The sequence below is a fragment of the Micromonospora sp. NPDC049359 genome, from assembly GCF_044466585.1.
Classification (GTDB): Bacteria; Actinomycetota; Actinomycetes; order Mycobacteriales; family Micromonosporaceae; genus Micromonospora.
The window spans coordinates 1-108,994 of the sequence record NZ_JBITMW010000017.1 but is presented as its reverse complement, the minus strand read 5'-3'; the positions used below and the strand labels follow the sequence as shown (position 1 = coordinate 108,994).

The following is a 108,994-nucleotide window of genomic DNA, read 5'->3' as shown; positions in this document are numbered from 1 at the left end:
CCGTCGAGACCCCACCCGAACGCGGGCGGTGGGAGCGGGGGTGGCGCGGGGAGCTGGGTCGGGTGCTGGAGATCGTCGCGCTGGTCGGGCTGGTCGTCACCCAGCCGCTGCTGGACGTGCTCGGCCGCAGTCCCGACTTCTTCCTGTTCCACCGCGCCGACACCGGCCAGATCCTGCTGCTGGTCGCGCTGGTGGCGCTCGTACCCACCCTGCCCGTGGCGGCGCTGGGCGCGCTCAGTCGACTGGCCGGCCGGACCGCCCGCGCGCTCACCCATACGCTGCTCGTCGGCCTGCTGGTCGCCGCCCTCGCCGTGCAGGTGGGCCGGCACGTGACGACGCTTCGGGGCGTACCCCTGCTGGGGCTTGCCGGTCTGGCCGGTGTGGCCGGCGCGGCGGCGCACCGGCGGTGGCGGGCCCCGGGCCGCGCGCTGCGACTGGCCGCCGCCGGGCCGGTGGCGTTCGTGGCGCTGTTCCTTCTCGTGTCGCCCACCTCGGCGGTCGTGCTGCCGCGCGGCGACGGCGGCGCGGTCGGCACCGCGCAGGGCGGGGCCGTGCACCCGCCGGTGGTCATGCTGATCCTCGACGAGCTGCCGCTGGTCAGCCTGCTCGGCGGCGACGGCCGGATCGACGCGGCCCGGTTCCCGCACTTCGCCGAGTTGGCCGGGGCGTCGACCTGGTACCGCAACGCCACCGGGGTCAGCGGCTGGACGCCCAACGCGCTGCCGGCGATGCTCACCGGTCGCTACCCGGCGCGGTCGGTCGCGCCGCACTACTCGCAGTACCCGGACAACCTCTTCACCGCCTTCGGCGGCCTGTACGACATCCAGGCCGAGGAGAGCATCACCCGGCTCTGCCCGCCCAGCCGCTGCGAACAGCCGGTCGCCCCCGAACAGGGCCTCGGCGTGCTGGTGAAGGAGACCGGCAAGCTGCTCGGCCGGATCGCCGGGCCGACGGAGAGCGCGGTCGACCCGGAGGACTCGTACCGGGAGCGGACGCGGGCCGAGGCCGGCCTGGACGCCGCCGAGCCGGTACCGGCCGACCCCAAGTTCCGCTGGGACAGCCTCGACGACAATCAGCCCGCCCGGTTCACCAGCTTCCTCGCCGGCCTGAAGCCGCGGCCCCGGCCCACCCTGCACTTCCTGCACCTGCTGATGCCGCACTCCCCGTGGGCGTACCTGCCGTCCGGCGCGCGCTACGACGCACCCGAGGATCTGCCCAACGACGGCGCCGGCTGGATCGACCTGGCCCGTCAGCGCCACCTCGCCCAACTCGGCTACACCGACCGGCTGATCGGCGAGACGCTGCGCACGCTGCGTGCCAGCGGCCTCTACGACCAGGCCCTCGTCGTCGTCACCGCCGACCACGGGGTGAGCTTCCGGCCGGGCGCGCAGGGCCGGGGGATGGACGCCATCAGGGCCGCCGCCGGCGAGGTCGCCTGGGTGCCGATGTTCGTCAAGGAACCACGGCAGCAGACCGGCCGGGTGGACGATCGCAACTGGGAACATGTCGACCTGCTGCCCACCGTCGCCGACGAGGCCGGCATCCGCCTGCCCTGGCGGGTCGACGGCCGCTCCGCCCGCCAGAGCCCGCGCGCCGACGCCACGAAACACTTCTACGACACCCCCGGGGAGGCGGTCACCTTCCCCGGCGGGGTGCCCACCCCACCGCCGCTGCCGACACCGCACCGGCTGGTCGGCACCGAGGTACGCGCCGGCCCCAGCGGCGGCAGCGCCCGCGTCGCCGACCTGGCCGCGTTCCGGGCCACCGATCCGGACACCGGCACCCTCCCGGCGCTCGTCTGGGGTGACGTGCCGGACGCCATCCCGGACGGCACGCTGCTGGCCGTCGCCGTCAACGGCAGGATCGGCGCGGTCGTCCCGGTGGTGCCGACCGACCCGGGCGGGCGTCGGTTCGCCGCGCTGCTCACCGACGACCGGCTGTTCCACGCCGGCACCAACCAGCTCGACGTCTATCAGGTCACGACCACGGGTACGCTGCGCCGCCTGGCGCTGTCCTGAAAACCGGCTGTCCGGCGGACTGCCGCGGACGGGTCGTTTGCGGCTTTCGTGGGCTTCCCGCCTGCCGGGATTGCGGGTTTCCCGGCCTGCTGGTCGGGAATCGGGTGACGCATACCTCACCGCCGAACCACGGCGGGCAGTGTCCCCCGAGCCGCAATTACGGTAGAAGCGAAGGCAATTCAACGTAGATCTGCCGGCGAAGCGAGGAACCACATGACGGAAGTCAAGCTCGACCACCCCGGCGGGCAGCTGTCGATGCCGGTGCATTCCGCGGTCGAGGGCCCCGCTGGCATCGGGGTGAGCAAGCTGTTGAAGGAAACCGGGATGACGACGTACGACCCCGGTTTCGTCAACACCGCGGCTGCCTCATCCGCGATCACCTACATCGACGGCGACGCGGGGATCCTGCGTTACCGGGGGTACCCGATCGAGCAGCTGGCCGAGAAGTCCTCCTTCCTGGAGGTCTCGTACCTGCTCATCTACGGTGAGCTGCCCACCGAGCAGCAGCTGACCGAGTTCACCGAGTGGATCCGGCGGCACTCGCTGCTGCACGAGGAGATGCGTCGGTTCTTCGACGGCTTCCCCCGGGACGCCCACCCGATGGCGGTGCTGTCGTCCGCCGTGAGCGCGCTGTCGACCTTCTACCAGGACAGCCTGGACCCGTTCGACTCCGAGCACGTGGAGATCTCCACGGTCCGGCTCATGGCGAAGGTCCCCACCATCGCCTCGTACGCGTACAAGAAGTCCATCGGGCAGCCGCTGCTGTACCCGGACAACTCCCTCGGGTACGTGGACAACCTGCTGCGCATGACGTTCGGCGTGCCGGCGGAGCCGTACGAGGTCGACCCGGTCATGTCGAAGGTGCTGGACATGCTCTTCGTCCTGCACGCCGACCACGAGCAGAACTGCTCCACGTCGACCGTCCGGCTGGTCGGCTCCAGCAACGCCAACCTGTTCGCCTCCGTGTCGGCGGGCGTGAACGCGTTGTTCGGCCCGCTGCACGGCGGCGCGAACCAGGCGGTGCTGGAGATGCTCCAGCAGATCCACGCCGGTGACGGCGACGTCCGGTCCTTCGTCCGTAAGGTCAAGGACAAGCAGGACGGCGTCAAGCTGATGGGCTTCGGCCACCGGGTCTACAAGAACTACGACCCGCGGGCGGCGATCGTCAAGAAGGCCGCGCAGGACGTGCTGGGCCGGATGGCCAAGCCGGACCCGCTGCTGGACATCGCCATGGAGCTGGAGGAGATCGCCCTCGCCGACGACTTCTTCGTCTCCCGGCGGCTCTACCCGAACGTGGACTTCTACACCGGCCTGATCTACAAGGCCATGGGCTTCCCCACGAAGATGTTCACGGTGCTCTTCGCGCTCGGCCGGCTTCCCGGCTGGATCGCCCAGTGGCGCGAGATGATCAGCGACCCGGAGACCAAGATCGGCCGTCCGCGGCAGGTCTACGTCGGCGCCGCCGAGCGGGACTACGTCCCGTTCAACGAGCGCTGACCTCCGCTCCTGGCACGACCGCAGGCCGTCGACCCGATTCGGGGTCGGCGGCCTGCGTCGTTCCCAGGGTCCTGCCATGCGGTGGTCCGTGACGCTTTTGCGCGGTGGCCCGCGGTGGCCCGCGGTCGTCCCGGCGGTACCCCGGGTCTGTTGTTCGCCTCCTGTCGAGCTGCCCCGAATATGGGGCGCGGAGTGGTGGGTTCACCCCCCCCCGATCCCGGTCGTGCCGGCGGGCCGGTTCGCGGGCGTCGGCCCGGCGGACGGCGCACCGCTGCCCGGACCCGGCCGCACCGCCCCTTGTTGAGCGACCTCGACGGTCGGTCGCGCCACGTGTCGATCAAGGCGGCGTCCAGGTCCGTGGACCTGCCGGTCACAGTCACCCGGGGCTTCGGGCTCGCGGCAGGCAGCCGCCCGCAGCGGGGCAGGCAGCCGCCCGCAGCGGGGCAGGGCAGCCGCCCGCAGCGGGGCAGGGCAGCCGCCCCATTTCTGGGGCAGCTCGACAGGGGACGCACCAGAGACCTGGGGTCGAGACCCGAGGTGCACGGCCGGGCTCAGAAGGCGGCGATGTCGCGGGCTCGTTCGCTGCGGCTGAGCGCGCCGATCAGCGCGGACTGGCCGTGCCGGCGGACGGCCAGCCGGACCAGCAGGTCGCGTACGGGGTCGAAGACCTCCGGCGGGAAGACCGGCGTGGGCACGCCGACGCTGACCGCCAGGTCGTCCGAGTGCACGACGATCTCCAACTGGCGGGTGAGCAGGAAGTCGGCGCGGCGCAGCGACCAGCCCTGCCACGGGATAGGCACCACGTCGACGGCGGCTCCCCGGGTCAGCAGGTCACCGACCTGCGCGAGGGCCTCGCCGGAGCGGGCGTGCAGGTCGTCCGGTCCACGGACCGCGTCAGCCTCGTCCGGGCCCTCGGCGACCGCGTCCTGGTCCGGCGTGCCCTCAGTGACCCAGGAGGCCCGTTCGTAGTGGTCGTCGGCCGAGTCGAGCGTGGGCAGCTCGGCGGGTGTCGGCAGCAATTCCGCCGCACGGATCGCCTGCCGTCCGAGGTGGCACGCCAGACCACCCACGGACAGGTGCGGCAGGGCGCTCGGGCGCGACCACCGCGCGGCCACCTCGGGGTGCCGGATCAGGTCCAGCGCGATCGAAACGGCGACCGGGAAGGCCGAATCCAGGGAGTCGACAGGATGAGACATCCGCACAGTCTGGCAGCCCCGCCCGACCACCGCCGGGCGGCGACGCCCGACCGCCGCCCGGCGATCGACTCGCCTTGCCGGAAGTCGGGGTGTCCCAGGACGTCGGACACCCCGACTTCACGAAACCCGGGTCGATCACCCGATCGGGGTCTCAGCGGAGGCCGGCGGCGGCCAGCAGGTTGCCGTCGGGCAGCGCCGGAAGCGCCCGGCCCTGCGACATGCGCTGTTCGGCGCGCTCGGTCGTGAACGCGGCGTCGTTGGCGATGGCGGCGCCGTAGCTGGCGGCGGTGCGCTGGGCGATGGCGGTCCAGCCGTACTGCTCGGTGACCATCCGACGGGCTCGGCGGGCCATGGCGCGGGCGCGCTCGCGGTCGGACAGCAGCGCGTCGACGGCGTCGGCGAGGCTGTCCGGGTCGTGCGGGCGGAACGTCATGCCGGTCGCTCCCGACTCGACGATCTCGGCGAGGCCACCGGTGGCGGCGACGGCCAGGGGCGCACCGGCGGCGGCCCCTTCGAGGGCCACCATGCCGAACGGCTCGTAGATGCTGGGCACGGCGAAGCAGTCGGACGCCGCCATCAGCGCCGGCAGGTCGGTGCCGCCGAGGAAGCCCGGCATGCTGACCATGCCGCCGAGGCCACGGCCGTGCACCTCGGCCTCCAGTTCGGCGCGGTACGGGCCGTCGCCGGCGATCACGGCGCGCAGCCCGGGGTGCCGCTCGCGCAGCCGGGGGAGGGCGGCGACCAGGTGCTGGACGCCCTTCTCGTACACCAGGCGGCCGGCGAAGGTGACCAGCGGGCCGTCGCCGGCGAACCGGGCGCGCGCCGCCGCCACGTCGCGTGCCGGCACCTTCCAGCGGTACGACTCGACGCCGTTGGCGACCACGTCGACCCGGCTGGCCGGTACGCCGAACAGGGCGTTGACCTCGTCGCGCATGTAGCCGGAGCAGACGATGACCCGGTTGGACTCGCCGCTGAGCCACTGCTCGACGCCGTGGATGGTGCGGTTCATCTCCTCGGGCAGCCAGCCCTGGTGCCGGCCCGCCTCGGTGGCGTGGATGGTGCTGACCAGCGGGATGTCCAGGTGGTCGCGCAACGTCATCGCGGTGTGCGCGACGAGCCAGTCGTGGGCGTGGATGACGTCGTACGCGCCGGCCTGGGTGGCGCGCAGGGCCGTGCGGGTGAGGGTGTGGTTGAACGCCATGGTCCAGGCGAGCAAGGAGCCGGTGGCCAGGGGGAACGTCACCGGGTCTTCGGGGGCGCGCAGGATGCGCACGCCGTCGGCGTACTCCTCAAGGGGTGCGCCCTCGGTGTGGCGGGTGACGACGGTGACCTCGTGCCCGGCGGCGGCCAGGGCCACGGACAGGGCGTGGACGTGGCGGCCGAGGCCGCCGACGAGCACCGGCGGGTACTCCCACGACAGCATGAGGATGCGACGGGTCTGCGGCGGCACACCGGGCCCGCGCTGCGCCGGCACGGCGGAGCCGGGCTGCGCAGACGGACCGGGCGAGGTCGAAGGCTGGGGCCGGGAGGTCACGGTAGGTCGGTGGGTCCGGTCCTTGGTGGCAGCGAGCTGCTCATCGACCCGCAGGGTCGTCACATCTGTCTCCGTCCAGGCATGGAGGGGCGCGCCGGCGTCAGTGGCGGCGGAGAGGGTGGAAAAAGGGTGGCCGAGGGCCGACGGGCACACACAGGTGCGTGTCCCCCGACAAGCAAAGGCCATCGGACGCCGGTTCGCACCTCGAAATCGGCCATGGTGACGGAAGACACCTGAGGGTGTAGCGCGCATCAGACAGGTGGATTCCGGTCACCGCCTGAAAGGATGGATTGGCGCGCCCGGGGCGGGGGCACTACCCGCTTGCGCGCGGGCCGCTGAGCCGGCGCGCACATCACCATGGCTTGAGGGAGCGACATGCAGGTCTGGCCGGGCGAGCGGTATCCCCTGGGCGCCACCTACGACGGGATGGGCACCAACTTCGCCATCTTCTCCGAGGTGGCCGAGCGGATCGAGCTGTGCCTGTTCGACGAGTGGGACACCGGCGCGGAGCGCCGTGTGGAGTTGCGGGAGGTCGACGCGTACGTCTGGCACGCGTACCTGCCGGGCATCGAGCCGGGGCAGCGCTACGGCTACCGGGTGTACGGGCCGTACGAGCCGGCGAACGGGCTGCGCTGCAACCCGCACAAGCTGCTGCTCGACCCGTACGCCAAGGCCATCGACGGTGACGTCACGTGGGACCCGGCGGTGTACGACTACGAGCTGGGCGACCCGGAGACGATGAACGAGACCGACTCGGCGCCGTTCATGCCGAAGTCGGTGGTGGTGAACCCGTACTTCGACTGGGGCAACGACAAGCCGCCGCGCACGCCGTACCACCACTCGGTGATCTACGAGGCGCACGTGCGCGGGCTGACCATGCGGCACCCGGACATCCCCGAGGAGCTGCGCGGCACGTACGCGGGGATCGCCTCCCCGCCGATGATCGAGTATCTGACCCGGCTCGGGGTGACGGCGATCGAGCTGATGCCGGTGCACCAGTTCGTGCACGACCACCGGCTGCACGACCTGGGTCTGCGCAACTACTGGGGTTACAACACGATCGGTTTCTTCGCCCCGCACCACGGCTACTCGGCGCTGGGCCGCCTGGGGCAGCAGGTGCAGGAGTTCCGGGGCATGGTCAAGGCGCTGCACGCGGCGGGCATCGAGGTCATCCTCGACGTGGTCTACAACCACACCGCCGAGGGCAACCACCTCGGGCCGACGTTGAGCTTCAAGGGCGTGGACGCGCCGAGCTACTACCGGCTCAGCGAGGAGGACCGCCGGTACTTCGTCGACTACACGGGCACCGGCAACAGCCTGAACGTGCGCAGCCCGCACTCGCTGCAACTGATCATGGATTCGTTGCGGTACTGGGTGACCGAGATGCACGTCGACGGGTTCCGCTTCGACCTGGCGGCCACCCTGGCGCGCGAGTTCTACGAGGTGGACCGCCTGTCGACGTTCTTCGAGGTGGTGCAGCAGGACCCGGTGGTCAGCCAGGTGAAGTTGATCGCCGAGCCGTGGGACGTCGGCCCCGGCGGCTACCAGGTGGGCAACTTCCCGCCGCTGTGGACGGAGTGGAACGGCAAGTACCGGGACACCGTGCGGGACTTCTGGCGCGGTGAGCCGGCGACCCTTGCCGAGTTCGCGTCGCGCATCTCCGGCTCGGCCGACCTCTACCAGGACGACGGCCGCCGCCCGTTCCACAGCATCAACTTCGTGACCGTGCACGACGGGTTCACCCTCACCGACCTGGTGTCGTACAACGACAAGCACAACGAGGCCAACGGCGAGGACAACCGGGACGGCGAGAGCCACAACCGGTCGTGGAACTGTGGCGTGGAGGGCGACACCGACGACGAGGGGGTCCTCGCCCTGCGGGCCAAGCAGCGGCGCAACTTCCTGGCCACGATCCTGCTGTCGCAGGGCGTGCCGATGATCGGCCACGGCGACGAGTTGGGGCGTACCCAGCACGGCAACAACAACGTGTACTGCCAGGACAGCGAGCTGGCCTGGGTCGACTGGGACAACGCCGACGAGCAGTTGCTGGACTTCGTCCGGACGCTCACCGACTTCCGCAAGCGCCACCAGGTGTTCCGCCGCCGCCGGTTCTTCACCGGCCTGCCGGTGGGCGGGCGTGGCACCGACGAGCCGCTGCCGGACCTGGCCTGGCACACCCCGGACGGGCGGGAGATGACCGGCGACGACTGGGGCAACGACTTCGGCCGGTCGGTGGCGCTGTTCGTCAACGGCGAGGGCATCCGTGAGCGCGGCCAGTACGGCCAGAAACACCACGACGCCTCGTTCCTGCTGTGCTTCAACGCCCACGACGCGCCGCTGGACTTCACCATGCCGGGCAGCGAGTACGGGCAGAAGTGGGAACGGGTGATCAGCACCGCCGAACCGGAGCCGGGCGACGCCACGGTGATCAGCGCGGGCGGCACCATCCGGGTGCCGGACCGGTCCCTCGTCGTGTTGGAGAGGATGATCTGACATGCCGGCCACCCCTCCCAAGGCCACCTACCGCGTCCAGGTCCGCCCCGGTTTCGACCTGGACGCCACCGCCGCGATCGTCGACTACCTGGACGACCTCGGCGTCAGCCACCTCTACACCGCCCCGCTGCTGGCCGCCACGCCCGGCTCGCAGCACGGCTACGACGTCGTCGACCACCGGAGCGTCAACCCGGAGCTGGGCGGGGAGGCCGCCCGGCAGCGGCTGGTGCGCGCCCTGCGCGACAAGCGGCTCGGCCTGGTCGTCGACATCGTGCCGAATCACGCCGGGGTCGCCGTACCGCCGGCCAACCCGGCCTGGTGGGACGTGCTGCGCCGGGGGCGCGACTCGTCGTACGCCGACTGGTTCGACATCGACTGGGACCGGGGCCGGCTGCTGCTGCCGGTCCTGGCCGACGACCCGGCCGCCCTGGACGACCTCAAGGTCGTCGACGGGGAGCTGCGCTACCACGAGCACCGCTTCCCGATCGCCGACGGCACGGGCGACGGCAGCGCCCGGGAGGTGCACGACCGGCAGCGCTACGAGTTGGTCTCCTGGCGGCGCGGGGACGCCGAGCTGACGTACCGCCGGTTCTTCGCCATCGCGGGCCTCGCGGGCCTGCGGGTGGAGGACCCGGCGGTGTTCGCGGCCGTGCACGAGCTGATCCTGCGCTGGGCCGCCGACGGCGAGGTCGACGGCATCCGCGTCGACCACCCGGACGGCCTGCGCGACCCCGCCGGCTACCTCGCGCGGCTGCGCGAGGCCGCGCCGGACGCCTGGCTCGTGGTGGAGAAGATCCTGGAGTACGGCGAGGAGCTGCCGGACTGGCCGGTGGACGGCACCACCGGGTACGACGCGCTCGCCGCCGTGAACGGCCTCTTCGTCGACACCGACGCCGAGGGCGACTTCACCGTGCTGGACACCCGGCTGACCGGGCAGCGCACCTCGTGGGAGGACCTGACCCACGCCACCAAGCTGGCCGCCGCCACCAACCTGCTCGCCGCCGAGCTGACCCGGCTCGCCGCGCTCGCGCCCGAGGTGCCGACCGAGCAGGCCCGCGCGGCGCTCGCCGAGTTGGCCGCGGTGTTCCCGGTCTACCGGGGCTATCCGCCGCAGGGCGCCCGGCACCTCGCCGCCGCCCGCTCCGAGGCCGGCCGCCGCCGACCCGACCTGACCGGTGCCCTGGACGCGATCACCCGCCGGCTGCGCGACCCCGACGACGAGCTGGCGAAGCGCTTCCCGCAGCTCACCGGCGCGGTGATGGCCAAGGGCGTGGAGGACACCGCCTTCTACCGGTGGACCCGCTTCGTGGCGCTCAACGAGGTCGGCGGCAGCCCCGCCCACTTCGGGGTGCCGCCGGCCGAGTTCCACCGCTACGCCGCCGCGCAGCAGGTCCGCTGGCCCGCCAGCATGACCACCCTCTCCACCCACGACACGAAGCGCGGCGAGGACGTGCGCGCCCGCCTCGCCGTGCTCAGCGAGCTGCCGGGTCGGTGGGCGGAGCAGGTCAAGACCTGGATGGAGTACGCGCCGCTGCCCGACCCGGCGTTCGCCCACCTGCTCTGGCAGACGGCCGTCGGCGCGTGGCCGATCGAGCGGGAGCGGCTGCACGCGTACGCCGAGAAGGCCGCCCGGGAGGCCGCGGCCTCGACCAGTTGGGCGGACCCCGACGCGGGCTTCGAGCAGGCCATGCACGCGGTCATCGACCGCATGTACGACGACCCGGCGCTGCACGACGAGCTGACCGAACTCGCCGCCGCGATCGCCCCGGCCGGCTGGTGCAACTCCCTCGGGCAGAAGCTGATCCAGCTCACCATGCCCGGCGTCCCGGACACCTACCAGGGCACCGAGCTGTGGGACAACTCCCTGGTCGACCCGGACAATCGGCGGCCGGTCGACTTCGACGTACGCCGGGAGATGCTGGCACGGCTCGACGGCGGCTGGCGTCCCCCGGTCGACACCGACGGAGCGGCGAAGCTGCTCGTCGTGTCGCGGACGCTGCGCCTGCGGCGGGCGCACCCGGAGCTGTTCACCACCTACCGGCCGGTGCCGGCGCACGGCCCGGTGGGCCGGCACGTGGTGGCCTTCGACCGGGGTGGCGTGATCGCCGTGGCGACCCGACTGCCGCTCGGCCTGGCACGGGCCGGTGGCTGGTGTGACACAGCCCTGTCGCTTCCTGTTCACGAGGTGAAGGACCTGTTCACCGGCCGGGTCTACAGTGGCGGGGAGGTCCCGTTGGACAATCTCCTCGCGGACTACCCCGTTGCTCTGCTGGCTCCTCCCACCGCTGCCGAGGAGGCCTCGTCATGACCAAATTCTCCGTCTGGGCGCCGGACGCCAGCCGGGTGCGCCTACGCCTGGCCGGCGACACCGACCACGACATGCGCGCCGCCGCCGACGGCTGGTGGACCGTCGAGGTGCCGGACGCGGGCCTCGACTACTCCTTTCTGCTGAACGACGACGAAACCGCGCTGCCCGACCCCCGCTCGCCGTGGCAACCTGCGGGTGTGCACGGGCCGAGCCGCCGCTACGACCATCTTGCGTTCCAGTGGACTGATTCCTCCTGGACGGGTCGCCAACTGCCCGGCAGCGTCCTCTACGAGCTGCACATCGGCACCTTCACCCCGGAGGGCACCTTCGACGCGGCCATCGACCGCCTCGACCACCTGGTCGACCTCGGCGTCGACCTGGTCGAACTGCTCCCGGTCAACGCCTTCAACGGCGAACACAACTGGGGGTACGACGGCGTCTGCTGGTACGCCCCGCACGAGCCCTACGGCGGCCCGGACGGCCTGAAACGGTTCGTCGACGCCGCCCACTCTCGCGGTTTGGGGGTGATCCTCGACGTCGTCTACAACCATTTCGGGCCCTCCGGGGCCTACGCGCCGAGGTTCGGCCCCTACCTGGCCGAGCAGAGCAACAGTTGGGGCCGCTCGATCAACCTGGACGGCCCGCACTCGGACGAGGTACGCCGCTACATCATCGATAGCGTGCTCATGTGGCTGCGCGACTACCACGTCGACGGGCTGCGGCTCGACGCCGTGCACGCGCTCCCGGACACCCGGGCGATCCCGTTGCTCGAAGAGCTGGCCGTCGAGGTCGAGTCGTTGTCGACGCACCTGGGCCGGCCGCTGTCGCTGATCGCGGAATCCGACCTGAACGACCCCCGGCTCATCACCCCTCGCGAGGCGGGCGGGTTCGGCCTGCACGCCCAGTGGAACGACGACGCCCACCACGCGCTGCACACCCTGCTGACGGGGGAGCGGCAGGGCTACTACGGCGACTTCGGCTCTCTGGAGACCCTGTCGGACGTCCTCACCGGCGGCTTCTTCCACGCGGGCACCTGGTCGAGCTTCCGCAACCGGCACCACGGGCGACCTCTCGACTCCCGCGTCCCCGGTCACCGGTTGGTGGCCTACTTGCAGAACCACGACCAGATCGGCAACCGGGCCACCGGGGATCGGATCTCGGCCTCGCTGTCGTCCGCGCTCGTACGGGTCGGGGCCATGCTGCTGCTGACGGCACCGTTTACGCCGATGCTGTTCATGGGGGAGGAGTGGGCTGCCTCCACGCCGTGGCAGTTCTTCACGTCGCATCCTGAGCCGGAGTTGGCTTCGGCGGTGCGGACCGGGCGGCGGCGGGAGTTCGCGTCGCACGGGTGGCCCGAAGGGGACGTGCCTGATCCGCAGGACCCGGAGACGTTCGTACGGTCCCGGTTGGACTGGGCCGAGCTGGACAAGCCTGAGCATGCTTCGATGCTGTCGTTTTATCAGCGGTTGATCGCGTTGCGGCGGTCGGTGGCTGACCTGTCTGATCCTCGGATGCACGCGGTGTCGGTGCAGCACGGGGACCAGTTTCTGCTGATGCGGCGGGGGGACACGTTGGTTGTCGCCAACTTCGCTGGGCGGGGGCAGGGGGTGTCGCTGCCTGGGGTGGCTCGACGGGTGCTGCTGGCTACCGGCGAGGGAGTCACGGTGATGCGGGACCGGATCGAGTTGCCAGCGGAGACTGCGGCGATTGTGGCGTTGTGACGTCGATGGCGAATCGCGTAAAGGGGATGTACGCGGATCGCTGCAGAGGAGTGTGCGGCCCGGGCGGAACTATCTCGGCATTGCGCGTCATCCACCACGCGTCGCATCGTCGGCACACAGCAGGTGTACGGGTGCCGAGGCTCGCCGGAGACTGCGTGGCTGGACCGATGACGCATTACCAAAGGACGACAAGAGGTGTTCGTGGGTACGACACCACCCTCGGCCGAACGGTGGGGCGGCGAGACATCATCCCCGTCAGCTAAGCTGTCCACTCCTCGCAAGGACTCCCGAACAGCTGCTACAGGGGCTCAATGGCAACCGAAGGTCGCATAGCAAAGGTGCGCAAGATTGACGCCGAGTCGTCGCGCATCTGGGTTGACTTCTTAGGTGGACTATCTGGGTACATTTCATCTACTAACGACGAAGGCTGGACAATTGGCGATGTCCTCTTCTGTGAAGACGGAAAACCCGCCGAAAAAGTTACCGGCGAACTGTGGGATACAGGAACTGAAGTAGGCACCATCAAGCACACTACTCCCACTCGAGTCGTCATTGAAGTTGATGGGAAACTTCGTTCATTTGCACAGCGGGACAGTTCGCCTTTGGTTGAGGGTCAGACAGTAGAGATCGACCATCTCGGACGCCCGCAGGGAGTACTGTCTAATAAACCAATTGATCGCCTTGGCGTCCTGGATCGCGACATCTTCGATATCGAAAGTCTCATTGTCCGCCCAGAGGATAACGAGGTCACGCTTGATGACTTCGGAGGGTCAACTCGGATAGTCAAACGGGCAGTTGATCTCGTAAGCGTGGCACTCGACCCAGCAGACTTGATCAAAGAGATTGGAGCTAAGCCGATCAAGGGGATGCTATTTACGGGGCCAGCCGGTACCGGAAAAACGTTCTTGGCAAAAGCGCTTGCCAATGCCACGAAGGCGGCTTTCTATAACATTAGCGGCCCTGCCATTGTCGATCAATTCGTAGGCCAAAGCGAAAAAAGGCTCCGAGATATATTTGAACACGCCGGTCGCAACCGTCCAGCTATCCTTTTCTTTGACGAGGTCGACAGTCTATACACACGTAGAGGCTCGGGCAACCATGAGGCAACGAACCGGCTAGTAGGGCAATTTCTGTCATTGCTTGATGGCTTCACGTCATTCGATCAGGTAATCGTCATCGCCACCACAAACCTCCCTAGCGCGCTAGACGACGCCCTGTTGCGCCCTGGCCGGCTAGCGCACAAGCTAGAGTTTGCTCCCTCCGACACGGATAGTAGGGTTGCAATTCTTAAGGCGTCCTCAAGACGTCTTAGATTCTCCGAGGCTCCAGACTTGCATGAGATTGCCGGATTGACCAACGGTTGGACTGCGGCTGATCTAACCGCAATTTGGACTGAAGCTGCCATCCTCGCAGCGCTTGACCGCCGAAAGGCGCTATGCCTCGAAGATGTGCGCGAGGCGCTGCCAAGAGTGCAAAGAATTTCCACCCGTCACGAGACAAGCGAGCGAGACCGTGATCTTCCGTAGCCGTGACCGGGCGTGGCGCAAGCAGCGACGCGAGTTTGTTTACCTTGACGAGGTCAGCGTAACCAGTCTGGTCGCTGCGCGAGACGGATCCATTGCGGAAACCGTTAAGGACACCCTCACTCAATCTAGCGAGGTTGAGTCAAAGTCGACATTGGGCTTGTCCTTCAAAAGCGCAAAGCTAGGTACTGAGTCGCGGGTTCGCGGCACAGACACATCCGCCAGAGAGGTTGTGCGCCGCTCTGTCATTCAAAGCACATTTCGGGATCTACGCACAGGCGGAGAGAACGATATTCATCTCGCCAGAGATGGCAAGCGAATCCGCAAATTTCGGCCGCAGAAAATTAGAAACATCCAGGAACTGAAGCGGGCCAAAAGAAAGTTAAGCAAGAATGGCTACCTTCTCTGCGCCGATGAAATGAAGCGTGGCGAGGTCCTTGAGCTTGAACTCGAAATCAGGGCAGACAAGACCTACCGGCTCGTGAGCGGAATCTCCTCGATTATGGAGATCGTAAAGGGTCGCGAATCGCTCTTTGGCTTCGATGACACCGTATACGAACAGGTCGTGCCAATCGTTGAGATCATCGATCGGCTTCTGATTGGCCTGGTTCCCATTCGCGGAGTCAGTACCAGATTTGGCGTAGTTGAAGTCGATGGCTCCGATTGGATCGTCGATCGCAACCTACTCGGCGCGCAGAGCGAGATCACCCAAATCCTGCGGCCGCTGGAGGTGGTCGGCGTAACTGATTTTAGATCTTATTCAAAGGACCTCCGGCGAATCCTTTTCAATGACGCCATCTACACCGCATATATGCGCATTGAGTCGCCGGCACTCTCCGATGACTGGAACCCGGTTAAGCTCGCGGATGTGCTCCGAGGCATGTCGGTCGACATCGGGAGCCTGATCGATGAACTGCCCGATAGTTTCGAAACTGCCTTGAGCCAACCCGCGTCCCCGAGCCAAGACTCTTTGGACTTCAACGAGCACCTCTTTGCCTTCGGAAGGCGCTTGGCTGACGAGCTGAATATCGAATTCGATCCTGCAAAGATCGCCAGCGCAACGGCCGCAGGCATTCTTGTAGTTGACCTAGAAGACGTGGACGTGCGACGACGCACGTTCGACATCGTAGCCAACGCAATCGACCCGACCGCCGACCGTGAGGTCGTTCGACGTCTACGCGAAGAGGCCACTGCGAATATCGTTTCTGCTCTCGAGTGCCGAAATAGCCTGTCAAGTTTGCCGCCGCCTGATCGGGTGAAGGATTTGGGGCGTAAGCTGGAAGTTGAGTTTGTAGCAATCTATTGGTGAATGTTGGGACCGTCCAGCGAAGTTGTGCTATCAAAAATCTTGCCAGAGCATCTCCCATGCGCTCTTCTCGCAGAACCGGAAGCCGTGCGGGCACTCTATCTAGGCATTCGTCTTCGAGGATGCCACAGCGAAGGCGGTGTCACCCTCGTAGATGTTGGCCCAGGTCCGGTCCGCCCGCGTGTCGCAGCACTGGCACACGAACTCGCGTACCTGGCGACTGCTCTCATCGATCACGAGATTCACGGCGCGAACAGTAATGGCGACGAGCGTCCCAGACGATCCCTCGGGTGGTGGCTCTCAGCGCATCGGCCGGCAGGGCTTGTCCGCAGCCGGGCTGTCTCCGAACAGCCCACACCAGACAATGGTTCTGTTTGTCATTTCTGGAGGGTCTGAGTCGTGTCCCGATGCCGCTAGGGTGTAACGGATGAGCGACTACCTCCAGGTGTCAACGGCCACCGAGACACGCGAGGTCGGCGTCCGGATCGCGAAGGGGGCAGTCGCTGCCCGGCTCGCCGCGAGCGGACAGGTGATCGGTCCCGTCACCAGTGTGTTCTGGCACCACGGCGCACAGGGCTCGGGCGAGGAGTGGCAGGTGCTGCTTTACACCACGGCAGAGCGATACCCACAGTTGGAGCGATTCGTCCTGGACGAGCATCCGTGGACCAACCCGCAGATCAGTGCGGTTCCGATCGTGCAGGGTTCGACGGAGTACCTGGAGTGGTTGAGTCGTTCCGTCGAGGGCGCGGAGGCATAGCCGCAACGAGGGCCCGAAGATCGGCGACGCAGGGCAGCCCTGCGTGTGGCTCCACGCGACGTAGGAATGCGTCAATTCGCTGCTGTGGCCGGACGGAACCGACGCCGGAGGCAAGGCGGACGGCGCTTGTCGCAGCCTGGCACGCCTGCTCGATCTCGTTCGCGTCCAGGTAGGCATCAGCAAGCCAGGACAGGTAGAGCGCCTTGTCGCGGGCCTGCGTGTCGCAGAAGGTCGCCAAGGCGCGCTCCAACACCGGAATTGCGCGAAGCGGCCGGTGGAGCACGGTCTGGCAGCGGCCGGTCATGATCTCGCCTTCTGTGCCGTCCACCCAGTACACCCAGTCCGGCTCGGGCCGGTTGTCGTGCTCGGCAAGAAGGGTCGTACCGGTTCCGAGATGGCGGTCGGCGGTCGGCGCATCGCCGGCGACAGCGGATGCCCAGGCGGCCCGTAGGTGCAGCAACGTCCGTACCCGTGGTGTCGCCGTGGTGCCGGCGGTCTCGCAGGCCGCGCCGGCCACGTCCGCACCCCGATGCCCGGTGGCGAGTTGCTGGTACGCAAGGAATGCCATCCCGTTCGCCATTAGCGCGTTGTCGTCGGCCTCCCGTGCGGCGGCAAGGCTGATTCGGAACTTGCCATCCGCGTCGGGATGGTCACCCGCGTCGAACGCCGCCCAACCGGCCAACTGCGCTTGCTCGGCGAGGACCGCCAGCAGTCGGCGGCCCGTGCGCTCTGCGTACACGCCGTTCTGGATCAGTCGCGTTGTCGTCTCCACTTCGGCCGCGTAGATCTGACGGGTGTCAGCGCCACCGAGATAGTTGTCGAGCCGGCGTAATCTCGCCGTGCGCTCAGCCAGCTGCGCAGGCGTGCCACTCCCGACATGTCGACCGTGGGCGAGCAGGGTTTGTGGGAGCGCGGCAGTAACGCCGGCGGCGGCGACGAAATCACGACGGCGGATGCCCTGACGCGTTGCGGCCAGTGCGGACAGCTCGCCACCGGCGTGAAGAGCGTCGTCGACGTGTCGGGCGACATGAGCGGTGGGTGGCTTCGCGCCGGTCTCCAGCTCGTGCAGGTAGGACTTGCCGTAGTAGGTCTGCTTCGCAAGCTCACGCAGTGACAGACCACGCTGGCCGCGAAGCTGGCGCATGCGCTCCGAGAACGACACTTCAGTCATCGCGATCACCCCAGGTCGGCTGGTGGCAGCTCTCCAACCCCTGCGGGTCAAGGATTGCCATCCGTCACGCTAACGCTGCCGACTGTCGCCGTCACGTCTGAACTATCGGCATTGTCGTCCGCGGACGGGCGGAAGCACCCGTATACCTGAGGTCATTACTTGGCGCCATATTGATCGGACGTGGGGGCGTAGTCGACCGAAGCGGGCGACTCGGCCTTCTGAGCCGCTGTTACGCCCGTCATTGATGGTCAGCGTCGGGCACTGCGAACTCCCCTCCGCCGGCCTGAAAAAGACATGATCTTGGGCTTCGGTGCTGTAGCGGCGAGGTCCGGACCTCTCGCTTGAAAGTCGGGCGCGCGGTGCGGCAGGGTCGGTCTGCCTCTGCAACTTCGGGCGGCGGTCCGTGTCCGGCGGTTGCCGGCCGTCGTCGTCCCGGCCCGTTGCTGTCAACAGCAGCGCCAGCCAGTAGCGGAGTAGACACCGCTAGACGGTCCACCACCTTCGCCTGTCCGCTACCCCGTAACGGACGCGTTTCGCCTGGTACGGCACCGAATCCCGCATCGACGATGACGGTGGGTGACGGCGTTGGATGGCTGAGGCTGTGCCCACTGGTCGATGGAGGTGGGCGTGCGAGGCGACGAGTCGACGAGCCGGGGTGAACAGGCTGAAGCTGCCGAGCGGGAGGCGGCCAAGCAGCGCATTCTCGCGCAGGCCGAGGCGGAGCGCGTACCCGTGGAGGACACGACCCGCGCGGTCCCGGACCGGCGGTGGCGGCGTGACAGGGGATGACGTCCCGATCGGGCGACGGGTGGCGAGCTGGCGGGTACGGCGGCAGATGACCCAGCAGGTGCTGGCCGACCGGCTGCGCAGATCGAAGAGCTGGGTCGACAAGATCGAGCGAGGTGTCCGCCCCCTGGACCGGTACTCGGTCATTCAGGAGGTGGCCCACGTCCTGCGCGTCGAACCGGAGGCGCTGCTCGGCCAGCCGCCCAGCACTCCGGCGGGCACGCCGGACGGGGTGGACGACATCCGGGCCGCGCTCGCCCGCTACGACACCCCGGAAGCCACCGAGCAGACGCCGGAAGAGGCAGGAAGGCAGGTCGGGCACGCCTGGTTGACCTATCAGCATGCGCACTACGGGGAGTTGCTGCGGGTGCTGCCGGGTCTGCTCGACGACGCCCAGGGCGCGCGGTCGGCGGAGCTGCTGGTGTCGGCGTACCGGATCACCTCGTCGCTGCTGGTCAAACTCGGCGAGGCCGATCTTGCCTGGTTGGCCGCCGACCGGGCGATGGGTGCCGCCGGTGACGACGCGGTCCTCGCGGCGACGGCGGGCGTGTCGGTCGGGCAGGCGCTGCGCGCGTCGGGCCGTGACCGCCTGGCACTGGCCGCGACGCTCGCCGCCGCGAACCGCGTCCGGCCGCAGCGGTCGGCGGGGGAGTGGGCCGTCGGCGGGACGCTGCTGCTCCAGGCCGCCCTCGCCGCCGCCGGCTGCGGCGAGCACCGGCACGCCGCCGCGCTGACCGACCGGGCCGCGGGCGTCGCCACAAACCTTCGGGGGTACGACGATCAGCACCGCACCAGCTTCGGCCCGGTCGCCGTCGAGCTGGTGCGGGTGCTTCTGGCCGCCGCGCGGGACAACTCGGTGGAGGCGCTACGGCGGCACTCGATCGTGGTGCGGCGGGAGGGCTGGCGGTGGTTGCCGGCCGAGTATCGGGGCGCGTACCTGCTCGACGCCGCGCGGGTGTACGTGCACGCCGGGGACCTGCGCGGGGCGGCGCGGGCGCTTGTCGACGCGGACAGTGTCGCGCCGGCCGAGGTTCGGGGGCGGCCTCTGGCGCGTACCCTCATCGCCGATTGTGCGCGGGCGCGGCCGGCGCCGGCCGGCGTGGCGCGACTGGCGACGCTGGTCGGCCTCACCCGATGAATCGGTACGCCCACCGAGCTGTTCGGACTGGTCGGCGGGTTCGTCGCACCAGGGCGTGGGGGCGGGTACTCCGATGAGGTTGATGACTCAGTGGCATTTTGATGCCTCAGAGTCATCAGCCTCAATCGGGAGTTGCCTCGGGCGCTGCGCCACGCCGACGATCAGCCAGCCGGTGGACTGGGGATCGTGCCCACCCCGCAACCCCTTGCGTGGCGCGGATAACCTCTCGGCCATGGCTGAGTACCGCAATCCCACTGGTGTCTCGGCGCTGCGGGCCGCGCTGACGGCAATCATGTGCGGAATCCTGGTGACCGGTCTCGGCGTCACGATCGTTTGGGATCATCGAGGGTGGCCGGGGGAGGTCTACACCAGCGCCACGGTGATCAGCTCATCTGAGACGCCACCACGCGCGAGTCGCCATGGCACGTACTACGAATTTCAGTACGCCGTCCCCGATGGACGGCAGGTGCTCCGCTGGGAGTTGGTCACCCGCAGCGGCTCCCCCAACCGCGACGGTGACTCCGTCACGGTCCTCTACTCACCGGATGCCCCGGAGCGGGGCCGGCTGTGGGTGTCCCGAGACGGGGCGGAGTATCTGGTCGCGCTCGGCGGGATAGCGCTCGTGTTCGTCGGGCTCTGGGGCGTCACCCATGAGCTTCGCAAACGGCGTCGGCGACGGCATGCGGCAGCCCCCGCGTAGTTGACGCGACGCCTGCCGGCGCTACGACGGCACTCGAGCGTGGTTAGGTGCTCTGGTCGCTGCCGATCTGCGCGAGAGAGCTGCGAACGACACCAGCATGGGGATCTGCCAGGGGATCGAGGATCTGTAGTGCCTGCTGCCAACAGCGTTGCGCGTCTTCGTGCTGGCCTGCGGCGTGATGGGTGTCGCCAAGCGCTGCCAGCGTGAGTCCTTCGCAGCGTCGGTCGTCGAACCTGCGGAACAGATCCAGGGCGTGCGTGTGCCGTTCCAGGGCCTCGTCGAGTCGGCCGAGCTGCTGATACGCCAGGCCGAGGGGATAGGAGGCCCAGGCGACGCTCCAGTCATCGTTGATGCTGCCGAGGATGGCGACTGCTTCCTGGTAATGGGCGATGGCCGTGTCGAAGTGTCCTCGTGCGCGGTGCCCGTTGCCGAGGCTGAGCAACGACATGCCCTCACCTCGGGTGACGTCGTGGCGGCGGAAGACCTCTCGCGCTTGCCGGTAGAGTTCCATGGCTTCGTCGGTCTGCCCAAGCTCCTCGTGGATGAGGCCCAGGCCGCGAAGGCAAAATCCTTCCACCCAGTGGTCGCCGACCTCACGGCTCGCGGCGACGCCTTGGTGATAGCAGTCGAGCGCGGTGGAGCGCTCGCCTGTGCGCCAGTAGGCGTCGCCGAGGCAGCGGAGGTTGGCGGCTTCGCCGAGACGCGATCCGGCCGAGCGTGCCGCACGCAGGCCGATGAGGTGGATATCGCGCCAGTCGGCCCAGTACGACCTCAGTTCGAAGAAACCGTCGCTGACCACCGGCAGTTGCCAGGCGATGTCGAGTTCTCCCAGATCGTCGGCCTGCCGGACGGTGTCCAGAAGGTTCAGCCGCTCACGTTCGAACCATGCCATCGCCTCGGCCACCGTGCGTGGAGCGGCGAGGGCGACGCCTGGTTCGGCTGGGGCCAAGTCCACGGCATGCGAGTACGGCAGAATGACCTTGCGGCCCTCTTCGGCCATCAAGAGATACCAGGAGTAGACACGGCGGCGTGATTGGCGCTGCTGCTCGGGCGCCTCCTCGGCCTGCGCTCGTTCGAGCGCGTAGGCGCGGAGAAGATCGTGGAACAGGTATCGGTCGCGGGCGGGGTTCTGCACCAGGTGCGCTGCCGTGAGCTGGTCGAGCAGACTGCGGGCTCGGGGCAGACTCACGCCAGCGAGGGCCGCCGCTGCCGCGCCCGAGATGTCGGAGCCGGCGTGAAGGCCGAGTAGTCGAAAGAACCGTGCCGTGTCGGTGGGCAGCGTCTGGTAGGACCACGAGAACACCGCCCGTACGTCGGAAAGCTCGTCATCGTCGACCGCGAGGGCGTCAAGTTGATGCTCGGTCAGGGCGAGATTTGCCACGAACTCCGCGAGGGTGACATGGGGAGAGTTGGCGATGCGCTCCCCGATGATCCGCAGAGCGAGGGGGAGGTAGGCGCAGCGGCGAGCAAGTTCAGTGGCGGCGTGCGGCTCCGCGCCGACGCGGTCCCCGCCGATGCTGTCGCTGAGCAGCGCGATTGCCTCGTCAGGAGACAGAACGTCCAAAGTCATCCGTGACGCTCCTTCCCGTGCCACGAGGCCGGAAAGTCGGCTGCGGCTGGTGACGATCGCCATGCAGGTCGGTGTGGCCGGGAGTAGCGGCCGGACTTGACCGACGGTGGACACATTGTCCACCACGATCAGGACGCGCTTGCCGCTCAGGACGGACCTGAACAGGGCAGCACGTCCGTCAGTGTCCGTGGGGATTTGCTCCGCCGGTACGTGCAGAGCGCGGAGCAACGTGTCCAATGCCTGGCCGACATCGAGGGCTGGACCAGGGCCGTAGCCGCGCATGTCGACGTAGAGATCGCCGTCGGTGAACCAGCTGCGTGCTCGGTGAGCCCAATGGACGGCCAGCGCTGTCTTGCCAACGCCGGGGGCGCCCGCGATGGCAGCCACGGTCATCGGGAGGCCCGCAACCGAGTGGTTTTCATCGCTCGGCAATGCCGCGTCCAGGCGGGTGAGGGTCTGCTCGCGGTTGACGAAGCCGGTCGCGTTGCGGGGAAGTTGACGCGGCGGCTGGAGGCCCGCACGCTGCCACCCCGTCGGCGAGCGATCAGTCATGGGACCTTGATCTGTCGCTGGTCTGTGACCTTCCTATAGGGGACCGATGCCGCGACGGCCGCATCACGCCACAGATTGGCCTGCACGATCTGATCTGCCTCGCTGACCAACTCGCCGGAGACGAAGCGCCCCTCCTCGTCGTAGTACATGGCCACCAGCCGCGTTGAGTCGAACAACCAGTAGTCGTAGTGCGGTAACGCGGCCGGCCAGTCGTCGTCGGAGACCACGATGAGGCGGACGTCCTCGCCTGCCTCGACGGTGTGCTCGTAGGCCCAGCCGCACTCGAACCGCACGTAATCCGACAGCGGCTCGGTGATGACATGGACCCGGTGCATGCGCTTGCCCGCCGACACCGCCGCCCGCACGGTGTCGCACCAAGCCGCGATCCCCGGAAACTCGCCGCGGGTCTCACCCGCCAGGAACCGCGCGAACTCGTCCTGCTCGTACGACACGTCGTATTGCTGAAGCGTCTCCAGCCGGTAGGCCGTGTATCGGAAGTCGCGGAACAGCTGGTTGAACTCGTCGTCATCGAGGGACGTGAACGACCGGGTCAACGCTCGATCACCGCTGCTCGGACTGGCGGTAGCGCTCAATGGCACCGAGCAGAACCTGGGCGGGAATCCGCACCGCGCCTTCACCAGGAAGAACGTTCTCCAGCTGGCCGACGGTGTCCTCGTCGATGAGGTTCCCCTGAACGACAAGCTCCCCGCTCTCTCCGAGGTAGACGGTAGGGCACCCGTTCCCACCCGAGCCGGGATCCTTGTAGAGCTTGGTCAGCTTCATGGTGACCTCCATCAGAGAAGCGGACGGCTGACAAGTGCTGTCGGTCAGGAGAGTAGTGCGCAGCGTAGTTGCCCAACAAGCCGATACCGTGCGTCTGGCCCGTTGATGCGTACTCTCATCGCCGATGTCGCCCGCGCGCAGCCGGCGCCGGCCGGCGTGGCGCGACTGGCGATGCTTGTCGGCCTCATCACGTGAACGGGGTCAGCAGAAGGTCGGTGAGGCGCCGCTGGGCGTCCTCGTCGCCGGTGAGGCGCAACGCGCCCGACTCCACTGCCGCCGAGAGGGTGATCTCAAAGCCGCAGACGGCCCGGAGGGTGTCGATGTCGGTGGTGAGCGTCGCGTCGGGGTCGGGCGCCGTGCCGCGACGGATCTGCACCGCGTCCTCGGCGACCTCGGCGAGGATCGGGTCGGCGTCGATGTGGAACGCGTAGATGCCGGCGAGTTCCGGGGCTCGCGCCGGATCGAAGGACGCCTTGACGCTGAGTAGCAGGGAGTCGACGCCCAGAGCGCCCTCGGGCATCTGCGGTGACTGGCTTCCCCAGCGCCCGAACTGCAGGAGGATGGGCTCCAGGGCGCGGCCCCACTCGGTGAGCTCGTAGAGGTGGACCCGCGTCGGCGGCCCGAGGTCCCGCCGTTGCACGACGCCCTGCTCGGTCAGTTGGCGCAGCCGCTGGCTCAGCACGTTGGGGCTCACGCCGGGCAGTCCGCCGAGCAGGTCGTTGAAACGCCGGGGGCCGAGCAGGAGGTCGCGGACCACCAGCAGCGCCCACCGCTCCCCGATGACGTCCAGTCCACGCGCGACACCGCACGGATCCCCATAGCTACGCACGCCGCTCATGACCGTCAGCCTACCTCGATCCTAATTTAGGAGTTGCACTTGTTCTGTAGGAGTTGACCCTCTACGTTGACTCTCATGAGCCTGCCCAACGCCGAGGCGGCAAACCTGCCGCAAGGTGATCTGAAGCTGCTGGACACCGCCCTGGCGCAACGCCTGCTCGGCGCGCCCGTGGCACGCCTCGCCTACACCAGCCGGGACCTGACGCCCCGGCTGATCCCGGTGAACTTTCTCTGGACCGGTGACGAGCTGGTCGTCGGCGCGTTCGCCGGCACCTACAAGATCCGTGACCTGCGCGCCAGGCCGGACGTGGCCGTCTGTATCGACACGGCGGACGGGCTTCCGGAGGTGCTCATGCTGCGCGGGCAGGTCACCCTGACGGAGGTCGACGGCGTCCTACCCGAGTACGCCACCATCCAGCGCGCCGGGATGGGCGACGAGGTGGGCGCCGCCTACCTGGAGGCGATCGACAAGCCGGGCCTGCGGATGGTCCGGATCGGCCTGCGCCCCACCTGGGTCGGACTCGTCGATTTCCAGCAGCGGTTCCCGAGCCGGACACCCGAACCCGTCCGAGCCGCGCTCAGCGGCGGTCACTGAGCCCGAACCAGCACAAAGGACGAGGGTATGCGCAAGATAGTCGTGTCGATGTGGACCACGCTCGACGGGTTCGTCGCCGGTCCGGACGACGAGATGGACTGGCTGCTGTTCGGCGAGCAACTTCAGCGGTACGAGCGGAGCCTGGTGGACAACGCCGGCAGCCTGCTGCTGGGCCGGGTCACCCACGCCGACTTCGCCAGCTACTGGCCGCTGGCCGCGCAGAACCCCGACGAACCGGACGAGGTCCGAGGATATGCCCAGCGCGTCGACGCGCTGGAAAAGATCGTCGTCTCCGCCTCCGGCAACACCGCGACCTGGCACAACACCCGGAGACTGGCCCGCATCGACCCCGACGAGATCGCCGAGCTCAAGCGCGGGTCCGGCGGGGACATCGTGGTCTACGGCAGCCTCAGCGTGATCCGGTCCCTTGCCGATCTCCGGCTGATCGACGAGATCCATCTCCTCGTGCACCCCGTCTTCCTCCGCCAGGGCAAGGCGCTGTTCGACAGCGGTCAGCCGCCCGTACGACTGGAGCTGGTGTCCGCCGAACCCTTCGCCTCCGGGGTCGTCCTGATGACGTACCGACCGACGCCGCTCGTCGGCCTCACCCGTTGAGAACCTGCGGCGACGGAATCAGCCAGGATCGATAGTCTGCTCCCTGTGACGGGCCGTGAGGTCGTCGACACCGCTGGAGGTGCGCGCAGTGGGCAGATGGTTCAACCGCAGCCGTAAGCGTGACGACGAGCCACCGCGTGAACCGGAGCCGACCGGCCCGGTCATCGAGATCACCGTCAGCGGCGGCGGTCGTCCCCCGGTGACGCAGACCATCGGTGGTCCGACCGCCTTCGGCCTGCAGTACCACGCCTTCCACGAGCAGTACGGCGGGGCCGACCCGCGGACGTTGGACGCGGGACACCGCTACGCGCAGGAGCTGATGCGTACCAGGGACGTCGACAACGCCGTGACCGTGTACCAGGAGGTCGTCGGGTTGCGCAGTTCGGCGCAGGGGGCGGAGCATCCCGACACCCTGCGCACCAAGCACAGCCTGGCCTTCGCGCTCTGGCAGCGCGGTTCGCACGCCGAGGCGGAACTGGTGCAACGGGACGTCTACGAGGCACGCCGCCGGGTGCTGGGCGACGACGACGCCGAGACGTTGCGCAGCGGCAACAACCTCGGCTGGTTGCTGATCGAGTTGCGTCGGATGGACGAGGCCGAGCCGCTGCTGCGGCGGGTCGCCGACGGTATGGCGCGGACGCTGGGCCGGGACGACGCGGACACCCTGGCCTGCCAGATGAAACTGGCCGGCCTTCAACACCTGCGGGGCGACAGCCAGCCGGCCGAGCGGGCCCTGCGGGACGTGGTCCGGCGGATGACCAGGACGTTGGGGCCCACCAGCCCGGTGACGCTGCAGGCGCGCAGCAACCTGCTTGTCGTCCTGCTCGACTCCGGCCGGGCGGCCGAGGCGGTCGACCCGGCCCAGGCGCTCGCCGACGACGCGGGGCGCGCGCTCAGCACCACCGACGGTGTCTCGCTGCACGCCCGGCACTCCCTCGCCAGGGCGCTCGCCGGGGCGGGGCGGCCGGCTGAGGCGATCCGGTTGCTGGCCGACACGCTGCCGGACAGTGAGCGGGGCCGGGGCGTCGATCATCCCGGAACCCTGGAGATGCGGATGCTCTTCGCCCAACTGCTCATCGAGGCGGGTGACCGGCGGGCCGGCAGCGCGGCGCGGGCCGCGCTGGCCGGGTGCGAACGCGTACACGGCCCGACCCATCCCGACACGGAAAGGGCCCGCGCGCTGGTCCGGCGTACCCGCTGATCCCAACGGGGGTCAGCCGCCGGTGTGGATGTGCGCCGCCCACAGCGTCGGCGCGAGCGGATAGCGGTCCCGCAGCCCGCGTACGGCCGAGTGCAGCGCGTATGCGGCCGATGAGGTCGCGTCGCCGTGCGCGTAGAAGGCGGTGGTCAGGGCGAGGGAGATCGCGTCGTCGACCTCCCACAGGGTGCCGATGACGTGCCGGAACCCGGCGAGTTGGAAGGCGCCGGTGATGTGCAGCGCCTCGTCGACAAGGGTCGGCGGGGCCTGGGCGGTCGCGCAGGCCGACAGGAAGGCGAACTCCGCCTCCAGGTCGAGCCGGGACACGTCGGCCACGGTGAGCGGGCTGTCCTGGTGGTCGTGCACGATCAGCCGGCCCTGCGCCGGGTCGTGCGGATCGGCCACGGCGTGGCATGCGAAGTGCGCGTACGCCGAGTCGGCCAGCCGGTCCAGGATCTCCTCCCGGGTGGCCCGCGCGTCCATTCCGAGCCACGCCCCGGGTAGCGCCCGCGCCGCCGACGCGGCCTCGCGTTCGGCGCTGGGCAGCGCGCCCAGACCGCCGGGGGTGGCGCGCATCGCCACGACGCAGGACCGGGCGTCGCGGCGGGACTGCCGCTGCGCGGTGCGTCGCCGGGCGAGCGCGGTCACCGTCGGGGTGTAGGAGGAGACCACCCGGTCGAGGGCGGACCGGCCGGCGTCGGCCTGCGCGGCGTGCAGGGGAAAGAACGCCAGCGGGCCGACCGGGCACCACCAGACGCGCGGCAGCTCGCCGACCGCCCCGGGCGCGCCGATCGCGTCCAGCACCGGCTCGACCAGGGCAGACCACAACCAATTGAGTACGCCGCCGAGCACCGACTGGGCGCGCAGACGGCTCCGCGCGTCCACCGACGGATCGGACGCCGTGGTGGTGGCCTCCTGGAGCAGCCGCAACTGCGTCACCGCGTCGCTCAGCGACAGATCCGGCAGGGGCAGCACCGTCACGCGGTGCTCCCGCAGGATGAGCGCGTCGCACCGCAACTCGCTCGCGATCGGCACGATCACGGTCCCGTCGACCTGGTCGAGCAGTTGCCGTGCGCTGGGCGGGCGCAGGAAGTCACCCAGGCCGGGCAGCTCCCGGATCGTCGTCAGCAGCACGTTCCACTCGGTCTCCCGGTCCCGACCAAAGGTGGTGGGCCGGGACGATTCGGGAGCCGGCGCTTCGAAGTCGCGGCGCATCCGCTGGAAGTCGGCCGCCAGACGCCCGTCGGCGCGTTGGAGCGCCGCCCACTCGCCGTCCGCCGTCAACCGTTGGTGCAGCAGCAGACCCCGCCCACGCTCCAACAGCTCCAAGGCCCGCTCCGGCTGCCCCGCGCCGATCGCGCAGGAGGCGGCGGTCGCCGCCAGCCCGGCCGTCGAGCCGAGGTCGGCGTACTGGTCGTGCCGGGTACGCCCGCGCGACGCCAGCCGGGGCAGCAGCGTGATGGCCTCGTCGAAGGCGTCCGCCGCCTCCCGCCACCGATCCAGCGCGGTCAGCGTGTAGGCCGCCTTGTCGAAGGCCTGAATCCGGACCGGCACGGCGCCGGACTCGATGCGGCCGGCGGCGAGCGCCCGCTCCGCGGCCTCGGTCAGCAGGGCGGGTTCGCCGGTACGCAGGTACGTCGCCCGCAACGCCTGGGCGATGGACAAGCCGGTCTCAACCCGCTGCGGATCGCGCGCGGGCAGGGCGTCCAGCGCCTCGCGCAGCAGGGCGAGCGACTCCTCCAGGTAGGCGGGCTCCCCGGTGGCGTCGTAGAGCAACCGCAGGCTGTAGCCCAACTGGTCCAGGTACGACGCGTGGTTGGCCTCGCCGCGTACGGACAGCGCGAGCGCCCGGCGCAGCAGGCCGATCGCCACTTCCAGGGCGGAGACGTCGCCCGTCAACTGGTGCGTCTTCATGCCGACGGTGGAGAGGCTGGCGAGCGCCGTCCGATGGTGCGGATGCCGCTCTCCGACGGTGTTCACCACGGCGGCGAACTCCTCCCAGGCCTGGCCCAGCAACTCGGCGCGGCCGGTGCGGTCGACCAGGGTGAGCAAGGTCTGCCCCAGCAGGAAACGCGGATCGTTGCCCTGCGGGGTGTGCTCCCGCAGCACCGCGACGGCCCGTTCGACGTCGGCGGTGTGGGTGGTCCCGGACGCCCGGGCCAGCAGGCACCGGGCGCGCAGCACGACGATCTGGTCCTGGTGGGGCCCGACGGCGTCCACCGAGGACAGCAGCTCCAACGCCTCGTCGACGTAGTCCTCCACCCCGGTGAGCTGGTAGGCGCGCACCAGCGCCTCCGCGTGGATGCCCCGCAACGCGGGCAGGTGCTCCGCGCTGATCCAGTTTTCGGCCATGTTGGCGATGGAAGTGAGCCGGTAGAGCGTGTCGACCGAGCCGTCGAAGTCGTGCCGGACCCGATAGACCTGGCACTTCTTGAGCATCAGCACCGCGCTGTTGCCGAGGTCGGCCGAGGCGTCCTCGGCGAACTGCAGATACTGCTCGGCGATGTCCAGGAGTTGCGGCGCACTCTCGATCCGGGCCCTGGCCAGCAGCACATCGGTGTACGTGGTCAGCGCGCGGACACCGTGCGTCGTACCCAACTCCTCGGCCAGGAAGGAGTCGGCCATCGTGCGGATCGCGGCCTCCAGCACGACGGTGGCCTCGATCAGGCCCTCCCGTGCGCGGTCCGCCTCGTACCGGTCGAGCAGCGCGGCCCCCAGCTCCACCTGGGCCTCGGTCCAACGCCGTTCGCCGCGCCGCTGCCCGGCCGCCACCCGACGCCAGTGGTCGACGGTGTCCCTCGCGTAGCGACTCACCGGCACACCTTCCCCTCGCGGTCGCTCCCCAGCCTGCCAGCCGGACGCCACATCGACAGGGGATAATCAGCCGATGAGTCAATCGGTTCCGGACAGGCGACTCGACGACGACCGGGCGACCCGGCTGGCCCGGATCTGCGCGGACATCGCGCAGGTGGGCGACCTGCTCGGCCCGGAGCCGACCCGCGCGCTGACGCGGCTGCGTGACCGCTCGCTGTCCGACCAGGGCGTGGACGCGGTGCTGGCCGAGGTGACCGAGTTGATGCGCCTCGCCGGGCTGGTCGGTGGCGACACGACCGTCCGGGGAGACCGCTACCTGCCGCTGGCCGGCATCCGCGGCCGCCGCCCGGAGGTGGTCCAGGTGTGCCCCGCCGACCTGTGCGACCGGGTCGAGATACCTCGGCCGGACGGCGGCCCGCCACCGCGCTGCGCCGTGTGGGACTGCCCGCTGCCGGCGTTCCGGATGGACCGGTGAACGCGCTCATCGCCTCGCTCGGCGGCAAGCTGGCGGAGCGGTGGCTCGCCGCACTGGCGCTGCCCGGTGTGGTGTTCGTGGCGATGGCCGCCGTGGCGCTGCGGCTCGGCCACGCCCACTGGTGGGACCTGGCGCTGCTGCGGCGGGAGGTGGACCGGCTCGCCCTCGGGTCACCCACGCGCAGCACCGGATCCGCGCTGCTGATCGTGCTCGGTGTCGTGCTGGGCGGTGTCGTCGCCGCGATGGCCGCCCAGAGTCTGGAACGCCTGGTCGTGGCCCTGTGGACGCAGGACTGGGGTCGGGTCGGCGATGCCGTGACCCGCCGGCGGCGACGCCGGTGGAACGCCGCCATGGACCGGTACGAGAACGCCCTGCGGGACAAGGCACGCCGGTTGCGGTCGCCCGCCGACGCCGCCGGACCGCTGCCGGACACCCAGGCGCTCGCCCGCGCCTGCGACCGGATCGCGTTGACCGAGCCGGACCGGCCGACCTGGATCGGTGACCGGATGCAGGCCACGGCGGTACGGGTGCGGGCCGGCTACGGCCTGGACCTGGCCGCCGCGTGGCCCCGGCTGTGGTTGCTGCTGCCCGAGGAGACCCGGGGGCCGCTCGCCCTCGCGCAGGCCGACTTCGCCGCCGCCGCCCGACGGGTGGGCTGGGGGCTGCTGTACCTGGCGCTCGGCCTGCTGTGGTGGCCCGCGGCGGTCGTCGGCCTCGGTCTGTGCGTGGTGGGCTGGCGACGGGGCCGGGGTGCGGTGTCCGTGCTGGCCGACCTGGTGGAGGCGGTGGTCGACCTGCACGTACGCACCCTCGGCGCCGCGCTGGGCCACCCCACCGACGGCGCCTTCGGCACGGCCGACGGCGAGGCGGTGACCCTCCTGCTGCGCAAGGACCGGTGAATTCCGGGTCACGTGCAGTTCGCCGCGACGAACTTCCGGCATCAGATGGCGGGAACGACAGGACGGTCGAGCAGGGTGCGGTCGCCGTCGACGCCCTGATCCAGCGCGGCCGCGACATCCTCGTGCGGGGCGCCGGGCCGGATGGCGCTGACGTCGTCCAGACGCCGGTAGTGCTGGTCGCTGAGGTCGAGGTCGAGAGACTTCAGGTATTCCTCCAACTGGGTCGGGGTGCGCGGGCCGACGATCGGGATCATGGCCGTGGAGGCCAGTGCCGCCCGGCGACGCAGCCAGGCCAGGGAGACCTGGGCCGCGCTCACACCGAGTTCCTCGGCGATCGCGAGTACGGCGTCGACGACAGCGGTGCGCTGCGCCGTGCCCTCGACCGCGTCGCCCCGGGCGGTCAGCCGGCCCGGTGCGCCCTGCCGGTACTTGCCGGTCAGCAGGCCGCCGGCCAGCGGGGAGTAGAGGATCGCGCCCAGGCCGTGGGCCTGCGCCATCGGCAGCAGCTCCCGGTCGGCGGATCGCTCGGCCAGGCTGTATTCGGTCTGTATGCCGACCAGGGGTGCCAGGCCGCGCAGGTCGGTGTGGACCGCGGCACCGGCGACCCGCCAGGCGGGGAAGTTGGACAGCGCGCCGTGCAGGATCTTGCCGGAGCGGATCAGGTCGTCGAACCCGGCCAGGATCTCCTCGATCGGCGTGACACCGTCGGGGAAGTGCGGCATGAAGATGTCGACGTAGTCGGTGTTCAGACGGCGCAGACTCGCGTCGAGAGACCGAACCATGATCTTGCGACTGTTGCCGGTCGTGCCGGGGCGCGGCGGGGCCTGCCTGCTCCCGCTGTACTTGGTGATGATCACGAAGTCGTCCCGTTGACGCCCGAGCAGCCCGCCCAGCACGGTCTCGGCCTCCCCGTCCCGGTAGAGGTTGGAGGTGTCGAACGTGGTGCCGCCGGCCTCGACGAAGGCCCCGAAGATCTGTCGCGAGGCCTCCGGGCCGGCGCCGGCGTCCGAGGTGCTGAAGTTCGCCGTCCCGAGCGCGTACTGCGACACGCGCAGTCCGGTCAGACGGCCGAAGGTCTGGTAGCGCATGGTGGGCTCCTGAGTTGCGGTGCGAGGAGGTACGCTCTCGACAGTAGCAAGAAAAACGAGGGGTCACTCTTTATGCCCAGGGTCAGTCAAGCCCATCTCGACTCTCGCCGCCAGCAGATCGTGGACGCCGCCCGCGCCCGGTTCGCCAGCCACGGCTTCGCCCACACGTCGATGGCCGACATTGTCGCCGAGTCCGGGCTCTCGAACGGAGCCATCTACCGGTACTTCACGAGCAAGGACGAGATCGTCGTCGCGGTCTGCGAACAGGGGACCGACGCGCTGCCGAGGGCGCTCACCGCCGAGGCGGTGGGGGGTTTCCTCGAGTACGTGCGTACCCAGGCACGGGACACCCACCACGCCCGGCTGGTTGCCCAGATCTACGCCGAGGCGGCGGTGTCGCCGCTGCTGGCGGCCGTTGTGCAACGACAGCTCTCGGCCATGCGGGCCGCGATCGCCGAGCTGGTGCCGGACCGCCAGCGCCCACGGGCGGGACAAATCGCCGAAGCCTTCGTGGCCCTCTGCGTCAGTTATAGCCTGCAACTGGCGGTCCGCGGCGACGTGGACCCCGCGCCCTATGCCGCGGCGTTGATGGCGATCATCAACGACTAGGCGGGCCCGATCGCTGCCGGCCCGCGAGCGTTCGTCCCGGCGTCGGGCGGCGGCCCGATGAGATGGCCGAGTAAAAAGAGTGAACCGTCATTTTGGGTGCTAGAGTCGATCAGCGTCCCGCCCTCTGGAGGAGCCATGCCGGTAGCTCACATCGCCGCGATCAACCTGGACTGCCCCGACCCGGCCGACCTGGCCCGCTTCTGGGCCGCCATGCTCGACGGTGAGGTCGCGGTCCAGACACCGGACTTCTGTGCGGTCAAGGCGGGGCCGCTGCTGCTCGGCGCCGTTCGCGTCGACGGCTACCAGCCACCGACCTGGCCCTCGGGTGAGCGGTCGCAGCAGATCCACTTCGACCTGGCCGCCGATGACCCCGACAGCCTCGACGACGCTGAGGCGCGCGCGATCGAACTCGGAGCGGTCAAGGAAGAGCAGCAGTTCGCGCCGGACCGTTATCGCGTCCTGCGTGACCCGGCCGGCCATCCCTTCTGCCTACGCCGCTGACCTGCCGATGCTGGTCGGGCTGACTGTTCACGACCAGCGGGCACACTCGGCGACCAGGCGTGGGTCGGTGCGTACCCAGACCTCGCCCCCGGCGGCCTCGGCCGGGGTATCGACCCGTTCGAGGCCGAGGAATTCGATCAGCGGCAGCAGAGCAGCCCGCTCGGCGCGGTCGTCGTCGATGTCGTGCCCGTCGAAGAAGACGTAGTACCTGTCGCTGGGGTCGACGTAGCCCGAGTCCGCCCAGATCCGGGCGACCTCTCCGAGCGCCGCCGCCTCCGTCGTGATCGTGGCGGCGCGCGCGGCCCCGCGGTCCTCCGGTGCCGCGTCGAGGTCGGCGAGGTCGGCGAACCACTGGCCGAAGTGGTCGAGGCCGCGATAGCCGTTCTCGAAGAACAGCATCGCGCTCGGGAGGTAGCGATTGGCCCGATCGATCCGCAGGTGTGCCGACCGGGGCGGGTCCGCCTCCTCGATCCGGGAGATCACTCCCAGGTGGGGCATGAGCACCAAAGTCTGCCGCGCTGGCTCGTCCCTGATCGTGTACGTGGCGGATTCGCGGCCCCGGAAGAGCGCGGAGAACGCCACGTAGGCCTCCTGCGGGTCGCTCACCGAGACCTGGTGCGTGGTGCCGTCACCGGCGGTGAAGACGAACTGCTTCGGTCCGGGGCGGTAGGGGCGGGCCATGTACGTCCTTCGCAAAGGGGTGAAAGGCCCGTCAGCGTATCGGGGGTCGGGTTTCCGCGAACGTGAGATCCGGGCATGTATTCCGACACTGCTGGAAGGGGAGAGACAGCAATGTTGGTAACCGGTTATCTCGGCGCGGTGCTCATCGGCGCACTCGTCGGCCTGCTCGGCCGGCTCATCCTGCCGGGGCGGCAGCGGATCGGCATCTTCGCCACGTTCGTTCTCGGCGTCGGCTCGGCGGTGCTGGGCACCGTGGTCGCCCGGGCCCTGCACGTCGACGACGACGCCGGCGTGAAGGTGTGGGTGCTGCGCTGGGACTGGATCGTGCTCGCGATCCAGGTCAGCCTCGCGATCGTCGCCGTGGCGCTGGCGAACATGCTGACCTTCACCCGGCTTGCCGGCGGCGACGAAACCCCTCGTCGGCGGCCCCGGCGCAGCAAGGCCAAGCGCGAGTCGTGATCGCGATCCTTCCGCCGGGCGGGCTGACCAGGTCGGCGAGTCCCCGCTCGCCGATCAGCGTGCCTCCGCCACGCTGATCCGCTCCCAAGATCCGCACAACATCAGGGATGTTGCTGTCTCCCGGGTGGCGGAGGCAGCAGTAACAGGGAAGTTGTGCGGATCTTGGCGTGCGAGTGGGCGGATCGGCAAGCGGACGGGCGGGCGCGCAGCGGCGGGATGCGGCGAAGGGACCACTCGCCCGAGTGGTCCCTTCGCTGGTCGTTGAGGAGTGGCTAGACTTCAGGTTGGCACTTCACCTGCGCTCCGCTGCGGCGGGCGCAGCCTCGGGAGGGTGTTGCAGCACCCTCTCGAGGGGCCGTCCCGTCGGACGGCGGCTATTCGCAGAAGACCCGCACGGTGGCATCGGGGGAGTCCACCTCCACGGTCACGTCGTCGAGGTGTTCGACGAGCGCCTCCAACTGCTCGGGCTTGAGCTGCGTCAGGTCGATCGGCACACCCGAGTCGCTGAGCGAGGCGTTGGCCTTGACCAGGGCCTGCGGCGGCACCAGCGCCGCCAGCCGCACGCCGGCCCGCAGCAGTTGCAGCGGCACCCGCACGTTGACCCGCGACGGCTCGCCGTTGTCGGTGGCGTCCACCACCACCCGCAGGTACTTCACCTTCCCCTTGGGCCGGGCGTCGGCACCCGCCACCGCCGGTGCCTGGTCCCGTTCGAGGGCGGCGATGAGCTGCTCCGCCTCCTCGGCCGTGATCTTGCCGGCGGCAAGCATGTCGAGGATGTCCTTGCGTTGTTCGGTCATGCGAACCTCTCCTATCGAATGGCCACGAGCACGGCCGAGTGGCCCTGCTCGATGTCGAAGCGGGCGCCGGGCAGCGCGGAGACCACGCGCCATCCGGCGCCGAGCGCCCGCACCACGCGGATGCGGAACACGAGGCAGGCCACGATCGCCGCGAGGACGACCAGGACCAGAACCGGCAGGAGTACGAGCACCACGGGGAGCACCGGAACCCAGAAACGGACGGGTCGGCGGGCGGGGCGATTGACCCGGACGGTCACCAGCTGGGGCATCATGAGCGGCCGTCCAGCTCGGCCAACGCCTGCTGCGCCGTGATCTCACCGCGGCGCAACCGGTCGATGATGTCGGCCCGGGACGGCGCGGGATCGGTCTCGACGAAGTCGAGCATCTGCGTGATCCGGTTGAGCCGTGACTTGATCGTCGGATAGCTCACCCCGAAGATGCGTTCCATCTCCTTGATCGACCCGTGGCAGCGCACGAACGCCGTGACGAAGACCTGATCCTCGACGTTGAGCTGGGCCAGTTGCGGTAGCTCGAACGCGCCCTCGATCGCGACGCCGTTGCTCGCCAGGCGCACGCGCTCGACGACGAACGGCTGGCCTCGCGTCAGGCTGGTCAGTTCCTGCCAGTCCATCGCCTGCTCTGTCATACTTAAAGTTGTAGCTTAAGAATCCTGAACTTCCAAGAGCCAAACCTTAATTTTCTTGAGTACGAGTGAACACCGGCCGGTCTGGCTACGACCACCGCGCGCGCTCGGCGGCGGATCAGTCGGGGTCGGCGCAGAGTTGGGTGGTCAGGGCGGTGCGGGCCCACTCTTCCCACGCCTCCGGTGACCACTCGCGGTCGCGGACGAAGATCAGGTAGAGCTGCGGGCTGAGCAGGCCGAACAGCAGGTCAGCCGCCATGTCGACGGAGAGGCCGGGGCGGGCGTCGGGCTTGCCCATGAGGGCTTCGGCCGCTGCGTACTGCACCGTGTAACGCGGGTCGGGGTCATCCGTCCACTGTGCGGCGATCTCCGGGTCGGTGGCTGCGGCAGCCGCGATGAGCGGCATGATCGGGGCGACCCGGCCCAGGATCTCGCCGGTGCCGTGCACGTGTGCGCGTAACTGCCCGGCTGCGGTGGGCTCGGCGCACGCGGCGCGAAACCACTCCCGGTCCATGGTGGCGACCGGCTCGGTGTCCCCGGCGATGGACGTGTCGACGACGTCCTTGAACAGGGTGCGCTTGTTACGGAAGACGAAGTAGACCGTCTGGACGGCCACCCCCGCACGATCCGCCACCTCCTGCAGGCTCGTCGCCCCGTACCCCTGCGCGACGAACAGCTCGCGAGCCGCGTCGATGACCTTCTGGCGGGTGCGGTGCGAGCGCTCGGCTCGCTTGTCCGGCCTCTTGACCGTGTTCATGATGCGAGCCTATCTTCAGAGTATGTCACTAGAGTCTAACTCTAAATTCTTGGAGGAGACGATGACGCAGCCCAACGCCGCCCAGGGGTCGGCCCCCGCCCCGGCCTCCCCGCAGCGGGACCAGGAGGAGGAAGCGGTTCGCCGCGCACTGGAGAGCTACTACCGCGCCGGCACGCCGCCATGGGACACCGGCGTGACACCGCCCGAGTTGGTCGACCTGGTGGAGGGGCGCAACGCGCTGCCGCCCGGTAGGGCCCTCGAACTCGGCTGCGGCACGGGGACCAACGCCGTCTACCTCGCGCGGCACGACTGGGAGGTGGCCGCCGTGGATCTGATCGACAGCGCCGTCGACCTGGCCAGGGAGAAGGTCGCGGCGGCGGGAGTGGCGGTACGGGTGCGGCACGGAGACGCCACCCGCCTCGACGAGCTGGACGTGCCGGGCCCCTTCGACCTGTTCTTCGACCTGAGCTGCTACTGCGGAATTCCACTGCATCGCCGCGACGCCTACGCTGCCGGGCTCACCCACCGCGCCGCTCCCGGGGCACTGTTGCTGATGTTCGGGTACGGCCCCGAGCCACTCGACAATCCGACCACCGAGATCGCGTCGTGGGCGGCCGGCGTCACCGCGGACGAAGTCCGCGCCAGGTTCCCCGGCTGGGCACTTGTCGACGTCACGCCGGGCACCAACGCGGTGCCGACCTTCTGGTTCACACTGCGCCGCGACGCCTAGCGACCTCCGATCCCGCGGAGCCGCCGTGCGCGGTGTTCCTCCTTCCCGGGCGGCCGAGGAGGAACAGCGCCGTGGCGTCGATGACGTCGTCGAAGTGCCCGCCGTCGCCGGGGTAGTGGAATCCGTGCTCGGCGTCCTCGTACTCGAGGAGGGCGCACTCGTTGCCGGCGCGCGCCATCGCGTCGCGGAAGCGCCGCGCGCAGTCGATCGGTTCGACCTCGTCGCGGGTGCCGTGGTGGATCTGCGTCGGCGGATTGCCCGGCCGGACCCGCTCGATCAGCGAATACTCAATCAACCTGCCCGCGTCGAGGCCAACCTGCCGTTCCAGGCGGCGCTGCGCGTCGGGCGTGCGGACGCCCAGGTTGAGTCCTGCCGGGTTGAGGGCCACCACGGCCGCGACGCCGGGCTCCGGTGCCGCGCGGGACGGCGTCAGGGCCGCCAGCATCGCCAGGTGCGCGCCGGCCGAGCTGCCACCCGAGGCCAGCTGCGACGCAGCGAGCCCGCGCGACGCCGCCAGTCGGCCGAACTGCGCGACCGCGCGCCGCACGTCGGCGAGGCAGTCGTCGATGCTGGTCGCGCCGAGACCGAGCAGCCGGTACCCGGCCGACACCGCGAGGATTCCCCGCGACGCCAGCGCCCGGCAGTGCGGCGCGAGCCCGTGGGGTGATCCGCCGCGCAGGGCGCCGCCGTGGAACAGGACGACGCCAGCGCGCGGCGGTGTGCCGTCACCCGGCTCGAAGACCAACAGGGGCAGCTCACTGCCGTCGGTGGCCCGGTACGAGGTCGAGGACGTCAGACAGGTCCCCGGCATGACGGCATCCGGTCTCGGCCGCATGCCCTAGGCGTCCGCGATGGCCTTGAGCGCCGTGTCGAGCGCCTGGTCGGCCGGCACGGGTACGTCGGGGACCACTCCGACGCCCTCCCAGTTGGTCCCGGTGACGCTGTTGATGGTCCGGGCGGTCGGAACGGTCACCAGGATATGTTCGGTGACCGCGTGGCGGGCCGTCGGATGGGCGCCGCCCCGTGTCGTCTCACCGACGACGACGGCTCGACCGTGCGCCTGGAGGGTGTACGCGACGTCCTCGCCCCCGGAGAACGTCGTCGCGCTGGTGAGCACGAAGACCGGGCGGTCCAGGTAGCGCGGCGCGGGAAGGTGCGCGGCGGTCCAGAACTGGCGGGTGGCGCCGGTGGAACGCTCGTAGAAGTCGTTGAGGTGCACCTGGTCGTCGCGGAAGAAGTAGCTGCACCACATCGCGGCTCCCTCCGGCGCTCCGCCGGAGCACGCGCGCAGGTCCAGGATGAGCGCCGAGCTGAGGGCGACCAGTTGCATGGCCGCGCCGATCACGCTGGCCCCCTCGTCGGCGTACGCGATGCGCCGCACGTCGATGAGCCCGACCTTGCCGTCCACCTGCTCGACCCGGCGGACGCCCTGGTTCTCCGTCCGGAGCAGCGCGAGGAACGCCGCCTTGCCCCCGTCCTCGTCCGCTGGATCCAGCGACTGTGGCTGGTCCGACCACAGCAGCCGCAGATGCCTGTCCGGGCACGCCTGCTGAAGGTGGGCGGTCACCGTCTCGCAGAGCGCTGGCCCGTCCAGGTCGTCGTACTCGCCCGCCGCGAGACGACGCCGGATCGTGGCGTCGATGTCCGCGACCTTCGCCGGAAAGACGTACCCGGCCTCGATCCGATCCAGGGCCCGTCCGATGATCTCTTCGTTTGACAGCACGGCGGGCCACGATAGACCGGACGAAGCCCCAGGGCCACCGAATATCGCGAGGCTCAGCCCGGAACGGCCGGGGTGGGTCGGAGTCAGGCGCGCGGCAGGACGCCCACGAGCTGCGTGATGATCGCGATGCGCAGGGCTGTCTGCGGGTCGATGTGGTAGACCGCGAGCGTCGGCTCGGACTCGTAGACGGCGAGCAGGCTCGGCGGTGGCGTGCTGTAGGCGGAGAACGCGCCGGCCACGATGAGGACCTGAAGGCAGAACAGGTCGGTGCGGTCGCCGACCTCGGGCAGGTGCCGGCGGATGAGGCCGGCCATCGCCGCGAGGTTGACCAGCGAGGCCCGCTTGTGCCGGCGGGCCGCCTCGACCGAGACGTTGTGTTCGAGCACTCCGCCCTGCGCGCCGAAGAGATCACAGAGCACCGTCTCGGCGGCCAGCGACCGGCTGAGCACGTCGGCCACCTGCTCGGCCCGCTCCGACGCGGATCGGTCCGGCTCGACGCCCCGGGTCAACTCCTGCTCCAGCTCGGCCAGCCAGGTCGTCGTCCGGTCGTCGAGGAGGTCGAGCAGCACCGCCTCGCGGGACTCGAAATAGCGCAGCACCGCCGTCTTGGCCAGGCCGACCCGCCGGCTCAGCTCGTTGAGGGTCACGTCGGCCACCGGCATCTCGTCGAGCATCGCCGAGGTCGTCTCCAGGATTGCCTGGCGACGGGCCGCGCGCTGCTCCTCGCTGCGCGCCCGCTGGAACGTCATGCGTCAACCCTAACTTAGGTACCGCCGGTCTCTTGACAGCGTACCGGCGGTACATTAGCGTTTCGAGCATAACTTACCGGCGGTACCTTAGGAGCCTGAGATGAAGTGGACCGAGCAGCAGATTCCGCGCCAGGACGGCCGGGTGGCCGTGGTCACCGGCGCCAACACCGGCCTGGGCTTCGAGACCGCCCGGCTCCTCGCCGAACGCGGGGCTTCGGTCGTGCTGGCCGTACGCGACACCGGGAAGGGCAAGCGCGCCGCCGCCCGGATGAGTGGCGACGTCTCCGTACAGGAACTGGATCTGACCTCGCTGGAGTCGGTGCGCGCCGCCGCGGCCGGACTGCACGCCACCCACCCGCGGATCGACCTGCTGATCAACAACGCCGGCGTCATGTACACGCCGAAGCAGACCACCCGCGACGGCTTCGAGATGCAGTTCGGCACCAACCACCTGGGTCACTTCGCGTTCACCGGCCTGCTGCTCGACCTGCTGCTGCCGGTGCCCGGCTCCCGGGTGGTCACGGTCAGCAGCGTCGGCCACCGGATCCGCGCCGCGATCCACTTCGACGACCTGCAGTGGGAGCGGTCGTACGGCCGCGTCGCCGCCTACGGCCAGTCGAAGCTCGCCAACCTGATGTTCACCTACGAGTTGCAGCGCCGGCTCGCCCCGCACGGCACCACCGTCGCGGTGGCCGCGCACCCCGGCGTCTCCGACACCGAACTGGTCCGCAACTCCCCGGCGCTCGTCCGCGCGCCGATCACCCTGCTCGCCCCGGTGGTCACCCAGCCCGCTGCGGCAGGCGCGCTGCCCACCCTGCGTGCCGCCACCGACCCGTCCGTCCTCGGCGGGCAGTACTACGGCCCCGACGGCCTGGGCGAGACGCGCGGCCACCCGAAGCTGGTCACGTCCAGCCCCGAGTCCTACGACCTGACCGTGCAGCAGCGCCTCTGGGCCGTCTCGGAGGACCTCACCGGCGTGCGGTTCCCGGTCGGCCAGACGGCCGCCGAGGTGTGACCGTGCCGCACCAGCCCCGCTACCCGTGCTCCGACGACGTCAGCGTGCCGCGACGCTCAATCGTCGGCCGATCTGCCAGGAGGCGGCAGGCCAGGCCGTGACGAAGCCGGCGATCATCCCGATCTGGCCGGCGAACCAGAACGTGGGGCTGTCGAGCCGCAGGGGTGGCTCCGGAAAGACCATGTGGTGCGCCAGCGTCAGCCACACGAACAACGCCACCTCGAACGCGGTGATGGTCACCAGTTCCACCTTCACGACGGTCGCCAGCGCGCGCCAGACCTCCGCGAGGCTGCGACGGGGGCTCTCGAAGAGCCGGAAGAGGACGGCGATCGTCACCGCCATCAGATAGTCGCCCGCGTAGCCGATCCACAGCGGGCTCCGGGGGAGATCGAATCCGTACAGGGCGACCTCGGCGACGACGAAGCCGAGGGCGCAGTGCGCGCCACAACGGGACACCTGGGTCACGATGGTGCCCCGGTGGGGCCGTCGAGACCGATCCTTGCGCGGCGACGGCGCGAGCGCCTCGGGTCTACCCCAGGTCCAGTAGAGGCGGACGGCCACCGGGCCGATGTACAGGACGGTGACCAGCCAGACGATCTCCATGACCCTGACCGGCTGACGGTGCCCGTAGAGGTACGTGTCGACGAGGACGATCACGAAGCTGACGACACCGACCGCGAGTGAGATCCAGGAGAGCGTCGAGAGCCAGGTCGGCTGCATCCTCGCCCCCTTTTCCATCCGGCGCCTCGGCGCTCGGCGCGGCCGAACGTGCAGGGGGGTCAACTGATGCCGACGGCAGCTCACAGTCTCCCAGCTCGCACCCGTCCGCATCAGTGGATCGGGGCGTTCGTCGTGCGGGCCGCGCCCCCCGGGCACGGGGGACCCCGCTCCCTCTGCGCGGGGATCCGCCGGGCACGCCGACAGCGCAGCGTGGGACCGGAGGAAACCACCGCATCGATACGGAGTGACGACCGTGAACCAGAGCGCTGAAGCATCGAAGCCGCCGCCGTGGGCACGCCGAGCAGGTCACGTGGCGTGGATCGCGCCCGTTCTGGGCTTCATCCCACTGCACGTTCCCTGGATCCTCGGCATCCCGCTGTTCGCATACGCCGAACCGTTCGAGGAGTGGTACCACGGTCGCGGGCCCGGCGTCGGGGACCACCCGGTCGACGGGTTCCTGGGCCTGCCGGCCGGCGCGTTCTACCTGGGCCTGCTGTGCGTCCTCGCCGGGCTCGGGGGAGTGCTGGCGCTCGGCCTGATCAGCGACTGGGGGCGTACGTTTCCCCGGTGGGTGCCGTGGCTTCGCGGCCACCGCGTGCCGCCGTGGGTGCCGCTCACGCCGACGGTGCTGGGATCCGCCCTGATGATCGGCTATGCGGCGACCCTGCCCTGGCAGTTCGCCGCCGACCTCTCCGAATCCAGCGCGCAGGACATCTTCACCCCGACGGGTGTCCTCATCGGCCTTCCGCTGCTCCTGGCCTGGGCGATCGCGTTGCCGTTGGCCGGGTGGTCCTACTACCGGCGTACCCGGGCGCCGCGCTGACGGTGCCGCCGAGTGCCGTCCGGCTCGGGTTGTCAGTCGGCGAAGTCGACGTCGGTGAGCGTGGCGCAGCGGTGCGTGGCGAGGCGTTCGGCCTGCGCGGTGATGGCGTCGCGCGTGCCGGCGGACAGTCTGCGCCAGGGTTGGACCGCGACCGTGAACGTCTTGCCGGACTTGCGGGGACGCCAGGTGCCGACGATCTCGCCGTCGACCAGCACCGCGCCGGGGCGACCCAGCACCGGCCACAACTCCTTCGCGTGGGCGGCGTCGGGCGCGAGTGTCGCCCGGTCCTTGGCCTGCAGGAACAGGTCGAACGGGCCGAGTAGGCGGGTCGCGCTCACCTCGGCCGACGTCAGCGCCTCCTCGTCGGCGGCCAGCAGCGAGCGCGTCTCGCCGTCGACCGTCACGTCGACCACGTCGTCGGGCCAGCGTGCCTTCACGTCCTTGACCGGCGCGTCGAGATAGTCGGCGACCTGCTTCGGAGTGGCGGGGCCGAGCAGCCGGAGGTACGCGCGGACGAGGTCGAACCGGTCGCCCGGGGCGGACACCCGGCGGAAGCCGGTGATGCGCCGCAGGACCGGAGGTGAGGTGTCGAGCTGCAACTCGAGACCGGCCCGCGCGGCGGCGAGCCGGAACGGCATCTCGTACAGGTGGGTGGCGTCGCACGGCCGGCAGAACCGCAGGTACGGCTCGGGCAGCATGGTGGCCAGGCGGCCGGAGACGTCGCCCTTGACCGTTGGCGCGGTGACGATCGTCCGCATGCCGGCGGCCACCTCGTCGAGGGCGGCGAGGTTGCCGATGCCGGCGGCCTTCAACGGCTTCGAGGCGTCGTAGATGCGCTTGCCCGCGTCAGCGTCGGAGAACGGCTCGACCGCGGCCACCACCTGCCCGACGTCGGCCCGGCGGTAGAGGTGCGGAGCGCCCCGTACGGTCCACAGCAGGACCACGTCGGCGTCGGACAGCGCGGTCACGTCGACGCCACGGACGGCGAGAGCCCAGCGGGCGCCGTCCGGTCCGGTGTTCTGCACGCCGATGTCCAGGACGGCGGTGTCGGCCAGCGAGCCGCCCTCATCCCGGTCCAGCTGCTGCGCGCGGACGCGGAACGTCATCACCTGCCGCCGATCGACCATGAACGCACCCTAGCCGCGAGCGGTCAGTCAGCGGTGAGCGGCACAGCCGGCCCGCCTTGGCGCACGCAGATGGACATGTCCGCGTAGTGCGTGGTGAGGAGGGTTGCGTCGTGCCGTGGGTTCCCCACCTCCACGGTCAGGCACCGGTCGATCGAGCCCTCACCATTCCAGAACAGGGAATGGATCGTGACGCCACGGCGCCGCCAGTCGTCGATGTCCGCCTGGACTCGTTCGAACCAACCGTCCAGCGTCCGCCCGGAGTATGCGGAGTCGACGAAGCGCACGCTCACCCCGCGCACCAGCGGGCGTATCTTGGCGTCGAAGTCGGCGGTGGGAACGCGGTGGACCAGTAGCACCCGTCCGGGTAGGTCGAGGCTGACCGAGGTGTAGGCGTGTGGCCAGTTCCGGGCGGCGTAGTCCTCCACGGTGTCGGCGGCGGCCATCAACTCGTCCTGGCCCGCCCAGTAGGACTGCGCCGGTGCGGGCGTACCGGTGGCCGGCGGCGACTCTGGCGTCGTCGATGCGGCGGCGCAGGCAGCGGGAAGGGCGAGCAATGGTACGGACAGCAGCGCGGCCAGGCGTCGACGCATGATCAGAACTCCTCACCGACGGCAGATCACTATTACGGACACTACGGACTTACCGAGCGATCGTCGGTGATTCGCACGCCCACACGGGGTCGGCTGGTGATGAGGGCCTCGCCGAGCGTCGACCATCGGGCGGTCGACGCCGAGAAACTAGAGTTGGTGGGGTGCGGATCCGGATCGAGGGCAGTGACCTGCCGGGCCGGCGCGCGGGCGCGGAGGCCGACGCGCTGCGGCTCGGCAACGTGCACGTCGGCATCCAGCGCAAGAGCGAGGTGGTCGATCGCGTACGGGTCGACGCGGCACGGGCGGTCTGGAACGTAGCGGTGTCCAGCCGGGAGATCGACGGGGTGCTGGACGTCGGCGGGCCGTTCGTGCATGGACGACCCGGAGGGCGTTTTCTCTACCTGAGCTGGGGCACGGTGATCGATGACGGGTTCGCGATGTTCCGGCGGGCGAAGCTGATGTTCACCGACATCCCAACCGACCTGCTGCGCGCCGCGCACGAGAGCGGGGGGTTGCTGGTGAGCAGACTGGGGCTGACGGACGCGGCCGGCGGGCCGGTATGCGCCCGGGTCCACCCACCCGCCATCGGCTGGACGCTGGAGTAGCCCCGGCCGCCCGTACCGGACGGACGACCGGGAAGACAAGCCGTCAGGCGACCAGGGAGACCCGTCCGTTGTCCAGGTCGTAGCGGGCGCCCACGACCCGCAGCGCGCCCTGACGCACCTTCTCGGCGATGATCGGGCTGCGCGCCGACAATGCCCGAACCTGGGCGGCGATGTTGGCGCGGACGGCGTTCTCCACCGGGTCGCCGGGCTGGTCCAGCACCGGCTCGACCACCGGGCGGAGGCTGTCGACGATGGTGCCGATGTGTCCGGGAGCGGTGCCGCCGGTGTGGATGGCGTCGATGGTGGCCGTGATCGCGCCGCAGCGTTCGTGCCCGAGGACGACGATCAGCAGGCTGCCGAACTCCTCCACGGCGAACTCGACGCTGCCCAGCAGCAGGTCGTCGACGATGTTGCCGGCCACCCGGTTGTCGAACAGGTCACCGAGCCCCTGGTCGAACAGCACCTCGGGCGCGACCCGGGAGTCGGCGCAGCCGACCGTGACAGCGAATGGGTGCTGGCCGGCGGCGAGGCGGTGCAGGTCGTCGAGGCCCTGGTGCGGGTGCCGACCGTGACCGCTGGTGAAGCGGTGGTTGCCGGCGAGCAGCCGACGCAGCGCCTCGGCCGGCGTGGCAACGGTGTCGTCGGCCGGCGGCGCGGCGGCGGCGCTCGCCGCGGACGGACCGGCGACGGCCGCGCCGAGCGCGACGGCCGTCGCGCCGCCGGCGGCCAGCAGGGAACGGCGAGACAGCGGGGTACGAGGCACAGTGATCTCCCGAGGGTGAGGCGGTTGCCTTCTTCCTACCAGGCGATCATCCACAGTGGTGCGCCGGTTCCCCGCCGCCGCCCCGGCCACCCGGTCGCGCGCGGCGGCCGGGGGGACCGGGGTTCGGTGTGTCAGCGGTGCTCGCTGTCGAGGGCGGCGACCTCGCGTACGGCCTGGGCGACGGCCGCGAAGTCCTTCTTGAGGATCGCGCCGTGGTTGCTGGCGACCTTCGCGTGGACTCGGATGTTCGGGTTGCGCGTGGTCACCGCGTCGAGGCTGGCGCGGATGCGTTCCTGCTCGTCTCCCTTGCTGCCGAGGGACGTTCCCGAGGCGACCACGTACCGCACCGGGACGGTGATGCCGTCCAGCACCGGACCCAGTTCGCGTTCCCGGGAGAGCCGGCCCAGCTCGATGTTGCTCTCCGCCTGCTGGGCGGCGCTCATGCGCGGGGTCAGGCCGGTCGGCCGCAGCAGCGGCGTGAACCAGCCCAGGCGCCGGAACAGCTTGCGGATCCGCAGCTCCATGGCGTCGTCGAGCCAGTCGTGCGGGAACGCGCCGTCGACCAGTACCGCGCCGATCGTGCGGTCCGGGTTGCGGTGGGCCCAGTGGGCGCCGACGACGGCCCCGTACGACCAGCCGACGAGCACCGCCCGCTGGACGCCTCGGGCGGCGAGAACGGCGTCGACGTCCCGGACGGCCGCCTCGAAGGAGTAGTCCGCCGAGCGTCCCGATTTTCTGCCGCGGGCCCGCTCGTCGTAGGTGATGTGCCGCCATCGGGTGCCCAGGTCGGTGATGACGTTGCGCCAGTACCCCTGGGTGGCGAACTGGCCGTTGAGGAAGACCACCGGGACGCCCGCGCCGCCGGTGTCGGTGACGGCCAGGGCGGTGTCGTCGACCGGCACCATGCCGGTCCACGGCGAAGGGGTCGAGGAGGGGGTGTTCGTCGTCATTGTCGTACTCCTTGAGGGGGTTGGGTTGTCAGAGGCTGCGGGCGGTGATGTCGCCCGACGAGGTGGTGGCGTGGATGTCGAGGTCGGCGCTGCCGTGGTTGACCAGGGCGTTGCTGATGCGCCCGTGGCCGGTGCCGGCGTGCAGGGCGGCCGAGACGCCGGTGGCGGCGGCGACCGAGATGTCGCCGGACTGGGTACGCAGCACGAGCCGGCCTCGCGTCGCCTGCGCGACGCGGATGTCGCCCCGCGTGGTGCTGATCTCGGCGGGGCCGTTGAGCTGACCGACCTCGACGGTGCCGTCGACGGCGGTGAGGCGCATGCTCGCCGCCTCGTCGACCTTGATGTGGCGGTACGCGCCGTCCACGGTGACGTCACCGAGGCGTCCGACGCCGCGCAGCTCGGCGCTGGCGGCCCTGACCTCGACGCGGGAGTCGGCGGGCAGTTGGATGGTGACCTCCACCGAGCCGGTGGGGCCCAGGAGCTGGTTGTCGGGGGACGCGGTCGTGACCCGCAGGACGCCGTCGGCGTACGCGATGGTGGTCTGCTCGGCGGCCCGGGTGTCGCGGCTGCGGCCGGCGTCGGCGGGCCGGACCTCGACGGTGGTGTCCGCGCGGTCGGCGGCGATGAGTTGGACGCGCCCGGCGGGGATGTCCAGGACGGCGGCGATGGGGGCGGGGGTGGCGAAGCTCTGCACGGCGTTCTCCGATGCTCTCTCCGGTGTTTCTGACATTGGAAACGCTACGTTGCTTTCCAGTTAGTGGCAACAGCCTTGTTGCGTAGATGGGTAGTAAGGGCAGCTCAGAGCGTTATAAACGTTGCAACCGATCTGCCGCTAAAGCAACGGCCGGCGTTACCGCCATTGCAATCGACTGGCGGTGAACGCTATGGTGGCAATGCCGTTGAGGACGACCACCGAGGAGATCACCGTGCCGGGAGGCAGACTCACCCAGCAGGACCGTCAGCAGATCGCGTCCGGGCTGGCCGACAGCCTCCCGTACGCCGAGATCGCCCGACGCCTCGACCGTCCGACCTCGACGATCACCCGCGAGGTGCTGCGCAACGGCGGCCCGAACGCCTACCGGGCCGAGCTGGCCCACCGCGCCACCGAACGCCGCGCCCGCCGCCGCGTGCCGTCCGCCACCCGGACCGCCGAGGCGATCCCGCAGCCGCACGGCCGCGACGCCGAGGCCGTCGCCGAGTACGAGGAGGTGTTCACCACCGTCCTCATGGCCACGGGTCTGAACAAGATGGGAGCCCGGGTACTGACCTGCCTGTTCACCACCGACACGGGCAGCCTCACCGCGGCGGAGCTGGCCCAGCGTCTGCACGTCAGCCCGGCGTCCATCTCCAAGGCCATCAGCTTCCTGGAGAGTCAGAGTCTCGTACGCCGCGAGCGCGACGAGCGCCGCCGCGACCGCTACGTCATCGACACCGAACTCTTCTACCAGGCGACGATGGCCAGCGCCCGCGCCAACGACCAACTCATCGCGACAGCACGTGAGGGCGTCGCCGTCCTCGGCCCCGGCACCCCGGCCGCCGCCCGCCTGGAGAACATCGCCCGCTTCCTCGACTTCATCAGCGAGAGCATCACGCGCGCCGCCGAACAGGCCCGTGCCGTCCTGCACACGCGGGCGGTGAACTAGTTCCGGTCGGGGCGGTGCCGGGCGTACGCGTCGACGAGCCCCCAGCGTCCGGGAATGTCCAGCAGCGCGATCCGGTCGAAGGCGGACGGCAGCGCGGGATTGACGGCCAGGTGTTCCTCGTGCGGGTCGAGGCCGAGCAGGGTGCGCAGCAGCAGCATCGGCGCTCCGCTGGACCACGCCTGCGGGCTGCCGGCGGTGGGATACCGGACCGGGTACCGGGTGGTGCTGCGGTCGAAGCCCCCGAACGCCTCGGGCAGCCGCCCCTGGAAGTAGGTCGCGGCCGACAGGATGCCCTCGGCGATGCGGCCCGCCTCGCTGAGGAACCCGTAACGGCGCAGGCCCCACGCGATGAACGAGTTGTCGAACGGCCAGACGGTGCCGTTGTGGTAGCCGAGCGGGTTGTAGCGGCTCTGCCCGGAGGCGAAGGTCCGCACGCCCCAGCCGGAGAAGAGCGCCGGACCCATCAGGTGCTCGACGACCCGCGCGGCCCGGTCGGGCGCCACGATGCCGCTCCACAGCAGGTGGCCGATGTTCGAGGAGAGGCTGTCCACGGGAGTGCCGTCGTGGTCGAGCGCGAGGGCGTAGTAGCCACGGTCCTCGAGCCAGAAGTCCCGGTTGAAGCGCTCGTACAACGCCGCCGCCTCGCGTTCCAGCCGCTCGGCGTAGTCGCGGTCGCCCCAGAACGTACGCGCCAGCCGCGCGCCACGGAGCTTGGCGTCGTAGGCGTACCCCTGGACCTCACACGTCGCCCTCGGGAAACCGGGCAGCCGGCCGTCGGCGTAGGAGATGCTGTCCCAGGAGTCCTTCCAACACTGGTTGTCCAGGCCGGTGGCCCGGTTGCGCCGCTGGTACCAGACGTAGCCGGTCGACGTCAGGTCCGCGTACGCGTCGATCCAGTCCAGGGCCGCGCGAGCCTCCTGCTCCAACTCCATCACCAAGCCGGTGTCGCCGCTCCACCGCTCGTACTCGTCGAGCAGCACCACGAACAGGGGCGACGCGTCGACGGTGCCGTAGTAGGGGGAGTGCGGCTGCTCCTCGAACGCGGCCGACTCCCCGTAGCGCAGCTCGTGCAGGATCCGGCCGGGATCCTCCTCCAGCACGTCGTCGGTCCGGGCGCCCTGGAGCGAGGCGAGGATCCGCAGTGTCGGCGGGGTCAGCGACGGCGTGACGGGCAGGGTCTGTAGGCAGGTCAGCAGGCTGTCGCGGCCGAACAGGGTCATGAACCAGGGGAGCCCGGCCGCAGGTACGGCAGCTCCGCCGAGTGACAGCGGCGCGAACCGCAGCGCCGCGAGGTCCACCAGGCTGCGGTGGTAGACCTGTTGGAGGGTGGCGCTCTCGGTGTCCAGCGTCGGCGCCTGCGCCACCCACTCGCGCACGCTGTCCGGCAGTGTCGACTCGTCCGGGCGTAGCGCGCGCAGGGCGGCGCGCAGGTCGACGCCGTCCGGTCGCAGCGCCCGCATGACAACCCGCAACCGGGTGTCCCACTGCTCCCCGGGCCGCAGCCGTACCGCGTACCGCAGGCCGCGCGCGTCGATGGTGGCCGACTCGCTCGTCGACACGACGACCTCACGCCGGTACGTCCCGCGTCGATAACCGACCCGCAACTCGTTCGGCTCGACGTCGGTGTAGTAGCTGCCCGCCTTGTCCTGGATATCGAACTTGATCTCGAAGATGTCGGCGAAGTCGGCCTCGACCTCCAGTCGCACGTCGAGGTCCACCACTCCCTGGCCGTAGTTGAAGATCGTCAGCGTCTCGGTGAGGTCCGGGCCGATGCGTCGCCGCCGGATCGCGGACACGTCCGCCTCCACGTAGTCGACGGCCCCGCCCGGCACCACGAAGAACGTGACCTCGTAGTACTGGCTGTCGTCCACCGACAGGGCGGCCAACCGCTCGCCGTTCACGGTGAGCACCCAGCGGGACAGATAGCGCGTGTCGTTGGCGAACAGCCCCACCGGCGTTGCGGGCGACGACTCCACGTCTCCACTGGCGTCCGACACGATGAAGGTGTTGCCGTCGATGCACGACACCGTGCCCGGGATGTCCCTCACGGCGCGCTGGTCGCCGTCGGCTGGTCGGCTCCCGCGCCACCCTCGGCCGCGCGGGGAAACAGTCGCCCGATGCGCAACGCCAGGGCGAGGTCGCCGTCGACCAGGATCTCGCCGCGCTCGATCGCCGCCAGCCCGTTCACCTCGCCACGCGCCATCGACTCCGCCACCTGTGCCGGCACCCTGATGACGGTGTCGGCCGGGTCCCCGCTCTGCGACACCTCTAGCTTGCCGTGGTCGATGACCAGGAGCCACTGCTCCAGGTCGTCCCCGTCGGCGATGTCGAAGCGCACACTTCCGCACACCTTGCTGAACCGCGGATCGCGGCACGCGGCGGCCAGCCGCTCGAAGAAGTCGCTGGTCGCCGTCGTCATCCCACCTCCCGGCCCGACAAAGAGCGGACGACGGCTACCCGCTGCGGCCCGTTGCTAACGCCCGACCGACGGAAATGAGCTGTCGGCGTGGCAGGCGCACCGCTCAGAATGTCCGCCGTGGCGAAGGAACAGGTGCTGGCGAGGGTGGCGGCGGATCTGGAGCGCGGGCACGTGCACCCCGCGATGCAACGCCTGGCGAGCCTGACCGCCGCGTACCCCGACGACCTGGAGGTGCGGGCGCGGCGTGCCGCGCTCTACCGGCAGGTGGGCAACGTGGCCGAGGCGGGGCGATGGGGCTTCCTCGGCGAGGACGCCGACGCGCGGGAGGTCGCCGCGTTCGAGCAGGCCTACGGGAACGCCTGGCGGCGTCTGCGGGCGTTGCGGGTGACCGCCGACCCCAGCGCCAGACTCGGGCCGGTGGCGGGCGCGCGCTTCGCGCGACTGCTGGAGCAGGCCGGCCGGTACGGGCCCGTCACCTGGACCGATGAGGGGCCACGTCCCGATGAGCCGAGTTCGTGGCGAGACGGGTTGGGCTGCCTGGTGGCGGCGGTGATCGGCGTGGTGCTGGTGGCGCTGTGCGTGGTCGGCCTGGCCACCGTGCTCCGGTGGGTGTTCTAGGGCCTGTTTCATAAGAACTGGTCGGCCTGCGGCGGGCCCGGACGACGACCGGCGGCGTTGCGGTGGCGTCCGGATACACCACCGGTATCCGGACGCCACCGCGCCTTGCCGGATCGCCGCCCGGACTCCGCCTCGGCTCGACCGCCCTTATGAAACAGGCCCTAGTCGAGGTCGAAGTCGACCACGACCGGCGTTCGCCCGACCCGCAGGGGAGTCGCGGCGTCGAAGCCGGCCGCGTCGCGGTGCCACACCGGCGGGGCGTACGCGCAGTCGCAGCGCAGCTTCACCCGCTGCCCGGGGAGCAGGCGCAGGGCGTACCCGCTCCCCACGTCCGCCACGCCGGCAAGGTCTCCGGTGCTGGCGTCGAAGGCAAGCACCTGGGCGTAGGTGAGCAACTCGTCGACGCGTACCGCCCCGCTGACCGGGGTGCCGGCGGGCAGCGCCTGGTCCAGGGTCGTCGTCCGCGCGGCGCGGACCCGGACCTTTCGCGCCTGCGCCCGGCTGCCCACCCCGCCGGACCAGACGGTGGCGTACCCACCCGCGGCGAACTGCACCGGCCACTCGTACGGCCCGAGGCCCGTGATCGTGTAGCGGCCGTTCTCATCGGTTGTGGGCCCGTGGTCGTCGTACTTGGGGTCCGGCACGTACGGCACCACCATCACCAGCGCTCGCGGGACCGGGGCGTCGGTCGCCGCGTCGGTCACTACTCCGACGACCGTGCCGGGCGGATCGAGCCGGATGTCGGGCGCGTTGGTCACCGTGCCGGCCCGGACCCGGATGACGTACGCGCGCTCGCGCTCACCGGTGCCGCCGTGCCGGCCGACCCACTGCCAGCCGTGCCGGGTCGTGTCGTAGGGCCGCACGAGCAACCGGTAGTCCCCGGGTGCGACGTCACCGGTCACCAGGCTGCCCTGCTCGTCGGCGCAGCCGCCGTACCGGCCGAGCTGGTCCTCCCCGAGGGTGACCGCCGTCAGCGCCGCGGCGTCGATGGGCACGAGCGCGGCGCAGGCGCGGGGCACCGGCGCGCCGGTGGCCGCGTCCCGCACGACGGCGCGAACGCCGCCGGGCGCGGGCGACACCTGCCGGGGGGTACGCGCGCCAGCGGGCGCGGCGGCCTCCACGACGAGCAGCGCGATGGCGATGGTGGTGGTCAGCTTGCGCAGGAGGGTGGGGCTCACGGGCGTGCTCCTCGCGGCGACGGAACGGGGGTGCGCCGACGGTAACGGAGCGTTGCTGATCCAAATCGGTCAATGTCGTGATGCTGACTGAAGGTGACGTGCTGCCGGTTGATCAGCGTTGTGTTCCGGACACACCGCCAGGTCTGGCGTGGGCGGCGAGCCATGTGGGCGGCAGGGTGAGGGTGTGGAACCACTCGCGCGGCACCTGATCGAAGTACGGTCCCTTGAGGACCGGCTTTCCCCCGCCGAACCGGTCGGCCGCCGCGGCGGCCCGCCGGGCGCTGAAGCGCCAACCGCCCGTTGCCCGGGAAGTGATGATCCTGCCGCCTCGGGCGATACCGACGTTACGGTTCGGATTTGGCCGGGTGCTGGTCTTCCAGATGCGGCCCGTGAAGTAGACGATGAAGTCGATCTGGGACCACGGTTCGCGCGTCGCGGGCCGGCCGTACTCGTCCGGGCCCAGGTAGACGCCCTGTTCGTCAACGGCGAAGAGCAACTCCTGCCGGACCGCGCGGCCGACGCGGCCCCGCATCAGGGCGAGCATGGTCGCCTCGAACCCCAGCCCAATGATGACGAACATGTAGCGCTCGGACAGGTCCTGTAGGCCGATCACCACGGCGGTCATCGGCAGAGCGCTGTACAGCGCCAGCGTGAGCCCGGTCAGGATGCGGCTCTGCCGAACCTCGTATGCCCCATCCATTTTCATGACTACAAGATAGCGGTGATCATCAACAAGGTCTGATCGGCGTTCTCCCTCAATTCGGGCGCGTAGGGAGGATCCAGCGCATAGCGTCACGGTGGCGGCTCACGGCCGCCCGCGTCGGTGGCCGCCGGCGCTCGCGCCGACCGAAGGGGACCGGCTCATGGACCGGGTCGACAACATGCTCCTGCCGGAGCTGGACGGCCCGGTGCCGACCGCGGCGACGCGGGCGCTGGGTCTGCTGAGCCTGGCCCTGGGCGTGGGCGCGCTGGCCGCGCCCCGGACCCTGGCCCGCCTGACCGGCGTCGACGACTCACCCGCCGCGCGGGCCGTGATCCCCGCCGTCGGAACGCGGGAGGTGATCCACGCGGTCGGTCTGCTCACCGGCCGCCGCCCGGCCGGTTGGGCGTGGACCCGGGTCGTTGGTGACGCCCTGGACCTGACGCTGCTGGGCCGGGCCATGGTCGACCGGCGGGGGGAGCGTCGCCGCCGCCTGGCCCTGACCACGGCCGCGATCGCCGGCATCACCGCCCTGGACGTCGCCACCGCGATCGCCGCCGGTCGTGCCCGCCGGGCCCGGGAGCGGATGATCCGGATGGAGATCGCGGTGACGGTCAACCGGTCACCCGCCGAGGCGTACCGGTTCTGGCGTGACGTGGAGAACCTGCCCCGGTTCATGGCGCACCTGGAGTCGGTACGCGCCGACGACCTGCGCCTCTCGCACTGGGTCGCCCGTGGACCGGCCGGTCGCCGCGTCGAATGGGACGCCGAGATCATCGACGATCAGCCAAACAGGTCGATCACCTGGCGGTCGCTGCCCGGCAGTCGGGTGGCGAACGCCGGTCGGGTCGCGTTCGTACCCGCCCCGGGCGACCGCGGCACCGAGGTCCGGGTGCAACTGCGCTACGCGCCACCGGCGGGCGCGCTCGGCCGGGCCGTGGCGAAGCTCTTCGGCGAGGAGCCCGAGCAGCAGGTCCGTGACGACCTGCGCCGATTCAAGCAGGTACTGGAGGCCGGCGAGGTGGTCCGCTCCGAGGGCAGCCCGAACGGCATCTCCGTACGCCAGCAGGCGATGCAGCGACCCGCGCAGCCGCTGCCGCCGACCCGGCGCTGACCGTTTCTCGAAGGGGCGAAGCAATGAAGGCCACCGCCTGGATGGGCGCCGACACCGTCAGGGTGATCGACGTACCCGAGCCGACGATCATGAACGCCCGGGACGCCATCGTGCGGGTCAGCACCACCGCGATCTGCGGCTCCGACCTGCACCTCTACCACGGCTACATCCCCGCGATGCGCAAGGGCGACATCCTCGGCCACGAGTTCATGGGGGAGGTGGTGGAGGTCGGGCCGCAGGTCCGCAACCTCAAGCCCGGCGACCGGGTGGTGGTGCCGTTCCCGATCGCCTGCGGGCACTGCTCCTCCTGCCAGCGTGGCCTCTACTCGGTGTGCGAGAACTCCAACCCCAACGCCGGCATCGCCGAGAAGGTCATGGGCCACTCACCGGCCGGCATCTTCGGCTACTCCCACCTGCTGGGCGGGTACGCGGGCGGCCAGGCCGAGTACGCGCGGGTGCCGTTCGCCGACGTCGGCCCGCTCAAGGTGCCCGACGAGATCCCGGACGACCAGGCCGTCCTGCTCGCCGACGTCTTTCCGACCGGCTACCTGGGCGCCGAGATGTGCGACATCAAACCCGGGCAGGTCATCGCGATCTGGGGCGCGGGGCCGGTGGGGCTACTCGCCGCGGCCAGCGCCCGGCTGCTCGGCGCGGAGCGGGTGATCGTCATCGACCGGTTCCCCTACCGGCTGCGTCTCGCCGCCGAGCACGCCGACGCCGAGACGATCAACTACGAGGACGTCGACGTGCTGGACACCCTCAACGAGATGACCGCCGGTCGGGGCCCCGACGCGTGCATCGACGCGGTCGGTCTGGAGGGCCACCACGCCAACTCCGCGATGTACGCGTACGACCGGGCCAAGCAGGCCACCCGGACCGAGACGGAACGGCCGTTCGCCCTGCGGGAGGCGATCCTGGCCTGCCGATCCGGGGGAGTGGTGTCGGTCATCGGCGCGTACGGCGGCTTCGTCGACAAGTTCCCGATGGGCGCGTTCATGAACCGGTCACTCATCATGCGGACCGGTCAGTGTCATGTGCAGCGCTACACCCGCCCCCTGCTGGAGCGCATCCAACGCGGCGAGATCGACCCGAGCTTCATCGTCAGCCACCGCATGCCGCTGCGCGACGCCCCGAAGGGCTACAAGATCTTCCAGAAGAAGCAGGACGACTGCACCAAGGTGCTCCTCAAGGTCTGACCGCCCCAGCTCCCGCGATCTTGCACTTTCTGCGGCGACACAAGGGGCATACCACCCCATGTTGACGACCGAAACCGCAAGATCGGCGCGAGGGGGGTGGCGCGTTTGTGGTCCGTGGGCTCGGGAACGCCGTCCGTTCGTCCGTTAGCCGGCCTGCGCGCCGGTCCAGGAGGCGAAAGGGAGCGGGTCATGGAGTACGAGCAGATGATCGCGACCGTACGACAGCGCGGAGGGCTCGGGGAGAACGAGGCCGTGCGCTCGGTGCAGGCCGTCCTGTCGGTGCTCGGCGAACGGCTCGCCGGCCAGGAGGCCGACAACCTGGCGGCACAGTTGCCCGATCGGCTGAACGGTTCTGTCACCCGAAACCCCCAGGGACGCCGGTGGGACGTCGACGAGTTCCTGAAGAAGGTCGGCGACCGTGAGCAGGTGTCGAACGGGGACCAGGTGCGTCAACACGCCCAGGTGGTGCTGAACACCGTCGCCGAGGCGCTCGACGACGACGACCGGCACGACCTGCTGGCGCAGTTGCCCGGCGGCATCACCGACCTCTTCGGTGTCCCCACCCCACGCGGCTGAGCGCGGTCACGCTCGCAGCGGGCGCGGACCCCGGCCGCCACGGTCAGGGTCCCCGCCGCCGTGGTCATCGACGTGCGACGTCCGAGCCGATGGGCCGACGGTCGACGGCCGGCGAGAACGGGCGATCGTCAGGGAATCGGCCACTCGTGCACCGGCCGGTTGCTGTGCATCAGCTCCACGTAGTGCCGCACCACCTCGCGCAGCGCCTCCGGCCGGTCCAGGTGATCGGTGGACTCCAACCGGTGCAGCGTCGCCACCTGCCAGGTCGCGCCGTTGCGGTTGGTCAGGCAGCGTTGCTCGATGACGCCCAGCAGACGGTCCCGCTCGGTCGGGTCGAGGCCCCACCGGTCCAGCCCGTGGTGCGCCATCGGTAGCAGCCGGCGCAGCACCAGCTCGGTGACCGGCAGGTAGCCGAGGCCGGGCCAGAAGACCTGCGCGTCGATGCCGTGCCGGGCGCAACTGGTGAAGTTCTCCTCGGCGGCGCTGAACGACATCTGTGACCACAGTGGCCGGTCCGACTCGGCGAGGGCGCGGACCAGTCCGAAGTAGAAGGCCCCGTTGGCGATGGTGTCCAGCACGGTCGGCCCGGCCGGCAGCACCCGGTTCTCCACGCGCAGGTGCGGCCGGCCGCGCGACACGTCGTACACCGGACGGTTCCAGCGGTAGATCGTGCCGTTGTGCAGCCGCAGCTCGGCGAGGTTCGGCACCTCGCCGGCCGCCAGGGTCTGCGCCGGGTCCTGCGGGTCGCACACCGGCAGCAGCGCCGGGAAGTAGCGGACGTTCTCCTCGAACAGGTCGAAGACGCTGGTGATCCAGCGTTCGCCGAACCAGACTCTGGGGCGTACCCCCTGGGCTTTGATCTCTTCCGGCCGGGTGTCGGTGGCCTGCTGAAACAGCGGGATGCGGGTCTCGCGCCACAGCTCCCGACCGAACAGCAGCGGCGCGTTCGCCCCGAGCGCCACCTGGATGCCGGCGACCACCTGGGCGGCGTTCCAGTAGTCGGCGAACTGCGCCGGGCTGACCTGGAGGTGGAACTGGGTGCTGGTGCAGGCCGCCTCCGGGGTGATCGTGTCGGCGGTGACCGCCAGGCGCTCCACCCCGGAGATGGCGATCGGCAGGTCCTCGCCCCGCGCCGCGAAGATCTGCTCGTTGAGCAGCTTGTAGCGCGGGTTGGCCGACAGCGTCTCGGCGGTGAGGTGCTCGGGACGCAACGTCGGCAGGATGCCGATCATGACCATGTGCGCGCCGATCGTGCGGGCCTTCTCCTCGGCGGCGTTGAGGCTGGCGCGCACGTGCTCCTCGAAGTCGAGGGTGCCGGTGCCGGTCAAGCGGCGCGGTGGCACATTGATCTCGATGTTGAACTGGCCCAGCTCCGTCTGGAAGCTCGGATCCTCGATGGCCGCCAACACGTCGGCGTTGCGCATGGCCGGATTCGACGCCTCGTCCACGAGGTTCAGCTCGATCTCCAGCCCCGTCATCGGCCGGTCGATGTCGAACCGCGACTCCCGCAGCATCTCGGCGAAGACATCCAGGCAGTTCCGCACCTTTTCGCGGTAGCGGGCCCGATCCTCCCGACTGAAGGTCCGTACGCCGACATCCTCGCCCATGGTCACCGCCCTGTCACCGCTGGTTCCCCCTAACCTCGCACGTGGCCGTACGAGCGGGGAAGACCCGAGGGTTCTTTCCTACCCAGTGGCGGGCCCCGTGACCCCTGTCGCACGCTCTGTGGTCGGCGAGAGCGCGAACGGCCGGCACCGCTAGCATTGCCGGATGCGCGAGAAGGTGACCCGGCTGTTCGTCGCGGCGGCGATCGCCGAGGCCTGCTCCTGGCTGGCCCTGCTGGTGGGGATGGCCGTCAAGTACGGTCCGCCGGACAATGAGCTGGGCGTCAAGATCTTCGGGCCGATCCACGGCGGCCTGTTCATCGCGTACGGGTTGCTGGTGCTCGCGGTGGCGCGGCTGCGCCGCTGGAGCCTGCCGGTGACCCTCGTGGCGCTGGCGTGCGCCGTGCCGCCGTTCGCCACGCTGATCTTCGAACGCTGGGCACATCGCCGGGGCATGCTCGGCGGCGACCGGCAGCCGGTCCGCGAGCCCGCCCCGGTCGGCTGACCGGCCCCGGCCGAGCGCTCAGGTCAGCGCGGAACAGGCCGCGACGCCGGCCAACAGCAGAGCGCCGATCGTCGCCTGCAACAGCAGCGGTGGTCCCAGGTGTGACCAGAGGGTCGCGGTACGCGGGGTGAGCAACTGCCCGGTGGTCAGGTTGACGATCCGCTCGATCCGCGGCGGCAGCTCCGGATCGCGCTGCGGGCGCAGGGTGAGCTGCACCTGATCGGCCGGGTGCAGGGCGCTCTGCGGCAGGTGTCCGTGCAGCTCGACCTCGCAGAGCTGACCGGCGGTGTTCCGCAGGCGGACCGGGGTGACCAGGTACTCCGGGCCCTGCTTCAGCTCCTTCCAGCGTCGGCGGGCGCCACCGCCGCCGAACGAGAACAGCGCGCGCAGCAGCAGGGCCGGCAGCCGGGCGAACGCGGCCGCGGCGAGCACCGCGACCAGCACCGGTTGGCCGACGCGTATCTCGCGGGTGTAGCCGTCCAACAGGCGGACCAGCCGTCCCGTGACGATCCGCTCCGTCGGGTGCACGATCCGCCGGGTATCGAGTCCGCTGTCCATTTCCACCACCGAGAGTCCGCTTGTGTTCACTGATCGTATCGATGTCCCCGGTTGAACGACGTGAATGAAACCTGGTCACGGGCTCACGCCCGCGAGGTGACATCCCGGGCGACGGGGGTAAGCGGGCGGTCGAGCTGGAAAGGGGTCGAGCATGCAGCTGTCCTTCCTGCGCCCGCTCTACGACCGACCCGGGCCGTGGTGCTCGGTGTACCTGGACGCCTCCGCCGACACCGAGGACGCCCACCCGGCGCTGGACCTACGCTGGCGCGCCCTGGAACGCCGCCTGGCCGAACAGGGGGCGGACGAGGCGAGCGTCGCCGCGCTGGACCGGGTGATCCGGGGTCACGACCCGATGGTCGGGGACTACGGCCTGGCGGTCTTCGCCAGCCACGGTCAGGTGGTGCTCTCCGAGTACCTGTCCGCGCCGCCGCTGCGCGACCTGGCGAGTTACGGGCCGTTGCCGCACGTCATGCCGCTGCTCGCCCAGCGCGGCGAACAGGTGGCGTGGGTCCGGGTGGTCGCCGACCGTACCGGGGGCGACGCTGTCGCGGTCAGCGCGGGCGGCGTACCCCGACGGGCGCACGTCGCCGGCCGGGAGAGCTTCCCGCTGCGTCGGGTCCAGCCCGGCGGCTGGTCGCAGTCGCGCTACCAGCGGGCCGCCATGGAGGCGTGGCACCAGAACGCCGGCGACGTCACCGCCGCGACCGTGGAGCTGGCCGACCGCGTCGGCGCGGACGTCGTGGTGGTGGCCGGTGACGTCCGGGCCACCGGGATGATCGCCGCGCAGATGCCGCCGCGCTGGCAGGACCTGGTCGTCCGCACCGACGCGGGCTCCCGGGCCGGCGGCGCCGACCAGAGCATGCTGGACGACCTCACGGTGCAGACCATCGCCGAGGTCGCCGACCAGCGGATCACCGCCGCGCTGGACAAGTTCGGCGTGCAGGAGGACGTCGGCGCGGGACTCGACGCGGTCGTGTCGGCCCTGCAACGCAACCAGGTCGACACGATGCTCATCGTCGACGACCCGTCGGCCAACGGCGAGCTGTGGATCGGCCCCGAGCCCACCGAGATCGCCGTCGACCCGGCCCAGTTGAGCGCGATGTCGGTCGGCGACCCGCAGCGGGTCCGCGCCGACGCGGCGCTGGTCCGGGCGCTGGTGGGCACCGACGCGGCGTTGACGGTGCTCGGCGCGGACGAGGCGCCGCAGCTCACCGACGGCGTCGGCGCGGTCCTGCGGTACGTCGACGAAGGCACCCCGGGACGCGGCAATGGCTGAGCGCCGGGTCGCGGACCTGGTGGTCGAGCGGATGCGGGCCTGGCGGGTGCCGCGCGCCTTCGGCTACCCCGGAGCGGCGATCGCCCCGCTGGTCGAGGCGCTGGAGGACGCCGGGGGCGACCCGGCGTTCGTTCCGGCCCGGCACGAGGAGACGGCCTCGTTCATGGCCACCGGGCACGCCAAGTTCACCGGCGGCATCGGGGTCTGCCTGGCCACCCAGGGACCGAGCGCGGTGCAACTGCTCAACGGCCTGTACGACGCCAAGCTCGACAGCAAGCCGGTCGTGGCGATCGTCGGTGAGGACGTCACCGGACCGCTGGGCGGCGCGCACCAGCAGATCGGGTTGAGCCGGCTCTTCGGCGACGTGTGCAACCAGTTCGTCCGGTACGGCCGCAGCCCGGCGTCCGTACCCGCGCTGCTGGACCAGGCGTTCCGCACCGCGGCGGCGACGCGGAGCCCGACCTGCGTGGTGCTGCCCCGGTACCTGCAGGAGGCCCTGGTGCCGGACCTGGGGACGCACGCGGCGGGCGTGATCACGGCGACCCCCGGCGAGCCGCTGGCCCGGGTGCTGCCGCACGAGGTGGACCTCGACGCCGCCGCGCAGGTGCTCGGCAACGGCCAGCGCACCGCGATCCTGGTGGGCCAGGGTGCCCGGGGCGCCGCCGCCGAGATCGTCGAGCTGGCCGACCGCCTCGGCGCCGGGGTGGCGACGTCCCTGCTGGGCAAGCCGATCCTGGACGAGCGCCTGCCCTTTCACGCCGGGGTGCTCGGGGAGGTCGGCACGCCGGCTGCGGCCGAGCTGATGGGTGGCTGTGACACGCTGCTGCTGGTCGGCACGAACGACCCGTGGACCGACTACTTCCCGATGCCCGACCAGGCCCGCACGGTGCAGATCGACATCGACGGCACCCGCATCGGCAGCCGCTACCCGGCCGACGTTCCGCTGGTCGGTGACGCCACCGAGACGCTGCGGGCACTGCTGGAGCGGGTGCCCGCCCGGCCGCACCAACAGTGGCGCGCGACGGTGGAGAGCACCGTCGACCGCTGGCGCGCGACCGCCGCCGACCGGGCCGCCGCGCCGGCCGAACCGATCAACCCGCAGCTCGTCCTGCAGGAGCTGTCCACCCGGGTGCCGCACGCCGGGTCGGTGGCGGTCGATGTCGGCTCGGTCCTCTACTGGTACGCCCGGCACCTCGTCCTGCCGCCCGGGGTGAACGCGCAACTCTGCGGCACCCTCGGTTCGATGGGCTGCGCCCTGCCGTACGCGGTGGCCGCCAAGCTCGCGGCCCCGGACGCGCCGGTGGTCGCGCTGCTCGGCGACGGGGCCATGCAACTCAACGGCCTCGCCGAGCTGATCACGGTGTCGCATCACTGGCAGGACTGGGCCGACCCACGGTTGGTGGTGCTCGTGCTCAACAACCGCGACCACAACGGCATGGGCGGTGGACGGGAATCGTCCGGGGACCCGATGGGCCGCCGTCCCGACGTGCCGTACGCGGGCTGGGCCCGGCTGCTCGGGCTGCACGGCGTCCGGGTGGACCGTCCGGAGCTGGTCGGCGCGGCCTGGGACGAGGCGCTCGCCGCGGACCGGCCCTGCGTCCTGGAGGCCGTGGTCGACGCGACGGTCTCGTTGGCGCCCCCGGAACCGGCCTTCGCCGACCTGCGTGGGCTGTACGCCGAGGGCGAACCGGCCCGGCGCGTCCGCGAGCAGGTGGAGCAGGCCGTGGCCGTCGAGGATCTCGTTTAGGCGCACGCCACCAGGGCATCAGTAGCGGCCCGACGACCCTGGAGGTCCCATGCCGGAGCCCGCCGACCGCCGCTACGGTCCCGCGCCCCTGCCGCAGCCGCGCGGCCCGCTGTCGGCGGCGGTGACCGACGCGCTGCGACGCGCGCCCTACGACCTGCCGGCGGACCTCGGCGTCGACCTCGACCCGGCGGACCCGCTGACCGACGAGGATCTGCAGCTGACCCTGTTCCTCTGCTACGAGCTGCACTACCGGGGCTGGCAGGGCGTCGACGAGGGTTGGGAGTGGCAGCCCACCCTGCTGGCGCTGCGGGCCCGCGCCGAGCGCCCCTTCGAGGCGGCGCTGCGCCGGCTGGCCGACGTGCCGGCGGTGCCGGCGGACGGCGTCGCGGCCGGGCTGGCCGAGCTGGTCGCGGCCGACGACGGGCCGTCGCTGGCCGCCGCGCTCCAACGGCGTGCCGACCTCACCCAGTTCCGCGAGTTCGTCGCCCACCGCTCGGTCTACCACCTGCGCGAGGCGGACCCGCACAGCTGGGCGTTGCCGCGCCTCGGCGGCCCCGCCAAGGCCGCCCTCGTGGAGATCCAGACCGACGAGTACGGCAACGGGCGGTTGGACCGGATGCACGCCGAGCTGTTCCGGCGCACCCTGGAACGGCTGGGCCTGGACACCGGCTACGGGACTCACCTGGACGTGGTGCCCGCCGTGACCCTGGCGACCAACAACCTGATGTCCCTGTTCGGGCTGCACCGACGGCTGCGCGGGGCGCTGCTCGGGCACCTGGCGGCCTTCGAGATGACCTCGTCCCTGCCGAACCGCCGCTACGGCAACGGACTGCGCCGCCTCGGCCTGGACGAGGTGGCGACCCGCTTCTACGACGAGCACGTGGAGGCGGACGCGGTGCACGAGCAGATCGCCGCGCACGACCTGTGCGGCGGCCTGGTCCGGACCGAGCCGGCGCTCGCTCCGGACGTGCTCTTCGGCGCGGCGGCGGCGCTCGCGGTGGACCGGCTCTTCGCGGCGCACCTGCTGGACAGTTGGGCGGCCGGCCGCAGCTCGCTGCGGTCACCCGCCCCGCCGACCCCGCCGCCGACCGTCCCGCTCGTCGGCGTGGGTCCGGTGTCCGTGACGACCCCGCCGGCGCCGATCGCGCTGGTCTGATCCGCTCAGCCCTCGCGGGTGGTGCCCGCCCTGAAGCTGATCGCCTTGTGGGTGCCGTCGCAGAACGGCTTGAGCGCCGACCTGCCGCAGCGGCACAGCGCCACCGTGCCCCGGCGGGCGTCGATCCGTTCGCCGTCCGGGGTCACCAGCGCGAAGTCGCCGCGGACGAGCAGTGGACCGTCCTCGTACGGGGTGATCGTGGCGGCGGCGGGCTCGCTGGTGTCGTCGGTGCGCATGGGCCCCGATGTGCCCGCCCCAGCCCCGGTGAAACCTGCGCGGCCGATCGTCGGTGATGACCGGCGCAACCCGCTGACCAGCGGATTGTGACCGCCGGGTGGGTGATGCCCCGTTTGAACCCCATCGGGACGGGAAGCCGGGCCGCGTGGTGAGCGAACGAGGCAAGGTGGGGCCGGTGCACAAGGTGCACAAGGGGCTCACGGCCGATGGCGCCGGCCTGGCCGGCGACCGGGTCGTGGCCCAGGGCAGCGCTGCCCGGGTGCTGGTCGCCGCCACCGCCCGGGCGCTGCGGGGCGCGGACTGCGCCGACCTCGGGCACACCGGGCCGATCTCGCGGTTTCCGACGGCGCCCGAGCCGGTTCGCCGGGCCGCGGCGACCCGAGCCGCCGGGCGGGTCGCCCTCACCGTCGACCAGATCGGTGAGGTGGACGCGGCCCGGGTGGCCCGCTGGTTCGTCGACCAGTACCCGCGCCGCAGCTATCCGGGGGTGCTCATCGGGTCGCCGCACGGCGCGGCCGCCCACCTGGCGGTCGCTCTCGGCGTGCCGTTGCTGCCCGCCGGCTTCGAGATGACCGTGCACTGGAGCGACGGGGCCGTGGACCGTCCCCGGGAGGCGCTGGCGCACGGGGGCGCGCTCGCCGAGCGGCTGGTCGGCGGCAACCCCGACGTGCACCTGCGCCAGGTGCACTGCCCGGCCAGCCGGGGAACCCTCACCGGCGTCACCGTGTCGCTGGCCGCCCGCTGGCGGTCGCTGCCGGCCGCGTACGCGCAGTTCCTGACCGACCGGCTCAGCGCCGACGCCCCGGTGCTGCTGGTGCGGGACGCGCGCACCTGGCCGGTGCTGGAACGCGGGCCCGGGCACAGCTTCCAGGTCGGCTGCCCGGCGAGCGGACTGGACCCGGTGGACTTCCACCCCGACAGCCACGCCCTGCGGCAGGTCCTGCGGGCGGTGGGCGGCGACGCCGCCCGGTGGGCGCCGCCGGAGGTGTCGGTGCCGTCAGGCGACGCCGAGTACGGCATGGACCCCGGATTCGAGCTCTCCGCGCGGGACTTCGCGGACCGTCACGGTCGCCCGCTGCATCGGGTGCTGGTGCCCCGGCCGGGAGCGTTGAGCGCGGCTGTGGCCGACCTCTACCGGCACTGGTTGCGGGCCGCCGGCAAGACCGGTGACCGGTTGGTGGTGGAATGCGGTCGGCTGCTCGATCCGTGGCAGGTGGTGCGGGCGGGGCTGGTGCCGTACTGGTGCGAGAACGCCACCCGCCGCAGCGTGGACGAGGCCGAGTGGTGGCTGGCCGGCAGCGAGGAGTTCAGCTCGGTGGACGTCCTGCCCGAGCCGCCCGGTATGCGCTCGCCCGCCCTGGCCGGGCTCCCGCAGTGGTTGGCGGTGGCGGGCTTCGGCCGACGACGCCGGGCTCTTGACCGGACCTCCGCGCGGGGCTATCCGGTGACGTCCGTGCCGACGCGCCGGGCCACCGAGGTCATGCGCGCCCAGCCGTACGACCTGCCCGTCCCGCCCCCGCTGGGGGTCGCAGAGGCCCTGTCGGTGCTCCGTGACACCGGCGGCCACCAGGGGTTGCTCGTCTCCTGAAGGGGAGGACGCCGAAACTTCCTCGCGAACCCGGGGTCCCGTGATTGAGTACCTACGGAGCGGGAACATCGCTGGCTGCGACGACCTGATCGCGCTGCGTAGAGATGTTGTCGCTCGCTGGCATCCCAGTCACTGACCCACTTTCCGGCCCGGTGCGTGGCTCGACCACGCGCACGACCGGTTTCCCGATCCGGGCGGGGGACCTTCCTGAGGGAGGCGCGGATGTTCGGACAGACGAGCACGACCACGACCACACCACCACCCACCGAGCGTGGTCTGGAGGACCTCGACGCGGCGGCGCTGGCGTACGCGGCCCGGATCGAAGGGCTGCCGCCGGAGCGGCGACAGGAGGCGCGCGACGACCTGGTCCGCTTCGCGCTGCCGTTCGCCGGCCGGCTGGCCCGCCGTTACCGGGGGCGGGGCGAACCGCTTGAGGACCTGGAGCAGGTGGCCCGCCTGGGGCTGGTCAACGCCGTCGACAGGTACGACCCGGAGCGGGGTTCGTTCACGGCGTACGCGGCGATCACCATCGTGGGCGAGATCAAGCGCCACTTCCGGGACCGCACCTGGGGCGTGCACGTGCCCCGGCGGCTGCGTGATCTGATCCTCGAGGTGGGGCAGGCCACCGCCGCGCTGACCAGCGAGTTGTCCCGCGCGCCGTCGGTGGCCGAGCTGTCGGCCCGACTGGAGACGCCGGAGGAGGAGATCCTCGCGGCGTTGGAGTCGGCGGCCGGCTACAGCCCGGCGTCGCTGAACGCGCCGGTCGGCGGGGAGAGCTCCGCGGAGTTCGGCGACCTGGTCGGCGAGTCGGACAACGCCCTTGAATCGGTCGACGACCGGGTGACGGTGAGCGGCCTGCTGCACCGGCTGCCCTGGCGTGAGCGCCGCATCCTCGCCATGCGCTTCTACGGCAACCAGACCCAGGCGGAGATCGCCGCCCGGTTCGGCATCTCGCAGATGCACGTGTCCCGCCTGCTGTCGCGGGCGCTGACCTGGCTGCGGCAGGCCATGCTCGCCGACGCCCCACCGCCCTGGCAGAACGGCGCCGCCGAACCGGATCCGGGCAAGACCCGCATCTCGGTACGGCAGAACGGTGACCGGGTGGTCGTCGAGGTCGGCGGCGAGGTCGACCGCGACGGCGCGGACCAGCTACGCCGCGCGATGTTGGAGGCCGTCACCGGCCAGCCGAGCGAGGTCGTCGTCGACCTGGTCGGGGCGGGCGGGTTCGACGCCGGCGGGATCGCCGCGCTGGTGGCCGGTCGGGAGGCAGCCGAGCGTACCGGCGTGCCGTTGCGGCTGACCCGGGTACAGCCGGCGGTGCGCCGCTCGCTCACCGCCGCCGGGCTCCCGCCCGCTCGGGACTGATCCGCCGAGGACAGCAGGGGCCCGACACCGAAGGAGGTGTCGGGCCCCTTGGCGCGTACGACTCTCAGCGGTCCTCGGTCTCACCGCCGTCGCTGTGCGGGTGCCGCCAGCGTTCGTGCGGCTTCGGCGCGTCCTGCGCGTCCTTCGGCGCGTCGCTCTGCTCGAAGCTGGGCCGGCGTACGCCCTCGGGCTCGGGTACGTCCACCGGGCGGGCGCCGGACTCGGGCGCCGGGTGGTAGCGGGCCGCCTCCATGGCGCCGTGCGCGCCCTCGGGCGCGGGTGACTCCGGCGCGTGGTGCTCGAGGTGTATCTCGTCGCCGAACTGCTGGGGTGGCTTCGTGGTGCGCTGCGGCAGGTCCCGGCCCAGGTCGGCGACGAGTGGGCCGTACTTCAGGTCGAACGCCGGCCGCTCGGAGCGGATGCGGGGCATCTTGTCGAAGTTGCGCAGCGGCGGCGGGCAGGTGGTCGCCCACTCCAGCGAGTTGCCGAAGCCCCACGGGTCGTCCACTGTGACCATCGCGCCGTACCGCCAGGACTTCCAGGCGTTGTAGATGAAGAAGAGCGTGGACAGGCCGAGGATGAACGCGAAGATGCTGGAGATGGTGTTCAGCGTGGTGAAGCCGTCGCTGGGCAGGTAGTCGGCGTACCGGCGGGGCATGCCCTCGGCGCCCAGCCAGTGGTGCACCAGGAAGGTGCCGTGGAACCCGATGAACATCGTCCAGAAGTGCGCCTTGCCGAGCCGCTCGTCGAGCAGCCGTCCGGTCATCTTCGGCCACCAGAAGTAGTAGCCGCCGAAGAGCGCGAAGACCACCGTGCCGAACACGACGTAGTGGAAGTGCGCCACCACGAAGTAGCTGTCGTGGGTGTGCCAGTCGACCGGCGGGCTGGCCAGCAGCACCCCGGTGAGGCCGCCGAGAAGGAAGGTCACCAGGAAGCCGATGGCGAACAGCATCGGCGTCTCGAAGGTGAGCTGCCCCTTCCACATGGTGCCGATCCAGTTGAAGAACTTCACTCCGGTGGGCACCGCGATCAGGTAGCTCAGGATGCTGAAGAACGGCAGCAGCACCTGCCCGGTGGCGAACATGTGGTGCGCCCACACGGTCATCGAGAGCACGGTGATGGCGATGGTGGCCAGCACGATCCCGGTGTAGCCGAACAGCGGTTTGCGGGAGAACACCGGGATGATCTCGGTGATGATGCCGAAGAACGGCAGGGCGATGATGTACACCTCGGGATGGCCGAAGAACCAGAACAGGTGCTGCCAGAGCATGGGGCCGCCGGTGGCCGCGTCGTACACGTGCGCGTTGAGCAACCGGTCGGCCGAGAGCGCCAGCAGCGCGGCGGCCAGCAGTGGGAAGACGAGGATCACCAGCACGCTGGTAAACAGCATGTTCCAGGTGAAGATCGGCATCCGGAACATGGTCATCCCGGGCGCGCGCAACGTGAGGATCGTGGTGATCAGGTTGACCGCGCCGAGAATGGTGCCCAGGCCGGAGACCACCAGGCCGAGCACCCACATGTTCGCGCCCACGCCGGGACTGTTCTCGACGCTGCTCAGCGGGCTGTAGGCGGTCCAGCCGAAGTCCGCCGAGCCGCCCGGCGTGACGAACCCGGCGACCACCATGAGACCGCCGAACAGGTACAGCCAGTACGCCAGGGCGTTGAGCCGGGGGAACGACACGTCCGGCGCGCCGATCTGGATCGGCACGATGAAGTTGGCGAATCCGAAGGCGGCGGGCGTGGCGAACAGCAGCAGCATCACCGCGCCGTGCGAGGTGAAGAGCTGGTTGTACTGCTCGGAGGAGAGGAACTGCAGGCCCGGCCGGGCCAGCTCGGCGCGCATCACCATCGCCTGCAGGCCCGCCACCAGGAAGAACCCGAAGGAGGTCAGCAGGTACAGCACGCCGATCTGCTTGTGGTCGGTGGTGGCGAGGAACTTGATCAGGGAGTTGCCGGGGACCGGCGTCCGCAGCGCCCCGGGAAAACCCCCGAAGCGGGCCGGTGCCAGGATCGCCGGTCCCCGATCGCGAACGGGTTCCGTGGTTACCCGCTTGGGCATGGCTGCTCACCCCGTCGTGACGGCAGAAAGGACGGGCGTGCCTACCCGACCCTTGCACCATGTAACCAGGCTTAAGCGGTGAATTCGGTCAGATCGCTGGTACCGGTCGAAGTGCCCCGCGGCCTCACGCCGCCGGCAGCATCGCCCAGACGGCCTTGCCCTGACCCGCCGGCACGCTGCCCCACCGCTGCGCCAGCTCGCGGACCAGCAGCAGCCCGCGGCCACCCTCGGCCCGCAGGTCCAGGCCGGCGGGTTGGGCCGCCGACGGGCTGCCGTCCACCACGGCCAGGTGCAGGTACGGCCGCCGCAGCGTCACGGTCACCTGCATGGGGGTGCCCACGTGCCGGACGACGTTGCCGACCAGCTCGGTGAGCACCAGAGCCGCCGGACCCGCCGCGTCGGGCAGGTTCCACCGGGCGCACGCGTCGCCGACCAGCTCCCGGGCCCGCCGGCACGCCTCCGCCACCGGCTCCAACCGGGCGCGGATCCGCAGCGCTCTCTGCTCGCCGGCCACCCTCGTCGCCTCCGCGCAGTTCAGCGAGACCGGAACCACCCGGCACGTCGTCGACTCGGCCAGCCAACGGGCGGCGGCTGGCGGCGGGGCGCAGAGCACCACCGGCACGGCCGGCCACTCCTCGGCACGCCGGGCCGTCGCCGCGAAGACCGACAGCGCCAGCCGGTCCCGCACGTTCACTCGGGCGAGGTCGACCACCAGCGCCTCCGGCTGGGCCGCCAACGCGCCGTCCAGCGCCTGGTGCACCGACCGCATCGTGCCCAGGTCCAGGGCGCCGGTGAGCCGGACGACCGCCACCGGTGCCGTGTCGCGCACCTCGCAGGTGATCCGGCTGGCCATCGGGGCGCCCTCGATTCGCTGGTGGGTCGGGATCTGCCCACTACCCGAGGTTCCGCGCCATCAAACCGGACCGACCGGCCAGGGCGACGCGGCTCACGGTCGCCGGGGCCGCGCGGTCAGCAGACCCAGCGCGATCAGACCGAGGCCCAGGCCGAGGTGCAGCCAACCGTCGGCGGCGTTGACCGGCAGGACGTTCGCGCCGGTGTCGTGGTCCACCGCCAGTCCGTAGAGCCAGAGCACCAGGTAGACCGCGCCGCCGCCGACCAGGAAGGTCCGCGCGCCGCCGACCGTCCGCGCCAGCGCCAGGCCGACGACCCCGAACAGCAGGTGTACGAGGTTGTGCAGCACCGACACCTGGAAGGCGCCGAACAGGAACGCGCCCGAGGTGTGCCCCGCGAAGCGCAGGTTCTGCGTACCGCTGGTGATCCCCGGGACGAAGCCGAGCACACCGACCAGCAGGAACACGACGGACGCGGTGCTGGCCGCGCGGCGGACCGGCGGCTTGCCGTCCGCCGGGTTGGCCCGCGCCCGGGAGTGCGCCATCGGTCCGACCATCACCGGCTCCCTCGCTGCGCGGCAGGCGTACGGGTGCGCCTACCCGTCGCCGCCGGGGGCAAACGCGCCGGCGGCGACGGCGGCTCAGACCGGTTGCAGGCGGGACGCGGTCGCCAGCTCGCGGACCCGCTGGTACAGCTCGACGTAACGCTGGGCCATTACCGCGGGCGTGAACCGCTCTGCCGCGACCCGGCGGCACTCGTGCGGGTCGAGCAGGTCCGCGGCCAGCACCAGATCGGCCAGCTCGTCCTCCTCGCCGGTGAGCAGGCCGGTGCGTCCGTGCTCGATCAACTCGGGCAGGCAGCCCCGGGCGGTGGCCACCACCGGCGTACCCAGGGCCAGCGACTCGACCACGGCCGTGCCTCCCGGCTCCTCCCAGCGCAGCGGGAACAGCGAGGCGCGGGCGCTGGCCAGCAGGTCGTCGCGCTCCTGCCCGGCCACGGTGCCGACCCAGCGGACCAGGTCGCCGTCGACGTGCGGCGCCACCTCGTCGAGGAAGAACCGTACGTCCGGGTTCTGCCGGGCCTCGTCGCCCGCCGCCGCCAGGTCGGCCGGGCGGTGGTACGGCCCCACGGGACCGGCCAGCACCAGCGGTACGCCGATCCGCCGCGCGAGCCGCGCGCCCACGTCCTGCCCCTTGCCCGGGTTGATCCGACCGAGGATGAGCAGGTGGTCGCCCTTGGGCGGACCGGGCCGACGGTCGGCGTCCACGGCCAGCGGGGTGGACAGGTGCACGTGACCCACCGAGTGCTCCCGCAGCGCCAGTGGCGCCCGGGCCAACTGCGACGCCGAGACGCCGTTGACCCGGACCCGGTCGCCGCCGTCGAGAGCGCCGTAGAGCGCGGGGTGCTTGGCCAGGTCCCAGTGCAGGGTGTGCAGCACCGGCGGCCCGGACGGTCCCATCGCGGTGAGCGTGGCCAGCCCGACCGCCTCCACGTGGTCGTGCACCAGGTCGATGTCGTCACGGGAGTGCAGCTCGCGGACCACCCCGGCCAGGTGCGCCTGCGCGATGCCACAGACCTGGTTGTAGGGCCGTTGCAGCGCGCCGAACTGCCCGTCGGAAAAGACCGACACCTTCTCGTCCACCGGCAGAGCGCTGGACTCCACCGAGGCGAGCACCACGCGCACGCCGAGCCGCCGCAGCTCGGGCACCAGGGTCGCGATCACGTTCTCGATGCCCCCGTACCCGGGTGGGGGCACCGACAGCCACGGGCCGGCGTTCATCAGCACGGTGAGGCTCATCGACGGTCCTTTCGTACCCGGGCGGTGGCCGGCCGACGAACCGGGGCGCTCACGCGGCCGCCACCCGTCGGCGGGGGAGCCGGTGGCGCAGCTCGGCCAGCGGCGGACGCTCCTCGATGGACACGTCGCTGACCACGACCTCCCGGTCCAGGTTGGGCAGGGTGTCGGAGCCGCCCCGGCGGAACTGGGTCAGCAGCGCCTCCGGCATCAGGCCGGGGGTCGCCCAACCGCGTCGTTGCAGCCGGGACCACGCGGTCAGCATGATCTGCGCGGACATCCGGCCCAGCGCCGCCGTGTCCTGGTGACGGTGCTTGCGTTCGCCCAGGTCGACCTGCGCCAGCGCGTCCAGACCGACCAGGTCCAGCAGGTCGATCATCATGGCGGTCTCCACGCCGTACCCGGAGACGAACGGCACCCGGGCCAGCACGTCGCGGCGTCCGGCGTACTCACCGGCGAGCGGCTGCACGAAGCCGGCCAGTTCGGGCCAGAAGAGGTTGAGCAGCGGTCGGGCCATCAGTTCGGTCACCCGCCCGCCGCCGTCCTGTTCCACCGTGGCGGATCCGACGAGCGGGCGGTGGTAGAAGCCCTTCACGAAGTCCACCGACGGGTCGGTGAGCAGCGGCCCGAGCAGGCCGGTGACGAAGTGCGGGCGGAACTCCCGCAGGTCGGCGTCGATGAACGCCACCACGTCGCCCCCGGCGGCGGCCAACCCCGCCCAGAGCGCGTCGCCCTTGCCGGTGAGCCGGGGCAGGCCGCGGGTCATCGCGTCCTGGCTGACCACCTCCGCGCCGGCGGCCCGGGCCACCTGGGCGGTGCGGTCGGTCGACCGTGAATCCACCACGATCAGCTCGTCGACGAGCGCGACCCGGTCCATCAGATGCTCCCGGATGGTCGACACGATCGCGCCGACGGTCGCCTCCTCGTTGCGTGCCGGCAGCACCACGCTGACCCGGCTCTCGCCCTTGGCCCGAAGCAACCGGCGTGCCGGCCAGTCCGCCGCCGACGTGGTCCGGTACGTGGCCCACGCCTCCACCACCGGTGACACGGTCGTATCCCGCACGGGCACCCCCTCTTTTCGTGCGTGGAACAAGCAGGGCTCTAGTTCCCACTTGCCGCCTCGCGCTAACCGTTCCCAGGGCAACAGCTTGATCACGACGTGGCATCGGCGCGTTCCCGGGGGATGAACGTTTGATTGCGCGCATGCCAGGGGACTGCTCCCGACGGAGCCGAAACGTTCTCGGAAGAGGTTGTCGAATGGTCAGCTGTCGGGTGGGCCTGGTCGGTGCCGGGGGAGTGGCGCAGCGTCATGCGCGGGTGCTGTCCGGATTCGACGACGTCGAGATCGTCGGGGTCACCGACGTGGTTCCGGAGGCGGCGGCCGCGCTGGCCGCGCGGCACGATTCGCGGACCTTCACCGACGTGGCCGAGCTGCTGGCCGCCGGCCCCGACGCGGTGTACGTCTGCGTGCCGCCCTTCGCGCACGGCCCGGCCGAGGAGGCGGTGATCGACGCCGGGGTGCCGATGTTCGTGGAGAAGCCCGTCGCCGTCGACCTGGGCACCGCCGAACGCATCGCCGACCTCGTCGCCCGGCGTGGACTGCGCACCGCCGTCGGGCACCACTGGCGTTACCTGAGCGTGCTCGACACGGCCCGTGAGCTGCTCGCCGACCGTCCGGTTCGGATGGTCAGCGGCGCCTGGCTGGACAAGGTGCCGCCGGTCGCCTGGTGGTCGCGGCGCGACCGGTCCGGCGGCCCGGTCGTCGAGCAGGCCGCCCACGTGCTGGACCTGATCCGGGTGCTGGCCGGCGAGGTGACCGAGGTCACCGCGTACGGCGACGGCACGCCACCGCCCGTCGACGGCGCCGACATCGACTCGGTGACCACCGCCACGCTGCGCTTCGCCAGCGGCGCGGTCGGCACGCTCAGCGCCGCCTGCGTGCTCGGCTGGAAGCACCGCGCCGGCCTGGAGATCCTCGCCGACGGGTTGGCCCTGTCGCTGGGCGAGGACGGCCTGCTGATCCGTGACGCCGACGGCGAACGGCACGTCCCGGCCGATCCGGAGGCCGCCCGGGTGGCGGTGGACCGCGCGTTCGTCGACGCCGTCCGCGGTGTCGGCGACGACGTGCGGGTCCCGTACGCCGAGGCGTTGAAGACCCAGCGGCTGGCCCTCGCGGTGGCCGACTCGGCCCGCGGTGGCCGGACGATCCGACTCACCACGCCCGCCGATTCGGGCGCCCTGAGCACCGGGGTGACCGTCGATGCGTGATCGGGTCGTCGCCGTCACCGCCCCCGGTCGGGTGGAGATCGTCGAGCAGGAGGCCGCGCCGCTGCGGCCCGGCACGTTCCGCGTCGAGACGCTGTTCAGCGGCGTCTCCGCCGGCACCGAGCTGAGCTACGTCAAGGGCACGAACCCCTACCTGAACGTCACCTGGAACGCCGACCTCGGGCTCTTCCAACCCGGCGCGGCCAGCACCTCGTACCCGGTGACCCGGCTGGGTTACATGCAGGTGGGCCGGGTGGTGGAGAGCGCGACCCCGGCGGTGGCGATGGGCGCGGTCGGCGCGATGACCTACGGGCACCGCACGGGCTGGCTGGCCGACCCGGTCGCCGAACGGTTCGTGCCGCTGCCCGACGACCTGGACCCGCTGCTCGGCGTCTACGTCGCGCACATGGGCCCGATCTGCGCGAACGGTCTGCTGCACGCCGCCGCCGACCTGCACGGCGCGGACGTCCGCTCGCTCGGCGACGGGGTACGCGGCCGGCGGGTCGCGGTGGTCGGCGCCGGAGTGGTGGGCCTGCTGACCGCCCTGCTGGCCCGCCGGCACGGCGCCGCGTCGGTGGTGGTGCTCGACCCGACCCCGCAGCGTCGTCGGGTCGCCGACGCGCTCGGCCTGGAATCGCTCGACCCGGAGGCGGACGATCCCGCCGTGGCGCTGAAGACCCGGTGGGCCCACGTCGCCGGCGACCGGGGCGCCGACGTGGTGTTCCAGTGCCGGGGACAGGCGTGGGCGTTGCACCTCGCGCTGCGGCTCCTGCGCCCGCAGGGCACCGTGATCGACCTGGCCTTCTACCAGGGCGGCGCGGACGCGGTCCGGCTCGGCGAGGAGTTCCACCACAACGGCCTGGCCCTGCGCTGCGCGCAGATCGGACGGGTACCGCGCGGGCTCGCGCCGACCTGGGACCGGGAACGGCTCTCCGCCGAGACCGTCGACCTGCTGCGGACGTACGGCGATGTCATCCGCAAGCACCTGGTCTCGGCGGTGGTCCCGTTCGACGAGGCGCCCACCCTGCTCACCGACCTGGCCGAGCGCCGCCGCCAGGAGCTACAGGTGGTCCTGGCCGGCTGAGGAGCCGTCGCGGGGTGAGCGGGCCGGCTACCGTTCGCCCCATGAGCACCTCGACGGACACGCCGGTCGACAGCCGTCCGGTCGGTCTACGCGCCCTGCTGCCGTACCTGCGCGAGCATCGGGGCACCCTCGTCGTGGTGGGCGTGCTGTCGCTGGCCGGTTCGGCGGCGGCACTGGCCCAACCGCTGCTCACCCGGTCGGTTCTGGACCGGATCGGCCGCGAGCACCCGGTCTGGTGGCTGGTGGCGGTGCTGGTGGGGCTCGTGGTGCTCGGCGCGGCGATCGGCGGCCTGCGCGACTACCTGCTGCAACGTACCGCCGAAGGGCTGGTGCTGGGCACCCGGCGACGGCTGGCGGCCCACCTGCTGCGGCTGCCCATCGCCGAGTACGACCAGCGGCGCACCGGCGACCTGCTCTCCCGGGTGGGCTCGGACACCACCCTGCTGCGGGCGGTGGTCACCTCCGGGCTGTTCGAGACCGTCACCGGGGCGGTGATGGTGGTCGGGGCGGGCACCGCGATGGTGCTGCTCGACCCGCTGCTGTTCGGCGTCACCCTGCTCGGGGTGGGCCTCGGGCTGGGCTTCGCGGCGACCTTCGCCCGGCGGGTCCGGGCGTTGGCCCGCGCAGCCCAGGAGCGGGTCGGCGAGATGACCTCGGCGGTGGAGCGGGCGATCTCGGCGGCCCGGACCATCCGGGCCAGCCGGGCCGAGGCGCGGGAGGCGGACACCGTCGCGGTCAGCGCCCGTGAGGCGTACGGGGCGGGGTTGCGGGTGGCCCGGGTGCAGGCGCTGATCGGCCCGATCGGCTCGGTCACCGTGCAGGGGGCGTTCCTGCTCGTGCTCGGCATCGGCGGGGCGCGGGTCGCCGCCGGGGCGATCTCCGTCGGCGATCTGGTCGCCTTCGTCATGTACCTGTTCCTCCTGGCGCTGCCGCTGGGTCAGGTGCTGCGCGCGTACACCCAGTTGCAGTCCGGTCTGGGCGCGTTGCAGCGGATCGAGGAGATCCTGGACGTGCCGGCGGAGGGTGCGGCGGACCGACCGACGGCCGGGCCCGCGACGACGACCCCGCGCCGGGCCGCACCCATGATCGAGTTCGACCGGGTCGGGTTCGGCTACCCGGGCGGCGCGTCGGTGCTGCACGGCGTCAGCTTCGCGGTGCCGACCGGCACCCGTACCGCCCTGGTCGGCCCGTCGGGGGCCGGCAAGTCGACGCTGCTGGCCCTGGTCGAGCGCTTCTACGAGGTGAGCGCCGGCGCGGTCCGGGTCGACGGTGTGGACGTGCGGGAGCTGCCCCGCGACGCGCTGCGGGCCCGGCTCGGCTACGTGGAGCAGGAGGCGCCGGTGCTCGCCGGCACGCTGCGCGAGAACCTGCTGATCACCGCCCCTGACGCGACGGACGACCGGTTGCGCGAGGTCCTGGACGAGGTCAACCTCACCCACCTGGCCCAGCGCACCCCGCAGGGCCTCGACGTGCAGGTGGGGGAGGGCGGGGTGCTGCTCTCCGGGGGTGAGCGGCAGCGGCTGGCCATCGGTAGGGCCCTGCTGGCCGGCCCGCCGGTGCTGCTGCTCGACGAGCCGACCAGCAACCTCGACGCGCGCAACGAGGCCGCGCTGCGCCGCGCCATCGACGCGGTGGCCGTGCGCCGTACGCTGCTGATCGTGGCGCACCGACTCGCCACCGTGGTGGACGCCGACCAGATCGTCGTCCTCGACGGCGGCCGGGTGGTGGCCGTGGGCACCCATGCCGAACTGACCGCCACCGACCCGCTCTACCGGGAGTTGGCCACCCACCAACTGCTGGTCGCCTGACCGCGCCCCGGCGGGACCAAACTTGCCGGGCGGCCGGGCCGCCCGTGTCGGGCCAGAATCGCGTACCGTTGCCGCTCATGGGTGTGTCGCAACGGTTCAAGAGCAAGTTCCGGCGTTTCCTCCAGCGCCCGGGATCAACCGTGGATCTTGCTCCGCTGGAAAAGCTGCTGCCGGCGATCGAGGCGCGCGAGGACGACCTCGCGGCGCTTGACGACGCCGAGTTGACCGAGGCCGCCGGTGCCGCCACCGGCTACGAGGAGATCTGCGCGGTCGGCCGCGAGGCCGCCCGCCGGGGCCTCGACCAGCGGCCGTACGACGTGCAGCTGCTCGGCGCGATGGCGCTGCTCTCCGGCAAGGTCGCCGAGATGGCCACCGGTGAGGGCAAGACGCTGACCGCCACCATCGCCGCGTACGGGCACGTCCGGCTCGGCAACGGTCCGGTGCACGTGCTCACCGTCAACGACTACCTGGCCCGCCGGGACGCCCAGTGGATGGAGCCCGTCTACACGCTGCTCGGCCTGACCGTCGGCTGGGTCAACGAGGCGTCCACGCCCCAGGAGCGGCGCGACGCGTACTCCTGCGACGTCACCTACATCTCGGTCAGCGAGGCGGGCTTCGACTACCTGCGCGACCAGCTCGTCACCGACGTGGAAGACCGCGTGCAGCCGGTGCTGACCACGGCGATCATCGACGAGGCCGACTCGATCATGATCGACGAGGCCCGGGTGCCGATGGTGCTCGCCGGCGCGGTGCCGGGCGAGCAGGACCCGGTACACGCCGCCGCCGCGCTGGTGCGCGGCCTGCGCAAGGGTCGGCACTACACGATCGCCGAGGACGGGCGCAGCGTGGCGTTCACCTCCGCCGGCCTGGCCGCCGTCGAGGCCAAGCTCGGCATCGACCTGTACGACGAGGAGCACGTCGAGCAGCTCTCCGCGGTCCACGTGGCGCTGCACGCCCAGACCCTGCTGCACCGTGACGTGGACTACATCGTCCGGGACGGCTCGGTCGAGCTGATCGACGAGATGCGCGGCCGGGTGGCCCAGCGCCGCCGCTGGCCCGACGGGCTCCAGGCGGCGGTCGAGGCCAAGGAAGGGCTGGACGCCACCGCCGAGGGTGAGGTGCTCGGCACCATCGCGGTGCAGGCGTTCATCGCGCTCTACCCGAAGGTGTGCGGCATGACCGCCACCGCGGTGCTGGTCGGCGACCAGTTGCGGGAGTTCTTCAACCTCGAGGTCGCGGTGATCCCGCCGAACACGCCGTGCGTCCGCGAGGACGAGCAGGACCGGATCTACGCCACCCGCGCCGAGAAGGACGAGGCGCTGATCGACGAGATCCGCCGCTGCCACGACGCCGGGCGGCCGGTGCTCGTCGGCACCCTGGACGTCAAGGAGTCCGAGGCGCTGGCCGCCGGGCTCAACGCGGCCGGCGTGTCCTGCGTGGTGCTGAACGCCAAGAACGACGACGAGGAAGCGGCGATCATCGCCGAGGCCGGCGCGTACGGCGCGGTGACGGTCTCCACCCAGATGGCCGGCCGGGGCGTCGACATCCGCCTCGGCGGCAGCGACCAGGCCGACCGGGACCGGGTGGCCGAGCTGGGTGGCCTCTACGTGATCGGCAGCGGTCGGCACGACAGCCGCCGCGTCGACGACCAGCTGCGGGGCCGCGCCGGCCGGCAGGGCGACCCGGGCGGCTCGGTCTTCTTCGTCAGCCTGGAGGACGACCTGGTCGTCCGGCACGCCGCCGACGCGGTGCCCCCGTCGCCGCGGATGAACGCGGACGGCCTGGTCACCGACGAGCAGGTCGACTACGCGGTCGAGCACGCCCAGCGGGTCGCCGAGGGCGTCAACCACGAGATCCACCGCAACACCTGGCGCTACAGCGTGGTGATCGAGCAGCAGCGCATCGCCCTGGCCGCCCGCCGCGAGCGCCTGCTGACCAGCGACGTGGCCGCCCTGATGCTGCTGGACAAGGAGCCCGAGAAGGCCGGCGAGATGGACGAGGACCTGCTCGCCCGGGCGGGCCGCTCGATCGCGCTCTTCCACCTGGACCGGCTCTGGGCCGAGCACCTCGCCGAGCTGTCCGAGGTCCGCGAGGGCGTACACCTGCGGGCGCTGGGGCGGCTCGACCCGCTGGACGAGTTCCACCGGGCCGCGGTGCCGGCGTTCAACAACCTCGTCCCGGAGATCGAGGCGCGCACCATTGCCACGTTCAACGAGACCGAATTCGATGAGGATTGGGAGCCCGAGGACGGCACCCTGGTCCGGCCGACCGCCACCTGGACGTACCTGGTGCACGACAACCCGTTCGGCTCCGAGCTCGACCGGCTGATCGCCTCGATCGGGCGCCGGCTCAGCAGCGCGTCGCGCTGACCTGGCTCGCGGGGTCTCTGCCGTACCTCCGGGTAGGGCAGAGACCCCTGCGTGCGCCGTTTCGATCCCGGTTTGCGAGGGTAGTAGGGCGGGTCGGTCAAGGCGGAAGAGAGCAGACGATGGCACACGTGACGACGTCAGCGGGATGGGCGCGGGGGCGTACGAGGGCAGTGCGACGGTGAACCTGGACACGCGGGAACCGGTGGTCGAACGACTCGGTGTGCTGGAGACAGCCGCGCTGTTGCGGGAGCTGACCGCCGGCCTGATCGGCTTGACCGATTTCGATGAGGCGCTGCTGGCGCTGGTCCGGGTCACCCGGGACGCGGTGGCCGGGGTGCGCTGGTGTGGGTTCACCGCGCTGCGCGCCGGCGAGCCGGCCAGCCTCGCCGCCTCCGACGATCGGATGGCCGGCCTCGACGACCTGCGCCACGGGCCCGACACGCCGGCCATGACCGCGATCCGACGCCGCGAGATGATCCTCGCGGTCGACCTGGCCGGCGAGCCACGGTGGCCGGCCTGGACGCCGCGCGCCCGTGACCTCGGCGTCCGGGGGGTGATCTCCGCGCCGGTGGACATCGACGACCAGGTGATCGGGGCGATCAACCTGTACGCCGCCGCGCCTGACGTGCTCACCCCACAGCACCAACTCACCGCGATGCTGCTCGCCGAACACGCCGGCCTGCTGCTGGCCGCCGTCCGGGACCGGGGCCGCCAGCAGGCGCTCGCGGGTGAGCGGGACGCCTCGCTCCTGCACGAGGGTGTCGTCGGCCAGGCGATCGGGGTGATCATGACGCAGCGGGGGTGCCCGGCTGCCGAGGCCCTGGACGTGCTGCGTACCGCCGCCTCGTCGCTGAACATACCGCTGCGCGAGGTCGCCGAACGCCTCGTGCGGACGGTCTCCCGCCCCCGCGAGAGCTGACCGTCGACCGGCACGGGTGGATGCCCGTTCTCCCGGTCGGCGGCGAGTCGGGCGGCGTCGTTTCACCTCTCGGGCGCTCGGGTAGCACCCTGGTACTGGTGGACTGGGCCTGACCCTGGGGAGGACCGATGCAGAGCCGGCTGCGGGTGCAGGGGCACCCCATCCAACCGATGTTGGTGACGTTCCCGCTCGGGCTCTTCGTCAGCGCCACGGTCTTCGACCTCACCGACGTCGCCGGCGGGCCGGTCTTCCTCGGCGAGGTCGGCTACTGGACCGGCGTCGCCGCCCTCTTCGCCGCCGCCATGACGGCCATCGCGGGCATGGTCGACCTGTGGGACGTGCCGGTCGACGGCACCCGCCGTACCGCCATCGCCTTCAACCTGGTGAACGCCGCCATGGCGGGGCTGTTCCTGATCACCAGCCTGGTCCGCGCCCACTCGCCGGATCGTGGTGCGACGGCCGCGATCCTGTTCACCGAGCTGGTGGCGCTGGCGGCCGGCGGGGTCGGCGTGTACCTGGGCGCGCGGCTGATGCGCCAGTTCGACGGGGGCCGCGTCGAGACCGGCAGCCTGGACACCCTCGCCGGTGGCACGGTCGAGGTCGTCCGCCCCCGCCCCTGACCGACTCGGTCTTTGCGTGATCGACTCGGTTTCCGGAAAGACGGGGCGTCGGCGGCTCGGTGACAGGACGGCTTCCAGGAACGCGAGTCGATCAAGCGCCGGGTATATGGATTGCCGCTCGGGTGGCGTGCCGGCGAGGCTGATCGCCGTGACTGACGCGCATACCGCCGAGGACCTGATCGCGGAGGCCGCCGCCGCGCCCGTCGACGGGTGGGGTTTCGACTGGCTGGCCGGCCGAGCCACCGAAGAGCGTCCACCGTGGGGATACGCCCGGCTGATCGGCCACCGGATGGCTCGTGCCCACGCGGCGCTGGACGTGGACACCGGCGGGGGCGAGGTGCTTGCCGAGATCCCGTACCCGCCCACGGTGCTGGTAGCCACCGAGGCGTGGCCACCGAACGTCCTGGTGGCACGACGGAACCTGCGCCCGCTCGGCGCGACGGTGGTGGCGGTCGCGCCGGACTCGGCGCTGCCCTTTGGCGACGACTCGTTCGACCTGGTGGTGAGCCGGCACCCGGTACGCACCGACTGGGCGGACACGGCCCGGGTGCTGCGCCCCGGCGGGACGTACCTGTCGCAGCAGATCGGGCCGGGCACGATGCGGGAGCTGAGCGAGGCGATCCTCGGCCCGCTGCCACCACCGGACGGCCGGCACCCCGAGGAGGCGGTCGCTTCCGCTGAGGCGGCGGGACTGCGCGTGGTCGACCTGCGCCGGGCCACACTGCGCGCGGCGTTCCACGACATCGGCGCGGTGGTCTGGTTCCTGCGCAAGGTGGTCTGGACCGTGCCGGGCTTCAATGTGGACCGCCACCGCGCGCCCCTGCTAGCCCTGCACCGCCGCATCGCCGAGCAGGGCCCCTTCGTAGCCCACGCCCAACGCTTCCTCATCGAAGCAACCCACCCCTAACCCCGCCCCCCGCCCCCGCGCCCCCGGCCGCCCCCGCGCCCCGACCCCCGAGCCCTGCCCGACTCCGCGCGCCCCGGCCGCCCCCGCGCGCCCCGGCGCCCCCGACCTCCGCGCCTCGCCCGCCCCCGCGTGCCCCCGCCCGACCCCGCGCCCGACCCCGCGCCGATCTTGCACTTGCTGTGGACGTTTTGCCCCATTGACGCCTTTAGTCGCCACAGAAATCGCAAGATCGACGAGAAAGGGGGCGGGGGCGGGGATAGGCGCGGGTGCGAGTGCGGGCTGCGGCATCGCCTGGGACGGCGCCTCTCCGCGGCCTGCCGATCATGGAGTTGTGGTGGGCGTTATGCACCCGCTCGCACCCTTCGTTCCCACCACAACTCCATGATCGCCGGGGGCGGGGCGGGGCGGGGCGGGGCGGGGCGGGGCGGGGCGGGGCGGGGCGGGGCGGGGCGGGGCGGACGGGGCGGGGCGGACGGGGCGGGGCGGGCGGGTTAGTGGGGGTGGGAGGTGTGGTGGGCGGCCAGGATGTCGGCGCCGAAGTCGCTGGCGGGGCGGCGGAGCACGGTGTGCGCGTGGTTGCCGTCGTCGCTGGTGTTGTCGTACTCGATCAGCAGGTCGTCGCCCTGCACCCGGTAGTAGTGGCGCTGCCCCGGGTTGGTCGGCCCGGCCCAGGCGAAGTGCAGCGGGCCGCCGGCGAGGCGGGTCGCCTCGCGTACGGCCAGTTCGGTCGGTAGCCGGTCCAGGTAGAGCGCGACGATCTGGTCGAGCAGCGCCCGGCCGGTGGGGCCGAGTCGGTCGGCCGGTACGCCGAGGGGTTCGAGTGGCCCGTCGACCCGGGGGCGAGTGGCGCTGATGATGTCCGTCGGGGCCTCGTCGGCGATGATCGCGGCGGCCCGTCCGGCGGGGCCCAGCGCGTCCAGCAGGGCGCGGCCCAGATCCTCCTCCACCCCGAGCGGTCGGGAGACGGGCCGCCCGGCGTACCGCACCGCGGCCGGGTTGGCGCCGAAGAAGACCGGCGCGGGGGAGACCTGGTCGTCCACGACGGTCATGGTCACCGACAGGTGGTGCCCTTCGAGCCGCCACGCCCAGCGGTCGTCGCGCGCCGGGTCGCCGAAGACGGCGATCCAGTAGTCGCCGCTGTGCCGCCCGCGACGCCACCCCTCGGCCCGGTCCAGGACCTCCTCCAGCGCGATGATCGCCATGGCCTGGGCGTACGCCGACGGGCTGAGCGCGGTGGCCAGCAGTCGGTGCGCGGCCTTGCGCCCGGCGACGTCCAGGTCGGCGAGGCAGACGCCGGGGCGGGGGCGCGGCCGGTACTCGAGCCAGCGCCGGGCCGGCTCGTCGTCGAACGGGTACACGGCGGCGACGCGGGTCGCGGGGTCGAGCGCGGTCAGCAGGGCGCTGCCGGCGGCACGCATCTGTTCGGGCAGAGGATCTTCCACCGCCCCTGTATACCGTCAGTCGGCCCGCAGCAGCCGCACCATCTCCGGCAGGTCGAAGAACTGCGCGGTCTCGAGCGCCGAGGGATTGCCGTACGCCGGGTCGGCCCCGGCGGCGAGGAGCGCGCGGACCGCGTCGGCGGCGCTGCGAAAGACCGCGGCGGCGAGGGCGCTCTGACCCCGGTCGTTGGTGCGGGTGTGGTCCGCGCCGCGAGCCAGCAGCGCGGCCACCGTGTCGGGGTGGGAGTGGTAGGCGGCCAGGATCAGCAGGGTGTCGCCCTTGTCGTTGGTCAGGTTGACCGGCAGCCCGGCGTCGACCTGGGCGGCCAGTTCCTCGGTGGCACCCGCGCGGGCCAGGTCGAACATCCGGTGCGCGAACGCCAGGGTCGCGGCGTCGAGGTCGTCGGTCACCGGTCCAGATTAGGGCCGTTTCAGCAGAACCGCCCGGCCTGCGGCGGGTCCGGGCGGCGATCCGGCAAGGCGCGGCCGCCCTGGTGAAACGGCCCTGGCCGCCGGAGCCCTGATAGGTTGCTCGGCCGGCACGTGGGGGAGGTCCGATGGGTGAGACGGTCTACGTGGGTAACGCGGGCGTCGACGGGGTCGGCGACGGCGGCTGGCTGCTCGGGCACTTCGCGCCGCCGGGCGAGATCCGGCACAGCACCGACGTCGAGGTGAAGTGGGGTGTGCACCCGCCTGGGGAGACCCGCTCGCGGTGGGCGACCAATGAGCGCCGCACGACCCTGCTGGTGCTCGTCAACGGATGCTTCCGGGTGGAGTTGCCGGACCGGACGGTCCGGTTGGCCGCCCCCGGCGACTACGTGGTGTGGGGGCGGGGAGTGGACCACTCCTGGTACGCGGAGCGGGCTTCGGTGGTGCTGACCGTCCGCTGGCCGTCGCTGCCCGGCTACCGGGTGGAGCCGCCGGTCCTGCGCTGATCAGGCCGGCCACCGCACGGGTCATCTCGACATGTGGAATTACCTACTAAACCTATAGGCTTTGCCGTCTAGAGTACGGGGGCACCCCACGCACCGACCCGCGAGGAACCACCGATGACCCACGATCGTCCGGCCGCCGACCTGCTCGCCGTCGCCGCCCGCTGGGCCGACCCGGCCGGCTGGCCGGTCCCGCTGCGCTTCGATCCCGGCGAACGCTGGTACGCCCGGCTCGCCACCGTCGACGACCACGAGGTGTGGGCGCTGAGCTGGCTGCCCGGCCAGGGCACCGACCTGCACGACCACGGCGGCTCCGCCGGCGCGTTCCGGGTGGTGGCCGGCGCCCTCACCGAGGAGACGGTGAGCCGGGGACGGCTGCTGCCCCGCGTGCTGCCCGTTGGCGCCGGCCGTCGTTTCGGCGCCCACCACGTCCACCGGGTCACCAACCGCGGCGCGGACCCGGCGGTCAGCGTGCACGTCTACCGGCCGGCGTTGCGCCGGATGACCCGCTACGACCTCCTGGACGGTCGGCTGCGCGCCGCCGAGGTCGCCGAGGCCGGCCGGTCCTGGTGAATCGACCCGACCCTCTCGTTCCCGGAAGGATTCGATAATGCAGCTCACCGCCGAGCAGTGTCCGGCGCCCGTGCCCCCGCCGGGCTCCCGTGGCATCGACGAGATCCTGGCGGCCGCGCGTGCCCGGCTCGACCGGCTGGACCCGGAGCGGGCGCACCTGGCGTACCGGGCCGGGGCCCTGCTGGTCGACATCCGGCCGGCGGCCCAACGCGCCGCGCACGGCGTCGTGCCCGGCGCGCTCGCCATCGAGCGCAACGTGCTGGAGTGGCGCTTCGACCCGCGCTGCCCGGCCCGGCTGCCCGAAGCCGTCGACTACGACGTGCCGGTGGTGATCCTCTGCCAGGAGGGCTACACCTCGTCACTGGCCGCCGCCGCGTTGCAGGACATCGGCCTGCGCCGGGCCACCGACGTCGACGGCGGGTTCGCCGCCTGGCGCATCGCCGGCCTACCGGCGCTCGGCCCGACCCCCCTGCACCGCGCAACCCCCCTCGCGTCCCCGGTCACCGCCGGCTGGGCGCGCCGCTGACCCCCACGCCGCACCGGGCGTGGCGGGCGTACCGCCATCAGGAGGCATGATGTCCGTCGTCGCGATCCCCACCCGTCCCTACTCGCCGGGTCACCCGGGACGGGCCGTCGGCCGCCCGCGCACCGGACCCACCCTCACCATCACCCTCGACCTGGCCCCCGGGCCGATGAGCCCCCGGCTGGCCCGGCTGGTGCAGTTGCTCGGCGAGCTGGCCGAGGCCGGCGAGGGTCGGCTGGGCCCCGCCGACGACGTACCGCAGACGCCGCGACCGCTCGCGCGCCCCACCGTCGTCGAGGCGTCCGCGGTGGCCGACACCGCCGACGTCCGCATCCTGGCCGGCTCGCGGACCGTCCGGCACGGCGACCGGGTGGTCGCCCTCACCCGCATCGAGTACGACCTGCTGCTCTTTCTCGCCGAGCGCCCGCACCGGGTCTTCACCCGCCTGCAGTTGCTCTCGAACGTCTGGGGATACGAGCACGCGGTGGCCCGGACCGTGGACGTGCACGTCCGGCGGCTGCGCGCCAAGCTCGACGGCGCGGAGGTGGTCACCACCGTCTACGGGGTGGGTTACCGCCTCGGCGACGAGGCGCGGATCAGCGTGGACCACACCCGCTGAGCGGGCCGGCTGGCCGGCCGGGGCGCGGCGGTATCCGCATGGTGAACAGGACGGGGACCCCCGTAACGGGGTATCCGGGTGGCTCTGCTGTAATCATCTGGCTTCGTACGCAGAGCGAGCGTCTGGCTCCGATGCGTTCGTCAATTGTCACATTCATGCAACGCAGCCGCCTCTTGACCCTCGCCCGGACGCCGGGAAGCATCGATGAAGCGGCGTCCCGGGCCGTGGGGAGATACCCGGACCAGCCCAAGGAGGACCATGTCGGTCAGCCCCGCCTCGTCGCGCGCCGGATGGCATACGTCCCAACCCGCGGTGCCCGGTCGACCTCCCGGCGGTCAACGCCGCCCGGCGAACACCGCCGCGCCCGTGCTCACCGTGACGCTGTCCATCCCGCTGACCTGCGAGGAGTCGCTGACGCCGCCGGCCCTGCGGTTGCTCGAAGCCGCGCGTGAGCTGCTCGAACGTGGCGAGGGCGTGGTCACCAGCTCCGCTCCGGCGGAGCGCCGCGCCGACGGTGTGCCGGCCAACCGGTCACCCGTGCGGGCCCTCACCCCGACGATTCCCGCCCTGCACATCCTCGCGTCGTCCCGGTCGGTGCTGCGCGACGACGAGCCGCTGCCCCTGACCCGGTTGGAGTTCGACCTGCTGCTGCACCTCGTCGCACACCCCCGCCGCGTCTTCACCCGGCTGCAACTGCTCAACGCCGTGTGGGGCTACGAGCACGCCGGGGTTCGCACCGTCGACGTGCACGTGCGCCGGCTGCGCGGCAAGGTCGGCGTCGACGTGCCCCTGGTCACCACGGTCTACGGCGTGGGTTACCGGTTGGCCGACGACGCGCGGGTCACCGTCGACCGCACCGGCTGACCGCCACCACCGCTCGCCGCTCCCGGGCGGGGCAGGATGGACCGGTGCGCATCCGTCCCATCTCGCCCGACCTGCTCGTCGCCGAACTGACCGGCCGCCTCGCCGACGCCTCGGCCACCGTCGAGCCCGCCCGGCTGCGCGTCGCCGTCGACGGCGCTCCCGCCGCCGGCCCGGACGAGCTGGCCGCCGCGCTGGTCGACCCGCTGCGAGCCCGGGGTCGTCCGGTCCTGCACGTACGCGCCGACGACTTCCTCCGCCCCGCGTCGCTGCGCTTCGAACTCGGCCGCACCAACCCGGACGCCTACTACGAGGGCTGGCTCGACGAGGCCGGCCTGCGCCGTGAGGTGCTCGACCCGGCCGGCCCCGGCGGCGACGGGCGGGTGCTGCCGTCGCTGTGGGACCCGGTCGCCGACCGGGCCAGCCGCGCCGCGTACGTCGACCTGCCGCCGGGCGGCGTGGTCCTGGTCAGCGGCGCGCTCCTGCTCGGCGGAGCGCTGCCGTTCGACGTGACCGTCCACCTTCAGGTGTCCACGGCGGCCCTGCGCCGCCGCACCGATCCGGCCCGGGGGTGGACCCTGCCGGCCTTCGACCGTTACGCCGACGAGGTGGTTCCCGCCAGCTTCGCCGACGTGGTCGTACGCGCCGACGACCCCCGCCATCCCGCGCTCGTCGAGGCGCCCGGCGAGGGCTGAAATTGGCTCGTTTGCGGGCCGTGTCCGGCGGGTACTCGCCCGGCTCACAGAGCGTGGGTGATCGCCCGCGTACCGCATGCGACCGCTACCCGGGGCGCCACGCCGCCGGACCCGGTTCACCGGAACCACAGGCCAGGAAAGGCAGGCAGCGATGCTCGTCCACGACACGGTCGACACCGGCCGCTCCCAGACGGAGATCGACCAGATCAGGCAGTCCCTGCAGGCGCGCTACGACGACCTGACGGCGGAGTACGACCAGGCCGTCCTGCAGAGTCAGGTGCTGCGTCTGGTGGAGGTCGGCGACACCGCCGGCGACGACCAGGCCGACAGCGGCACCAAGACGGCCGAGCGGGACACCGCCCAGTCCCTCCTGCGGACGATCCTCGACCGACGCGCCCAGTACGAGCACGCGCTGGGCCGCCTCGCCGAGGGCACGTACGGCTGGTGCGAGGGCTGCAAGGCGGCGATCCCGGTCGAGCGGCTGGAGATCTTCCCGGCCGCCACCACCTGTGTCACCTGCAAGCAGACCCGCGAACGGCGGGCGGCCTGAGCGACGGCAGCGGTTGCCGGTCGGTCCGCGACACGATGGACTCCATCCATGGGTGACATTCTGGTGGGCACCGCGTCCTGGACCGACCGCACGCTGCTCGACTCGGGCTGGTATCCCCAGACGGCGGACAACCCCGAGAAACGCCTCGCGTACTACGCCCGGCAGTTCCCGCTGGTCGAAGTGGACGCGACCTACTACTCGCCGCCGGCCGAGTCGACCGCGCGGCTCTGGGTCGACCGCACGCCGGCCGGGTTCACGTTCAACATCAAGGCGTTCAGCCTGCTCACCGGCCATCCCACAAAGGTCAGCGCGCTCTACAAGGACCTGCGGCCGGAGACCGAGAAGAAGAACGTCTACCCCGACGACCTGCCCGCGCAGGCGTACGAGGAGGTGTGGACACGCTTTTTGTCGGCGCTGGACCCCCTCGTCGAGGCGGGCAAGCTGGGCGCGTTGCTGTTCCAGTTCCCGCCCTGGTTCACGATCAAGCGGGCCAACAAGCAGTACCTGCTGGAGGTGGCGAAGCGCTGCGCCCCGCTGCTACCGGTCTACGAGTTTCGGCACGCCTCCTGGTTCGACGGCGACAACGCCGACGAGACGTTGTCGTTCCTGCGCGAGCACGACCTGTCGTACGTCTGCGTGGACATGCCGCAGGGTCACCGCTCGTCGGTGCCCCCGGTGCTGGCCGCCACCGGTGACCTGGCCGTGATGCGCTTTCACGGCCACAGCGACAAGTGGACCAGCAAGGACATCCACGAGAAGTTCGGCTACCACTACTCCAAGCGGGAGCTCAAGGACTGGGCGCCGAAGCTGCGCGAGCTGGCCGACTCCGCCGGCCAGACGCACGTCCTCATGAACAACTGCTACCGCGACTACGCGCAGACCAACGCGACGACACTCATTGGCTTACTGAACAGGTAAAACCTTCGCGCTGGCCCAATGCGCCGCCTGGGGAGTCGGCGAGGCGGACGCCCCGATCGGTGGGCAGCACTTTCGGGGATGTTGCTGCCTCACGACGGCTTGAAGCAGCAACATCCCCGAAGTTGTGCAGATCATGGACGAGCGCGGTCCAGCGCTTGAACCCCCGCGTCTCACCCGATCCGGGTGGGGTGGGCTCACCCGCTCGCCGGGCAGGGTGGGCACGGTGGTGACGGCCGCCCGACGGCCGGAGACGACACGGAGGTGACGGGGGATGACGGTTCGACTGGTGACGGATCGACGGCGTGGTGCCGTCCTGCACGTGGTCGGCACGGCGGGCAACGCCCGACGTGCCCCCCAGGGCAGCCCGGTACGCGCCCGGCGCGGTCCCGTGGGGCCGCCGCGACGTACCGACGAGCGACGCTGGGAGGCCACGGAACGGGGGTCGACCGATGCCTGACGCGATGATCTCCGCGTTCGAGAGTTCGCTGGACAAGACCAACCTGATCCTCAAGGACATCGAGGACGCCTACGGGTGGCCGAAGGAGCGGCGCAACCAGTCGTACGCGGCGCTGCGCACGGTGCTGCACCTGCTGCGGGACCGGTTGGCGGTCGGCGAGAGCGTCGAGTTCGCCCAGCAGTTGCCCGTGCTGGTCCGGGGGATCTACTTCGACGGTTGGAACCCGTCCGACGTGCCGATCAAGCTCAACCGCGACGACTTCCTCTACGAGGTCCGCCAGGGCTTCCCGTACGACGCCGAGGGCGGCGCGGAGCGGGTGACGCAGGTGGTGCTCGACACCCTGCGTCGGCACGTCACCCAGGGCGAGTGGCAGGACGTGAAGGACACCATGCCCAAGGACCTCGCCATGATGCTGCCCTGAGACCGGCCTATCGAGCGGCGCTGTCCGGCGGGGACGGCACCCGGGACACCGGGTGGCCGGCCCCGCGGGCCAGCGCCGCGAACGCGACGGCGTCGGTGACCGCCGCGCCGCCGGGGTCGTTGTTGAAATAGACGTACGCCGGCTCGTCCGCGTCGAACTCGTCGGTGAGCCGGCGGACCCACGAGCCGAGCGCCGTCCGCCCGTAGTGCGGCCACGGTCGGGCCCGCCCCTCGTGCAGCCGCAGGTACCCGAAGTCGGTGGTCCGCCAGCGCGGGGCCACCGGTCGACCGAGACGATCCGCCCAGACCAGCGCCGCCTGCCGCCGTTCCAGGACCGCTCGGGTGGCGTCGGTCCACCACGACGGGTGCCGGGGCTCCACCGCCACCCGCACGTCCCGCGGGAACAGCCGCAGCGTCGCGTCGAGCGCGGCGACGTCCGCCCGCAGGTTCGGTGGCAGTTGCAGCAGCACCGGGCCGAGTCGGTCGCCGAGGGCGGTGGCCCGGCCGAGGAACCGCGCCACCGGCTCGGCCGGCTCCCGCAGACGTTTGATGTGGGTGAGGTAGCGGCTCATCTTCACCGCCACGCAGAAGTCCGCCGGGGTCCGTTCCCGCCACGCCGCGAACGTCTCGCGTTCGGGCAGCCGGTAGAACGCGTTGTTGACCTCGACGGTGGCGAAGCCCGACGCGAAGTGCTCCAACCAGAGGCGCTGCGGCATCCCCTGCGGGTAGTAGCGGCCCCGCCAGTCCCGGTACTGCCAGCCCGACGTGCCCACCAGGATCACCGCCTCATCCTGGCACTCTCCGCCGCCGCCCGCGAACCGACCGTGTCGTCCCGGTTCGGCGTCTACGGTGTGGGTTAGAGAAGATCGCGCGTGGGGTACCACCCGCAGCACGACGGACCCCGGCGTACGGCGGGGCGGCACACCCGAGGGAGTACCGATGGCACTCAACGACGATGACATGCAGACCACGGGCGGCGGCGGCCTGGAGGGTCCGGCCGATGGCGGTGCGACTCCGGGTCACCAGGACGGTGGCGCGGACGGTGGCGCGGAGGGTCCGGCCGACGGTGGCGCGACTCCGGGTCACCAGGACGGTGGCGCCGATGGTGGCGCGGAGGGTCCGGCCGACGGTGGCGCGACTCCGGGTCACCAGGACGGTGGCGCCGACGGTGGCGCGGAGGGTCCGGCCGACGGTGGCGCGACCCCGGGTCACCAGGACGGTGGCGCCGACGGCAGCGCCCGGTAGCGGCACGCCATGACGTACCTCGACCCGCCGGGCGGCCACGGCCGCCCGGCGGTTCCGTCCGTGGCCCCCGACGGCGTACCCGCCGCGGCGAGCGCCGTCGCCGCGCTGGCGCGTTGCGTCTCGGTCGAGCCCGCCAAGTTCGCCGCCGCGCACTGGGGCCACACCCCGCTGCTGTCCCGCGCCGCCGAGCTGCCCGACCCGTCCGGGTTCACCGACCTGTTCAGCCCGGACGACGCCGACGAGCTGCTCAGCCGGCGCGGTCTGCGTACCCCTTTCCTGCGCGTCGCCAAGGACGGACAGCTCGTGCCGGCGGCCCGCTGGACCGGCGGCGGCGGGGCCGGCGCCGAGATCGGCGACCAGGTGCTCGACGAGCGGATCCTCGAGCAGTACGCCGGGGGTGCCACCCTGGTGTTGCAGGGCCTGCACCGGATCTGGCCGCCGCTGGTGGACTTCGCCCGCGACCTGGGCCTCGCGCTGCGTCAGCCGTTGCAGGTCAACGCCTACCTCACCCCGGCGGGTAGCCAGGGCTTCGCCACCCACTACGACACCCACGACGTGTTCGTACTGCAGGTGGACGGCCGCAAGCACTGGCGGATCCACCCGCCGGTGCTGCCCGACCCGCTGGAGAAGCAGCCGTGGGGCGGCCGCGCCGACGAGGTCGGCGCCACCGCTCAGGGTCCCGCCGCGCTGGATGTGGTGCTCGCGCCCGGCGACGCCCTCTACCTGCCGCGCGGGTGGCTGCACAGCGCCCAGGCGCAGGAGGCCAGCTCGCTGCACCTGACCGTGGGCATCCGCGCGTTGACCCGCTACGCGCTCGTCGAGGAACTGCTCGCGCTGGCCGCCGAGGACCAGCGGCTACGGGCCAGCCTGCCGTTCGGCACCGACGTCGCCGACCCGGACGCCATCGAGCCGGAGCTGACCGAAACGGTGGAGGCGCTGCGCGACTGGCTGCTGCGGGCCGACCCGGGCGCGGTCGCCGCGCGGCTGCGCCAGCGCGCCTGGCCGGCGGCCCGCCCAGCGCCGATCCGTCCACTCGCCCAGGCCGGCGCGCTGGCCGCGCTGGACGCCGACTCCCGGCTCACCCTGCGACCCGGCCTGCGCTGGCAGCTCCTGCCGCACGGGGACGGCCAGGTGGCGCTACGGCTGTTCGACCGCACGATCACGCTGCCCGCCGACTGCGAGCCAGCCACCCGCGCCCTGCTGAGCGGGGCCGCGACCCGGGTCGGTGACCTACCCGGCCTCCCGGACGACGCCGACCGGGTCACCCTGGCCCGCCGCCTCCTGCGCGAGGCCGTCCTGGTGCCGGCCTGACCCTGTCCCCGCGGTTGATCAAGAGGTTCGCGTCACGACACGCCGGATTGATGACGCGAACCTCTTGATCAACCGGAGAAGAAGGGGGCGGGCGGTCAGCGGCCTAGGGTCAGGAGCAGCACCGTTGTTACCAGGCCGGTGCCGAGTACCACCATGATCGGTTGGGGGCCGAGCATCGCGTGCCGGCGATCGGCCAGCGCCCGCGCCGGCACGAGCCCCATCAGTGGCCCGAACAGCGTCACCACCAGCGCCAGCACCGGCATGCCGACCGCCAGGTCGCCGCCGTACCCGACGCCGAGCGCCCGCGCGGCGACGCCCAGCGCGTACCCGAGCACCGCGCCGCCCACCCCGCACAGCGCCAGCAACGGGTTGACCGAGCCCGGCAGCTCACCCGGCTGCCCGGCCCGGTTGAGCAGGTCACGAACCCGGCCGAGGAGCAACGCCGGGTCGGCCGGGGCACCGCCGTTGGCCGGCACGGGCGGTCCGCCGATGCGACGGGCGCCCAGCCGGGCACGGGCCTGCTGCCACAGGTGCGCCACCTCGGCGTCCACCCGTTCCTGCTCCTCCCGGGCGTCGACCAGCTCCTGCTCGGCACGCCGCACCTCGGCGACGGCCTCGTCGACCGCGCGTTCGGCCGCCGCGCACTGCCGCTCGTACCAGGTGTGCGCCTCGGCGCGCTGCTCGCGCACCCGAGCGGTCAGCTCGGCGAGCCGTCGTAGCTGCGCCGTGTACGTCTCACTCGCCACCGGCTCGTTCATCGCGACGGTCCATAGGGGATGATCACGTGGCCGGTGCGGTGCACGGCCCGGTCGAAGAAGAGCCCACGCCACGGGCGGGGATACCAGTCCGGGCCGCCGGTGCCCGGATAGAGCGACGCGCCCAGCTCACCGCCGTGCGCGTCCAACGCCACCCAGGCCCCGATCTGGTCGGTGCGGGCGGCGGGACCACCCAGGTCGGCGCGCATCCGCGCCACGCCCCGCCACCAGGCCAGCACGTGGGTACGCCGCTCCGGCCCGTCGTGCAGGATCCGGCGCAACTGCTCCAGGCCCGTGCGCCGGCCCGTCCGCGCCGCGAGGGCGCCGGCCGCCGCGTCGACCGCGAACAGCAGCAGGTAGTGCGGGCTGCCGGCGCCGGACAACCCGTCGGCCGTCTCGGTCATCAACTCGCCGACGGTCTCCTCGTCGTACCAGGCGGCGTCGTCGGCCAGGTCGTCGTAGAGCGTGCGGGCGATGCCGTCGGCGTCCGGGTCGAGGCAGGCGATGGAGAAGCGGGCGGTGCCCGGCGGGTGCTGGCGGGCCAGTGACCGGGCCGCCGCGTCCAGCACCGCGCACGCCTCGTCCACCCGCGTGCCGAGCACCGCCAGGTTGCGTCCGGGCGCGCGGGGCAGCCGCAGCGCCGCCGAACGCGCCTGCACGTCGATGATCTCGCCGAGCAGGGCCACCGGGTTGCGCGGGGAGCGGCCGTCCGCCGGGGCTTCGAGGGCCCGGAAGTCGGGGGCCTCGGTGAGCCGGGGGATCGCGTCACCGTCGAAGAGCCGGGCCGGGGCCGCGTCCGGCGGGCGCATCCGCCACAGGCGGTGCTGCAGGCCGCTCCACGTCTCCCAGTCGCTGGCAGCCGGGATCCGGGCGACCTCGTTGCCCTCGACCATGCCCGACTCGGCGTTGACCACCGCGTGCCAGCGTGGCAGCGACTGCGCCGCGTCGTTTCGTTCGGCGAGGATCCGCAACGCCTTGGGCAGCGCGATCCGCAGGGCGAACTGCGCCACCAGCGCGGGACGCCCCCACAGCGCCTCGATGCCCCGGACGTCCTGGGAGGCGAGCACCAGGTGGATGCCCTGCGACCGGCCGCGGCGGGCCAGGTCCTCCAGCAGGTCGGCCGCCTCCCGGGCCACCACGTCACGGCCGGCCAGCAGCATCTGGAACTCGTCGACCACCGCGACGATCCGCGGCCAGTGCCCGGTCGGGTCCACCGCGCGCAACTCGGCGAGCTTGGTGACCTCGTGTTTCTTGGCCGCGTCGGCCCGCCGCCGCAGCTCCTCGGCGAGAAAACGCAGCAGCGCCAGCCCGAACTCCCGGTCGGTGTTGACGTTGATCCCGACCAGGCGCATGTGCGGCAGCCAGCTCGGGTCACGCCGGCCCTGCGCGAACCGGGCGAAGGACACGCCCTCCTTGAAGTCCAGCAGATAGAACTCCAGCTCGGCGGGGGAGTAGCGGGCCGCCAGCGCGCCGATCCACGCGAAGATCAGGTTCGTCTTGCCGGTGCCGGACGGCCCTCCGATGAGGGCGTGCGGCGGATAGTCGGCGAGCGTCAGGCGGACCGGTCGACCCTGCGGTCCCTCGCCGATCGGCACGGTCAGGCCGTCCGCCGAGTTCTCCCGCCACATCAGCTCGGGCGGCGGCAACAGGTCGCCGAACGGCGTCGGCGGTGGGCCGGCGTTCATCTGGGCGGCGACCTCGCGGCAGGTCTCGGTGACCAGCGTCGCCGGCGGCGGTGGGTCCAGCCGGACCGAGAGGCCCGACGGGCCGCCGATCCGGGCGCCCGACGCGTCCGCCACCACCCGGGTCACCGTCGGGTCGTCGGGCAGTGACCCGCCACGGACCACCAGGTGCACCCCGCAGGCCGCGCCGGCACGGACCACCCGGTCGAGCTGCCCGCGCTCGTGCCGGTTCAACTCGTCGCCGCCGAGCAGCACCGCGACCCGCCACGGCTCGGGGCGGCGGCCGGTCGCCGAGGCCAGCTCCCGCAGGGACCCGTACTCGCCGGCCAGCACCGTCTCGTTGATCCGCCGGATCTGCTCGACCAGGTCGTCCAGGAGCGGGCCCAGTCCGCCGGGGCCGACGAAGGTGAGCAGCCCCGCCGTGCCCAGCGGCGCGAACCCAGCCAGGCCCCCGCCGAGGTGCTCCGGGTCGTACCCGATCAGTCGTACCCCACCGGGGTCGGCGCGACCGACGGCCCGCAGCAGCAGCGCGGACACCACGGCGTCGCAGCCGGCGCGGTCGTCGCCCGACAGGTGGACGTGCCCGGCGTCGAGCAGCGGCACCAGCGCGGGTACCGGCTCGACGTCGTCGAGCCGGACCGTACCGACCCGCAGCGCGCCGGGTGGCTCGGCCCGGCGCAGGGGCGTGGGGGTCCAGCCCGGCCAGTCCGCGCCGGCGCAGCCGGGCGCCTCCTGGCGGGCGGCGTCGGCGGCGTGGCGGGCCAGCTCCGCGATGCGGGTGGCGTGCCGGGCGTCGATCTCGGCGAGGCGGCGGTCGCGTTGACCGCCCACCCGCTCGGGTACGGCGGCGGCGGCCCGGCGGACCCGGGCGAGCCGCTCGCGCCCGGCGCTCAGGTCGGCCTGCGCGGCCGACAGCCGGGTACGGGTGGCGCCCAGCGCCTCGGCGAGGGAGTCCCGGACCCGGGTGGCGAGCTGCCCGCGCCGGTCAGCCATCGGAGCCCCGGCGAGCCGGCGCGTCCCGCCACGGGCTGCCCGTGCGCGGCGGTACGACCCCACCCGACGCCTGCCCACCCGCCGCGCCGGAAGGCCGACCGCCGGCGCGCGGGACGTTCGGGCGTGGGCTCGCGCCGCTGTCGGGTCGACCGCCGGAGCGTGGGATGCCGGCGCGCTTGTCGTCGCGGCGTGGAGTCGGGCCCGCGTCCGGCTCGGCGGCGGCCTGCGGCGCTCCCGTGGGCAGGTCCCGGCCCAGCCGGGCGAGCAGCAGCCCGGCCGTCACCCCGGCGGCCACGGCCGAGTCGGCGGCGTGCGGCGGCTCCCCGGACGAGCGGGGCGGCGGCATCCGGCAGACCCGGGTCAGCAGCGTCTCCAGCACCGGCGGTGGCAGCCCGGGCAGCAGGTCCCGCACCCGGCCGTCCAGCTCCCCGCGCAGCCGGCCGAGGTCGCTGGCGCGGGGCGGATGCCCCAGCAGCTCACCGGCCAGCTCGCGCAGCAACGGGGGCGCGAGCGCCGCCATGCCGAGGCCCACGTCGGCCGACGCGCGGCGCAGCTCGGTCCGCAGTCGGTCACGGTCACCGGCGCGTACGCCGCCCACGACCCGGCGCAGCAGCTCCTGTGAGTCGCGTAGCCGCTCGTCGGGCTCGTCCGCGTCGGTCTCGTGCCCGCCGGTCAGCTCCGCCACCCGGACGGACCACCAGCGACGCATCCGTACCTGCTCGGGCCGCTCCGGGGCCACGGTGGTGGGCCCGTCCGACGGCGCCTCGTCGTGGCGCTGGTCGCGCTGCTGCGGCCGGGGCGGTGGGGCGCCGTCGGCGGCCAGCCCGATCGCGACCAGGTACGCCGACAGCTGCTCCTGCGCCACCCGAAGCGCGTAGTTCGCGCTCTCGGCGTGCTCGGTGGCGGCGGACAGCTCGGGCACGCCCATGGGGTTGGCCGACTCCTGGCGGACCCAGCGCAGCCGCTCGGCGGCCAGGCCGAACTTCTCCAGGGCCTGACCGAGCAGACCCACCGGGAACTCCTCGCTGGCCGCGCGGACCTGGCCGCCGATGTCCTCGATGATGGACATGCCGGCCTACAGGGTGGAGACGTAGAGCTGGGCCTGCTCCACCGCGACCAGTGTCGCGGCGAGACACTCCTCCAGCTCCTGGCTGGCCTGTGTCAGCGAGGCCTGGGCCGCCTCGACCGTCTCGTGCCCGCTGCCCTCCAGCGCGCCGGCCAGGGTCTGTTGCGCCTCGGCCAGCTTCTCACCCGCCGCCTGGACGGCTGTCTGCCCGTCACCGATCTGTTGGAGGGCGACATCGATGGCAGCCTTCAGCTCGGCGACGCTCGCCACGGCGGAACCTCCTGGGGGCGGGGAGATCTCCATTAGAGCCTATCGGCGTCCCCGGGAGAACATCCGCCCTGGCGGTGTTGATGCCCGCCTGACCGTTAACCCCCGTGAAGTGCCGGGAGTCCGTTCTGTGGGAGTCCCAGTGCGAGAACTTCTCAGTTTTCGCGGAGCCAGCGGGGGCCGTACACCTCCGCGCCCAGGGCGGTGACCCGCTCGCGTAGCTCCCGGTCGGCGGTGACCACCAGCCGGCGGCGCTGCGGGGCCGCCCGCACCAGCTCGACCACCGTGTCGTCACCCGAGCCGGGGGCGGAGACCACGCGCACCTCGTCGATGCCGGGCACGTCCCGCGCCGCGCCCTCGACCACGAGCACCACGTCGACCGGTGCCGTCAACCGGGCGGGCAGCCCCTCGGCGGCCACCGGCGCGAGGGCGTCCCGCAGCCGGGCGGCAGCCCCGGCCCGGTCCCGCCACCACCCGTTGGGGCGGGAGCCCACCACGTTGGCACCGTCCACGATCAGCAGCGGGTTCTCCGTCATGCCGCCAGCCTGCCACCACCCGACCGAACCGGCCGGACGCCACTCCACGGCGAGGTGCGCCACCGCCTGCGGCGTTTGTCGCGCCGGGTGCCGGGTAGCCCCTGCCGACCGTGCCGCGCCCGACTGCGGAGGAGAGACATGATGGGACCCGGTGATCTCGGCTCCGACCCGTGGGACGAATTCCTGGCCCGGTACTTCGGCCGGGGTGAGGGAGGACGCCGACCGCCGCACCGGGTCGACATCACCCGACTGATGACCGCCGACGCGCGGGAGATGCTGGCCGACGCGGCCCGTCGCGCCGCCCAGCGGCAGAGCAGCGACCTGGACACCGACCACCTGCTCTGGGCGGCGCTGCAACGCGAACCGCTGCGCGACCTGGTCCGCCGGGCCGGCGCCGACCCGGACACCCTGCTCAACGCGCTCGGCGGCAAGGGCGACGGCGCGCCGCGCGGCGAGGTGCCACCGAACCTGTCGCTGACCCCGGCGGCCAAGCGGGCGCTGCTCGACGCCCACCAGCTGTCCCGGGCGATGGGCGCGAACTACATCGGCCCCGAGCACATCCTGATGGCCCTGCCGCTCAACCCCGAGTCGCCCGCCGGACGGATGCTGGCCGCCGGACGGATCCAACCCGAGTCGTTGCAGGCCGCCAACGCCGAACGCGGCCCGATGAACGGCCCGAAGCCGGACCGGGGTACGCCCACCCTCGACCAGTACGGCCAGGACCTCACCGACCTGGCCCGCAACGACCAGATCGACCCGGTGATCGGCCGGGCCGACGAGATCGAGCAGGCCGTGGAGATCCTGTCCCGGCGGACCAAGAACAACCCGGTGCTGATCGGCGAGGCAGGTGTCGGCAAGACCGCCATCGTCGAGGGGTTGGCGGAGCGGATCTGCGACGGGGACGTCCCGCAGACCCTGCTCGGCAAGCGGGTCGTCCAACTCGACCTCGCCGGCCTGGTCGCCGGCACCCGCTACCGGGGTGACTTCGAGGAACGCCTCAAGAAGGTCATCGACGAGATCCGGGCGCACCGGGACGAGCTGATCATCTTCCTGGACGAGATCCACACCCTGGTCGGCGCGGGTGGCGCCGGCAGTGAGGGCGGGATGGACGCGTCCAACATGCTCAAGCCCGCCCTGGCGCGGGGTGAGCTGCGGGTGATCGGCGCGACCACGCTGGACGAGTACCGCAAGAGCATCGAGAAGGACGCCGCGCTGGCCCGGCGTTTCCAGCCCGTGTTGGTGCCCGAGCCGAGCATCGACGACACCATCGCGATCCTGCGCGGGCTGCGGGACCGGTACGAGGCGCACCACCAGGTGCGCTTCACCGACGAGGCGCTGGTCACCGCCGCCGAGTTGTCCGACCGGTACGTCACCGACCGGTTCCTGCCGGACAAGGCCATCGACCTCATCGACCAGGCCGGCGCGCGCGTGCGGCTGCGCACCCGTACCCCGGCCTCCGACGTACGGGAGCTGGAGCAGGAGCTCGACGACGTACGCCGCGACAAGGAGCAGGCTGTCACCGACGAGCAGTACGAGCGCGCCTCGGCGCTGCGCGACCGGATCGCCGAGCTGGAGGCGGAGATCCGGCGCGCCAACGGCGAGGATGGTCCGTCGTCCTCGCAGGTGCCCGAGGTGGGTCCACAGGAGATCGCCGAGGTCGTCTCCCGGGCCACCGGCATCCCGGTCAGCCAGCTCACCGAGGAGGAACGGGACCGGCTGCTGCGCCTGGAGGGTCACCTGCACGAGAAGGTGGTCGGCCAGGACGACGCGGTCACCGCGGTGGCCGAGGCGGTCCGCCGCTCCCGGGCCGGGCTGGCCGACCCGGAGCGTCCGATGGGCAGTTTCCTGTTCCTCGGCCCCACCGGCGTCGGCAAGACCGAGCTGGCCCGAGCCCTGGCCGAGGCGCTGTTCGGCGAGGCGGACCGCATGGTCCGGGTGGACATGAGCGAGTTCCAGGAGCGGCACACGGTGAGCCGGCTGGTCGGCGCCCCACCCGGGTACGTCGGCTACGAGGAGGCCGGCCAGCTCACCGAGGCGGTACGGCGCCGCCCGTACGCGGTGGTGCTGCTCGACGAGATCGAGAAGGCGCACCCGGACGTGTTCAACATCCTGCTCCAGGTGCTCGACGACGGGCGGCTCACCGACAGCCAGGGCCGTACGGTGAACTTCAAGAACACCGTCCTGATCATGACGAGCAACCTCGGCTCCGAGCTGATCACCGGCACCCAGCGTGCCGTCGGCTTCGGCACCGGCGCGCCCGGCAGCGAGCAGGAGAACGACGAGCTGCGCGAGCGGCTGATGCGCCGCCTGCAGGAGAACTTCCGCCCGGAGTTCCTCAACCGCATCGACGAGATCATCATCTTCCGCCGGCTCGAGGCCGAGCAGTTGCGCGACATCACCGCGCTGCTACTGGAGGACACCCGCCGCCGGATGCACGCCCAGGACATCCAGGTGGAGGTCACCACCGCCGGGGTGGACTGGCTCGCCGAGCACGGCTACCAGCCGGAGTTCGGCGCCCGTCCGCTGCGCCGGGTGATCCAGCGCGAGGTGGACAACCACCTGTCCCGGATGCTGCTCGAATCGGCGATCTCACCCGGCCAGAAGGTCGTCGTGGACGCCCGCGACGGGCAACTCACCTTCGACGTGACCGCGGGCGAGCGGGGCTACACCGCCGCCACGACAACACACCCACGATGAGCGGGCCGGCGGGACGCGAGGACCACGACGAGCCGCACGAGGACGCGGACGAGCACCCCGACCCGATCCTGGCGCCCCCGACCGCCAATCCACGCCGGACGCGGGTACCAGCCGAGGGCCTGCACCCCAAGACCGACCAGGACGACCCGGAGACGCGAGAGGAGACGTGATGGTACGCGACACGCGGCTCGACCCCGAGGTGGAAGTGCTCTGGGAGGACTTCCACGCCGAGGTCAACGTCCCGTCGGAGCAGCTGCGCACCTGGCTGTTGACCAGGGGATCGGGCGAGGAGTCGTTCAGCCCGAACCCGGACCTGGATCTGCCCCAGCCGGGGCGGGAGATCCTCAAGGTGCTCAACAAGCGCAAGGTCGACCTCACGCCGGAGGACATCGAGGTGATGCGCGAGGCGGTGGAGCGGATCCGCGAGCTGATGGACGCCAAGCCCCGGCGCGGCAACGCCGACGACGAGTGGCGGCACTCGCTGCTCGACCTCGGGCACGATCCGCTCGTGGAACGCTGAGCGCGGCCGTACGTGACGGCGCCGACCCGGTTCGGGTCGGCGCCGTCGTCGTGCCCTACTGGCCCTGATCGGGCTCCAGGCTGCCGATGGTCAGCCCCGCCGCGTCGGCGGCGGCGTCGCGCTCGCCCCGGGTCTGGTCCTCGCGGGTGAGCAGGTTGGCGTACTCGGTGACGTCGGCCGGGTCGGGCACCTCCGGGAGCCGGCGCAGGAACGCCTCCACCTGGCGGGTGGCGGCGGTGTGCGCGGCGGCGGCCTGGCGGAGCAGTTCGCGGTCGTCGGCGGGCGGGTAGAGATCGGTCATGTCCGCCAGATACCCGGACAGCGGCGGTTCGCACCGGCGGTGGCCCTCGTCTCGCCTCGCCTCACCGGCCGGCGATGCCGTCCAGGAGGGTGGTCAGGTTGTGGTCGAAGGTCTCCTCGGCGTCGAGGTGCGCGCCGTCGACGACGAGCCGGGCGATCGTGGGATAGCGGCCCGTGTCGAGCATGCGCGTCAGGTAGGGGCCGAGGCTGGCCTGCCAGGCGCTCAACTCGGTGCCGGTGGACCGGGCGGTACGTCGCTCGGTGACCTCCCGCCGCAGCGCTCCGATGATGAAGGCGTTGAGGGCGCCCAGGGCGCGCTGGAGGTCGTCGACGTCGCGTACGGCGGGGGCCTGGCTGAGCGCCGCGGCGGTCGACTCGCCCACGGTGAGCGCGTGCGGCCCGAGCTGCGGTCGTCCGCCGAGCAGGTCGGAGAACCACTCGTGGTCGAGGGCGGCGGCGCGGGTCCGTCGCACGATGGCCAGCACCGTGGCACGCCACCCGGGGTGCGGGCCACCCTCGGCGATCTCGGCGTAGACGGCGTCGACCATCAGGTCGAGCAGCTCTGACCGGTTGGTCACGTAGTCGTAGAGGCGCATCGGACCGACGCCGAGTTCCTTGGCGATCCGGCGGACCGACAGGCCGTCGAGGCCGTGCGCGTCGGCGAGCCGGATCGCCGTCTCGGCGATCTTCGCGCGGCTCAGCGGCACCGGCGTCGCCCGCGGGCGGGGCTCGGGCCGTTCCCACACCGGCACCACTTCGCTACCGTACGGTGTATCCACGAAATACAGTGTACGGTAAGGAGCATGGCGATGCGACTGGCGATCGTGGGCGGCGGCCTGGGCGGGCTGACGTTGGCACGGATCCTGCACCTGCACGGCATTGAGGCGGTGGTCCACGAACGCGAGGCGGACCGGGCCGCGCGCTCGCAGGGCGGGATGCTCGACCTGCACCCGGAGTCCGGGCAGCGCGCCCTCGCCGAGGCGGGCCTCGGCGAGGTGTTCCGGTCGTCGGCGCGGCCCGAGGGCGAGGAGCACCGCATCCTCGACCCCGCCGCGCGTACGCTCGTGCACCACACACCGCGCCCCGGCTCCTTCGACGGACGCCCGGAGATCGACCGCACCGTCCTGCGTCACCTTCTGCTGGACGCGCTCCCGTCCGACGCGGTCACCTGGGGTCATCGCCTCGTCGGGGCGACACCGCGACCCGCCGGCGGTTTCCTGCTGACCTTCGACAGCGGTCGTCGCGTCGAGTGCGACATTCTCGTCGGCGCGGACGGCGCGCGCTCGGTCGTCCGACCGCTGCTGATCGACGCGCCACTGACGTACGTCTCCACCCACGTGGATCTCACCATCGGCGACGCCGACCGACGCCACCCGGAGCTCGCCGAGATGGTCGGCCCCGGCAACCTGTGGTGCGTCGGCGTCAACCAGATCCTCGCCGCCCAGCGCCTCGGCGACGGCAGCATCCGGGTCGGGATCTCGCTCCGTGCCGAGGGCCGTGACCTGGACGCCTACCGCAGCAAGGATGCGCTACGGGCCCTCTTCGACGGCTGGGACGCGCGCCTGGTCGCCCTCATCGACGCCGGCGACGACGCGCCGACGCCGCGCCGGGTCGAGGCGATGCCGGTCGGCGCGCGCTGGGCCCACCAGCCGGGAGTCACCCTGCTCGGTGACGCCGCGCACCTCATGCCCCCGGTCGGCGAGGGCGCCAACCAGGCCATGCTGGACGCGGCCGAACTCGCCCACGAACTCGTCGCCCACCCCGGCGACCCGGACGCGGCGATCCGGGCGTACGAGGAGGCGATGTTCGCCAGGGTCCAGCCGATCGCCGAGATGTGCGCACGGGTCCAGGCCATGATGCTGTCCCCGACGGCGGCCGACGACCTCGTCCGCTTCTTCACGCGGCGTCCCGCCGAGCCCGTCGGGCAGTAGGCCCTCACGCCGCGCTGGGCTGTCGGACGCCGAAGGCCGGGTTGCGTACCAGCCAGTCCAGGTAGGTGGGGTGCGACGCCAGCGAGTCGGTGTACGCCGCCTTCGCCGTGGCCAGCAGCAGCTCCGCGTCGCGGGCGGCGGGCGACTCCGGATGCCACCCCAGCAGCAGTCGCCAGCGCAGCGGGACACCGGCCAACCGCCGGGTGACCAGACCGGCCACCGGCCGGAACGTCGCCTGGCACAGGGCCACCGCGACGCCCGCGTCCACCAGGTCGACGCAGCCGCGGATGTCGGTCTCGTACACCTTGCGCGGGGTGAAGCCGGCGCGGGCGCAGGCGGCGGCGAAACAGTCGCCGAAGCAGCCGTCGCCGGGCGCGGCCACCCACTGCTCGTGGCGCAGGTCGGCCAGGCGCACCTCGTCCCGGTCGGCGAGCGGGTGGCTCGCCGGCAGCAGGACCAGCACCGGGTCGACGGCCACCTCCCGCCATCGCAACCCGAACTCGGCCGACGGGGTGGCGTCGCCGCAGACGCCGGTGAGGGCGAAGTCCAACCGTCCGCCGGCCACCAACTGCGCCAGCTCGTCCACCGACCACGAGGCGTACGTGGTGATCTGGGCCGGCGGCTCCTCGGCGGCGAGGCGGTGCACCAGCCGGCCCAGGATCGGGCTGTTCACGCCGCCGAGCCGGTAGCAGCGTGACACCTCGGCGGCGCCGGCGAGCCGCGCCGCCTCGTCCTGTAGGCCCTTCATGGCCGGCAGCAGCACCCGGGCCCGGGCGAGCACCAGCTCACCGAGCGCGGTGGGGCGGGCGCCGCGCCGGTCCCGGTCGAACAGCGGCCCGCCCAGCGTCCGTTCGATCCGCTGGAGCTGGGCGGTCAGCGCCGGCTGGGCGAGCCCGAGGGTCGACGCCGCCTTGGTCACACTCCCTGTCTCCGCGATCGCGCAGACCACCCGCAGGTGTCGCAGCTCCAGGTTCATACGGTGACGGTAGGACCACGTCGCAGCCGGCGGAAGGGGCCAAGTGGATCGGTGACATTGAATGCATTCTCTGGTGCGGCCCGCGCGTTCAGTCGCGCGGCGGCTCCGGCAGGTCCTTCAGGTACGTCGGCCGCCGCGTCACCGCGTCGCGGAGCTTGTCCACCACGCCCACCGCCGGCTCGACGATGCGGTTCCACGGCGGCGTGGCCGGAGTGCCCGGGTGCGGCCGGGTCGGAGCGGCCTCCTCGGCGATCTCCAACCGGTTGCCCAGCCGGATCAGCTCCTCCGACGTCGCCACCGCGCGCAGCTCGGTGACGAGCGTGCCCACCCCGTCGACGTGGCGGCGGACCCGCTCGGCGACCTCGGTCACGGTCTCGTCGTTCAGCCCCTTGAGGGCGGCCAGCAACGCCGCGTCACCGTCGATCTCCGCGTCCACCCGGGCGGCCTCGGCCGGCAGCGCCGCCCGCACCGCTGGCAGCAGGTACTGCTCCTCGGCGGAGATGTGCCGCGACAGCGCGGCGGTGAGCACCGCGAGGGCCTCGTTCGGCGTGGCGTCCGGGCCGCTGAGCTGGTCCACCAGGGTCAGCAACTGCCGGTGCTCGCGGTCCACGATGTCGGCGACGCTACGGCCGCCGGGCCGGTAACCCTCGTCGGGGGCGGGCGTGGGCGGCAACGGGGGCAGGGGAACGGCGGACATGATGCCCTCCTCGACTGGCGGGCGGAAGCTCCGGCAGGGGTTGTGCGGTCGTGGGCGGCGGTACCCGAACGCGGCCGCCGCGAAACCGCCGCCCGATTCGTCGACCTGGATGCCCGGCCGCCTCCCCTCGGTGCGCCGGCCCGCCGGTAACTCGGGGCTGGTATGAAGGGGCGATGACGAGCGACGCCGCCTCCGCCCGACCGGACCCCACCGCGGAGGTCGTGGACCTCTGCCGCGACCTGCTGCGCATCGACACCACGAACACCGGTGACAACGACACCAGCGTCGGCGAACGCCGCGCGGCCGAGTACGTGGCGGAGAAGCTCGCCGAGGTGGGCATCGAATCGGTCCTGCACGAGTCCGCGCCCGGCCGGGCGAACGTGGTGGCCCGCATCCCCGGCGCCGACCCGAGCCGGGAGGCCCTGCTGGTGCACGGCCACCTGGACGTGGTGCCCGCCGACGCCGACGAGTGGTCGGTGCACCCGTTCTCCGGCGAGCAGCGCGACGGCTACCTGTGGGGTCGCGGCGCCATCGACATGAAGGACTTCGACGCGATGGTGCTCGCCGTGGTGCGGCACTGGCAGCGCACCGGCGTTCGGCCCCCGCGCGACATCGTCCTCGCGTACACCGCCGACGAGGAGGCGGGCAGCGACTACGGCGCGCGGTTCCTGGTCGAGAACCACCGCGACCTCTTCGACGGCTGCACCGAGGCGATCGGCGAGGTCGGCGGGTTCTCCTACTCGGTCAACGACAGCCAGCGCCTCTACCTCATCGAAACCGCCGAGAAGGGCATCGACTGGCTGCGGCTGCACGCCAAGGGTCGACCCGGGCACGGGTCGATGGTGCACGACGACAACGCGGTCACCGCCCTCGCCGAGGCGGTGGCCCGCATCGGCGGGCACCGCTTCCCAGTGGTGGTGACCGACACCGTACGGGCGTTCCTGACCGAGGTCTCCGACCTGCTCGGCATCGAGCTGGACCCGGAGGACCCGGAGGTCGCCATCGCCAAGCTCGGCCCGATCGCCAACATCATCGGCGCGACCATCCGTAACACCGCCAACCCGACCCGGTTGAGCGCCGGCTACAAGGACAACGTCATCCCGGGCCGCGCCACCGCCACCATCGACTGCCGCAGCCTCCCCGGCCAGTCCGAGCTGCTCGAGCGGCAGTTGCGCGAGCTGGTCGGCCCGGACATCGACATCGAGTACATCCAGCGGCAGCCCGCGTTGGAGACCACCTTCGACGGCGACCTCGTCGAGGCGATGTCGGCGGCGCTGCGCGCCGAGGACCCGGGGGCGCGGCCGGTGCCGTACATGCTCTCCGGCGGCACCGACGCGAAGGCGTTCTCGACGCTCGGCATCCGCTGCTTCGGGTTCGCGCCGCTGCGGCTGCCCGCCGACCTGAACTTCTCCGCGTTGTTCCACGGCATCGACGAGCGCGTTCCGGTCGACGGACTACAGTTCGGCGTGCGGGTTCTCGACCGGTTCCTCCGCACCTGCTAGCAGTGTCCGCGTTACCTCCCCATCGTGAAGGGACTGCCCCACATGACCGACCAGCACGGTGAGCTGGACGCCGCACTCGAGCGGGTGATCGAAGCGGCCCGCCACCACCTGGCCGCCGTACGCGCCGCGCAGGGCCGCGTCGACGACGACGACGTCTGGCAGGCGTACGTGGCGTTGAACAACGCCTCCTTCGCCTACGACGAGCAGCTCCTCGACGCCTTCGGTGAGGTCACGCCGTGGGACGTTGACTCGATCGACCCGGACGAGGCCGACGAGCGCTTCGGCGGCGACGGTGTCGAGGCCAGCGACCCGCACCCCCGCGTGATCTCGGTGCGCCAACGCCGCGACTACCGGGTGCCGAGCATCTCCGCGCTGCTGCGGGCGGCCGAGGCGGCCCGCCGCGAGGGCACCCCCGAGGACGACGAGCCGGCGCCGGTGGAGGGCGTCGGTGAGGCGGTGCTGGAGCTGCTGCAGAGCGGCGACGGCTCGCTCGGCGCACTCGACGTCCCGGAGCTGGAACCGCTCGACGGGGTGGTGATGGTCAGCGAGGTGGGCACCCCGGTCGACCTGGAGTCGTTCGACGACGACGACGCGGTCGGCCCGTTCCAGCCGGCCGCCGACGACCGGCTCGTCGGTCGTCTCGACGAGCACCCGTTCCTGGAACTCGACGACGACGACCACGACCACGCCGGGCACCAGCACTAGTTTGTGGCGGGCCGTACGACGCCCGGGGCCCGACCGTACGCGGTTCGGGTCCCGGGCGTTTCGTCGCGGTGCCCCGGCCCGGTGTCAGTACGACAGGCCCGGCTGCGGCTGGTTGACCCGCCGACGGCGCAACATGACCTGCCGCGTGCCGTCCCGGAACAGCCGTACCCGGGCCAGCTCCCATCCGGAGAACTCCGCCTGGATCGCCAACTGCGCCGCTGCGGTCAACCGGTCGACGTTCGGCGGCAGCCGCAGCGGCGCGTACTCGTAGTCCATGCCACCCATGCTGCCCAGCCCGGCGGCAGTCCGCCACCCCCTGGAGGGTGACCGACGCCGCTGCGGTGCCTGGTTCGTGCCGTCCTCGGGCCGTCTCGGGTCACCCGTCGCGTTCGGGGTAGCCGACCGGCACCCCGGAGACGTCCTCCAACGCGGTGGTGATCTCCTCGGGCAGCGTGATGCGCTCGACCTGCAACGCGCCGAGCAGTTGCCCGACCGTCCGGGCGCCCAGGATCGGCGCGGTCACCCCGGGCCGGTCCCGGATCCAGGCCAGCGCCACCTCCAGCGGCGAGACCCCCAGCCCGCCGGCCGCGGTCGCCACCGCCTCCACGATGCTGGAGCAGCGCGGCTCCAGGTAGGTGGAGACGAACCGCTCGAAGTGCGGGGAGGCGGCCCGGGAGTCCGCCGGACGCCCATGCCGGTACTTGCCGGTGAGTACCCCCCGACCCAGCGGCGACCAGGGCAGCACGCCGAGGCCCAGCGCGTCAGCGGCCGGCAGGACCTCCCGTTCCACCCCCCGCTCCAGCAGCGAGTACTCCACCTGGGTGGCGACCACCGGCGCCCGGCCCGGCCAGGCCGTCTGCCAGGCGGCGGCCCGCGCGGTCTGCCAGCCGGAGAAGTTCGACACCCCCACGTAACGGACCTTTCCGCTGGCCACCGCGTGGTCCAGCGCCGCGAGCGTCTCCTCCAGGGGGGTGTCCGGGTCGTATCCGTGCACCTGGAACAGGTCGACGTGGTCGGTGCCGAGCCGACGCAGCGACGCCTCCAGGGTGCGCAGCAGGTGACCCCGGGAGCCGTCGCGCCGCCGGGCGCTGCCCGGACGCAACCCCGCCTTCGTGGCGATCAGCAGCTCTTCGCGCGGGACGAGGGTGCCCAGCAGCGACCCGATCACCGACTCGGCGTCGCCGTCGCCGTACACGTCGGCGGTGTCGATCAGGTTGCCGCCCGCGTCCAGGAAACTCTTGAGCTGGGCGGCCGCATCGTCGGCGTCGGTGTCCCGGCCCCAGGTCATGGTGCCGAGCGCGAGCCGCGAAACCGCCAGCCCGCTTCGGCCGAGCGGTCGCTGTTGCATGGGTGAACCTTATTTCGAACCCGCCGCCACGGATATCCTCGCTCCCGTCATCTCTGCCGGTTCTGCCGGTTCCGCCTCCGGAAGGCACCGCGACGGACGGGGGATCATTGGCGGTGAGCCGGTGATCGGGTCCGTTTTCGGCATTGCGTAACCTGATGCGACCTGTGCCACGGATGGGGGAGGACCAGTGCGACTCGGGCTCAGCCTCGGATACCAGACAGCGTGGAGTACGCCGGCCGACCACCTGGCGCTGGCCCAGGAGGCGGACCGCCTCGGCTACTCGGTGGTGTGGGCGGCGGAGGCGTACGGCTCCGACTCGCCCAGCATGCTCGCCTGGATGGCCGGCCAGACGCAACGGATCGACGTGGGCTCGGCGGTGATGCAGATCCCCGCCCGTACACCGGCCGCCACCGCGATGACGGCCGCCACCATCGACGCCCTGTCCGGCGGCCGGTTCCGGCTCGGCCTCGGCGTCTCCGGCCCGCAGGTCTCCGAGGGCTGGCACGGCGTGCGGTTCGCCAAGCCCCTGGGCCGTACCCGCGAGTTCGTCGACATCGTCAAGCTGGCCATCGCCCGCAAGGAGGTGGCGTACGACGGTGAGCACTACACGCTGCCGCTGCCCGACGGCCCCGGCAAGGCGCTGCGGCTGAGCTTCCACCCGCCCCGCGAGCACATCCCGATCTACCTGGCCGCGGTCGGTCCGAAGAACCTGGAGCTGGCCGGCGAGATCGCCGACGGCTGGCTCGCCGTGTTCTACGCCCCGGAGTTCGCCGACGAGCACCTCGCCGCCGTCTCCGCCGGCCGGGCCAAGGCCGGCAAGGAACTGGCCGGTTTCGACGTGGTGCCGTCCGTGCCGGTCGTCGTCGGCGACGACGTCGCCTCCTGCGCCGAGCTGGTCCGCTGGTACGCCGCGCTCTACGTCGGCGGGATGGGCAGCCGGCAGCAGAACTTCTACAACCAGCTCGCCACCCGGATGGGCTACGGCGACGCCGCCCGCGAGGTCCAGGACCTCTACCTGGCCAAGCGCCAGCGCGACGCCGCCGCCGCCGTACCCATGGAGTTCATCGACCGTACGTCGCTGCTCGGCCCGAAGGAGCGCATCGCCGAGAGGATGCGCGAGTACGCCGCCTCCGGTGTCACCACGCTGTCGGTGACCCTGTTCGTGGCCGACCGGGACAGCGGTGTGCAGACCCTGCGGACCGTCGCCGAGGCTCTCGAGCTCTCGGGAGTCGGCGAGTGACCTGGGTTGAGGCCATCGTCCTGGGCATCGTCCAGGGGCTGACCGAGTTCCTGCCGGTCAGCTCGTCGGGGCATCTGCGGATCACCTCGGCGATCTTCTTCGACCGCGACGCGGGCGCGTCGTTCACCGCGGTCACCCAGCTCGGCACCGAGGCCGCCGTGCTGATCTACTTCGCGAAGGACATCTGGCGGATCACCCGTACCTGGCTGGTCGGGCTCAGGGACAAATCCGTGCGTTCGAGCCTCGACTACCGGATGGGCTGGTACGTGATCGTCGGCTCGATCCCCATCGGGCTGTTCGGGTTCCTCTTCAAGGACCAGATCAAGACGGCCGGGCGCAACCTCTGGGTGGTGTCGACCACGCTGATCGTGTTCGCGTTCGTGCTGGCCTTCGCCGAGTACTGGGGTCGGCAGACGCGCACGCTGGAGAACTTCCGGATGAAGGACGGCGTCGTGATGGGCTTCGCCCAGGCGATGGCGCTGGTCCCCGGCGTGTCCCGCTCCGGGGGGACGCTCACCGCCGGCCTGCTGCTCAACCTGACCCGGGAGGCGGCGGCGCGCTACTCGTTCCTGCTGGCCATCCCGGCGGTGGTGATGTCCGGGGTGTTCAGCCTCGGGGACGTCTTCGAACCGTCCGCCCCGGGAACGTCCGTGCCCACGGTGGCCCAGACGATCGTGGCCACCCTCATCGCCTTCGGCATCGGGTACGCGGCGATCGCCTGGCTGCTGCGCTACGTCGCCCACCACACCCTGTACGTCTTCGTCCTGTACCGGGTCGCGCTGGGCACCCTGGTTCTCGCTCTTCTGCTCACCGGCACGATCAGCGCCACCTGACCGCACGCACCGAAGAATCGGCGATGGCCGGCACCCGTTGTCGGGGTGCCGGCCATCTGCGTCTTAGCTGTTCCAGTTGTGGGCGACCAGGTCGGTGGCCTGCTGCTCCCACTGCGCGTACGCGTCGGGGTAGGCCGAGACCTGCACGGTCTGCGCGGCGTCGGTCAGCGGCATGTCCTGCCAGCCGTCGACCTGCTTGAGGCCCTTGAGGAACGCGGTGGTGGAGTACTCCGGGTCGGTGATCTGCTCCGGCGTGCCCCAACCGCTCGACGGGCGCTGCTGGAACAGGCCGAGGGAGTCGTGGTCGTTCATGTCGCCGAGGTGACCCAGGTTCTCCAGCTTGGACTCCTGCAGGCTGGTGGCGATGGAGATGACCGCGGCCCGTTCGGGCAGGCCGGCCTTCTTGGTGGCGGCGATGATGGCCTTGGC

Annotated in this window: 111 protein-coding genes and 1 pseudogene (1 of these 112 cut by a window edge); 61 read left to right on the top strand and 51 right to left on the bottom strand. The window is 71.6% G+C overall.

What is annotated here, in order from left to right; translation table 11 throughout:
* Window positions 1–2,018: the 3' portion of a sulfatase-like hydrolase/transferase gene (locus ACIBTX_RS30430; protein ID WP_396833332.1), read on the top strand. The gene continues 13 nt to the left of window position 1, outside the view; only the last 2,018 of its 2,031 coding nucleotides appear in the window; its start codon lies off the left edge, out of view; it ends in the stop codon at window positions 2,016–2,018.
* A 213-nt stretch (window positions 2,019–2,231) separates the two neighbouring features.
* Window positions 2,232–3,515, top strand: coding sequence for a citrate synthase (locus tag ACIBTX_RS30425; RefSeq protein WP_357121840.1), 1,284 nt, complete (start codon window positions 2,232–2,234; stop codon window positions 3,513–3,515).
* Between the two features lie 551 nt (window positions 3,516–4,066).
* Here the strand turns inward: ACIBTX_RS30425 and ACIBTX_RS30420 are convergent.
* Window positions 4,067–4,711 (bottom strand): maleylpyruvate isomerase N-terminal domain-containing protein, encoded by a 645-nt coding sequence (locus ACIBTX_RS30420; RefSeq protein ID WP_357172247.1) that lies wholly within the window; start codon window positions 4,709–4,711, stop codon window positions 4,067–4,069.
* Window positions 4,712–4,862: 151 nt separating this feature from the next.
* Window positions 4,863–6,308, bottom strand: a complete 1,446-nt coding sequence (locus ACIBTX_RS30415; RefSeq protein WP_396833331.1) for a glycosyltransferase family 4 protein — start codon at window positions 6,306–6,308, stop codon at window positions 4,863–4,865.
* A 312-nt stretch (window positions 6,309–6,620) separates the two neighbouring features.
* Here ACIBTX_RS30415 and glgX point away from each other — a divergent pair, with 312 nt between their 5' ends.
* From glgX to ACIBTX_RS30390, 5 genes are all read left to right on the top strand, one after another.
* Window positions 6,621–8,738: a glycogen debranching protein GlgX gene (gene glgX, locus ACIBTX_RS30410; protein ID WP_396833330.1), complete on the top strand. Its 2,118-nt coding sequence runs from the start codon at window positions 6,621–6,623 to the stop codon at window positions 8,736–8,738.
* 1 nt (window position 8,739) lies between these two features.
* Window positions 8,740–11,046, top strand: a complete 2,307-nt coding sequence (treY, locus tag ACIBTX_RS30405) for a malto-oligosyltrehalose synthase (RefSeq protein ID WP_396833329.1) — start codon at window positions 8,740–8,742, stop codon at window positions 11,044–11,046.
* Window positions 11,043–12,767 carry a malto-oligosyltrehalose trehalohydrolase gene (gene treZ, locus ACIBTX_RS30400; protein ID WP_396833328.1) on the top strand — a complete coding sequence of 575 codons (1,725 nt, stop codon included), beginning with the start codon at window positions 11,043–11,045 and terminating at the stop codon, window positions 12,765–12,767. The genes treY and treZ overlap by 4 nt, the downstream gene beginning before the upstream one ends.
* A gap of 338 nt (window positions 12,768–13,105) precedes the next feature.
* Complete coding sequence (locus tag ACIBTX_RS30395; protein ID WP_396833327.1) at window positions 13,106–14,293, top strand: ATP-binding protein; 1,188 nt, start codon at window positions 13,106–13,108, stop codon at window positions 14,291–14,293.
* Window positions 14,280–15,599, top strand: coding sequence for a hypothetical protein (locus tag ACIBTX_RS30390; protein WP_396833326.1), 1,320 nt, complete (start codon window positions 14,280–14,282; stop codon window positions 15,597–15,599). The genes ACIBTX_RS30395 and ACIBTX_RS30390 overlap by 14 nt, the downstream gene beginning before the upstream one ends.
* 99 nt (window positions 15,600–15,698) lie before the next feature.
* Here ACIBTX_RS30390 and ACIBTX_RS30385 read toward each other — a convergent pair whose 3' ends face one another.
* Entirely contained in the window at window positions 15,699–15,842 is a 144-nt protein-coding gene (locus tag ACIBTX_RS30385; RefSeq protein WP_396833325.1) for a hypothetical protein, read from the bottom strand.
* 181 nt (window positions 15,843–16,023) lie between these two features.
* On the opposite strand from ACIBTX_RS30385, the gene cutA reads away from it, so the two are divergent.
* The gene (gene cutA / locus ACIBTX_RS30380; protein ID WP_396833324.1) at window positions 16,024–16,353 is read left to right on the top strand and encodes a divalent-cation tolerance protein CutA; all 330 of its coding nucleotides are present in this window, start codon (window positions 16,024–16,026) and stop codon (window positions 16,351–16,353) included.
* Here the strand turns inward: cutA and ACIBTX_RS30375 are convergent.
* Window positions 16,274–17,524, bottom strand: coding sequence for a helix-turn-helix domain-containing protein (locus ACIBTX_RS30375; protein ID WP_396833323.1), 1,251 nt, complete (start codon window positions 17,522–17,524; stop codon window positions 16,274–16,276). The two genes, cutA and ACIBTX_RS30375, sit on opposite strands and share 80 nt — an antisense overlap.
* Window positions 17,525–18,151: 627 nt before the next feature.
* Between ACIBTX_RS30375 and ACIBTX_RS30370 the strand changes: the two genes are divergently transcribed.
* The 3 genes from ACIBTX_RS30370 to ACIBTX_RS30360 all read left to right on the top strand — a co-directional run bounded on the left by ACIBTX_RS30370 (window position 18,152) and on the right by ACIBTX_RS30360 (window position 20,148).
* Window positions 18,152–18,313 (top strand): hypothetical protein, encoded by a 162-nt coding sequence (locus ACIBTX_RS30370; protein WP_396833322.1) that lies wholly within the window; start codon window positions 18,152–18,154, stop codon window positions 18,311–18,313.
* On the top strand, window positions 18,300–19,448 hold the full coding sequence (locus tag ACIBTX_RS30365) for a helix-turn-helix domain-containing protein (RefSeq protein ID WP_396833321.1): 1,149 nt from the start codon (window positions 18,300–18,302) through the stop codon (window positions 19,446–19,448). Before ACIBTX_RS30370 ends, ACIBTX_RS30365 begins: the two co-directional genes overlap by 14 nt.
* Before the next feature lie 232 nt (window positions 19,449–19,680).
* Window positions 19,681–20,148, top strand: a complete 468-nt coding sequence (locus ACIBTX_RS30360; protein ID WP_357175603.1) for a DUF3592 domain-containing protein — start codon at window positions 19,681–19,683, stop codon at window positions 20,146–20,148.
* Window positions 20,149–20,191: 43 nt separating this feature from the next.
* Here ACIBTX_RS30360 and ACIBTX_RS30355 read toward each other — a convergent pair whose 3' ends face one another.
* The 4 genes from ACIBTX_RS30355 to ACIBTX_RS30340 all read right to left on the bottom strand — a co-directional run bounded on the left by ACIBTX_RS30355 (window position 20,192) and on the right by ACIBTX_RS30340 (window position 23,891).
* Window positions 20,192–22,270: an ATP-binding protein gene (locus tag ACIBTX_RS30355; RefSeq protein WP_396833319.1), complete on the bottom strand. Its 2,079-nt coding sequence runs from the start codon at window positions 22,268–22,270 to the stop codon at window positions 20,192–20,194.
* Window positions 22,267–22,824 carry a DUF6879 family protein gene (locus ACIBTX_RS30350; protein WP_357121883.1) on the bottom strand — a complete coding sequence of 186 codons (558 nt, stop codon included), beginning with the start codon at window positions 22,822–22,824 and terminating at the stop codon, window positions 22,267–22,269. The genes ACIBTX_RS30355 and ACIBTX_RS30350 overlap by 4 nt, the downstream gene beginning before the upstream one ends.
* 7 nt (window positions 22,825–22,831) lie before the next feature.
* Window positions 22,832–23,053 carry a hypothetical protein gene (locus tag ACIBTX_RS30345; protein WP_357121886.1) on the bottom strand — a complete coding sequence of 74 codons (222 nt, stop codon included), beginning with the start codon at window positions 23,051–23,053 and terminating at the stop codon, window positions 22,832–22,834.
* Window positions 23,054–23,240: 187 nt separating this feature from the next.
* Complete coding sequence (locus ACIBTX_RS30340; protein WP_357121889.1) at window positions 23,241–23,891, bottom strand: winged helix-turn-helix transcriptional regulator; 651 nt, start codon at window positions 23,889–23,891, stop codon at window positions 23,241–23,243.
* A 75-nt stretch (window positions 23,892–23,966) separates the two neighbouring features.
* On the opposite strand from ACIBTX_RS30340, the gene ACIBTX_RS30335 reads away from it, so the two are divergent.
* From ACIBTX_RS30335 to ACIBTX_RS30325, 3 genes are all read left to right on the top strand, one after another.
* The gene (locus ACIBTX_RS30335) at window positions 23,967–24,485 is read left to right on the top strand and encodes a pyridoxamine 5'-phosphate oxidase family protein (protein WP_357121892.1); all 519 of its coding nucleotides are present in this window, start codon (window positions 23,967–23,969) and stop codon (window positions 24,483–24,485) included.
* Between the two features lie 27 nt (window positions 24,486–24,512).
* Window positions 24,513–25,100 carry a dihydrofolate reductase family protein gene (locus ACIBTX_RS30330; protein ID WP_396833318.1) on the top strand — a complete coding sequence of 196 codons (588 nt, stop codon included), beginning with the start codon at window positions 24,513–24,515 and terminating at the stop codon, window positions 25,098–25,100.
* Between the two features lie 88 nt (window positions 25,101–25,188).
* Window positions 25,189–26,301, top strand: coding sequence for a tetratricopeptide repeat protein (locus ACIBTX_RS30325; protein WP_357175590.1), 1,113 nt, complete (start codon window positions 25,189–25,191; stop codon window positions 26,299–26,301).
* A 12-nt stretch (window positions 26,302–26,313) separates the two neighbouring features.
* Here ACIBTX_RS30325 and ACIBTX_RS30320 read toward each other — a convergent pair whose 3' ends face one another.
* Entirely contained in the window at window positions 26,314–29,112 is a 2,799-nt protein-coding gene (locus ACIBTX_RS30320; protein ID WP_357175587.1) for a CHAT domain-containing protein, read from the bottom strand.
* Window positions 29,113–29,185: 73 nt separating this feature from the next.
* On the opposite strand from ACIBTX_RS30320, the gene ACIBTX_RS30315 reads away from it, so the two are divergent.
* Window positions 29,186–29,587, top strand: a complete 402-nt coding sequence (locus ACIBTX_RS30315; RefSeq protein ID WP_357121904.1) for a hypothetical protein — start codon at window positions 29,186–29,188, stop codon at window positions 29,585–29,587.
* Entirely contained in the window at window positions 29,584–30,486 is a 903-nt protein-coding gene (locus tag ACIBTX_RS30310; protein WP_357175585.1) for a hypothetical protein, read from the top strand. The genes ACIBTX_RS30315 and ACIBTX_RS30310 overlap by 4 nt, the downstream gene beginning before the upstream one ends.
* 41 nt (window positions 30,487–30,527) lie before the next feature.
* Here the strand turns inward: ACIBTX_RS30310 and ACIBTX_RS30305 are convergent, their stop codons facing one another.
* Window positions 30,528–31,574: an aldo/keto reductase gene (locus ACIBTX_RS30305; protein WP_357175582.1), complete on the bottom strand. Its 1,047-nt coding sequence runs from the start codon at window positions 31,572–31,574 to the stop codon at window positions 30,528–30,530.
* 72 nt (window positions 31,575–31,646) lie between these two features.
* Here ACIBTX_RS30305 and ACIBTX_RS30300 point away from each other — a divergent pair, with 72 nt between their 5' ends.
* Both ACIBTX_RS30300 and ACIBTX_RS30295 read left to right on the top strand, forming a co-directional pair.
* Window positions 31,647–32,183, top strand: a complete 537-nt coding sequence (locus ACIBTX_RS30300) for a TetR/AcrR family transcriptional regulator (protein WP_357175579.1) — start codon at window positions 31,647–31,649, stop codon at window positions 32,181–32,183.
* Window positions 32,184–32,318: 135 nt separating this feature from the next.
* Window positions 32,319–32,684 (top strand): VOC family protein, encoded by a 366-nt coding sequence (locus ACIBTX_RS30295; RefSeq protein ID WP_357121916.1) that lies wholly within the window; start codon window positions 32,319–32,321, stop codon window positions 32,682–32,684.
* A 27-nt stretch (window positions 32,685–32,711) separates the two neighbouring features.
* On the opposite strand, the gene ACIBTX_RS30290 is transcribed toward ACIBTX_RS30295, so the two are convergent.
* On the bottom strand, window positions 32,712–33,365 hold the full coding sequence (locus ACIBTX_RS30290) for a hypothetical protein (protein WP_396833316.1): 654 nt from the start codon (window positions 33,363–33,365) through the stop codon (window positions 32,712–32,714).
* 111 nt (window positions 33,366–33,476) lie between these two features.
* Here ACIBTX_RS30290 and ACIBTX_RS30285 point away from each other — a divergent pair, with 111 nt between their 5' ends.
* Window positions 33,477–33,824 (top strand): GlsB/YeaQ/YmgE family stress response membrane protein, encoded by a 348-nt coding sequence (locus tag ACIBTX_RS30285; RefSeq protein WP_396833315.1) that lies wholly within the window; start codon window positions 33,477–33,479, stop codon window positions 33,822–33,824.
* Window positions 33,825–34,198: 374 nt separating this feature from the next.
* Here the strand turns inward: ACIBTX_RS30285 and ACIBTX_RS30280 are convergent, their stop codons facing one another.
* The 4 genes from ACIBTX_RS30280 to ACIBTX_RS30265 all read right to left on the bottom strand — a co-directional run bounded on the left by ACIBTX_RS30280 (window position 34,199) and on the right by ACIBTX_RS30265 (window position 36,021).
* Window positions 34,199–34,621, bottom strand: a complete 423-nt coding sequence (locus tag ACIBTX_RS30280) for an SHOCT-like domain-containing protein (protein ID WP_357121925.1) — start codon at window positions 34,619–34,621, stop codon at window positions 34,199–34,201.
* 11 nt (window positions 34,622–34,632) lie between these two features.
* On the bottom strand, window positions 34,633–34,893 hold the full coding sequence (locus ACIBTX_RS30275; protein ID WP_396833314.1) for a hypothetical protein: 261 nt from the start codon (window positions 34,891–34,893) through the stop codon (window positions 34,633–34,635).
* On the bottom strand, window positions 34,890–35,267 hold the full coding sequence (locus ACIBTX_RS30270; protein WP_357175568.1) for a DUF2089 domain-containing protein: 378 nt from the start codon (window positions 35,265–35,267) through the stop codon (window positions 34,890–34,892). Before ACIBTX_RS30270 ends, ACIBTX_RS30275 begins: the two co-directional genes overlap by 4 nt.
* Window positions 35,268–35,382: 115 nt before the next feature.
* Window positions 35,383–36,021 carry a helix-turn-helix domain-containing protein gene (locus tag ACIBTX_RS30265; RefSeq protein ID WP_357175565.1) on the bottom strand — a complete coding sequence of 213 codons (639 nt, stop codon included), beginning with the start codon at window positions 36,019–36,021 and terminating at the stop codon, window positions 35,383–35,385.
* Window positions 36,022–36,082: 61 nt separating this feature from the next.
* Here ACIBTX_RS30265 and ACIBTX_RS30260 point away from each other — a divergent pair, with 61 nt between their 5' ends.
* On the top strand, window positions 36,083–36,751 hold the full coding sequence (locus tag ACIBTX_RS30260; protein ID WP_357175562.1) for a class I SAM-dependent methyltransferase: 669 nt from the start codon (window positions 36,083–36,085) through the stop codon (window positions 36,749–36,751).
* Here the strand turns inward: ACIBTX_RS30260 and ACIBTX_RS30255 are convergent.
* The 3 genes from ACIBTX_RS30255 to ACIBTX_RS30245 form a co-directional block, all read right to left on the bottom strand.
* Complete coding sequence (locus ACIBTX_RS30255; RefSeq protein WP_357175559.1) at window positions 36,729–37,562, bottom strand: alpha/beta hydrolase; 834 nt, start codon at window positions 37,560–37,562, stop codon at window positions 36,729–36,731. The two genes, ACIBTX_RS30260 and ACIBTX_RS30255, sit on opposite strands and share 23 nt — an antisense overlap.
* Before the next feature lie 27 nt (window positions 37,563–37,589).
* Window positions 37,590–38,474 (bottom strand): S41 family peptidase, encoded by an 885-nt coding sequence (locus tag ACIBTX_RS30250; RefSeq protein WP_396833313.1) that lies wholly within the window; start codon window positions 38,472–38,474, stop codon window positions 37,590–37,592.
* 83 nt (window positions 38,475–38,557) lie between these two features.
* A complete protein-coding gene (locus ACIBTX_RS30245; RefSeq protein ID WP_357121946.1) occupies window positions 38,558–39,223 on the bottom strand; it encodes a TetR family transcriptional regulator in 666 nt (221 codons plus the stop codon).
* Window positions 39,224–39,323: 100 nt separating this feature from the next.
* Between ACIBTX_RS30245 and ACIBTX_RS30240 the strand changes: the two genes are divergently transcribed.
* Window positions 39,324–40,238, top strand: coding sequence for an SDR family NAD(P)-dependent oxidoreductase (locus tag ACIBTX_RS30240; protein WP_357121950.1), 915 nt, complete (start codon window positions 39,324–39,326; stop codon window positions 40,236–40,238).
* A 39-nt stretch (window positions 40,239–40,277) separates the two neighbouring features.
* Here ACIBTX_RS30240 and ACIBTX_RS30235 read toward each other — a convergent pair whose 3' ends face one another.
* Entirely contained in the window at window positions 40,278–40,958 is a 681-nt protein-coding gene (locus tag ACIBTX_RS30235) for a DUF4396 domain-containing protein (RefSeq protein ID WP_357175550.1), read from the bottom strand.
* Between the two features lie 310 nt (window positions 40,959–41,268).
* Between ACIBTX_RS30235 and ACIBTX_RS30230 the strand changes: the two genes are divergently transcribed.
* Window positions 41,269–41,781, top strand: a complete 513-nt coding sequence (locus tag ACIBTX_RS30230; protein ID WP_357121956.1) for a hypothetical protein — start codon at window positions 41,269–41,271, stop codon at window positions 41,779–41,781.
* Between the two features lie 32 nt (window positions 41,782–41,813).
* Here the strand turns inward: ACIBTX_RS30230 and ACIBTX_RS30225 are convergent, their stop codons facing one another.
* Window positions 41,814–42,908, bottom strand: a complete 1,095-nt coding sequence (locus ACIBTX_RS30225; protein ID WP_357121960.1) for a winged helix DNA-binding domain-containing protein — start codon at window positions 42,906–42,908, stop codon at window positions 41,814–41,816.
* A gap of 23 nt (window positions 42,909–42,931) precedes the next feature.
* On the bottom strand, window positions 42,932–43,498 hold the full coding sequence (locus ACIBTX_RS30220) for a hypothetical protein (protein ID WP_357121963.1): 567 nt from the start codon (window positions 43,496–43,498) through the stop codon (window positions 42,932–42,934).
* A gap of 161 nt (window positions 43,499–43,659) precedes the next feature.
* Between ACIBTX_RS30220 and ACIBTX_RS30215 the strand changes: the two genes are divergently transcribed.
* Window positions 43,660–44,103, top strand: coding sequence for a DUF5990 family protein (locus ACIBTX_RS30215; protein WP_357121966.1), 444 nt, complete (start codon window positions 43,660–43,662; stop codon window positions 44,101–44,103).
* Between the two features lie 43 nt (window positions 44,104–44,146).
* Here ACIBTX_RS30215 and ACIBTX_RS30210 read toward each other — a convergent pair whose 3' ends face one another.
* The 3 genes from ACIBTX_RS30210 to ACIBTX_RS30200 form a co-directional block, all read right to left on the bottom strand.
* Window positions 44,147–44,866 carry a carbonic anhydrase gene (locus ACIBTX_RS30210; protein ID WP_357175541.1) on the bottom strand — a complete coding sequence of 240 codons (720 nt, stop codon included), beginning with the start codon at window positions 44,864–44,866 and terminating at the stop codon, window positions 44,147–44,149.
* 131 nt (window positions 44,867–44,997) lie between these two features.
* Entirely contained in the window at window positions 44,998–45,816 is an 819-nt protein-coding gene (locus tag ACIBTX_RS30205; RefSeq protein WP_357175539.1) for an alpha/beta fold hydrolase, read from the bottom strand.
* 28 nt (window positions 45,817–45,844) lie between these two features.
* The gene (locus ACIBTX_RS30200) at window positions 45,845–46,546 is read right to left on the bottom strand and encodes a DUF4097 family beta strand repeat-containing protein (RefSeq protein WP_357175536.1); all 702 of its coding nucleotides are present in this window, start codon (window positions 46,544–46,546) and stop codon (window positions 45,845–45,847) included.
* 196 nt (window positions 46,547–46,742) lie between these two features.
* Between ACIBTX_RS30200 and ACIBTX_RS30195 the strand changes: the two genes are divergently transcribed.
* Entirely contained in the window at window positions 46,743–47,459 is a 717-nt protein-coding gene (locus tag ACIBTX_RS30195; RefSeq protein ID WP_357121978.1) for a helix-turn-helix domain-containing protein, read from the top strand.
* On the opposite strand, the gene ACIBTX_RS30190 is transcribed toward ACIBTX_RS30195, so the two are convergent.
* Together ACIBTX_RS30190 and ACIBTX_RS30185 are read right to left on the bottom strand one after the other, a co-directional pair.
* On the bottom strand, window positions 47,456–49,498 hold the full coding sequence (locus tag ACIBTX_RS30190; RefSeq protein ID WP_396833334.1) for a glycogen debranching N-terminal domain-containing protein: 2,043 nt from the start codon (window positions 49,496–49,498) through the stop codon (window positions 47,456–47,458). The genes ACIBTX_RS30195 and ACIBTX_RS30190 overlap by 4 nt on opposite strands.
* 5 nt (window positions 49,499–49,503) lie before the next feature.
* A complete protein-coding gene (locus ACIBTX_RS30185; RefSeq protein WP_357121981.1) occupies window positions 49,504–49,878 on the bottom strand; it encodes an SCP2 sterol-binding domain-containing protein in 375 nt (124 codons plus the stop codon).
* Window positions 49,879–49,995: 117 nt separating this feature from the next.
* Here ACIBTX_RS30185 and ACIBTX_RS30180 point away from each other — a divergent pair, with 117 nt between their 5' ends.
* Window positions 49,996–50,496, top strand: coding sequence for a DUF6584 family protein (locus ACIBTX_RS30180; RefSeq protein WP_396833312.1), 501 nt, complete (start codon window positions 49,996–49,998; stop codon window positions 50,494–50,496).
* Between the two features lie 161 nt (window positions 50,497–50,657).
* On the opposite strand, the gene ACIBTX_RS30175 is transcribed toward ACIBTX_RS30180, so the two are convergent.
* Together ACIBTX_RS30175 and ACIBTX_RS30170 are read right to left on the bottom strand one after the other, a co-directional pair.
* Window positions 50,658–51,674, bottom strand: a complete 1,017-nt coding sequence (locus ACIBTX_RS30175) for a carboxypeptidase regulatory-like domain-containing protein (protein ID WP_357175529.1) — start codon at window positions 51,672–51,674, stop codon at window positions 50,658–50,660.
* 112 nt (window positions 51,675–51,786) lie between these two features.
* The gene (locus tag ACIBTX_RS30170; RefSeq protein ID WP_357175526.1) at window positions 51,787–52,299 is read right to left on the bottom strand and encodes a hypothetical protein; all 513 of its coding nucleotides are present in this window, start codon (window positions 52,297–52,299) and stop codon (window positions 51,787–51,789) included.
* A 238-nt stretch (window positions 52,300–52,537) separates the two neighbouring features.
* Here ACIBTX_RS30170 and ACIBTX_RS30165 point away from each other — a divergent pair, with 238 nt between their 5' ends.
* The 3 genes from ACIBTX_RS30165 to ACIBTX_RS30155 all read left to right on the top strand — a co-directional run bounded on the left by ACIBTX_RS30165 (window position 52,538) and on the right by ACIBTX_RS30155 (window position 55,260).
* Window positions 52,538–53,488, top strand: a complete 951-nt coding sequence (locus tag ACIBTX_RS30165; RefSeq protein WP_357175523.1) for an SRPBCC family protein — start codon at window positions 52,538–52,540, stop codon at window positions 53,486–53,488.
* 23 nt (window positions 53,489–53,511) lie between these two features.
* The gene (locus tag ACIBTX_RS30160; RefSeq protein WP_357175520.1) at window positions 53,512–54,684 is read left to right on the top strand and encodes a zinc-dependent alcohol dehydrogenase; all 1,173 of its coding nucleotides are present in this window, start codon (window positions 53,512–53,514) and stop codon (window positions 54,682–54,684) included.
* 189 nt (window positions 54,685–54,873) lie between these two features.
* A complete protein-coding gene (locus tag ACIBTX_RS30155; protein ID WP_357121999.1) occupies window positions 54,874–55,260 on the top strand; it encodes a DUF2267 domain-containing protein in 387 nt (128 codons plus the stop codon).
* A gap of 128 nt (window positions 55,261–55,388) precedes the next feature.
* Here the strand turns inward: ACIBTX_RS30155 and ACIBTX_RS30150 are convergent, their stop codons facing one another.
* Window positions 55,389–56,867 (bottom strand): glutamate--cysteine ligase, encoded by a 1,479-nt coding sequence (locus ACIBTX_RS30150; RefSeq protein ID WP_357122002.1) that lies wholly within the window; start codon window positions 56,865–56,867, stop codon window positions 55,389–55,391.
* A 163-nt stretch (window positions 56,868–57,030) separates the two neighbouring features.
* Between ACIBTX_RS30150 and ACIBTX_RS30145 the strand changes: the two genes are divergently transcribed.
* Window positions 57,031–57,369, top strand: coding sequence for a DUF3817 domain-containing protein (locus tag ACIBTX_RS30145; RefSeq protein WP_357122005.1), 339 nt, complete (start codon window positions 57,031–57,033; stop codon window positions 57,367–57,369).
* Between the two features lie 18 nt (window positions 57,370–57,387).
* Here the strand turns inward: ACIBTX_RS30145 and ACIBTX_RS30140 are convergent, their stop codons facing one another.
* Window positions 57,388–57,936 carry a hypothetical protein gene (locus ACIBTX_RS30140; RefSeq protein WP_357122202.1) on the bottom strand — a complete coding sequence of 183 codons (549 nt, stop codon included), beginning with the start codon at window positions 57,934–57,936 and terminating at the stop codon, window positions 57,388–57,390.
* Between the two features lie 142 nt (window positions 57,937–58,078).
* On the opposite strand from ACIBTX_RS30140, the gene ACIBTX_RS30135 reads away from it, so the two are divergent.
* Genes ACIBTX_RS30135 through ACIBTX_RS30125 form a run of 3 tightly spaced genes read left to right on the top strand, consistent with a single transcriptional unit; the run spans window position 58,079 to window position 62,106 of the window.
* A complete protein-coding gene (locus tag ACIBTX_RS30135) occupies window positions 58,079–59,203 on the top strand; it encodes a Vms1/Ankzf1 family peptidyl-tRNA hydrolase (protein WP_357175514.1) in 1,125 nt (374 codons plus the stop codon).
* Window positions 59,196–60,950: a thiamine pyrophosphate-binding protein gene (locus ACIBTX_RS30130; protein WP_357175511.1), complete on the top strand. Its 1,755-nt coding sequence runs from the start codon at window positions 59,196–59,198 to the stop codon at window positions 60,948–60,950. The genes ACIBTX_RS30135 and ACIBTX_RS30130 overlap by 8 nt, the downstream gene beginning before the upstream one ends.
* Before the next feature lie 49 nt (window positions 60,951–60,999).
* Window positions 61,000–62,106 carry an iron-containing redox enzyme family protein gene (locus ACIBTX_RS30125; protein WP_357122014.1) on the top strand — a complete coding sequence of 369 codons (1,107 nt, stop codon included), beginning with the start codon at window positions 61,000–61,002 and terminating at the stop codon, window positions 62,104–62,106.
* 5 nt (window positions 62,107–62,111) lie between these two features.
* Here the strand turns inward: ACIBTX_RS30125 and ACIBTX_RS30120 are convergent, their stop codons facing one another.
* A complete protein-coding gene (locus ACIBTX_RS30120) occupies window positions 62,112–62,342 on the bottom strand; it encodes a CDGSH iron-sulfur domain-containing protein (RefSeq protein WP_357122017.1) in 231 nt (76 codons plus the stop codon).
* Window positions 62,343–62,518: 176 nt separating this feature from the next.
* Here ACIBTX_RS30120 and ACIBTX_RS30115 point away from each other — a divergent pair, with 176 nt between their 5' ends.
* Window positions 62,519–63,931 (top strand): hypothetical protein, encoded by a 1,413-nt coding sequence (locus ACIBTX_RS30115; protein WP_396833311.1) that lies wholly within the window; start codon window positions 62,519–62,521, stop codon window positions 63,929–63,931.
* Window positions 63,932–64,153: 222 nt separating this feature from the next.
* A complete protein-coding gene (locus ACIBTX_RS30110) occupies window positions 64,154–65,296 on the top strand; it encodes a SigB/SigF/SigG family RNA polymerase sigma factor (protein ID WP_355052419.1) in 1,143 nt (380 codons plus the stop codon).
* Between the two features lie 64 nt (window positions 65,297–65,360).
* Here ACIBTX_RS30110 and ctaD read toward each other — a convergent pair whose 3' ends face one another.
* The 5 genes from ctaD to ACIBTX_RS30085 all read right to left on the bottom strand — a co-directional run bounded on the left by ctaD (window position 65,361) and on the right by ACIBTX_RS30085 (window position 71,038).
* On the bottom strand, window positions 65,361–67,355 hold the full coding sequence (gene ctaD, locus ACIBTX_RS30105) for a cytochrome c oxidase subunit I (protein WP_357122023.1): 1,995 nt from the start codon (window positions 67,353–67,355) through the stop codon (window positions 65,361–65,363).
* Between the two features lie 124 nt (window positions 67,356–67,479).
* Window positions 67,480–68,208, bottom strand: a complete 729-nt coding sequence (locus ACIBTX_RS30100; protein ID WP_357122026.1) for an STAS domain-containing protein — start codon at window positions 68,206–68,208, stop codon at window positions 67,480–67,482.
* Window positions 68,209–68,301: 93 nt separating this feature from the next.
* The gene (locus ACIBTX_RS30095) at window positions 68,302–68,763 is read right to left on the bottom strand and encodes a DUF4383 domain-containing protein (protein ID WP_396833310.1); all 462 of its coding nucleotides are present in this window, start codon (window positions 68,761–68,763) and stop codon (window positions 68,302–68,304) included.
* A gap of 84 nt (window positions 68,764–68,847) precedes the next feature.
* A complete protein-coding gene (locus ACIBTX_RS30090) occupies window positions 68,848–70,005 on the bottom strand; it encodes a glycosyltransferase (RefSeq protein ID WP_357122029.1) in 1,158 nt (385 codons plus the stop codon).
* Between the two features lie 49 nt (window positions 70,006–70,054).
* On the bottom strand, window positions 70,055–71,038 hold the full coding sequence (locus ACIBTX_RS30085) for a glucosyl-3-phosphoglycerate synthase (RefSeq protein WP_357122207.1): 984 nt from the start codon (window positions 71,036–71,038) through the stop codon (window positions 70,055–70,057).
* A gap of 221 nt (window positions 71,039–71,259) precedes the next feature.
* On the opposite strand from ACIBTX_RS30085, the gene ACIBTX_RS30080 reads away from it, so the two are divergent.
* The 7 genes from ACIBTX_RS30080 (at window position 71,260) to ACIBTX_RS30050 (ending at window position 79,974) form a co-directional block, all read left to right on the top strand.
* Entirely contained in the window at window positions 71,260–72,270 is a 1,011-nt protein-coding gene (locus ACIBTX_RS30080; protein WP_357397772.1) for a Gfo/Idh/MocA family oxidoreductase, read from the top strand.
* Window positions 72,263–73,351, top strand: coding sequence for a zinc-binding dehydrogenase (locus ACIBTX_RS30075; protein ID WP_396833309.1), 1,089 nt, complete (start codon window positions 72,263–72,265; stop codon window positions 73,349–73,351). Before ACIBTX_RS30080 ends, ACIBTX_RS30075 begins: the two co-directional genes overlap by 8 nt.
* A gap of 41 nt (window positions 73,352–73,392) precedes the next feature.
* Window positions 73,393–75,159: an ABC transporter ATP-binding protein gene (locus ACIBTX_RS30070; RefSeq protein WP_396833308.1), complete on the top strand. Its 1,767-nt coding sequence runs from the start codon at window positions 73,393–73,395 to the stop codon at window positions 75,157–75,159.
* A gap of 77 nt (window positions 75,160–75,236) precedes the next feature.
* Window positions 75,237–77,528, top strand: coding sequence for an accessory Sec system translocase SecA2 (secA2, locus tag ACIBTX_RS30065; protein ID WP_357175493.1), 2,292 nt, complete (start codon window positions 75,237–75,239; stop codon window positions 77,526–77,528).
* A 178-nt stretch (window positions 77,529–77,706) separates the two neighbouring features.
* Entirely contained in the window at window positions 77,707–78,447 is a 741-nt protein-coding gene (locus ACIBTX_RS30060) for a GAF and ANTAR domain-containing protein (RefSeq protein WP_357122043.1), read from the top strand.
* A gap of 128 nt (window positions 78,448–78,575) precedes the next feature.
* Window positions 78,576–79,067: a DUF2231 domain-containing protein gene (locus ACIBTX_RS30055; RefSeq protein ID WP_357122045.1), complete on the top strand. Its 492-nt coding sequence runs from the start codon at window positions 78,576–78,578 to the stop codon at window positions 79,065–79,067.
* A gap of 148 nt (window positions 79,068–79,215) precedes the next feature.
* Window positions 79,216–79,974 (top strand): methyltransferase domain-containing protein, encoded by a 759-nt coding sequence (locus tag ACIBTX_RS30050; RefSeq protein WP_396833307.1) that lies wholly within the window; start codon window positions 79,216–79,218, stop codon window positions 79,972–79,974.
* Window positions 79,975–80,465: 491 nt separating this feature from the next.
* On the opposite strand, the gene ACIBTX_RS30045 is transcribed toward ACIBTX_RS30050, so the two are convergent.
* Window positions 80,466–81,416 carry a DUF3500 domain-containing protein gene (locus tag ACIBTX_RS30045; RefSeq protein ID WP_396833306.1) on the bottom strand — a complete coding sequence of 317 codons (951 nt, stop codon included), beginning with the start codon at window positions 81,414–81,416 and terminating at the stop codon, window positions 80,466–80,468.
* Between the two features lie 15 nt (window positions 81,417–81,431).
* Window positions 81,432–81,824, bottom strand: coding sequence for an ankyrin repeat domain-containing protein (locus ACIBTX_RS30040; protein ID WP_357122053.1), 393 nt, complete (start codon window positions 81,822–81,824; stop codon window positions 81,432–81,434).
* Between the two features lie 146 nt (window positions 81,825–81,970).
* Between ACIBTX_RS30040 and ACIBTX_RS30035 the strand changes: the two genes are divergently transcribed.
* From ACIBTX_RS30035 to ACIBTX_RS29990, 10 genes are all read left to right on the top strand, one after another.
* Window positions 81,971–82,348 carry a signal peptidase I gene (locus ACIBTX_RS30035; protein WP_357122056.1) on the top strand — a complete coding sequence of 126 codons (378 nt, stop codon included), beginning with the start codon at window positions 81,971–81,973 and terminating at the stop codon, window positions 82,346–82,348.
* A gap of 114 nt (window positions 82,349–82,462) precedes the next feature.
* Window positions 82,463–82,918: a cysteine dioxygenase gene (locus ACIBTX_RS30030; protein WP_396833304.1), complete on the top strand. Its 456-nt coding sequence runs from the start codon at window positions 82,463–82,465 to the stop codon at window positions 82,916–82,918.
* Window positions 82,919–82,955: 37 nt separating this feature from the next.
* Window positions 82,956–83,444: a rhodanese-like domain-containing protein gene (locus ACIBTX_RS30025; protein ID WP_357122062.1), complete on the top strand. Its 489-nt coding sequence runs from the start codon at window positions 82,956–82,958 to the stop codon at window positions 83,442–83,444.
* 49 nt (window positions 83,445–83,493) lie between these two features.
* Window positions 83,494–84,060, top strand: coding sequence for a winged helix-turn-helix domain-containing protein (locus ACIBTX_RS30020; RefSeq protein WP_357122065.1), 567 nt, complete (start codon window positions 83,494–83,496; stop codon window positions 84,058–84,060).
* A gap of 258 nt (window positions 84,061–84,318) precedes the next feature.
* Window positions 84,319–84,924 (top strand): winged helix-turn-helix domain-containing protein, encoded by a 606-nt coding sequence (locus tag ACIBTX_RS30015; RefSeq protein ID WP_357122068.1) that lies wholly within the window; start codon window positions 84,319–84,321, stop codon window positions 84,922–84,924.
* Window positions 84,925–84,968: 44 nt separating this feature from the next.
* Window positions 84,969–85,616, top strand: coding sequence for a uridine kinase (locus tag ACIBTX_RS30010; RefSeq protein ID WP_357122071.1), 648 nt, complete (start codon window positions 84,969–84,971; stop codon window positions 85,614–85,616).
* Window positions 85,617–85,767: 151 nt separating this feature from the next.
* A complete protein-coding gene (locus ACIBTX_RS30005; protein ID WP_355052436.1) occupies window positions 85,768–86,166 on the top strand; it encodes a TraR/DksA C4-type zinc finger protein in 399 nt (132 codons plus the stop codon).
* 48 nt (window positions 86,167–86,214) lie between these two features.
* Complete coding sequence (locus tag ACIBTX_RS30000; protein WP_357122074.1) at window positions 86,215–87,084, top strand: DUF72 domain-containing protein; 870 nt, start codon at window positions 86,215–86,217, stop codon at window positions 87,082–87,084.
* 271 nt (window positions 87,085–87,355) lie between these two features.
* Window positions 87,356–87,541 carry a hypothetical protein gene (locus tag ACIBTX_RS29995; RefSeq protein ID WP_357122077.1) on the top strand — a complete coding sequence of 62 codons (186 nt, stop codon included), beginning with the start codon at window positions 87,356–87,358 and terminating at the stop codon, window positions 87,539–87,541.
* The gene (locus ACIBTX_RS29990) at window positions 87,534–87,962 is read left to right on the top strand and encodes a DUF2267 domain-containing protein (protein WP_357122080.1); all 429 of its coding nucleotides are present in this window, start codon (window positions 87,534–87,536) and stop codon (window positions 87,960–87,962) included. Before ACIBTX_RS29995 ends, ACIBTX_RS29990 begins: the two co-directional genes overlap by 8 nt.
* A 7-nt stretch (window positions 87,963–87,969) precedes the next feature.
* On the opposite strand, the gene ACIBTX_RS29985 is transcribed toward ACIBTX_RS29990, so the two are convergent.
* A complete protein-coding gene (locus ACIBTX_RS29985) occupies window positions 87,970–88,743 on the bottom strand; it encodes a DUF72 domain-containing protein (RefSeq protein WP_357122083.1) in 774 nt (257 codons plus the stop codon).
* Window positions 88,744–88,900: 157 nt separating this feature from the next.
* Here ACIBTX_RS29985 and ACIBTX_RS29980 point away from each other — a divergent pair, with 157 nt between their 5' ends.
* Both ACIBTX_RS29980 and ACIBTX_RS29975 read left to right on the top strand, forming a co-directional pair.
* Window positions 88,901–89,206 (top strand): hypothetical protein, encoded by a 306-nt coding sequence (locus tag ACIBTX_RS29980; RefSeq protein WP_334629546.1) that lies wholly within the window; start codon window positions 88,901–88,903, stop codon window positions 89,204–89,206.
* Window positions 89,207–89,215: 9 nt separating this feature from the next.
* Complete coding sequence (locus tag ACIBTX_RS29975; protein ID WP_357122087.1) at window positions 89,216–90,517, top strand: JmjC domain-containing protein; 1,302 nt, start codon at window positions 89,216–89,218, stop codon at window positions 90,515–90,517.
* 95 nt (window positions 90,518–90,612) lie between these two features.
* Here ACIBTX_RS29975 and ACIBTX_RS29970 read toward each other — a convergent pair whose 3' ends face one another.
* The 5 genes from ACIBTX_RS29970 to ACIBTX_RS29950 form a co-directional block, all read right to left on the bottom strand.
* Entirely contained in the window at window positions 90,613–91,275 is a 663-nt protein-coding gene (locus ACIBTX_RS29970) for a hypothetical protein (protein WP_357122090.1), read from the bottom strand.
* On the bottom strand, window positions 91,272–93,947 hold the full coding sequence (locus ACIBTX_RS29965) for an FtsK/SpoIIIE domain-containing protein (protein WP_357122093.1): 2,676 nt from the start codon (window positions 93,945–93,947) through the stop codon (window positions 91,272–91,274). The genes ACIBTX_RS29970 and ACIBTX_RS29965 overlap by 4 nt, the downstream gene beginning before the upstream one ends.
* Window positions 93,940–95,016 carry a hypothetical protein gene (locus ACIBTX_RS29960; RefSeq protein ID WP_357122096.1) on the bottom strand — a complete coding sequence of 359 codons (1,077 nt, stop codon included), beginning with the start codon at window positions 95,014–95,016 and terminating at the stop codon, window positions 93,940–93,942. Before ACIBTX_RS29960 ends, ACIBTX_RS29965 begins: the two co-directional genes overlap by 8 nt.
* Window positions 95,017–95,022: 6 nt before the next feature.
* Complete coding sequence (locus tag ACIBTX_RS29955) at window positions 95,023–95,283, bottom strand: hypothetical protein (protein WP_007076395.1); 261 nt, start codon at window positions 95,281–95,283, stop codon at window positions 95,023–95,025.
* A 152-nt stretch (window positions 95,284–95,435) separates the two neighbouring features.
* Complete coding sequence (locus ACIBTX_RS29950; RefSeq protein ID WP_357122099.1) at window positions 95,436–95,816, bottom strand: hypothetical protein; 381 nt, start codon at window positions 95,814–95,816, stop codon at window positions 95,436–95,438.
* 138 nt (window positions 95,817–95,954) lie between these two features.
* On the opposite strand from ACIBTX_RS29950, the gene ACIBTX_RS29945 reads away from it, so the two are divergent.
* The 3 genes from ACIBTX_RS29945 to ACIBTX_RS29935 are packed head-to-tail and all read left to right on the top strand — an operon-like array spanning window position 95,955 to window position 99,033.
* A complete protein-coding gene (locus tag ACIBTX_RS29945; RefSeq protein ID WP_357122102.1) occupies window positions 95,955–98,513 on the top strand; it encodes an ATP-dependent Clp protease ATP-binding subunit in 2,559 nt (852 codons plus the stop codon).
* A complete protein-coding gene (locus ACIBTX_RS29940; RefSeq protein ID WP_357122105.1) occupies window positions 98,510–98,683 on the top strand; it encodes a hypothetical protein in 174 nt (57 codons plus the stop codon). Before ACIBTX_RS29945 ends, ACIBTX_RS29940 begins: the two co-directional genes overlap by 4 nt.
* Window positions 98,683–99,033 carry a DUF3140 domain-containing protein gene (locus ACIBTX_RS29935; protein WP_234582023.1) on the top strand — a complete coding sequence of 117 codons (351 nt, stop codon included), beginning with the start codon at window positions 98,683–98,685 and terminating at the stop codon, window positions 99,031–99,033. Before ACIBTX_RS29940 ends, ACIBTX_RS29935 begins: the two co-directional genes overlap by 1 nt.
* Window positions 99,034–99,088: 55 nt before the next feature.
* On the opposite strand, the gene ACIBTX_RS29930 is transcribed toward ACIBTX_RS29935, so the two are convergent.
* Entirely contained in the window at window positions 99,089–99,334 is a 246-nt protein-coding gene (locus ACIBTX_RS29930) for a hypothetical protein (RefSeq protein WP_266241928.1), read from the bottom strand.
* A 61-nt stretch (window positions 99,335–99,395) separates the two neighbouring features.
* Window positions 99,396–100,112, bottom strand: a complete 717-nt coding sequence (locus ACIBTX_RS29925) for a TetR/AcrR family transcriptional regulator (RefSeq protein WP_357122109.1) — start codon at window positions 100,110–100,112, stop codon at window positions 99,396–99,398.
* Window positions 100,113–100,136: 24 nt separating this feature from the next.
* Between ACIBTX_RS29925 and ACIBTX_RS29920 the strand changes: the two genes are divergently transcribed.
* A complete protein-coding gene (locus tag ACIBTX_RS29920; protein WP_396833303.1) occupies window positions 100,137–101,264 on the top strand; it encodes an FAD-dependent oxidoreductase in 1,128 nt (375 codons plus the stop codon).
* 4 nt (window positions 101,265–101,268) lie between these two features.
* Here ACIBTX_RS29920 and ACIBTX_RS29915 read toward each other — a convergent pair whose 3' ends face one another.
* Window positions 101,269–102,240: a LysR family transcriptional regulator gene (locus ACIBTX_RS29915; protein ID WP_357122115.1), complete on the bottom strand. Its 972-nt coding sequence runs from the start codon at window positions 102,238–102,240 to the stop codon at window positions 101,269–101,271.
* A gap of 88 nt (window positions 102,241–102,328) precedes the next feature.
* The gene (locus ACIBTX_RS29910) at window positions 102,329–102,937 is read right to left on the bottom strand and encodes a hemerythrin domain-containing protein (protein WP_357122118.1); all 609 of its coding nucleotides are present in this window, start codon (window positions 102,935–102,937) and stop codon (window positions 102,329–102,331) included.
* A 173-nt stretch (window positions 102,938–103,110) separates the two neighbouring features.
* On the opposite strand from ACIBTX_RS29910, the gene ACIBTX_RS29905 reads away from it, so the two are divergent.
* A complete protein-coding gene (locus tag ACIBTX_RS29905) occupies window positions 103,111–104,439 on the top strand; it encodes a M20/M25/M40 family metallo-hydrolase (RefSeq protein ID WP_357175455.1) in 1,329 nt (442 codons plus the stop codon).
* Window positions 104,440–104,481: 42 nt separating this feature from the next.
* Window positions 104,482–105,144 (top strand): hypothetical protein, encoded by a 663-nt coding sequence (locus ACIBTX_RS29900; protein ID WP_357122124.1) that lies wholly within the window; start codon window positions 104,482–104,484, stop codon window positions 105,142–105,144.
* Between the two features lie 84 nt (window positions 105,145–105,228).
* Here ACIBTX_RS29900 and ACIBTX_RS29895 read toward each other — a convergent pair whose 3' ends face one another.
* Both ACIBTX_RS29895 and ACIBTX_RS29890 read right to left on the bottom strand, forming a co-directional pair.
* The gene (locus tag ACIBTX_RS29895; RefSeq protein WP_039906151.1) at window positions 105,229–105,420 is read right to left on the bottom strand and encodes a DUF5703 family protein; all 192 of its coding nucleotides are present in this window, start codon (window positions 105,418–105,420) and stop codon (window positions 105,229–105,231) included.
* Between the two features lie 100 nt (window positions 105,421–105,520).
* Entirely contained in the window at window positions 105,521–106,492 is a 972-nt protein-coding gene (locus ACIBTX_RS29890) for an aldo/keto reductase (RefSeq protein WP_357122127.1), read from the bottom strand.
* A gap of 187 nt (window positions 106,493–106,679) precedes the next feature.
* On the opposite strand from ACIBTX_RS29890, the gene ACIBTX_RS29885 reads away from it, so the two are divergent.
* Together ACIBTX_RS29885 and ACIBTX_RS29880 are read left to right on the top strand one after the other, a co-directional pair.
* Window positions 106,680–107,732, top strand: a complete 1,053-nt coding sequence (locus ACIBTX_RS29885; RefSeq protein ID WP_355052458.1) for an LLM class F420-dependent oxidoreductase — start codon at window positions 106,680–106,682, stop codon at window positions 107,730–107,732.
* Window positions 107,729–108,565 carry an undecaprenyl-diphosphate phosphatase gene (locus tag ACIBTX_RS29880; protein WP_357122133.1) on the top strand — a complete coding sequence of 279 codons (837 nt, stop codon included), beginning with the start codon at window positions 107,729–107,731 and terminating at the stop codon, window positions 108,563–108,565. Before ACIBTX_RS29885 ends, ACIBTX_RS29880 begins: the two co-directional genes overlap by 4 nt.
* A gap of 63 nt (window positions 108,566–108,628) precedes the next feature.
* Here the strand turns inward: ACIBTX_RS29880 and ACIBTX_RS29875 are convergent.
* A pseudogene (locus ACIBTX_RS29875) lies at window positions 108,629–108,994 on the bottom strand (hypothetical protein); the annotation flags it as partial.

Excerpts from the sequence above, each read along its gene's own strand:
- ACIBTX_RS30330 (WP_396833318.1), top strand. The coding sequence starts at position 24,513 with ATGCGCAAGATAGTCGTGTCGATGTGGACCACGCTCGACGGGTTCGTC.
- ACIBTX_RS30160 (WP_357175520.1), top strand. The coding sequence starts at position 53,512 with ATGAAGGCCACCGCCTGGATGGGCGCCGACACCGTCAGGGTGATCGAC.
- ACIBTX_RS29890 (WP_357122127.1), bottom strand. The coding sequence starts at position 106,492 with ATGCAACAGCGACCGCTCGGCCGAAGCGGGCTGGCGGTTTCGCGGCTC.
- ACIBTX_RS30260 (WP_357175562.1), top strand. The coding sequence starts at position 36,083 with ATGACGCAGCCCAACGCCGCCCAGGGGTCGGCCCCCGCCCCGGCCTCC.
- ACIBTX_RS30200 (WP_357175536.1), bottom strand. The coding sequence starts at position 46,546 with ATGTCAGAAACACCGGAGAGAGCATCGGAGAACGCCGTGCAGAGCTTC.
- ACIBTX_RS30185 (WP_357121981.1), bottom strand. The coding sequence starts at position 49,878 with ATGACGACGGCGACCAGCGACTTCTTCGAGCGGCTGGCCGCCGCGTGC.
- ACIBTX_RS30005 (WP_355052436.1), top strand. The coding sequence starts at position 85,768 with ATGCTCGTCCACGACACGGTCGACACCGGCCGCTCCCAGACGGAGATC.
- ACIBTX_RS29930 (WP_266241928.1), bottom strand. The coding sequence starts at position 99,334 with ATGACCGATCTCTACCCGCCCGCCGACGACCGCGAACTGCTCCGCCAG.
- ACIBTX_RS30110 (WP_355052419.1), top strand. The coding sequence starts at position 64,154 with ATGTTCGGACAGACGAGCACGACCACGACCACACCACCACCCACCGAG.
- ACIBTX_RS30315 (WP_357121904.1), top strand. The coding sequence starts at position 29,186 with ATGAGTCAATCGGTTCCGGACAGGCGACTCGACGACGACCGGGCGACC.
- ACIBTX_RS29970 (WP_357122090.1), bottom strand. The coding sequence starts at position 91,275 with ATGAACGAGCCGGTGGCGAGTGAGACGTACACGGCGCAGCTACGACGG.
- ACIBTX_RS30265 (WP_357175565.1), bottom strand. The coding sequence starts at position 36,021 with ATGAACACGGTCAAGAGGCCGGACAAGCGAGCCGAGCGCTCGCACCGC.
- ctaD (WP_357122023.1), bottom strand. The coding sequence starts at position 67,355 with ATGCCCAAGCGGGTAACCACGGAACCCGTTCGCGATCGGGGACCGGCG.
- ACIBTX_RS30100 (WP_357122026.1), bottom strand. The coding sequence starts at position 68,208 with ATGGCCAGCCGGATCACCTGCGAGGTGCGCGACACGGCACCGGTGGCG.
- ACIBTX_RS30135 (WP_357175514.1), top strand. The coding sequence starts at position 58,079 with ATGCAGCTGTCCTTCCTGCGCCCGCTCTACGACCGACCCGGGCCGTGG.
- ACIBTX_RS30340 (WP_357121889.1), bottom strand. The coding sequence starts at position 23,891 with ATGAGCGGCGTGCGTAGCTATGGGGATCCGTGCGGTGTCGCGCGTGGA.
- ACIBTX_RS30235 (WP_357175550.1), bottom strand. The coding sequence starts at position 40,958 with ATGCAGCCGACCTGGCTCTCGACGCTCTCCTGGATCTCACTCGCGGTC.
- ACIBTX_RS29995 (WP_357122077.1), top strand. The coding sequence starts at position 87,356 with ATGACGGTTCGACTGGTGACGGATCGACGGCGTGGTGCCGTCCTGCAC.
- ACIBTX_RS30020 (WP_357122065.1), top strand. The coding sequence starts at position 83,494 with ATGTCCGTCGTCGCGATCCCCACCCGTCCCTACTCGCCGGGTCACCCG.
- ACIBTX_RS30015 (WP_357122068.1), top strand. The coding sequence starts at position 84,319 with ATGTCGGTCAGCCCCGCCTCGTCGCGCGCCGGATGGCATACGTCCCAA.
- ACIBTX_RS30055 (WP_357122045.1), top strand. The coding sequence starts at position 78,576 with ATGCAGAGCCGGCTGCGGGTGCAGGGGCACCCCATCCAACCGATGTTG.
- ACIBTX_RS30000 (WP_357122074.1), top strand. The coding sequence starts at position 86,215 with ATGGGTGACATTCTGGTGGGCACCGCGTCCTGGACCGACCGCACGCTG.
- ACIBTX_RS30170 (WP_357175526.1), bottom strand. The coding sequence starts at position 52,299 with ATGACCGCCGTGGTGATCGGCCTACAGGACCTGTCCGAGCGCTACATG.
- ACIBTX_RS30125 (WP_357122014.1), top strand. The coding sequence starts at position 61,000 with ATGCCGGAGCCCGCCGACCGCCGCTACGGTCCCGCGCCCCTGCCGCAG.
- ACIBTX_RS30090 (WP_357122029.1), bottom strand. The coding sequence starts at position 70,005 with ATGAGCCTCACCGTGCTGATGAACGCCGGCCCGTGGCTGTCGGTGCCC.
- ACIBTX_RS30120 (WP_357122017.1), bottom strand. The coding sequence starts at position 62,342 with ATGCGCACCGACGACACCAGCGAGCCCGCCGCCGCCACGATCACCCCG.
- ACIBTX_RS29965 (WP_357122093.1), bottom strand. The coding sequence starts at position 93,947 with ATGGCTGACCGGCGCGGGCAGCTCGCCACCCGGGTCCGGGACTCCCTC.
- ACIBTX_RS30280 (WP_357121925.1), bottom strand. The coding sequence starts at position 34,621 with ATGACCGAACAACGCAAGGACATCCTCGACATGCTTGCCGCCGGCAAG.
- ACIBTX_RS29905 (WP_357175455.1), top strand. The coding sequence starts at position 103,111 with ATGACGAGCGACGCCGCCTCCGCCCGACCGGACCCCACCGCGGAGGTC.
- ACIBTX_RS30270 (WP_357175568.1), bottom strand. The coding sequence starts at position 35,267 with ATGACAGAGCAGGCGATGGACTGGCAGGAACTGACCAGCCTGACGCGA.
- ACIBTX_RS30300 (WP_357175579.1), top strand. The coding sequence starts at position 31,647 with ATGCCCAGGGTCAGTCAAGCCCATCTCGACTCTCGCCGCCAGCAGATC.
- ACIBTX_RS30375 (WP_396833323.1), bottom strand. The coding sequence starts at position 17,524 with ATGACTGAAGTGTCGTTCTCGGAGCGCATGCGCCAGCTTCGCGGCCAG.
- ACIBTX_RS29945 (WP_357122102.1), top strand. The coding sequence starts at position 95,955 with ATGATGGGACCCGGTGATCTCGGCTCCGACCCGTGGGACGAATTCCTG.
- ACIBTX_RS29990 (WP_357122080.1), top strand. The coding sequence starts at position 87,534 with ATGCCTGACGCGATGATCTCCGCGTTCGAGAGTTCGCTGGACAAGACC.
- treY (WP_396833329.1), top strand. The coding sequence starts at position 8,740 with ATGCCGGCCACCCCTCCCAAGGCCACCTACCGCGTCCAGGTCCGCCCC.
- ACIBTX_RS29910 (WP_357122118.1), bottom strand. The coding sequence starts at position 102,937 with ATGTCCGCCGTTCCCCTGCCCCCGTTGCCGCCCACGCCCGCCCCCGAC.
- ACIBTX_RS30255 (WP_357175559.1), bottom strand. The coding sequence starts at position 37,562 with ATGCCGGGGACCTGTCTGACGTCCTCGACCTCGTACCGGGCCACCGAC.
- ACIBTX_RS30305 (WP_357175582.1), bottom strand. The coding sequence starts at position 31,574 with ATGCGCTACCAGACCTTCGGCCGTCTGACCGGACTGCGCGTGTCGCAG.
- ACIBTX_RS30030 (WP_396833304.1), top strand. The coding sequence starts at position 82,463 with ATGACCCACGATCGTCCGGCCGCCGACCTGCTCGCCGTCGCCGCCCGC.
- ACIBTX_RS30165 (WP_357175523.1), top strand. The coding sequence starts at position 52,538 with ATGGACCGGGTCGACAACATGCTCCTGCCGGAGCTGGACGGCCCGGTG.
- ACIBTX_RS30360 (WP_357175603.1), top strand. The coding sequence starts at position 19,681 with ATGGCTGAGTACCGCAATCCCACTGGTGTCTCGGCGCTGCGGGCCGCG.
- ACIBTX_RS30295 (WP_357121916.1), top strand. The coding sequence starts at position 32,319 with ATGCCGGTAGCTCACATCGCCGCGATCAACCTGGACTGCCCCGACCCG.
- ACIBTX_RS30420 (WP_357172247.1), bottom strand. The coding sequence starts at position 4,711 with ATGTCTCATCCTGTCGACTCCCTGGATTCGGCCTTCCCGGTCGCCGTT.
- ACIBTX_RS30335 (WP_357121892.1), top strand. The coding sequence starts at position 23,967 with ATGAGCCTGCCCAACGCCGAGGCGGCAAACCTGCCGCAAGGTGATCTG.
- ACIBTX_RS30155 (WP_357121999.1), top strand. The coding sequence starts at position 54,874 with ATGGAGTACGAGCAGATGATCGCGACCGTACGACAGCGCGGAGGGCTC.
- ACIBTX_RS30225 (WP_357121960.1), bottom strand. The coding sequence starts at position 42,908 with ATGGTCGATCGGCGGCAGGTGATGACGTTCCGCGTCCGCGCGCAGCAG.
- ACIBTX_RS30035 (WP_357122056.1), top strand. The coding sequence starts at position 81,971 with ATGGGTGAGACGGTCTACGTGGGTAACGCGGGCGTCGACGGGGTCGGC.
- ACIBTX_RS29895 (WP_039906151.1), bottom strand. The coding sequence starts at position 105,420 with ATGGACTACGAGTACGCGCCGCTGCGGCTGCCGCCGAACGTCGACCGG.
- ACIBTX_RS30145 (WP_357122005.1), top strand. The coding sequence starts at position 57,031 with ATGCGCGAGAAGGTGACCCGGCTGTTCGTCGCGGCGGCGATCGCCGAG.
- ACIBTX_RS29900 (WP_357122124.1), top strand. The coding sequence starts at position 104,482 with ATGACCGACCAGCACGGTGAGCTGGACGCCGCACTCGAGCGGGTGATC.
- ACIBTX_RS29940 (WP_357122105.1), top strand. The coding sequence starts at position 98,510 with ATGAGCGGGCCGGCGGGACGCGAGGACCACGACGAGCCGCACGAGGAC.
- ACIBTX_RS29920 (WP_396833303.1), top strand. The coding sequence starts at position 100,137 with ATGGCGATGCGACTGGCGATCGTGGGCGGCGGCCTGGGCGGGCTGACG.
- ACIBTX_RS30070 (WP_396833308.1), top strand. The coding sequence starts at position 73,393 with ATGAGCACCTCGACGGACACGCCGGTCGACAGCCGTCCGGTCGGTCTA.
- ACIBTX_RS30425 (WP_357121840.1), top strand. The coding sequence starts at position 2,232 with ATGACGGAAGTCAAGCTCGACCACCCCGGCGGGCAGCTGTCGATGCCG.
- ACIBTX_RS30075 (WP_396833309.1), top strand. The coding sequence starts at position 72,263 with ATGCGTGATCGGGTCGTCGCCGTCACCGCCCCCGGTCGGGTGGAGATC.
- ACIBTX_RS30080 (WP_357397772.1), top strand. The coding sequence starts at position 71,260 with ATGGTCAGCTGTCGGGTGGGCCTGGTCGGTGCCGGGGGAGTGGCGCAG.
- ACIBTX_RS30150 (WP_357122002.1), bottom strand. The coding sequence starts at position 56,867 with ATGGGCGAGGATGTCGGCGTACGGACCTTCAGTCGGGAGGATCGGGCC.
- ACIBTX_RS29950 (WP_357122099.1), bottom strand. The coding sequence starts at position 95,816 with ATGACGGAGAACCCGCTGCTGATCGTGGACGGTGCCAACGTGGTGGGC.
- ACIBTX_RS30285 (WP_396833315.1), top strand. The coding sequence starts at position 33,477 with ATGTTGGTAACCGGTTATCTCGGCGCGGTGCTCATCGGCGCACTCGTC.
- ACIBTX_RS29915 (WP_357122115.1), bottom strand. The coding sequence starts at position 102,240 with ATGAACCTGGAGCTGCGACACCTGCGGGTGGTCTGCGCGATCGCGGAG.
- ACIBTX_RS29980 (WP_334629546.1), top strand. The coding sequence starts at position 88,901 with ATGGCACTCAACGACGATGACATGCAGACCACGGGCGGCGGCGGCCTG.
- ACIBTX_RS30275 (WP_396833314.1), bottom strand. The coding sequence starts at position 34,893 with ATGATGCCCCAGCTGGTGACCGTCCGGGTCAATCGCCCCGCCCGCCGA.
- treZ (WP_396833328.1), top strand. The coding sequence starts at position 11,043 with ATGACCAAATTCTCCGTCTGGGCGCCGGACGCCAGCCGGGTGCGCCTA.
- glgX (WP_396833330.1), top strand. The coding sequence starts at position 6,621 with ATGCAGGTCTGGCCGGGCGAGCGGTATCCCCTGGGCGCCACCTACGAC.
- ACIBTX_RS29975 (WP_357122087.1), top strand. The coding sequence starts at position 89,216 with ATGACGTACCTCGACCCGCCGGGCGGCCACGGCCGCCCGGCGGTTCCG.
- cutA (WP_396833324.1), top strand. The coding sequence starts at position 16,024 with ATGAGCGACTACCTCCAGGTGTCAACGGCCACCGAGACACGCGAGGTC.
- ACIBTX_RS30095 (WP_396833310.1), bottom strand. The coding sequence starts at position 68,763 with ATGGTCGGACCGATGGCGCACTCCCGGGCGCGGGCCAACCCGGCGGAC.
- ACIBTX_RS30245 (WP_357121946.1), bottom strand. The coding sequence starts at position 39,223 with ATGACGTTCCAGCGGGCGCGCAGCGAGGAGCAGCGCGCGGCCCGTCGC.
- ACIBTX_RS30130 (WP_357175511.1), top strand. The coding sequence starts at position 59,196 with ATGGCTGAGCGCCGGGTCGCGGACCTGGTGGTCGAGCGGATGCGGGCC.
- ACIBTX_RS29935 (WP_234582023.1), top strand. The coding sequence starts at position 98,683 with ATGGTACGCGACACGCGGCTCGACCCCGAGGTGGAAGTGCTCTGGGAG.
- ACIBTX_RS30220 (WP_357121963.1), bottom strand. The coding sequence starts at position 43,498 with ATGCGTCGACGCCTGGCCGCGCTGCTGTCCGTACCATTGCTCGCCCTT.
- ACIBTX_RS30345 (WP_357121886.1), bottom strand. The coding sequence starts at position 23,053 with ATGAAGCTGACCAAGCTCTACAAGGATCCCGGCTCGGGTGGGAACGGG.
- ACIBTX_RS30290 (WP_396833316.1), bottom strand. The coding sequence starts at position 33,365 with ATGGCCCGCCCCTACCGCCCCGGACCGAAGCAGTTCGTCTTCACCGCC.
- ACIBTX_RS30240 (WP_357121950.1), top strand. The coding sequence starts at position 39,324 with ATGAAGTGGACCGAGCAGCAGATTCCGCGCCAGGACGGCCGGGTGGCC.
- ACIBTX_RS30355 (WP_396833319.1), bottom strand. The coding sequence starts at position 22,270 with ATGACTGATCGCTCGCCGACGGGGTGGCAGCGTGCGGGCCTCCAGCCG.
- ACIBTX_RS29960 (WP_357122096.1), bottom strand. The coding sequence starts at position 95,016 with ATGTCCATCATCGAGGACATCGGCGGCCAGGTCCGCGCGGCCAGCGAG.
- ACIBTX_RS30205 (WP_357175539.1), bottom strand. The coding sequence starts at position 45,816 with ATGACGACGAACACCCCCTCCTCGACCCCTTCGCCGTGGACCGGCATG.
- ACIBTX_RS30025 (WP_357122062.1), top strand. The coding sequence starts at position 82,956 with ATGCAGCTCACCGCCGAGCAGTGTCCGGCGCCCGTGCCCCCGCCGGGC.
- secA2 (WP_357175493.1), top strand. The coding sequence starts at position 75,237 with ATGGGTGTGTCGCAACGGTTCAAGAGCAAGTTCCGGCGTTTCCTCCAG.